General features: G+C 69.7%; 97 protein-coding genes, 2 tRNA genes, 3 rRNA genes and 1 pseudogene (1 of these 103 cut by a window edge). 45 read left to right on the top strand and 58 right to left on the bottom strand.

Annotation, left to right across the window (positions count from 1 at the left end; translation table 11 throughout):
• Positions 1-155: 155 nt before the first annotated feature.
• The 6 genes from ABD832_RS42125 to ABD832_RS13035 all read right to left on the bottom strand — a co-directional run bounded on the left by ABD832_RS42125 (position 156) and on the right by ABD832_RS13035 (position 4,688).
• Positions 156-710 (bottom strand): TIGR04076 family protein, encoded by a 555-nt coding sequence (locus ABD832_RS42125; protein WP_425582582.1) that lies wholly within the window; start codon positions 708-710, stop codon positions 156-158.
• A complete protein-coding gene (locus tag ABD832_RS13015) occupies positions 658-1,083 on the bottom strand; it encodes a DUF4440 domain-containing protein (RefSeq protein WP_344893513.1) in 426 nt (141 codons plus the stop codon). The genes ABD832_RS42125 and ABD832_RS13015 overlap by 53 nt, the downstream gene beginning before the upstream one ends.
• Positions 1,084-1,103: 20 nt before the next feature.
• On the bottom strand, positions 1,104-1,787 hold the full coding sequence (locus tag ABD832_RS13020; protein ID WP_344893518.1) for an amidohydrolase family protein: 684 nt from the start codon (positions 1,785-1,787) through the stop codon (positions 1,104-1,106).
• Positions 1,784-1,963 (bottom strand): hypothetical protein, encoded by a 180-nt coding sequence (locus ABD832_RS13025; protein WP_344893521.1) that lies wholly within the window; start codon positions 1,961-1,963, stop codon positions 1,784-1,786. Before ABD832_RS13025 ends, ABD832_RS13020 begins: the two co-directional genes overlap by 4 nt.
• A gap of 227 nt (positions 1,964-2,190) precedes the next feature.
• On the bottom strand, positions 2,191-3,525 hold the full coding sequence (locus ABD832_RS13030) for an ABC1 kinase family protein (protein WP_344893524.1): 1,335 nt from the start codon (positions 3,523-3,525) through the stop codon (positions 2,191-2,193).
• Between the two features lie 62 nt (positions 3,526-3,587).
• Positions 3,588-4,688, bottom strand: a complete 1,101-nt coding sequence (locus ABD832_RS13035) for a ThiF family adenylyltransferase (RefSeq protein ID WP_344893527.1) — start codon at positions 4,686-4,688, stop codon at positions 3,588-3,590.
• A 275-nt stretch (positions 4,689-4,963) separates the two neighbouring features.
• Between ABD832_RS13035 and ABD832_RS13040 the strand changes: the two genes are divergently transcribed.
• From ABD832_RS13040 to ABD832_RS13050, 3 genes are all read left to right on the top strand, one after another.
• Complete coding sequence (locus ABD832_RS13040) at positions 4,964-5,749, top strand: enoyl-CoA hydratase/isomerase family protein (protein ID WP_344893530.1); 786 nt, start codon at positions 4,964-4,966, stop codon at positions 5,747-5,749.
• A 141-nt stretch (positions 5,750-5,890) separates the two neighbouring features.
• The gene (locus tag ABD832_RS13045) at positions 5,891-6,424 is read left to right on the top strand and encodes a M48 metallopeptidase family protein (RefSeq protein ID WP_344893533.1); all 534 of its coding nucleotides are present in this window, start codon (positions 5,891-5,893) and stop codon (positions 6,422-6,424) included.
• Complete coding sequence (locus ABD832_RS13050) at positions 6,421-7,134, top strand: hypothetical protein (RefSeq protein ID WP_344893536.1); 714 nt, start codon at positions 6,421-6,423, stop codon at positions 7,132-7,134. Before ABD832_RS13045 ends, ABD832_RS13050 begins: the two co-directional genes overlap by 4 nt.
• A gap of 5 nt (positions 7,135-7,139) precedes the next feature.
• Here the strand turns inward: ABD832_RS13050 and ABD832_RS13055 are convergent, their stop codons facing one another.
• From ABD832_RS13055 to ABD832_RS13065, 3 genes and pseudogenes are all read right to left on the bottom strand, one after another.
• Positions 7,140-8,162 carry an endonuclease/exonuclease/phosphatase family protein gene (locus tag ABD832_RS13055; RefSeq protein ID WP_344893539.1) on the bottom strand — a complete coding sequence of 341 codons (1,023 nt, stop codon included), beginning with the start codon at positions 8,160-8,162 and terminating at the stop codon, positions 7,140-7,142.
• A gap of 147 nt (positions 8,163-8,309) precedes the next feature.
• A pseudogene (locus tag ABD832_RS13060) lies at positions 8,310-8,856 on the bottom strand (NUDIX hydrolase).
• On the bottom strand, positions 8,853-10,190 hold the full coding sequence (locus tag ABD832_RS13065; protein WP_344893542.1) for a zinc-dependent metalloprotease: 1,338 nt from the start codon (positions 10,188-10,190) through the stop codon (positions 8,853-8,855). The pseudogene ABD832_RS13060 and the gene ABD832_RS13065 overlap by 4 nt, the downstream one beginning before the upstream one ends.
• Before the next feature lie 82 nt (positions 10,191-10,272).
• On the opposite strand from ABD832_RS13065, the gene ABD832_RS13070 reads away from it, so the two are divergent.
• From ABD832_RS13070 to ABD832_RS13100, 7 genes are all read left to right on the top strand, one after another.
• Entirely contained in the window at positions 10,273-11,343 is a 1,071-nt protein-coding gene (locus ABD832_RS13070; protein ID WP_344893545.1) for an NAD-dependent epimerase/dehydratase family protein, read from the top strand.
• A 185-nt stretch (positions 11,344-11,528) separates the two neighbouring features.
• Positions 11,529-11,954, top strand: coding sequence for a molybdenum cofactor biosynthesis protein MoaE (locus tag ABD832_RS13075; protein ID WP_344893548.1), 426 nt, complete (start codon positions 11,529-11,531; stop codon positions 11,952-11,954).
• Between the two features lie 92 nt (positions 11,955-12,046).
• A complete protein-coding gene (locus tag ABD832_RS13080; RefSeq protein ID WP_344893551.1) occupies positions 12,047-13,093 on the top strand; it encodes a YlbL family protein in 1,047 nt (348 codons plus the stop codon).
• Positions 13,094-13,445: 352 nt separating this feature from the next.
• Positions 13,446-16,397: a UPF0182 family membrane protein gene (locus ABD832_RS13085; protein ID WP_344893554.1), complete on the top strand. Its 2,952-nt coding sequence runs from the start codon at positions 13,446-13,448 to the stop codon at positions 16,395-16,397.
• A gap of 74 nt (positions 16,398-16,471) precedes the next feature.
• Positions 16,472-16,545, top strand: a tRNA-Met gene (locus tag ABD832_RS13090).
• A gap of 241 nt (positions 16,546-16,786) precedes the next feature.
• A tRNA-Met gene (locus ABD832_RS13095) sits at positions 16,787-16,863 on the top strand.
• 208 nt (positions 16,864-17,071) lie between these two features.
• Complete coding sequence (locus ABD832_RS13100) at positions 17,072-17,500, top strand: PH domain-containing protein (RefSeq protein WP_344893557.1); 429 nt, start codon at positions 17,072-17,074, stop codon at positions 17,498-17,500.
• A 205-nt stretch (positions 17,501-17,705) separates the two neighbouring features.
• Here the strand turns inward: ABD832_RS13100 and ABD832_RS13105 are convergent, their stop codons facing one another.
• Positions 17,706-17,939 (bottom strand): hypothetical protein, encoded by a 234-nt coding sequence (locus ABD832_RS13105; protein ID WP_344893560.1) that lies wholly within the window; start codon positions 17,937-17,939, stop codon positions 17,706-17,708.
• 53 nt (positions 17,940-17,992) lie between these two features.
• Positions 17,993-18,403 carry a hypothetical protein gene (locus tag ABD832_RS13110; protein WP_344893562.1) on the bottom strand — a complete coding sequence of 137 codons (411 nt, stop codon included), beginning with the start codon at positions 18,401-18,403 and terminating at the stop codon, positions 17,993-17,995.
• Between the two features lie 678 nt (positions 18,404-19,081).
• Between ABD832_RS13110 and ABD832_RS13115 the strand changes: the two genes are divergently transcribed.
• The 3 genes from ABD832_RS13115 to rrf all read left to right on the top strand — a co-directional run bounded on the left by ABD832_RS13115 (position 19,082) and on the right by rrf (position 24,331).
• Positions 19,082-20,606, top strand: a 16S ribosomal RNA gene (locus ABD832_RS13115).
• 410 nt (positions 20,607-21,016) lie between these two features.
• A 23S ribosomal RNA gene (locus ABD832_RS13120) occupies positions 21,017-24,147 on the top strand.
• Between the two features lie 67 nt (positions 24,148-24,214).
• A 5S ribosomal RNA gene (gene rrf / locus ABD832_RS13125) occupies positions 24,215-24,331 on the top strand.
• The 16S, 23S and 5S rRNA genes sit together here, the layout of an rRNA operon.
• Positions 24,332-24,497: 166 nt before the next feature.
• Here the strand turns inward: rrf and ABD832_RS13130 are convergent.
• Positions 24,498-24,935, bottom strand: a complete 438-nt coding sequence (locus ABD832_RS13130) for a nuclear transport factor 2 family protein (protein WP_344893564.1) — start codon at positions 24,933-24,935, stop codon at positions 24,498-24,500.
• A 238-nt stretch (positions 24,936-25,173) separates the two neighbouring features.
• On the opposite strand from ABD832_RS13130, the gene ABD832_RS13135 reads away from it, so the two are divergent.
• The gene (locus tag ABD832_RS13135; protein WP_344893567.1) at positions 25,174-25,806 is read left to right on the top strand and encodes a TetR/AcrR family transcriptional regulator; all 633 of its coding nucleotides are present in this window, start codon (positions 25,174-25,176) and stop codon (positions 25,804-25,806) included.
• Here the strand turns inward: ABD832_RS13135 and ABD832_RS13140 are convergent.
• Entirely contained in the window at positions 25,767-26,231 is a 465-nt protein-coding gene (locus tag ABD832_RS13140; protein ID WP_344893570.1) for an Lrp/AsnC family transcriptional regulator, read from the bottom strand. The two genes, ABD832_RS13135 and ABD832_RS13140, sit on opposite strands and share 40 nt — an antisense overlap.
• 132 nt (positions 26,232-26,363) lie before the next feature.
• Between ABD832_RS13140 and ABD832_RS13145 the strand changes: the two genes are divergently transcribed.
• Positions 26,364-27,251 carry a phenylalanine 4-monooxygenase gene (locus tag ABD832_RS13145; protein ID WP_344893573.1) on the top strand — a complete coding sequence of 296 codons (888 nt, stop codon included), beginning with the start codon at positions 26,364-26,366 and terminating at the stop codon, positions 27,249-27,251.
• Between the two features lie 361 nt (positions 27,252-27,612).
• Entirely contained in the window at positions 27,613-28,719 is a 1,107-nt protein-coding gene (locus ABD832_RS13150) for a serine hydrolase (protein WP_344893576.1), read from the top strand.
• 233 nt (positions 28,720-28,952) lie between these two features.
• On the opposite strand, the gene ABD832_RS13155 is transcribed toward ABD832_RS13150, so the two are convergent.
• From ABD832_RS13155 to hisN, 6 genes are all read right to left on the bottom strand, one after another.
• The gene (locus ABD832_RS13155) at positions 28,953-29,672 is read right to left on the bottom strand and encodes a response regulator transcription factor (protein WP_344893579.1); all 720 of its coding nucleotides are present in this window, start codon (positions 29,670-29,672) and stop codon (positions 28,953-28,955) included.
• A gap of 17 nt (positions 29,673-29,689) precedes the next feature.
• A complete protein-coding gene (gene pstB, locus ABD832_RS13160; RefSeq protein ID WP_344893581.1) occupies positions 29,690-30,502 on the bottom strand; it encodes a phosphate ABC transporter ATP-binding protein PstB in 813 nt (270 codons plus the stop codon).
• A gap of 44 nt (positions 30,503-30,546) precedes the next feature.
• Positions 30,547-31,437 (bottom strand): phosphate ABC transporter permease PstA, encoded by an 891-nt coding sequence (gene pstA, locus ABD832_RS13165; RefSeq protein ID WP_344893584.1) that lies wholly within the window; start codon positions 31,435-31,437, stop codon positions 30,547-30,549.
• Complete coding sequence (pstC, locus tag ABD832_RS13170) at positions 31,437-32,378, bottom strand: phosphate ABC transporter permease subunit PstC (protein ID WP_344893587.1); 942 nt, start codon at positions 32,376-32,378, stop codon at positions 31,437-31,439. Before pstC ends, pstA begins: the two co-directional genes overlap by 1 nt.
• A complete protein-coding gene (locus ABD832_RS13175; RefSeq protein WP_344893590.1) occupies positions 32,378-33,385 on the bottom strand; it encodes a PstS family phosphate ABC transporter substrate-binding protein in 1,008 nt (335 codons plus the stop codon). The genes pstC and ABD832_RS13175 overlap by 1 nt, the downstream gene beginning before the upstream one ends.
• A gap of 560 nt (positions 33,386-33,945) precedes the next feature.
• The gene (hisN, locus tag ABD832_RS13180; protein WP_344893593.1) at positions 33,946-34,749 is read right to left on the bottom strand and encodes a histidinol-phosphatase; all 804 of its coding nucleotides are present in this window, start codon (positions 34,747-34,749) and stop codon (positions 33,946-33,948) included.
• A 140-nt stretch (positions 34,750-34,889) separates the two neighbouring features.
• On the opposite strand from hisN, the gene ABD832_RS13185 reads away from it, so the two are divergent.
• Positions 34,890-35,333 (top strand): DUF4442 domain-containing protein, encoded by a 444-nt coding sequence (locus ABD832_RS13185; protein WP_344893598.1) that lies wholly within the window; start codon positions 34,890-34,892, stop codon positions 35,331-35,333.
• 289 nt (positions 35,334-35,622) lie between these two features.
• Here the strand turns inward: ABD832_RS13185 and rsgA are convergent, their stop codons facing one another.
• The gene (gene rsgA / locus ABD832_RS13190; RefSeq protein WP_344895938.1) at positions 35,623-36,690 is read right to left on the bottom strand and encodes a ribosome small subunit-dependent GTPase A; all 1,068 of its coding nucleotides are present in this window, start codon (positions 36,688-36,690) and stop codon (positions 35,623-35,625) included.
• An 86-nt stretch (positions 36,691-36,776) separates the two neighbouring features.
• A complete protein-coding gene (gene aroA, locus ABD832_RS13195; protein ID WP_344893601.1) occupies positions 36,777-38,054 on the bottom strand; it encodes a 3-phosphoshikimate 1-carboxyvinyltransferase in 1,278 nt (425 codons plus the stop codon).
• A gap of 204 nt (positions 38,055-38,258) precedes the next feature.
• Between aroA and ABD832_RS13200 the strand changes: the two genes are divergently transcribed.
• Both ABD832_RS13200 and ABD832_RS13205 read left to right on the top strand, forming a co-directional pair.
• Positions 38,259-39,020: an SOS response-associated peptidase gene (locus ABD832_RS13200; RefSeq protein WP_344893604.1), complete on the top strand. Its 762-nt coding sequence runs from the start codon at positions 38,259-38,261 to the stop codon at positions 39,018-39,020.
• Between the two features lie 226 nt (positions 39,021-39,246).
• A complete protein-coding gene (locus ABD832_RS13205) occupies positions 39,247-39,570 on the top strand; it encodes a TraR/DksA family transcriptional regulator (RefSeq protein ID WP_344895941.1) in 324 nt (107 codons plus the stop codon).
• A gap of 206 nt (positions 39,571-39,776) precedes the next feature.
• On the opposite strand, the gene ABD832_RS13210 is transcribed toward ABD832_RS13205, so the two are convergent.
• Positions 39,777-40,541 (bottom strand): class I SAM-dependent methyltransferase, encoded by a 765-nt coding sequence (locus ABD832_RS13210; RefSeq protein ID WP_344893607.1) that lies wholly within the window; start codon positions 40,539-40,541, stop codon positions 39,777-39,779.
• Between the two features lie 354 nt (positions 40,542-40,895).
• On the opposite strand from ABD832_RS13210, the gene ABD832_RS13215 reads away from it, so the two are divergent.
• From ABD832_RS13215 to ABD832_RS13240, 6 genes are all read left to right on the top strand, one after another.
• Entirely contained in the window at positions 40,896-41,432 is a 537-nt protein-coding gene (locus ABD832_RS13215) for a sigma-70 family RNA polymerase sigma factor (protein ID WP_344893610.1), read from the top strand.
• A gap of 64 nt (positions 41,433-41,496) precedes the next feature.
• Positions 41,497-41,763 carry a mycothiol system anti-sigma-R factor gene (gene rsrA, locus ABD832_RS13220; RefSeq protein WP_344893613.1) on the top strand — a complete coding sequence of 89 codons (267 nt, stop codon included), beginning with the start codon at positions 41,497-41,499 and terminating at the stop codon, positions 41,761-41,763.
• Positions 41,764-41,814: 51 nt separating this feature from the next.
• Entirely contained in the window at positions 41,815-42,759 is a 945-nt protein-coding gene (locus ABD832_RS13225) for an NAD-dependent epimerase/dehydratase family protein (protein ID WP_344893616.1), read from the top strand.
• A gap of 268 nt (positions 42,760-43,027) precedes the next feature.
• On the top strand, positions 43,028-44,374 hold the full coding sequence (locus tag ABD832_RS13230; protein WP_344893619.1) for an HD-GYP domain-containing protein: 1,347 nt from the start codon (positions 43,028-43,030) through the stop codon (positions 44,372-44,374).
• Entirely contained in the window at positions 44,371-45,651 is a 1,281-nt protein-coding gene (locus ABD832_RS13235; RefSeq protein ID WP_344893622.1) for an HD-GYP domain-containing protein, read from the top strand. Before ABD832_RS13230 ends, ABD832_RS13235 begins: the two co-directional genes overlap by 4 nt.
• A gap of 174 nt (positions 45,652-45,825) precedes the next feature.
• Complete coding sequence (locus ABD832_RS13240) at positions 45,826-46,038, top strand: biotin/lipoyl-binding carrier protein (RefSeq protein ID WP_344893625.1); 213 nt, start codon at positions 45,826-45,828, stop codon at positions 46,036-46,038.
• A 49-nt stretch (positions 46,039-46,087) separates the two neighbouring features.
• Here the strand turns inward: ABD832_RS13240 and ABD832_RS13245 are convergent, their stop codons facing one another.
• Positions 46,088-46,468, bottom strand: a complete 381-nt coding sequence (locus tag ABD832_RS13245) for a thioesterase family protein (protein WP_344893628.1) — start codon at positions 46,466-46,468, stop codon at positions 46,088-46,090.
• 346 nt (positions 46,469-46,814) lie between these two features.
• On the opposite strand from ABD832_RS13245, the gene ABD832_RS13250 reads away from it, so the two are divergent.
• Positions 46,815-48,617, top strand: coding sequence for a serine/threonine-protein kinase (locus ABD832_RS13250; protein ID WP_344893631.1), 1,803 nt, complete (start codon positions 46,815-46,817; stop codon positions 48,615-48,617).
• A gap of 123 nt (positions 48,618-48,740) precedes the next feature.
• Here the strand turns inward: ABD832_RS13250 and ABD832_RS13255 are convergent, their stop codons facing one another.
• From ABD832_RS13255 to ABD832_RS13270, 4 genes are all read right to left on the bottom strand, one after another.
• Positions 48,741-50,393, bottom strand: a complete 1,653-nt coding sequence (locus ABD832_RS13255) for an acetolactate synthase (protein WP_344893634.1) — start codon at positions 50,391-50,393, stop codon at positions 48,741-48,743.
• A gap of 317 nt (positions 50,394-50,710) precedes the next feature.
• A complete protein-coding gene (gene bioD, locus ABD832_RS13260; RefSeq protein ID WP_344893637.1) occupies positions 50,711-51,433 on the bottom strand; it encodes a dethiobiotin synthase in 723 nt (240 codons plus the stop codon).
• Between the two features lie 41 nt (positions 51,434-51,474).
• Positions 51,475-52,194, bottom strand: coding sequence for a GntR family transcriptional regulator (locus ABD832_RS13265; RefSeq protein WP_344893640.1), 720 nt, complete (start codon positions 52,192-52,194; stop codon positions 51,475-51,477).
• Positions 52,191-52,829: a PLP-dependent aminotransferase family protein gene (locus tag ABD832_RS13270; protein ID WP_344893643.1), complete on the bottom strand. Its 639-nt coding sequence runs from the start codon at positions 52,827-52,829 to the stop codon at positions 52,191-52,193. The genes ABD832_RS13265 and ABD832_RS13270 overlap by 4 nt, the downstream gene beginning before the upstream one ends.
• A gap of 68 nt (positions 52,830-52,897) precedes the next feature.
• Between ABD832_RS13270 and ABD832_RS13275 the strand changes: the two genes are divergently transcribed.
• Complete coding sequence (locus tag ABD832_RS13275; protein ID WP_344893646.1) at positions 52,898-54,361, top strand: sensor histidine kinase; 1,464 nt, start codon at positions 52,898-52,900, stop codon at positions 54,359-54,361.
• A 309-nt stretch (positions 54,362-54,670) separates the two neighbouring features.
• Here the strand turns inward: ABD832_RS13275 and ABD832_RS13280 are convergent, their stop codons facing one another.
• Positions 54,671-54,919: a WhiB family transcriptional regulator gene (locus ABD832_RS13280; RefSeq protein ID WP_344893649.1), complete on the bottom strand. Its 249-nt coding sequence runs from the start codon at positions 54,917-54,919 to the stop codon at positions 54,671-54,673.
• 279 nt (positions 54,920-55,198) lie between these two features.
• Complete coding sequence (locus ABD832_RS13285) at positions 55,199-56,158, bottom strand: diacylglycerol/lipid kinase family protein (protein ID WP_344893652.1); 960 nt, start codon at positions 56,156-56,158, stop codon at positions 55,199-55,201.
• A 77-nt stretch (positions 56,159-56,235) separates the two neighbouring features.
• Here ABD832_RS13285 and ABD832_RS13290 point away from each other — a divergent pair, with 77 nt between their 5' ends.
• Positions 56,236-56,634: a hypothetical protein gene (locus ABD832_RS13290; RefSeq protein ID WP_344893656.1), complete on the top strand. Its 399-nt coding sequence runs from the start codon at positions 56,236-56,238 to the stop codon at positions 56,632-56,634.
• A 169-nt stretch (positions 56,635-56,803) separates the two neighbouring features.
• Here the strand turns inward: ABD832_RS13290 and ABD832_RS13295 are convergent, their stop codons facing one another.
• From ABD832_RS13295 to sodN, 3 genes are all read right to left on the bottom strand, one after another.
• Positions 56,804-57,583: an RNA polymerase sigma factor SigF gene (locus ABD832_RS13295; RefSeq protein ID WP_344893659.1), complete on the bottom strand. Its 780-nt coding sequence runs from the start codon at positions 57,581-57,583 to the stop codon at positions 56,804-56,806.
• 17 nt (positions 57,584-57,600) lie between these two features.
• Entirely contained in the window at positions 57,601-58,026 is a 426-nt protein-coding gene (locus ABD832_RS13300) for an ATP-binding protein (protein ID WP_344893661.1), read from the bottom strand.
• Positions 58,027-58,456: 430 nt separating this feature from the next.
• Positions 58,457-58,858, bottom strand: a complete 402-nt coding sequence (gene sodN / locus ABD832_RS13305) for a superoxide dismutase, Ni (protein ID WP_344893664.1) — start codon at positions 58,856-58,858, stop codon at positions 58,457-58,459.
• An 89-nt stretch (positions 58,859-58,947) separates the two neighbouring features.
• Between sodN and ABD832_RS13310 the strand changes: the two genes are divergently transcribed.
• Entirely contained in the window at positions 58,948-59,250 is a 303-nt protein-coding gene (locus ABD832_RS13310; protein WP_344893667.1) for a S24 family peptidase, read from the top strand.
• Here ABD832_RS13310 and ABD832_RS13315 read toward each other — a convergent pair.
• Positions 59,220-59,750 (bottom strand): CGNR zinc finger domain-containing protein, encoded by a 531-nt coding sequence (locus ABD832_RS13315; protein WP_344893670.1) that lies wholly within the window; start codon positions 59,748-59,750, stop codon positions 59,220-59,222. The genes ABD832_RS13310 and ABD832_RS13315 overlap by 31 nt on opposite strands.
• Positions 59,751-60,019: 269 nt before the next feature.
• Here ABD832_RS13315 and ABD832_RS13320 point away from each other — a divergent pair, with 269 nt between their 5' ends.
• Both ABD832_RS13320 and ABD832_RS13325 read left to right on the top strand, forming a co-directional pair.
• Entirely contained in the window at positions 60,020-61,219 is a 1,200-nt protein-coding gene (locus ABD832_RS13320) for an NAD(P)-dependent malic enzyme (protein WP_344893673.1), read from the top strand.
• A 260-nt stretch (positions 61,220-61,479) separates the two neighbouring features.
• Entirely contained in the window at positions 61,480-62,838 is a 1,359-nt protein-coding gene (locus tag ABD832_RS13325) for an NsdA family TPR-like regulatory protein (RefSeq protein ID WP_344893676.1), read from the top strand.
• Between the two features lie 180 nt (positions 62,839-63,018).
• Here ABD832_RS13325 and ABD832_RS13330 read toward each other — a convergent pair whose 3' ends face one another.
• The 6 genes from ABD832_RS13330 to ABD832_RS13355 form a co-directional block, all read right to left on the bottom strand.
• On the bottom strand, positions 63,019-64,566 hold the full coding sequence (locus tag ABD832_RS13330) for a trypsin-like serine peptidase (protein WP_344893679.1): 1,548 nt from the start codon (positions 64,564-64,566) through the stop codon (positions 63,019-63,021).
• A 756-nt stretch (positions 64,567-65,322) separates the two neighbouring features.
• On the bottom strand, positions 65,323-66,840 hold the full coding sequence (locus ABD832_RS13335) for a trypsin-like serine peptidase (protein WP_344893682.1): 1,518 nt from the start codon (positions 66,838-66,840) through the stop codon (positions 65,323-65,325).
• Between the two features lie 756 nt (positions 66,841-67,596).
• The gene (locus tag ABD832_RS13340; RefSeq protein ID WP_344893685.1) at positions 67,597-69,114 is read right to left on the bottom strand and encodes a trypsin-like serine peptidase; all 1,518 of its coding nucleotides are present in this window, start codon (positions 69,112-69,114) and stop codon (positions 67,597-67,599) included.
• A gap of 488 nt (positions 69,115-69,602) precedes the next feature.
• The gene (locus ABD832_RS13345; protein ID WP_344893688.1) at positions 69,603-70,763 is read right to left on the bottom strand and encodes a trypsin-like serine peptidase; all 1,161 of its coding nucleotides are present in this window, start codon (positions 70,761-70,763) and stop codon (positions 69,603-69,605) included.
• A gap of 131 nt (positions 70,764-70,894) precedes the next feature.
• On the bottom strand, positions 70,895-72,103 hold the full coding sequence (locus ABD832_RS13350) for a trypsin-like serine peptidase (RefSeq protein WP_344893691.1): 1,209 nt from the start codon (positions 72,101-72,103) through the stop codon (positions 70,895-70,897).
• 208 nt (positions 72,104-72,311) lie between these two features.
• The gene (locus ABD832_RS13355; protein ID WP_344893694.1) at positions 72,312-73,868 is read right to left on the bottom strand and encodes a trypsin-like serine peptidase; all 1,557 of its coding nucleotides are present in this window, start codon (positions 73,866-73,868) and stop codon (positions 72,312-72,314) included.
• Between the two features lie 317 nt (positions 73,869-74,185).
• On the opposite strand from ABD832_RS13355, the gene ABD832_RS13360 reads away from it, so the two are divergent.
• Positions 74,186-74,881, top strand: coding sequence for an SSI family serine proteinase inhibitor (locus ABD832_RS13360; protein ID WP_344893697.1), 696 nt, complete (start codon positions 74,186-74,188; stop codon positions 74,879-74,881).
• A 204-nt stretch (positions 74,882-75,085) separates the two neighbouring features.
• Here ABD832_RS13360 and ABD832_RS13365 read toward each other — a convergent pair whose 3' ends face one another.
• Complete coding sequence (locus ABD832_RS13365; protein ID WP_344893700.1) at positions 75,086-76,204, bottom strand: trypsin-like serine peptidase; 1,119 nt, start codon at positions 76,202-76,204, stop codon at positions 75,086-75,088.
• 317 nt (positions 76,205-76,521) lie between these two features.
• On the opposite strand from ABD832_RS13365, the gene ABD832_RS13370 reads away from it, so the two are divergent.
• From ABD832_RS13370 to ABD832_RS13385, 4 genes are all read left to right on the top strand, one after another.
• Positions 76,522-78,012 (top strand): acetyl-CoA synthetase, encoded by a 1,491-nt coding sequence (locus ABD832_RS13370; protein WP_344893703.1) that lies wholly within the window; start codon positions 76,522-76,524, stop codon positions 78,010-78,012.
• A 204-nt stretch (positions 78,013-78,216) separates the two neighbouring features.
• The gene (locus ABD832_RS13375; RefSeq protein ID WP_344893706.1) at positions 78,217-79,104 is read left to right on the top strand and encodes a hypothetical protein; all 888 of its coding nucleotides are present in this window, start codon (positions 78,217-78,219) and stop codon (positions 79,102-79,104) included.
• Positions 79,105-79,113: 9 nt separating this feature from the next.
• The gene (locus tag ABD832_RS13380) at positions 79,114-80,076 is read left to right on the top strand and encodes a zinc-binding dehydrogenase (RefSeq protein WP_344893709.1); all 963 of its coding nucleotides are present in this window, start codon (positions 79,114-79,116) and stop codon (positions 80,074-80,076) included.
• A 378-nt stretch (positions 80,077-80,454) separates the two neighbouring features.
• Positions 80,455-81,270 carry an oxygenase MpaB family protein gene (locus ABD832_RS13385; RefSeq protein ID WP_344893712.1) on the top strand — a complete coding sequence of 272 codons (816 nt, stop codon included), beginning with the start codon at positions 80,455-80,457 and terminating at the stop codon, positions 81,268-81,270.
• A 130-nt stretch (positions 81,271-81,400) separates the two neighbouring features.
• On the opposite strand, the gene ABD832_RS13390 is transcribed toward ABD832_RS13385, so the two are convergent.
• The 7 genes from ABD832_RS13390 to ABD832_RS13420 form a co-directional block, all read right to left on the bottom strand.
• The gene (locus ABD832_RS13390) at positions 81,401-82,111 is read right to left on the bottom strand and encodes a PadR family transcriptional regulator (protein WP_344893715.1); all 711 of its coding nucleotides are present in this window, start codon (positions 82,109-82,111) and stop codon (positions 81,401-81,403) included.
• Complete coding sequence (locus ABD832_RS13395) at positions 82,108-82,950, bottom strand: DUF4097 family beta strand repeat-containing protein (RefSeq protein WP_344893718.1); 843 nt, start codon at positions 82,948-82,950, stop codon at positions 82,108-82,110. Before ABD832_RS13395 ends, ABD832_RS13390 begins: the two co-directional genes overlap by 4 nt.
• A 123-nt stretch (positions 82,951-83,073) precedes the next feature.
• On the bottom strand, positions 83,074-83,250 hold the full coding sequence (locus tag ABD832_RS13400) for a DUF6104 family protein (RefSeq protein WP_344893721.1): 177 nt from the start codon (positions 83,248-83,250) through the stop codon (positions 83,074-83,076).
• A 105-nt stretch (positions 83,251-83,355) separates the two neighbouring features.
• Complete coding sequence (locus tag ABD832_RS13405) at positions 83,356-87,144, bottom strand: multifunctional oxoglutarate decarboxylase/oxoglutarate dehydrogenase thiamine pyrophosphate-binding subunit/dihydrolipoyllysine-residue succinyltransferase subunit (RefSeq protein ID WP_344893724.1); 3,789 nt, start codon at positions 87,142-87,144, stop codon at positions 83,356-83,358.
• Positions 87,145-87,337: 193 nt separating this feature from the next.
• Positions 87,338-88,003, bottom strand: coding sequence for a B3/B4 domain-containing protein (locus tag ABD832_RS13410; RefSeq protein ID WP_344893727.1), 666 nt, complete (start codon positions 88,001-88,003; stop codon positions 87,338-87,340).
• A 104-nt stretch (positions 88,004-88,107) separates the two neighbouring features.
• On the bottom strand, positions 88,108-90,609 hold the full coding sequence (locus ABD832_RS13415; protein ID WP_344895944.1) for a glycoside hydrolase family 9 protein: 2,502 nt from the start codon (positions 90,607-90,609) through the stop codon (positions 88,108-88,110).
• Between the two features lie 341 nt (positions 90,610-90,950).
• Entirely contained in the window at positions 90,951-91,844 is an 894-nt protein-coding gene (locus ABD832_RS13420; protein ID WP_344893730.1) for a glutathione S-transferase family protein, read from the bottom strand.
• Positions 91,845-92,065: 221 nt separating this feature from the next.
• On the opposite strand from ABD832_RS13420, the gene ABD832_RS13425 reads away from it, so the two are divergent.
• On the top strand, positions 92,066-92,572 hold the full coding sequence (locus ABD832_RS13425) for a flavin reductase family protein (protein WP_344893733.1): 507 nt from the start codon (positions 92,066-92,068) through the stop codon (positions 92,570-92,572).
• A 154-nt stretch (positions 92,573-92,726) separates the two neighbouring features.
• Here ABD832_RS13425 and ABD832_RS13430 read toward each other — a convergent pair whose 3' ends face one another.
• Positions 92,727-93,785 (bottom strand): NAD(P)H-dependent amine dehydrogenase family protein, encoded by a 1,059-nt coding sequence (locus tag ABD832_RS13430; RefSeq protein WP_344893736.1) that lies wholly within the window; start codon positions 93,783-93,785, stop codon positions 92,727-92,729.
• Between the two features lie 366 nt (positions 93,786-94,151).
• On the opposite strand from ABD832_RS13430, the gene ABD832_RS13435 reads away from it, so the two are divergent.
• The 6 genes from ABD832_RS13435 to ABD832_RS13460 all read left to right on the top strand — a co-directional run bounded on the left by ABD832_RS13435 (position 94,152) and on the right by ABD832_RS13460 (position 101,431).
• Positions 94,152-95,048 (top strand): SDR family oxidoreductase, encoded by an 897-nt coding sequence (locus tag ABD832_RS13435; protein ID WP_344893739.1) that lies wholly within the window; start codon positions 94,152-94,154, stop codon positions 95,046-95,048.
• A gap of 463 nt (positions 95,049-95,511) precedes the next feature.
• The gene (locus ABD832_RS13440) at positions 95,512-97,026 is read left to right on the top strand and encodes a sugar ABC transporter ATP-binding protein (protein WP_344893742.1); all 1,515 of its coding nucleotides are present in this window, start codon (positions 95,512-95,514) and stop codon (positions 97,024-97,026) included.
• Positions 97,023-98,051 carry an ABC transporter permease gene (locus ABD832_RS13445; RefSeq protein WP_344893745.1) on the top strand — a complete coding sequence of 343 codons (1,029 nt, stop codon included), beginning with the start codon at positions 97,023-97,025 and terminating at the stop codon, positions 98,049-98,051. Before ABD832_RS13440 ends, ABD832_RS13445 begins: the two co-directional genes overlap by 4 nt.
• 91 nt (positions 98,052-98,142) lie before the next feature.
• Complete coding sequence (locus tag ABD832_RS13450; RefSeq protein WP_344893748.1) at positions 98,143-99,207, top strand: substrate-binding domain-containing protein; 1,065 nt, start codon at positions 98,143-98,145, stop codon at positions 99,205-99,207.
• A complete protein-coding gene (locus tag ABD832_RS13455; RefSeq protein ID WP_344893751.1) occupies positions 99,207-100,427 on the top strand; it encodes a Gfo/Idh/MocA family protein in 1,221 nt (406 codons plus the stop codon). Before ABD832_RS13450 ends, ABD832_RS13455 begins: the two co-directional genes overlap by 1 nt.
• Complete coding sequence (locus ABD832_RS13460; protein ID WP_344893754.1) at positions 100,424-101,431, top strand: sugar phosphate isomerase/epimerase family protein; 1,008 nt, start codon at positions 100,424-100,426, stop codon at positions 101,429-101,431. The genes ABD832_RS13455 and ABD832_RS13460 overlap by 4 nt, the downstream gene beginning before the upstream one ends.
• Before the next feature lie 106 nt (positions 101,432-101,537).
• Here ABD832_RS13460 and ABD832_RS13465 read toward each other — a convergent pair whose 3' ends face one another.
• Genes ABD832_RS13465 through ABD832_RS13475 form a run of 3 tightly spaced genes read right to left on the bottom strand, consistent with a single transcriptional unit; the run spans position 101,538 to position 103,302 of the window.
• Positions 101,538-102,623, bottom strand: a complete 1,086-nt coding sequence (locus ABD832_RS13465; protein ID WP_344893757.1) for an alcohol dehydrogenase catalytic domain-containing protein — start codon at positions 102,621-102,623, stop codon at positions 101,538-101,540.
• Positions 102,624-102,632: 9 nt separating this feature from the next.
• The gene (locus tag ABD832_RS13470) at positions 102,633-102,827 is read right to left on the bottom strand and encodes a ferredoxin (protein WP_344893760.1); all 195 of its coding nucleotides are present in this window, start codon (positions 102,825-102,827) and stop codon (positions 102,633-102,635) included.
• 10 nt (positions 102,828-102,837) lie between these two features.
• Entirely contained in the window at positions 102,838-103,302 is a 465-nt protein-coding gene (locus tag ABD832_RS13475; protein WP_344893763.1) for a pyridoxamine 5'-phosphate oxidase family protein, read from the bottom strand.
• A 78-nt stretch (positions 103,303-103,380) separates the two neighbouring features.
• Between ABD832_RS13475 and ABD832_RS13480 the strand changes: the two genes are divergently transcribed.
• Complete coding sequence (locus tag ABD832_RS13480) at positions 103,381-104,028, top strand: class I SAM-dependent methyltransferase (RefSeq protein WP_344893766.1); 648 nt, start codon at positions 103,381-103,383, stop codon at positions 104,026-104,028.
• Here the strand turns inward: ABD832_RS13480 and ABD832_RS13485 are convergent.
• From ABD832_RS13485 to ABD832_RS13510, 6 genes are all read right to left on the bottom strand, one after another.
• Positions 103,964-105,067 carry an enediyne biosynthesis protein UnbU gene (locus ABD832_RS13485; protein ID WP_344893769.1) on the bottom strand — a complete coding sequence of 368 codons (1,104 nt, stop codon included), beginning with the start codon at positions 105,065-105,067 and terminating at the stop codon, positions 103,964-103,966. The two genes, ABD832_RS13480 and ABD832_RS13485, sit on opposite strands and share 65 nt — an antisense overlap.
• The gene (locus ABD832_RS13490) at positions 105,064-106,974 is read right to left on the bottom strand and encodes a CRTAC1 family protein (RefSeq protein WP_344893772.1); all 1,911 of its coding nucleotides are present in this window, start codon (positions 106,972-106,974) and stop codon (positions 105,064-105,066) included. Before ABD832_RS13490 ends, ABD832_RS13485 begins: the two co-directional genes overlap by 4 nt.
• A 141-nt stretch (positions 106,975-107,115) precedes the next feature.
• Positions 107,116-108,036, bottom strand: a complete 921-nt coding sequence (locus ABD832_RS13495; RefSeq protein WP_344893775.1) for a DUF1702 family protein — start codon at positions 108,034-108,036, stop codon at positions 107,116-107,118.
• A gap of 1,311 nt (positions 108,037-109,347) precedes the next feature.
• Positions 109,348-110,400, bottom strand: coding sequence for a prenyltransferase (locus ABD832_RS13500; protein ID WP_413224223.1), 1,053 nt, complete (start codon positions 110,398-110,400; stop codon positions 109,348-109,350).
• A 76-nt stretch (positions 110,401-110,476) separates the two neighbouring features.
• Positions 110,477-111,190: a class I SAM-dependent methyltransferase gene (locus ABD832_RS13505; RefSeq protein WP_344893778.1), complete on the bottom strand. Its 714-nt coding sequence runs from the start codon at positions 111,188-111,190 to the stop codon at positions 110,477-110,479.
• Positions 111,191-111,230: 40 nt separating this feature from the next.
• Positions 111,231-112,475, bottom strand: a complete 1,245-nt coding sequence (locus tag ABD832_RS13510; RefSeq protein ID WP_344893781.1) for a glycosyltransferase family 4 protein — start codon at positions 112,473-112,475, stop codon at positions 111,231-111,233.
• A 290-nt stretch (positions 112,476-112,765) separates the two neighbouring features.
• On the opposite strand from ABD832_RS13510, the gene ABD832_RS13515 reads away from it, so the two are divergent.
• Positions 112,766-113,794 (top strand): GDP-mannose 4,6-dehydratase, encoded by a 1,029-nt coding sequence (locus ABD832_RS13515; protein WP_344893784.1) that lies wholly within the window; start codon positions 112,766-112,768, stop codon positions 113,792-113,794.
• A gap of 134 nt (positions 113,795-113,928) precedes the next feature.
• Here the strand turns inward: ABD832_RS13515 and ABD832_RS13520 are convergent, their stop codons facing one another.
• Positions 113,929-114,175, bottom strand: partial view of a L,D-transpeptidase gene (locus tag ABD832_RS13520; protein ID WP_344893787.1) — the end only. 683 nt of this gene lie beyond the right edge of the window; the window shows 247 of its 930 coding nt (coding positions 684-930); its start codon lies off the right edge, out of view; the stop codon is at positions 113,929-113,931.

Here is a 114,175-nt window from a genome sequence, read left to right on the forward strand (position 1 = left end):
GGTGAGAGATCAACCGAGGGGAAGGAGGGGTAGAGCAGGGAGGAAGAGGAGGGCGATGAGCACGACACTTGGTAGGAATATGGGTCCTCTGTTCTCGTGATGCGGTGTTGTGGTGCTCATGAGGGTGCCCCGTACACACACAAGGTCGGCGGAGTTCATCCGGCGGCGGCCGGTCCGTCTGAGGGCGAAAAAGACCCCATCACCAGCCGTTCCATTCGGTCGGGCGGGTGAGGCTGTGCTGGGCCGCAGGGAAGTCGCTCCGCCAGACAAAAAAAGCTACTGGGGGGTGAAAAGTCCCCGTGGGCCAGGTCGCGCTGCTTTGGTGTCGCGAGGAAGGGCAGGACCGCGGCGAGCGCGTAGACGCAGAAGTGCTTGCCGTCGGGGAGCCGCAGGTGCGCGCTCCGTTCCAGGGTGAAGCAGTCGCCCACCTCCATCCCGCAGACGGACCTGCCCTCGATGCGGTCGACCACGACACCGCAGGTCGTACAGCTCCATGTCACCACCGGAGGCGCCGTCAGTGCCGTCAGCGCCGTCAGTCCCCTCGGCTCCGGAGGTGCCGTCGGCGACACCTCCGGCGCCGGTGTTCGCGTCGTCGCCCATGCCCGTCCCCTTTCCGGCCCGTGCGGGCCGCGGATCCCTTCCGCCCATGCCGTGTCCTCACCCGTGCCCGGTGAGCAGTTCCGAGTGGTGGTGGACGATGAGCCAGTCACCGCCGACGCGGCGGAGCACGTCGGTCACCCTGCTGTGCTGGGCGGGCCCGCCCGTCGGCTCGGCGACCAGCACGTACCGCGCCACCCCGGTGTCGCCCCACACGTCGATCCGCTTGTCCTCGGCCGCCAGCCGGTCGAGTCCGGGACGGGCGCCCGAGGTGTCCCGCCGTCCCGGTAGGCGTCCAGCTCCGAGCGGGTCCGCAGCGGTCCCCGGCAGATGCGTCTCCCAGGTGGTCACCTCGGCGTGCAGGTGCCGGTCGAACCGGGCGCGGTCGGCGGCCAGGAAGGCGTCGTACATGTCGTCGATGCCCGCGGCGATCGCGGTGGCGTCCGCCCCGGCGTCCGTTGCGGAATCGATTGCGCCGTTGCTCACGGGCCCTCCCGTCCGGTTGCTCACGGTCTCTCCCATCCCGACCGGTCGTCGCGGACGACCCGGCCCGCCTTCATCACCCAGCGGACCCCGCGGAAGGCCGAGGTGGCCTCCAGGGGGTCGGCGTCCATGGCGATGAGGTCCGCGTACTTCCCCGCCTCGACGGTGCCGAGGTCGGCGTCGGCGCCAAGCCAGCGCACCGGGCCGAGCGTCCCGGCGTGCAGCGCCCCGGCCGGGCCGAGCCCGCCGTCGGACATGAACTCCAGCTCCCGCACCGTGGCGTTGGTCCCCTCGAACGCCCAGAACGGCGGCATGTCGCTGCCCAGCAGGACCTCCACCCCGGCGTCGAGGGCCATGGCGTAGCTCTCCAGGTGCCGGGGTCCGGCGCCGAGCGAGCGGCACTGCATCCACCCGGGCACGCCCAGCTCGTCGAAGAACTCCTTGCAGCGGGTGACGAGCAACGTCGGCACCAGGGCCGTCCCGTGCCGGGCCATCAGCTCCGCCACCTCGGGGGTGAGCTGGTAGCCGTGCTCCACGCAGTCCAGGCCCAGCTCGACGGCCTCGGCGATCACCGCCGCCGGTCCGGCGTGCGCGGTGACCTTACGGCCCCAGGCGTGCGCGGTCCGCACGCGGGCGGCCATCTCGTCGGAGAACAGCTGCGGGGTGTCGATCCTCTCGTGCTCCCCGGCGATCCCCCCGGAGATCATGATCTGATGAGGTCCGCGCCGGCCTTGATCTGAGCGCGTACCCCCCGGCGGAACCCGTCGGCGCCGTCGCACTCCAGGGTGTCGCCGCCCTCGTGCCCGTGGCCCCCGGTGCAGACCAGGGCGCGGCCCGCGGTGAAGATGCGCGGGCCACACCACCGCGCGCGCCGACGTCCCATGCGGGACGTCCCCCCAGGGTTTCCCGGTCTGCCACGGCTCTGGGCGACGGCCCGACCCCACCTCGCCACCGGCCCTTCTCGCCGGGCGCCGACCAGGAGCCGACCGGCCGCACCTGGTCGGCGACCGAGAGCCATGGGAGACCGGCTGGCGACAGAGAGCCGGCCAGGAGCCGGCCAGGAGTCGGCCGAGAGCCGGTGGGGCCCCGTCACCCGGTCGTCGATCTCTCTCAAGCGTTCGTGAGGGGCTCCCCGGTGTCCTCGTCGGCGAAGCCGGGCACCCAGCGGATGACCTCCTCGCGGAAACGGGCGGTCGCGCCGAGCTGGCAGAGCACACCGACCCCCGCCGCGTGCACCCGATGGATGAGGACGTAGGAAGGAGGCAGGTTGAGCTGGCGCACCACGTTGCCCGGACGCAGGTCGGTGGCCATGGCGGCCTGCCGCTGGAGCCATTCCCTGCTGAAGGAGAACTCCTCGACCTGGGTCGGCTCGACGTAGGGGGCGAGGAAACCCCGCAGGGCTTCGACGTCGATCTCGATGTGCGGCAGGATGAACCCCTCGTCACGAAGGCCCCGCAGCACGGCCTCCATGTCGCCGTTGTTGAAGATCCTGGTCAGCTTCCCGAAGACGGGCGGGTAGCCGTCGGGCATCCGGTTGACCGCGCCGAAGTCGAGCACGCACATCCGGCCGTCCTCGACGATCCGGAAGTTGCCCGGATGCGGGTCGGCATGGAGCATGCCCACCCGTGCCGGTGAGGAGAACAGGAACCGGACGAGCTGGAGGCCGGCCCGGTCGCGCTCCTCCTGGGTGCCGCCGGTGATGATCCGCGACAGCGGGATGCCGTCGACCCACTCGGAGACGAGCACCTGCTCGTTGGCGGCGATGACGTCGGGGATCAGGAAGTCGGGGTCGTCCTTGAACTCCAGGGCGAAGGCGTGCTGCGCCTCGGCCTCGCGCAGGTAGTCGAGCTCCTCCGCGACCCGCTCGCGCAGCTCGCTCAGCACGGCCTTGATGTCGAGGCCCGGAAGGAGCACCCCGAAGAGCTTGCCCAGCCGGGCGAGCTGGTTGAAGTCGGAGAGCAGGGCCTTCCCCGCCCCCGGATACTGGATCTTGACCGCGACCGTGCGGCCGTCGTGCCAGACGGCCTTGTGCACCTGCCCGATCGACGCGGCCGCGGTCGGGATGTCCTCGAACGACAGGAAGTTCTCCCGCCAGTCGTCGCCCAGCTGCTCGATCAGGACCTTGTGCACGGTCGCCGCGGGTAACGGCGGGGCCGCGTCCTGAAGCTTGGTCAGGGTCGCCCGGTAGGGGCCGGCGACCTCGGCGGGCAGTGCCGCCTCGAAGATGGAGAGCGCCTGGCCGAGCTTCATCGCCCCGCCCTTCAGCTCTCCGAGGACCTTGAAGATCTGCTCGGCGGTGCGTTCCTGGATCTCCTGGGCGACGATCTCGGCGGACTTGCCCCCGATCCGTTTCCCCAGGCCCATGGCGGTGCGGCCGGCGAACCCGATGGGAAGAGCCGCCAGCTTGGCGGAGCGCGCAACGGCGCGGCGCGGAAGGTCACTCACCTTGATTAGCGGCGTGTCCCCCGTACAGCGAGACGCCGCTCCCTCCCTTCGCTGTGGTGTCGTCAGCGACAGGTGGCCGACGCGACCATTGTTAGCGAACCCAACTCGTTGCGAAAGCAACGACATTGAGGATGAACACTCCAGGATCGCCTCTTCCAGCTCCAATCTGGCAATACTTCTACTGTGCTGTTGGTCACAGCCGGTTCGCAGCCGTCGATCAGGGCGAGCGCGTGACCGGCGGCGGACGCGGCCACCAGCGCCGACAGCGCCGCCCCGCACGCGTGTTCTCCTGCGGGGAAGCCTCCGAGCCGGGCACTGACGACCGGCCAGCCGGGGTCACGATCCCGCCGGGTCAGCTCCAGGCAGTTCAGGCAGGTGCTCCGTCCGGGCAGCACCAGCGGGCCGACCGAGCCCGACCCCTCGAAGGCGGTCACCAGCAGGTGCGGGATCTCCCACTCCAGCAGCTCCCTGACCAGGAGGCCGTCCAGCGGCACCACCGGCGCGAGCACCGCCAGGTCGGGCGGCGGGGCTCCGTCGGACGGCCGTGCCGCCCCGTCGCCGGTCCACGCGGTGATCCCGGGGGCCAGCCTCCTGGCCACCGCGACCGCGCCGTCCTGCCTGCTCATCCCCACCTCCGGCCAGCCGAGCCCGCCGGGCACGACGTCCCGGCGACGGGCCGTACCGGGATCGACGACGCAGAGATGACCGATGCCCGACGCGGCCAGCAGGGCGGCGACCTGCGCACCCACCCGGCCAGCCCCGTAGACCCGGATCCGGGCCCGGCGCCTGCGTTCCAGCGTGGAGAGCCCGCCGTCGATCGTGCCGGGGGAGAGGGAGAGCGCGTCGAGATCGGGCTGCAGCCGGTCGCGTTCGGCGATCTCGAGCGTGCGCAGCGGACCGGGACCGGCGGCAGCGTCCTCCACCACGCCCCGGCTGACCAGCAGATCGAGCAGGACCCGGCCGTTCTCCTCACCCAGCCCCGCCGCGGCCGCACCGGCCAGCACGCCCGCGACGTCCCGTACGCCGTCGAGGCTCTCCACCCAGCGGCGGACCTCGGGATCGAGATCGGTCAGCATCACCGAGTGCCGTGAGTGCAGGCCGAACTGCAGGGTGCGTCCGTCCCGGGCGACACGTCGCAGGGCCGGCTTCAGGCGTGGTCTCATCGAACGGTCCTTCGTGGTCGGGGGGAGAAAGGCCCGCGGGACGATCCGTGAAGCGGGCCGGGCGTGCAGCGTGCCACGCCCCCGGAAGATCCCGGACGACTTCTCCCCGACCTGTGGATAACTTTCCGCCCGTGGACACCCATGGACACCCATGGACGCTCAAACACCCGGACGCCCGGATGCCCCGACGCCCGGATGTCCCGACACCCGGCCCCCCGTGGATGCCCCTGGACGACGCCCCGCGTACCGACCCGTCGTGGGTTACGCTCCCCGGCATGGACGAGCTCTTGGTCGAACGGCACGACGACGGTGTCGTGGTGCTCACCCTGAACCACCCCGACCGGCGCAACGCGATGACCGACGGGATGACCGCCCGCTGGCGGGAGACCATCGCCGGGCTCGCGGCCGACAAAGACCTGCGGTGCGTGGTCGTCACCGGGGCAGGGAACGCGTTCTGCTCCGGAGGGGACCTGTCCTGGCTCGCCGAGCGGGGCGCCGAGGACGTGCCCGCCCTGCGCGAGCGCATGCTCGGTTTCTACCGGACCTGGCTGGCGATCGCCGACCTGGAGGTGCCCACCCTGGCCGCCGTCAACGGGGCGGCCGTCGGAGCGGGGCTCTGCCTGGCCCTGGCCTGCGACCTGGTCTACGCCGCCGAGGAGGCCAAGCTGCTCGCCCCCTTCACCTCGCTCGGCCTGCACCCGGGCATGGCGGCCACCTACCTGCTCCCCAGGGTGGCCGGGGTGGCCCTGGCGAGGGAGATATTGCTCACAGGCCGGACCCTGACGGGCCGCGAGGCGGCGTCCGCCGGGCTGGTGACCAGGGCTTTCCCCCGAGCGTCCCTGATGACCGAGGTGATGGAGATCGCGTCGCGCACCGCGGCCAACGCCCCGATCGCCACCCGGCTCACCAAGGTCGCCCTGGCCGGCGGCGGACACGCGGATCTCGGGGCCGCGCTGCGCTGGGAGTCCCTGGCCCAGCCGGTCACCATGGCCTCGGACGACATGATCGAAGGGCTGGCGGCCCAGAGAGAACGACGGCCCCCGCGATTCGGCAACGCGTGAGACGGCCGATATCCAGGTTAATTCGATAAGACGCGGCCATAGTCGATCACTCATGTCGAACAACCGGCGAACAGTGATTGACCAGCGGGAACGTGTTCTACCCTCTGGTGTGAATTCGCCATTCTCGGCTACCGTTCATATGTGCCCCCCGAGACAGTCGAGGTCCGCCGAAGTTCTCGCCGCCGGCGGACGGTTTCTGCGTACCGCGACGGCGAGAAAACGATCGTGCTCCTCCCCGCCGGTCTGAGTAGCACCGACGAGGAACAGTGGGTGCGTCGCATGCTCGATCGACTCGCGGCCAAGGAGCAGCGCAGGCGTCCCTCGGACGACGACCTCCTCGAACGGGCCACCGACCTCTCGACCCGCTACCTGGACGGGCAGGCGACGCCGTCGAGCGTGCGCTGGGTGGAGAACCAGCAGCACCGCTGGGGGTCGTGCACCCCCGACCACGGGACCATCAGGATCTCCACCCGGCTGCGGGGCATGCCGGCGTGGGTGGTCGACTACGTGATCATGCATGAGCTCGTCCACCTGCTGGTGCCGAGCCACGGCCCCCGGTTCTGGGCGCTGGTGGAACGTTACCCCAGGGCCGAGCGGGCCCGCGGCTTCCTGGAGGGATTCTCCACCGCGACCCACGGCTCCCAGGAGGACCACGGCTCCCCGGAGGAGTGGTGACGGAGGATCGGGTGGTGGCCGTCCTGGTCACGCCCTCCGCGGCGGACGCGGCCCCTCCCGGTGTCGACGCCGCCACCTTCCTGACGGCGGTCGCCGAGGACGCCTACGAGCTGGTCGCCGGACTCGACTTCGTCTCCCCGGTCGTCGTCAGCAGCGTCCCGGGCATGGAGGAGATCGTCTGGCCCGGCACCCCGGTCGTGCGGATCCCCGACCTGTCCGGGGTCGCCCTGGTCCAGGCCGCCTTCGCGGCCCTGCCCCACGGCGAGCAGGCGGTCCTGCTGAGCGCGGACGCCCCCGACCTGCCGCCGCTGCTCATCGGCAAGCTCTTCCGCGAGCTCGGCCGGGCAAGGATCGCGGTCTGCCCGGCCGCGGGGGGCGGCGCGGTGGCGCTGGCCGCCCACCTGCCCTACCCGGCCTGGGCCGAGGCCGGTCTCGACGACCCCGATCCGGTCACCGCGCTCCGCGCCTCGGCGCCCGGCAGGCGCATGGTCGCCACCGGGCCCGGCTGGCACCGGCTGCGCACCCCCCGCCGACATCGGCCTCCTCGACCCGGGCCTGGAGGGCTGGGACAACACCCGGGCCCTGCTGTCCGCCTGAGCCCTCCCGGGGTCGTCGGCACGAGCCGGGGTCCGCACGGTGCCACGAAGCCCGCGAACAACGCCCCGGCCCGCGCCGTCCACGGACGTCAGGGCCTGTCTGAGCCCGTCTGAGCCCTTCAAGGCGCCTCGGGACGGGGAAGCCGCAGGTCGGCGAAGACGGCACGGTGATCGGTGCCGGGGACGGTGTGCACGCTGACCTCGTTCACGCCCACCCGCCGGTCCACCACCACGTGGTCGATCGTGATCAGCGGCGGCACGCGGTCGTTCACCGGCCACGTGGGGGTGAGCCCCTCCCCGGCGCCGTCTGCCGCGTCCAGGTAGCCACGGCCCAGGAAACGCCGCATCGCCGCGTGGTCGAGGCTGGCGTTGAAGTCACCGGCCAGGATGCGGATCGTGCCGGGCACGGCCGACGGCAGCGCGTCCAGCGCGGCCGTCCAGTCGTACACCTGCCTGCCCAGCGGCGGGAAGGGGTGCACGTCGACGATCTCGACGGGCGGGGCACCGGGAACGGTCATCAGGGCGGCGGGCATGTTGTGCCCGATCGCCTCGAACAGGTTTTTCCTGGCGGTGAGCGGATACCGGGCGTACAGGCCGCTGCCTCCGGCGCTCCACTCCGGTTCCAGCACCCGGTACGGCATGATCTCGCCCAGCCCGGCCGCGTCCAGCTTCTCGACCATCCCCGGGGTCAGCTCCTGGGTGCTGAGCACGTCGGGCCGCAGCCTCCTGACCAGGCCCATCACCGCGTCGGGCTCGGCGTGCCCGAACAGCGTGTTGATCGTCAGGACCCTCAGGGGCGTCCCGGCCACCGGCTCGGCGGAGCGGAAGGCCCGGGGCAGGACGCTGAGACCGAGCGCCGTGGTGGTGATCAGCGCGACCGCGGTCGCCGTCCGGTTGCGGGACAGCGCGGCCAGCAGCAGCGGCAGCAGCGAACCCGCCGCCACGTACGGGGTGCCCGTCATGAGCTGGGTGGTCAGCGAGTCGCGTTCGAGCCCGGCGACCCGGGCCACCGCCCAGGCGGCGAACGGCGTCACCGCGGCCCACGCCAGGGCACTGGGAATCCGCCAGCGCCGCCGGCGGGTTCCCGGGACGGGGCCCTTGGTCTTCCCGACACCCCTGTCGGTCACGATGTCCACGCTCACGGTGCCCCGATCCACTACGCCCGGCTGACGGAACGAAGATATCCAGCACAAGGTGAGGCAAGCGTAAAACGGTCCAACACCGGCGGAAGCCCGGCATCCACCCGGAACCGGCCCGCACCTGCTCCGGTCCCCGGGCCCGGCCGGGGCTCAGCCGGAGCGCAGGACCTCGCGGGTACGGCGGACCAGACGCCGGGTCGCCTCGTCCGAGAGCTCGGGGATCTCCTCCACCGGGAACCAGCGCAGGTCGAGCGACTCCGCGCTGATCACCGCCTCCACGCCCGCCGGCGCGACCGCCCCGTACTCCACGTCCAGGTGGTAGGTGTGCGGGGGGTGGCACCAGACCACGTGGCGGTCGAGCGCCAGCGGGCCGGGCAGCAGCCGCAGCCCCCGCGATACCGGACTCCTCGACCGCCTCCCGCAGCGCCACCGCCTCCAGGGAGGTGTCGCCGCGCTCGCAGTGGCCTCCCATGGGCAGCCACATCCCGGCCTTGGGGTGCAGTGTCAGCAGGACCCGCTCACCGTCGTGGGAGAGCACCGCGGTCGTGGCCGTCAGGTGGCCGCTGACGCACTCGCGCCACATCGCGTCCTCCTCGGCGTCCAGGTGGTCGAGGAACTCCTTGCGGAGGATCTCCTCCTCCGCGGTGGGAGCCGTCCAGCCGGTGAGCAGGTCGCGCGCTCCGGTGCGCAGGCTCACGCGCCGCCGTCCCTCCTGCCGTCCCCGTCGCCGTCCTTGCCGTCCGCGTCGCCGTCGTCGGCCTTGCCGGTCCGCTCCCCGGTGGCGTCCTCACCGTCCCGCAGGGACGCCTCCAGGGACGACAGGTCCAGCTCGGGCTCGCCCCGGACGAACCGCTCGGGGGCCTCGAGGTCGTCGGCGGTGGGCATCAGGTCGGGGTGGTCCCAGACCGCGTCCCGGCCGTCCACGCCCCGGTCGGCCTCCAGGGCCTGCCACAGGACGGCGGCCTCGCGCAGCCTCCGGGGCCGCAGCTCCAGGCCGACGAGCGTGGCGAAGGTCTGCTCCGCGGGCCCGCCGGTCGCCCTGCGGCGCCGTACGGTCTCGGCCAGGGCCGTCGCCGAGGGGAGCTTGCCGTCGGCGGCCCCGTCCACGACCGTACCGACCCAGCCCTCGACCAGGGCCAGCATGGTCTCCAGCCGGGACAGGGCGGCCTTCTGCCGCTCGGTCTCCTCCGGCTTGAGCAGGTTCCCGCCGCTCAGCGCCTGCTGGAGCTGCTCGGGGTTGTTGATGTCCAGGCCGCGGAGCTGCTCCTCCAGCGCGGAGGCGTCGACCGTGATGCCCCTGGCGTACTCCTCCACGGCGCCGAGCAGGTGCGCGCGCAGCCACGGCACGTGCTGGAACAGCCGGTGGTGGGCCGCCTCGCGCAGGGCGAGGTAGAGCCGGATCTCCTCCGCGGGCGTCTCCAGCCCCTGGCTGAAGGCCGCGACACCCCCGGGAAGCAGGGCGGCGCTGTCGGAGAGCGGCAGGCCGATGTCGGTGGAGCCGATCACCTCGAGCGCGAGCGAGCCGACGGCCTGGCCGATCTGCTGGCCGACCATCATGCCGCCCATCTGCTTCATCATGCCCATCAGCGGCCCCGCCATGGCCTGGGCCTCGGCGGGCAGGCCCGCGGCGCCGAGCGTGCCGCTCATGGTCTCGACCATGCGGGCGGCGATCGGGTCGCAGAGCTTCTGCCAGACCGGGACGGTCTTCTCGATCCACTCCGAACGGCTCCACGCCTGCGGGTTGTTCACCCCGCTCGGCAGGGCCGTGGCCTCGTTCAGCCATAGATCGGCCAGGTTGAGGGCGTCGACGATCTGCCGTCGCTCGCCCTCCATGACACTGGGATCGCCCTCGGCGACCACGACGTGCCGTGCGACGTTCTTCGCCATGTCCCAGTTGACGGGACCTGAGCTCGGCGGGGCGGAGAGCATGTCGGCGAACTGGCGCATCGCCGCCGCGATCTGCTCCGGGTCGCCGAACATGGCGAACGGGTTCTCGTTGGGGTCGTTTTCCCGACCTGGCAAGTCAGTCACCGCTCTACCTCGTGCAGGATGGAGGAGTCCACATCCGCCACGTTATCCGTCGCATGGCGGGTCAGTGCAAAGTGAGGACCCGGTGCCTACCTCGAAACGCTCCCGGCCCCCCGTCGTCGCCGTCACCGGCGCGGCCTCGGGCCTAGGCCGCGCATTCCTCACGAAGGTCGCCTCGTCTGCGGATTTCCGCAGGGTCGTGGCCATCGACGAGCAGCGCGGCGACGTGCCCGACGTCACGTGGCGGGTGATCGACGTCCGAGATCCGCTCTTGGCGAACCGCATATCTGACATCGACGTCCTCGTCCATCTCTCGGTCGACTACACGCTCGGCGCCGACCCGGCCGAACGGCGCGCCTACAACCTGCGGGCCGCCCAGACGGTGCTCACCGCCAGCGCCGCCGCCCGGGTGCGGCGGGTCGTCCTCGTCACCAGCGCCATGGTGTACGGGGCCGCTCCCGACAACCCCGTCCCGCTGCCGGAGGACTCGGCGGTCGCCGCCGAGTCCGACACCGGCGTGGTCGGCGATCACCTGGAGATCGAGGCGCTGGTCCGGCGCTCCCTGCGCAGCCACCCGGGTCTCGACGTGACCGTGGTCCGGCCCGCGACCGTCGTCGGCCCCGGCATCGACAACGTGCTGACCCGCCATTTCGAGTCCCCCCGGCTGCTGACGGTCAAGGGATGCACCCCCCGCTGGCAGTTCTGCCACGTGGACGACCTGGTCTCGGCACTGGAGCTGGCCGCGCTCGGCACGGTCTCCGGCGTGGTGGCCGTCGGCGGCGACGGCTGGCTGGAGCAGGAGCAGGTCGAGGAGATCTCCGGGCTGCGCCGGCTGGAGCTGCCCGCCGGGCTGACCTTCGGCACCGCCCAGCGCCTGCACCGCATCGGCGTCACCCCGGCCCCTGCCACCGACCTGCACTACGTGGTCTATCCCTGGGTGGTCGACTGCGCGGCGCTGCGCGAGGCCGGCTGGAGACCGCTGTGGACCAACGAGGCCACGTTCAAGCAGCTCCTGGAGCTGCGCGGCGGCAGGCACACGGTGGTGGGCCGCAGGCTGTCGGGCAAGGAGGCCACGCTCACCGCGGCCGGCGCAACCGTCGCCGTCCTGGGCACCGCGGCGATCGTCCGCGCCGCCCGCAAGAAGCGCCGCACCTGACGGCCGCGGGAAGGGCGGCACGAACGATCGGGACGAACGAGGCGGAAGGGGCGACGGGGAGCACCGGGGAGCGCAGGGACGCGCCCGGCGAGGGAAGCGACGGTGCCCGGAAGGCCGCCCCGCGAGGGGATCACGGCAGGATGCGCCACCGGGGGCCGTTTCTGCGGGGCGGTACGCTTTGGGACGTGGACGTCATCCGGCTGCTCGGCATTCGCGACGACGCGCTCTCCGTGGACGAGGTGCTCGCCGCCGTCGGCGACCACGCCGCGGGCGGCACGGCCGTCTTCATCGGCACGGTACGGGACCAGGACCACGGCAGGCCCGTCACGGCCCTGTCCTACTCGGCCCACCCGAGCGCCACCGACGAGCTGCGCCGGGTGGCCGAGAAGATCGCCGCGGACTTCCCGGTGACCGCCCTGGCCGCCGTGCACCGGGTCGGCGACCTCAGGCTCGGTGACATCGCGGTGGTGGTCGCCGTGGCCGCCCCCCACCGGGGCGAGGCGTTCGAGGCCTCCCGCAGGCTGATCGACGACCTCAAGGCCCAGGTCCCCATCTGGAAGAACCAGCTCTTCACCGACGGATCCTCGGAGTGGGTGGGGGCCTGCGAGTGAGATCGTCCACCGGATCCGCCGGGTTCGCGGCCTTCGGCGCGGCGGTGCGCGGGTGCGGTGTCCGGACCTGTCGTACGGCATAGGCTTTGTCCATGTCCCGACGAGCGCTGACCCTGATGGTGGCGGGCTTCCTCACACTCACGCTCGCGCTGGTCGGCGCCTTGTTGCCGGTGCCGTACGTGGTGCTGAGCCCGGGTCCGACGGAGAACACCATCGGCGAGTTCGGCGGCAAGCCGGTGATCAGCATCGAGGGGCGCCCGACGTACCCGACCGACGGCAAGCTCAGCCTCGTCACCGTCGCCTACCAGGGCGGGCCGGGCACCCGGATCGACCTGTTCAGCGCGCTGCGCGGGTGGATCGACCCCACCATCGCGGTCGTGCCGGAGGAGACGATCTTCCCTCCGGCGACCACCGCGAAGGAGGTCGAGGAGCAGAACACCCAGGAGATGACCGGCTCCCAGGACGACGCCACCGCGGCGGCGCTGACCGAGCTGAAGATCCCCTACACCTCGGTGGTGACGGTGAACTCGATCGAGAAGGGGCTGCCGGCCGACGGCCGCTTCAAGAACGGCGACGAGATCGTCTCGGTGGACGGCACGCAGGTGGCCGAACGGGAGACCGTCTCCACCACGGTCCGCCGCCACAAGGCCGGCGAGCGGGTCTCCTTCGTCGTCAGGCGCGGCGGGCGGAACGTGACCGTCGACGTCCCGACCACGGCCGGCAAGGACGGCACGCCCATCGTGGGCATCACCATGCGCGTCGGGTACCGCTTCCCCTTCACCGTCAAGATCAACGTCGGTGACGTCGGCGGGCCCAGCGCGGGGATGATGTTCTCCCTGGGCATCGTGGACAAGCTCACCCCCGGGTCGATGACCGGCGGCACGTCCATCGCCGGGACCGGAACGATCACCTCCGAGGGCGACGTCGGGGCGATCGGCGGCATCCAGCAGAAGATGGTCGGCGCCAGGAAGGCCGGCGCGACGGTCTTCCTCACCCCCGCCGACAACTGCGCCGAGGCCGTCAGGGCGATCCCGGACGGGCTCAGGCTGGTCAAGGTCGACACCCTCCACGAGGCCGTACGGGCGGTCGAGGCGATCCGTACCCGCACGGGACCCGTGCCGAGCTGCCCGGCCGGCTGACCCCCTCTCGTCCCACGCCCGGCCGGCCCCCTCCCGTTGATCCCCTCCGGTCGTCGGCGCCCTCCGGTCTCGCGTCCGCCCCGCCTGCGGCGACCGGTCCGGCGGCCCGCGCGGCACGCCCTTCGGCCCCCGGCAGGGCACGGCTTCATTCCGAAGCGCGCCACGGGGCACTCATCGGGCCCCTCGTACGTTGGGACCGGTGGACCCGAGACCGTGCGGGGGTTGTGGCCGGACCGTGCCCGAGAGGCTGAGCCCGCCCCAACTCCCGCCGGTGTAGGTTGCCAGACACGGACCGTGCTCTTACGACAAGGGGTTGGCCTTGAGCTTCCGGACCCCCGGAGCCGGCAGGGCAATGCGCTTGCCCCGCCGGCCGCGACTGCTGCTTCCCGTCGCGATCGCGCTGGTCGCGATAGTGGCGTTGTTCTTCCTTTTCGCCGGTATCTTCACTGATTACCTCTGGTACGACTCGGTCGACTACACGGCCGTCTTCTCCGGTGTGATCGTCACGCAGATCCTGCTGTTCGTGGTCGGTGCCCTGCTGATGGTCGGCATCGTCGGCGGCAACATGCTGCTGGCGTACCGGATGCGGCCGATGTTCGGGCCCGGGATGTTCGGCGGTGCCAGCGGCGCCGACCGGTACCGGATGGCCCTCGACCCGCACCGCAAGCTGATCTTCCTGATCGGCGTGGCGATGCTCGGCCTGTTCTCGGGATCCACGTTCTCGAGTCAGTGGAAGACCTGGCTGGAGTTCGTCAACGCGACGCCGTTCGGCGAGACCGACGCGCTGTTCAAGTGGGACATCTCCTTCTTCATGTTCACCTATCCGTTCATCCGGATGGTGCTGAACTTCCTGTTCGTCGCGGTGGTGCTGTCGGCCCTGCTGGCGGCGGTCGTCCACTACCTGTACGGCGGGTTCCGGCTCCAGTCGCCCGGGGTGCACGCCTCGCGCGGCGCCCGAGCCCACCTGTCGGTGCTGCTGGGCGTCTTCGTGCTGCTGAAGGCGGTCGCCTACTGGGTCGACCGGTACGGGCTGGTCTTCTCCGACCGGGGCTTCAGGCACGGCGCGTCGTACACCGACGTGAACGCGGTCCTGCCCGCCAAGACCATCCTGGCGATCATTGCCCTGATCTGTGCCGTCCTGTTCTTCGCGGGGGTCGTGCGGCCCGGTGGCATGCTGCCCGGGGTCGGCTTCGGCCTGCTGGTGCTCTCGGCCGTCCTGATCGGCGGGGTCTACCCGGCCCTGGTCGAGCAGTTCCAGGTCAAGCCGAACCAGCAGGGCAAGGAGCAGGAGTACATCAAGCGCAACATCGACGCGACACGAAAAGCCTACGGCGTCAACGGCGCCGAGGTGATCGACTACACGGCTCAGGGCGACCCGAGCAAGGTCAACGTCACCGCCGACAGCTCCATCTCCGGCGTGCGCCTGCTCGACCCCAGCCTGGTCGCCAAGACCTACCAGCAGAAGCAGCGGATCCGCGGTTACTACGACTTCCACGAGCCGCTCGACGTCGACCGCTACCCCGACGCGGACGGCACCGTGCGCGACACCGTCGTGGCCGTGCGAGAGCTCACCGGCCCCCCGGCCGAGCAGAACAACTGGATCAACCGCCACCTCGTCTACACCCACGGCAACGGCTTCGTGGCCGCGCCCGGCAACGAGGTCGACAGCGAGGGCCTGCCCAACTTCGACGCCAAGGACATGCCGGTCACCGGCGCTCTGGTGGAGCGGACCAAGCTCACCGAGTCGCGGATCTACTTCGGCGAGGCGCCCGGCTCCACCGAGTACGTCATCGTCGGCGGCACCGGCCAGCAGAAGCAGGAGCTCGACTACCCCGAGAGCGGCGGCACCGGCCAGAAGAACACCACCTACGACGGCAAGGGTGGCGTCCCGGTCGGCTCGTTCCTCAACCGGATGCTCTACGCCGCCAAGTACAGCGAGATCAACCTGCTGCTCTCGGGCGACGTCAACGCGAACTCCAAGATCCTTTACGAGCGCAACCCGCAGGAGCGGATCGCCAAGGTGGCGCCGTTCCTGAGCCTGGACGACAACCCCTACCCGGCCATCGTCGGCGGCAGGGTCGTCTGGATCGCCGACGCGTACACCACGTCCAACGCCTACCCGTACTCCCAGAGCAAGAGCCTGGAGGCGATGACGAGGGACACCATCACCGACCCGCGCCTGGTGGTGCCGCAGCCGCGCGACCAGATCAACTACATGCGCAACTCGGTGAAGGCCGTGGTCGACGCCTACGACGGCACCGTCAACCTGTACGCCTGGGACGAGAAGGACCCCATCCTGCAGACCTGGCGCAAGGCCTTCCCGGGCGTCATCAAGCCGCAGACGCAGATGGCCGCCGAGCTCAAGCAGCACCTGCGCTACCCGGAGGCGCTGTTCAAGGTCCAGCGTGACGTGCTTTCCCAGTACCACATCGCCGACCCGAACGCCTTCTACAGCGGCCAGGACTTCTGGAACGTCCCGAACGACCCCTCCTCGGGCGAGCAGAACGTCAAGCAGCCGCCGTACTACCTGTCGGTCAAGATGCCGAAGACCTCGGCACCGTCGTTCTCCCTGACGACCACGTTCGTGCCGCGCCAGGGACCCAACCTGGCGGCGTTCATGGCCGTGGACGCCACCCCCGGGCCCGACTACGGAAAGCTGCGCATCCTGCGCATGCCCTCCAACACCACGATCCCGGGTCCCGGCCAGGTGCAGAACAACTTCCAGAACAAGTTCTCCGGCGAGCTCAACCTGCTCGGACTGGGCCAGGCGAAGGTCCGCTACGGCAACCTGCTGACCCTGCCCTTCGCCGACGGCCTGGTCTACGTCGAACCGGTCTACGTGGAGATCGCGGCCGCCTCCGGCCAGGAGCCGTACCCGATCCTGCGCCGGGTCCTGGTGGCCTACGGCAGCAAGGTCGGCTCGGCCGACACGCTCAAGGGTGCGCTCGAACAGGTCTTCGGGGGCGGCACGCAGACCGCGCCGCAGGAGACCAAGCCCGACGAGAACCAGCCGGCGGAGACCAAGCCCACGGGCGAGCTCGCCGTCGCCATCGACGAGGTGCAGAAGGCCTACGACAAGGCGCAGAACGCTCTCCGGGAGGACCCGCCGAACTGGGTCGAGTACGGCACCGCCCAGAAGGAGCTCCAAGCCGCCCTGGAGAGGCTCAAGGGCCGCGCCGCGGCGGCGGGGGCGACCCCCACGCCGTCACCGACGTCCGGGACACCCGTGCCCTCGGCGTCCCCGTCGGTGTCACCGTCCGCGACCCCCGCTCCCTCGGTGACACCGTCACCGTCACCGAGTTAGCGGAGGTCATCGGGCCGGGCGTCATCTGATTCGCGTCCACCCCCAAAGCCGGGTAAGCTTCAGGCATACACCGACGCGGGGTGGAGCAGTTCGGTAGCTCGCTGGGCTCATAACCCAGAGGTCGCAGGTTCAAATCCTGTCCCCGCTACGAACGAGACCCCGGTCGCCGGAAACGGCGGCCGGGGTTTCTGCATTTCCCGGCATTTCCCGCACTCCCGGTCAATCGCGACAGGTTCGCACTCCGCGACCGGCCGTCCCCGTGTGTGCCGGGCCTCACGTTCCCGCCGGCCCGGGGCTCGCGATTTCTCCCCGGCGCCTCTTCCGGCGCGCTCGTTCCCGCCCCGATTTGCCGTCGCGACCGAATTGCGGATAGTCTTTGAACACACCGACGCGGGGTGGAGCAGTTCGGTAGCTCGCTGGGCTCATAACCCAGAGGTCGCAGGTTCAAATCCTGTCCCCGCTACCAGAGAGAGGCCCGGATCTCACAGAGATCCGGGCCTCTCGGTTTTTCTGCCCCTACCTGCCCTGGCGGCACGTACGGGCGCCCGGCCCCGCTTCAGGCACGCAGGCGTCGCCCGCGTGCCGACGGGAGTCCCACCCCTGACCGTCCCGGCGACGGACGCTTCAGGACGGCACGCGGCACACGACGGGCGGTCGAGAGGTAGCGTGCCGCTGTGAGTGAAACGTCCGGACCGGTCCTGCGCTGGCGCGTACGCCGCGATCTCCTCATCGTGAAGGCCGTCGCCGCGCTCGCCCTGGCGGTGCTGACCGTGCTGAGCCTCGGCGACCTGCGCGGCATGCTCCTGGCGGGTACCGCGTCCCTGGCCATGGCAGTCCTGGCGGCACGTGACGTCCTGGTCCCGGTACGGCTGACGGCGGACGGGGAGGGCCTCGTCGTGGTGAAGGGGTTCGCCGGATCCGAACGGGTGCCCTGGAGAGCCGTCGAGCGCATCCGCGTCGACAATCGGACACGCTTCACCTCGCGTACGGAACTCCTGGAGATCGACACGGGGGAGGGCATCCACCTGCTCAGCCGGTTCGACCTGGGGGTTCCGTGCCAGGAGGTGGCCGAAAAACTCCGCTCGTTCCGTACGGGGACGTAGACCATCCCGTACTCGGTGATACGCGGGCATGGCGGAGGGGGCGGGACCTTCGAAGGAGCCCGCGGGACGGGAGCCGGAAGGCGCGACCGGGAGGGCGGTTCTCGCTCGCGTCCCCGGGAGCCTCTTGTGCGAACTCCGTCGGGTGGCATTCGGCAAGCCCCGGCCTCAGGCCCTGAGGCCAGGCTTTGAACATCAGGCCCTGACCTCAGGCTCTGGCGCGTACCCGGCGATGTCTGGGAACGAAACTGGGCTTGGGCCGGCGGACCAGCAGGCTCACCTTGTAGAGCGCCCAGCAGGTGAGGAAGAGCCCGAAGGAGACCTGCCCGATCCACGCCCAGGTGGCGGTCTCGACGGCCGCGAACATCACTACACCGGTCCAGACAAAGCCGAAGACGCCCACGAGGGTCGCCGCAGCCCAATTCAGCCCTCGCTGCAACATGCCCGAAGTCTTACAGATCTTGGTTCAAGCCCAGGTCAATGACGCGGAACGCCTCATCGCGGAAGGCTGCGACTTGCTCCCGCGCACCGGCGCGCGCGAGCTCCACCGGTGGTCATCGGGGTCACCCCGAGAGGGTTCTCCTCAAGGGAGGCCAGAAGGGCCGCGGCGGTACGGGCGTCGGCGAGAATCCGGTTCACCTCGTCCTCGGACCGGGGCAGCTGGCCACGCTTGGCGAGCTCGTCGGTCAGGAAGGTCAGGGGCTCCGGGTAACCGGCCTCCTGCGCGGCGACGGTCGCCCGGGCCGCGGTGAGGAGACGCAGATAGTAGGCGCGGAGGGTCGCCTCCCGCATGTGTGCGTCTTCGAGATCGTTCAGCAGAGACCTGGCGACCCTGAGAAGGTCGCCCGGGTGATCGGCCTCCGCGTTGATGTGCGCGCGGATGTCGTCGAACTCCGAGCGGGTCATGGTGCTCACCTCCACGGCGGAGTCAGGATCCTGACCCTTGTGCCTACTTCGTATCCAGAGTCGATTGCGAACGGCTTGACGTCTGGTTGCGCGCCTGGGCTTTCTACGTCTCTCTGAGACGCGCGAGGTCCGGGGAAGGTTGGCAAGTTGTCTCTGTGACATGAGAGTCCTGATAGTGTTCACCACGCAGGACGACGAGCCCCCGGGTCATCACTCCCGGGAAGGCGAACTGTCCGGCGATCCCCTCCTCTGATCACCTCCCTTCGTCGGGGCGTTCGCGTCACGACGGAGACCGGTTGGACATCGACCGGATGTTGGAGTAAGTTAGAGGGGTTGCCCTGGAAGCAGGGCGGTCGACATCCTAGCGGTTGCGACAGGTTCGGGTCGAGGGCCGGGAAAACCGACAGTTTGACACGAATCACGCGGATTCACTAGAATGGTAGTACGAAATGGAACGCCCCTGGCGGTCGGCCCGAATGGGTCCGGTTGGCCGGGTGTACGCGTCCGTTTCTTGAGAACTCAACAGTGTGTTAAAAGCCAGTGCATGAAGCACAACCCTGTCCTAACCACCCTTGCGGGTGGGGGACGGATTCCTTTGGTTGAACATCCATCGCGTTCCCGGGCCTTGTGTTCCGGGGATGGTGGTGGGCTTTCAGCCGGGTAGGACTGTTCAGACATTGTTTGGAGAGTTTGATCCTGGCTCAGGACGAACGCTGGCGGCGTGCTTAACACATGCAAGTCGAGCGGAAAGGCCCTTCGGGGTACTCGAGCGGCGAACGGGTGAGTAACACGTGAGTAACCTGCCCCTGACTCTGGGATAAGCCCGGGAAACTGGGTCTAATACCGGATATGACACATGTCGGCATCGATGGTGTGTGGAAAGTTTTTTCGGTTGGGGATGGACTCGCGGCCTATCAGCTTGTTGGTGGGGTAATGGCCTACCAAGGCGACGACGGGTAGCCGGCCTGAGAGGGCGACCGGCCACACTGGGACTGAGACACGGCCCAGACTCCTACGGGAGGCAGCAGTGGGGAATATTGCGCAATGGGCGAAAGCCTGACGCAGCGACGCCGCGTGGGGGATGACGGCCTTCGGGTTGTAAACCTCTTTCAGCAGGGACGAAGTTGACGTGTACCTGCAGAAGAAGCGCCGGCTAACTACGTGCCAGCAGCCGCGGTAATACGTAGGGCGCAAGCGTTGTCCGGAATTATTGGGCGTAAAGAGCTCGTAGGTGGCTTGTCACGTCGGGTGTGAAAGCTTGGGGCTTAACTCCAGGTCTGCATTCGATACGGGCTGGCTAGAGGTAGGTAGGGGAGAACGGAATTCCTGGTGTAGCGGTGAAATGCGCAGATATCAGGAGGAACACCGGTGGCGAAGGCGGTTCTCTGGGCCTTACCTGACGCTGAGGAGCGAAAGCGTGGGGAGCGAACAGGATTAGATACCCTGGTAGTCCACGCTGTAAACGTTGGGCGCTAGGTGTGGGGACCTTCCACGGTTTCCGCGCCGTAGCTAACGCATTAAGCGCCCCGCCTGGGGAGTACGGCCGCAAGGCTAAAACTCAAAGGAATTGACGGGGGCCCGCACAAGCGGCGGAGCATGTTGCTTAATTCGACGCAACGCGAAGAACCTTACCAAGGCTTGACATCGCCCGGAAAGCTTCAGAGATGGAGCCCTCTTCGGACTGGGTGACAGGTGGTGCATGGCTGTCGTCAGCTCGTGTCGTGAGATGTTGGGTTAAGTCCCGCAACGAGCGCAACCCTTGTTCAATGTTGCCAGCAACATCCTTCGGGGTGGTTGGGGACTCATTGGAGACTGCCGGGGTCAACTCGGAGGAAGGTGGGGACGACGTCAAGTCATCATGCCCCTTATGTCTTGGGCTGCAAACATGCTACAATGGCCGGTACAGAGGGTTGCGATACCGCAAGGTGGAGCGAATCCCTAAAAGCCGGTCTCAGTTCGGATTGGGGTCTGCAACTCGACCCCATGAAGTCGGAGTCGCTAGTAATCGCAGATCAGCAACGCTGCGGTGAATACGTTCCCGGGCCTTGTACACACCGCCCGTCACGTCACGAAAGTCGGCAACACCCGAAGCCCGTGGCCCAACCAGCTTGTCTGGGGGGAGCGGTCGAAGGTGGGGCTGGCGATTGGGACGAAGTCGTAACAAGGTAGCCGTACCGGAAGGTGCGGCTGGATCACCTCCTTTCTAAGGAGCACCGGCCCTTCCACCGATCCCTTCGGGATGGTGGGGGTCCAACGTCACGATCAGGGACGCCTGTTTCCTGCGTGACACGCTCATTAGTGGAGCACTGGCTACTCAACCGGGCCTGATCGGCCGGATCTTGCTAGTACCGCCCTTGGTTCGCCGAGGGAGTGGGAGCGTGAGAGTCGGGGGTCGTCCTGGTTGAACACACTGTTGGGTCCTGAGGAAACGGACACCAGGTGAGCCCGCTGAGGCGGGCTTGCTGTCTGTTTGACCCTCATGCAGGACCGATCATCTGCCAGACCAGCTTGCCTGTTGCTGCCTTTCGAGGCGGTGGGGTGGGTGTTGGTGGCAGGGGTGGTGGGTTGCTGTTTGTTGTTTGAGATTTGCATAGTGGACGCGAGCATCTTTGTGGCCAAGTTTTTTAGGGCACACGGTGGATGCCTTGGCATCAGGAGCCGATGAAGGACGTGGGAGGCTGCGTTAAGCCCCGGGGAGTCGCCAACCAGACTTTGATCCGGGGATGTCCGAATGGGGAAACCTAGCACCAGTCATGTGGTGTTGCCTCCGCCTGAATGTATAGGGCGGTTGGTGGTAACGCGGGGAAGTGAAACATCTCAGTACCCGTAGGAAGAGAAAACAAATAGTGATTCCGTGAGTAGTGGTGAGCGAAAGCGGATCAGGCTAAACCGTAGGCGTGTGATAGCCGGCAGGCGTTGCGTTTACGGGGTTGTGGGACCCTCTTACGGTTTCTGCCGAGACCGTGAACAGTAAGAAATCCTTCCGATAGCTGAAGCTTCTGGGAAGTGGCGCCGTAGACCGTGAGAGTCGGGTAGGCGAAATTGGTTGGACTGTTGGAGGGGATCCCAAGTAGCACGGGGCCCGAGAAATCCTGTGTGAATCTGCCAGGACCACCTGGTAAGCCTAAATACTCCCTGATGACCGATAGTGAACAAGTACCGTGAGGGAAAGGTGAAAAGCGCCCCGGTGAGGGGTCGTGAAATAGTACCTGAAACCGTGTGCCTACAAGCCGTAGGAGCGTAAACACTTTTCGGAGTGTTTGTGATGTGACTGCGTGCCTTTTGAAGAATGAGCCTGCGAGTTATGGTGTGTGGCGAGGTTAACCCGTGTGGGGGAGCCGTAGCGAAAGCGAGTCTGAAGAGGGCGTTTGAGTCGCATGCTGTAGACCCGAAGCGGAGTGATCTAGGCATGGGCAGGTTGAAGCGCGGGTAAGACCGCGTGGAGGACCGAACCCACCAGGGTTGAAAACCTGGGGGATGACCTGTGTTTAGGGGTGAAAGGCCAATCAAACTCCGTGATAGCTGGTTCTCCCCGAAATGCATTTAGGTGCAGCGTCGCGTGTTTCTTGCCGGAGGTAGAGCACTGGATGGCTAATGGGCCCGACAAGGTTACTGACGTCAGCCAAACTCCGAATGCCGGTAAGTGAGAGCGTGGCAGTGAGACTGCGGGGGATAAGCTCCGTAGTCGAGAGGGAAACAGCCCAGACCACCGACTAAGGCCCCTAAGCGTGTGCTAAGTGGGAAAGGATGTGGAGTCGCAGTGACAACCAGGAGGTTGGCTTAGAAGCAGCCACCCTTGAAAGAGTGCGTAATAGCTCACTGGTCAAGTGATTCCGCGCCGACAATGTAGCGGGGCTCAAGTACACCGCCGAAGTCGTGGCATTCACACTTTTAGTCTGGCAGCTTGTCTGTCTAGGTGTGTGGATGGGTAGGGGAGCGTCGTGCGGCCGGGGAAGCAGCGGAGTGATCCAGCTGTGGAGGCCGTGCGAGTGAGAATGCAGGCATGAGTAGCGAATCAGAAGTGAGAAACTTCTGCGCCGGATGACCAAGGGTTCCTGGGGCAGGCTAATCCGCCCAGGGTAAGTCGGGACCTAAGGCGAGGCCGACAGGCGTAGTCGATGGACAACGGGTTGATATTCCCGTACCCGCTACGATGCGCCAATACTGAATCCAGTGATACTAAGGGTCCTTAAGTCCCCTGTTGGCCTTCGGGCTTGGGGTGAGGCTGAACGCCTGGCCTGAACTGGTAGTAGGTAAGCGATGGGGTGACGCAGGAAGGTAGCCCAGCCCAGGCGATGGTTGTCCTGGGGTAAGCATGTAGGACGTGTTGTAGGCAAATCCGCAACGCATTAAGTCTGAGATGTGATGCCGAGCCGATTGTGGCGAAGTGGGTGATCCTATGCTGCCGAGAAAAGCCTCTAGTGAGTGTCGTGGCGGCCCGTACCCTAAACCGACTCAGGTGGTCAGGTAGAGAATACTAAGGCGATCGGGTGAACTGTGGTTAAGGAACTCGGCAAATTGCCCCCGTAACTTCGGGAGAAGGGGGGCCTTCGCTGGTGATCACACTTGCTGTGTGAGCTGGTGGGGGTCGCAGAGGCCAGGGGGAAGCGACTGTTTACTAAAAACACAGGTCCGTGCGAAGTCGTAAGACGATGTATACGGACTGACGCCTGCCCGGTGCTGGAACGTTAAGGGGACCGGTTAGTGGGGTTTACTCCGCGAAGCTGAGAACTTAAGCGCCAGTAAACGGCGGTGGTAACTATAACCATCCTAAGGTAGCGAAATTCCTTGTCGGGTAAGTTCCGACCTGCACGAATGGCGTAACGACTTCCCCGCTGTCTCAACCGCAGACCCGGCGAAATTGCACTACGAGTAAAGATGCTCGTTACGCGCAGCAGGACGGAAAGACCCCGGGACCTTCACTATAGCTTGACATTGGCGTTTGGAACGTCTTGTGTAGGATAGGTGGGAGACTGTGAAGCTGTCACGCTAGTGGTGGTGGAGTCATTGGTGAAATACCACTCTGGTCGTTTTGAACGTCTAACTTCGGTCCGTGATCCGGATCAGGGACAGTGTCTGGTGGGTAGTTTAACTGGGGCGGTTGCCTCCTAAAGAGTAACGGAGGCGCCCAAAGGTTCCCTCAGCCTGGTTGGCAATCAGGTGTCGAGTGTAAGTGCACAAGGGAGCTTGACTGTGAGACCGACGGGTCGAGCAGGAGCGAAAGCTGGGACTAGTGATCCGGCGGTGGCATGTGGAAGCGCCGTCGCTCAACGGCTAAAAGGTACCCCGGGGATAACAGGCTGATCTTCCCCAAGAGTCCATATCGACGGGATGGTTTGGCACCTCGATGTCGGCTCGTCGCATCCTGGGGCTGGAGTAGGTCCCAAGGGTTGGGCTGTTCGCCCATTAAAGCGGTACGCGAGCTGGGTTTAGAACGTCGCGAGACAGTTCGGTCCCTATCCGCTGCGCGCGCAGGAGACTTGAAAGGAGCTGTCCCTAGTACGAGAGGACCGGGACGGACGAACCTCTGGTGTGCCAGTTGTTCCGCCAGGAGCACGGCTGGTTGGCTACGTTCGGAAGGGATAACCGCTGAAAGCATCTAAGCGGGAAGCTCGCCTTGAGATGAGGTCTCCCACCACGAGAGTGGGTAAGGCTCCCGGGAGACGACCGGGTTGATAGGCTGGAAGTGGAAGCGCAGTAATGTGTGGAGCTGACCAGTACTAATAGGCCGAGGACTTGACCACAAAGCATATGCTCGCGTCCACTAGGCAATTCTGAGACAACAAACAGTGTTTGTGTGTTTCATAGGGTTACGGCGGTTATGGCGAAGGGGAAACACCCGGTTACATTCCGAACCCGGAAGTTAAGCTCTTCAGCGCCGATGGTACTGCACCGGGGACGGTGTGGGAGAGTAGGTCACCGCCGGACAATCTTTTTGAAGGCCCCCACCATTGGTGGGGGCCTTCGTGTTTCCGGGAGTCTCCCACCCCCTCCTGCCAGGGATTGGTTCCTTTCCCCCGAGGATTCTTTCCGGGGTGGTTCTTCCCTGCTATTGGTTCGACGTCGACCCTGGATCGTTCACCGCGGCCGTTGGTCAGCCGTTCCTCAGTCGTTCGGCGACCTCGGCCATCACCAGGGGGTTCTGGTACTCCCTCCACAGGACGACCTTGCCGTCTCGCGCCCTGAGGACGCCGATGAACGATGAGGAGGCCCGGTGCCCCGTGGCGACGACGGTACCCGTGAGCTCGTACTCGACGACGATCACTCCGGGGTCGGCGGTCTCGTGGATCACCACGTTGCGGATCTCCTCCAGCCGGTACTGCCGGGCGAAGGCGGCCTGCTCCGGGCCGGTGAAGCGACGGATCGCCTCCGGTCCCTCCAGCCGTCGGGGTGTGCCTTCGGTGGCGAAGGGGATCTCGATGACGGCGTCGTCGGCCAGTTCGTCCGCGATGCCGCCGGTGTTCTCCATCCAGTGACGTCGCATGCGGTCGAAGAGGTCGACAGGGCCGGGGACGAGAATGGATTCGGGCATGGTGGATGATCCCTTCGGGGACGGCTACTAAGGTGAGTGGAAGCTCACTTCTATGATCGTGAGTCGACACTCACTTTGTCAACGTCGCGTCGTCGCACCAGGCACCAACGTCGGCCTCACCCGAAGCCGGCGTCTTCCCGCGTCGGCGTCGCGCCGGCCTCATGTCATCGGCCGTGCGGCGTCACCCGGATGCCGGCCCGGTGTCGCGTTCTGAAGCATCGTGGAGAGGGTGGAGCCCATGACCCCGGCGAAGTCGTCATCGGACCGTACGGACGATCCCGGCGGCGCGAGGCCGCTGCGTGCGGACGCCCGGCGTAACCGGGAACGCATCATCGCGGTGGCCGAGGCCGTCTTCGCGGAGAAGGGGCCCTCGGCGTCGACCGAGGAGGTCGCCGCCCGCGCGGGGGTCGCCATCGGCACGGTCTTCAAGCACTTCCCGACCAAGCAGGCCCTGCTGCAGGCCATCATGAAGGGTCTGCTGGAACGGCTGACCGAGGAGCTGTCCGCTCTCGCCGCGGGATCCCGCCCCGGTGAGGAGTTGTTCGACTTCGTCGCGGGCGTGGTCGAGCAGGCGGCGCAGAAGAGGACCGTCGTCACCCTGCTGGCCGAGACCGGCGTCGACCTCCAGGTCGCGGGTCCGCTCCAGCTGCTGCGCGACGGGATCGAGACGCTCCTGGTCCGTGCGCAGAAGGCCGGGACCGTCCGGGAGGACGTCCGGCTCGACGAGGTGCTCGCCCTGCTCACCGGCCTCTGCCACGGGGCGCTTCACGCGGGCTGGGACACCGACCTCCAGCGCCGTACGCTGGCCATCGTGTTCGGGGGGTTGCGGGGTCAGCCGGACGCGGCGCGCAGCAGGGGTTCGATCCGGTAGGGGACCTGGATCGAGAGGGCGATCGTGGTGTCGGTCCGCTGGACGGCGGGGGAGGCCAGGATGCGGGCGATGATCTCCTGAAGCTCGGGCGTGCCGCGCGCGACCACCCGGCAGAGCAGGTCGGCCTGGCCGCTGGTGCCGTACACCTCCAGGATCTCCGGTACGGACTCAAGGGCGCGTACGGCCTCGTTCAGCCGGCCCTGGGCGATCTGCAGCGAGACGAACGCCAGGATCGGGTATCCGGCGCCCTCGGGGGTGACCGTGGGGCCGAAGTCGGCGATGACCCCGCGGGCCGTGAGCTTCTCGACGCGGGCCTGCACGGTGCCGCGGGCCACGCCGAGCAGGCGGGCCAGCTCGGTCAGGCCGATGCGCGGGTGGGCTCGCATGGTGATCAGGAGGCGGCCGTCCAGTTCGTCTATCGACATGATTCCGAGGATCGCACCGGATTGGTCGATTCGACCAGTCCTTCCGGGTGGTCGCCGTACGTTCTTGAGCGGATCGCCCAGTAGAACCGGTCGCTCTTGTCAACGATTCGAGAAATTGCTGTCATTTCCTACATGTTCGAGGAAGCGCAGTATTTCGCACCGGTGGCGACCCGTGACGACGGCACGATCGAGGTCGAGCTCGGCGCGGGTCATCCCGGTTTCGCGGACCCGGTCTACCGCGCTCGCCGTAACGCGATCGCCGCGCTCGCGGTGGGCTACGTACCGGGTACGCCGATCCCGACGGCCGAGTACACCGACCAGGAGCACGAGGTGTGGGCCCTGGTCAGTCGTGAACTCGCCCTCAAGCACCAGAAGTACGCCACCACCGAGTACGTGAACGCGACGGAGCGGCTCAGGCTGCCGACCGAGCGCATCCCGCAGCTGCAGGAGGTCGGGGACCTGCTGGAGCCGCTGACCGGGTTCCGGTACGTGCCGGCCGCCGGTCTGGTGCCGCTCAGGGACTTCTACGGGGTGCTGGCCGACGGCCTCTTCCACTCCACGCAGTACATCCGGCACCACTCCACGCCGCTGTACACGCCGGAGCCGGACGTGATCCACGAGGTGATCGGGCACGCCAACGCGCTCGCCTCCGACCGGTACTCCCGGCTCTACCGCCTGGCCGGGCAGGCCGCCCGCCGGGTGGAGGGCAAGGAGGCCCTGGAGTTCATCTCGAAGATCTTCTGGTTCACGCTGGAGTTCGGCGTGATGACGGACCAGGGCGAGCTGCGGGCGTACGGCGCGGGCATCCTGTCCTCCTACGGGGAGATCGAGGAGTTCCGGGGGATGGACATTCGTCCGCTGGACATCGCCGCCATGGGCACCACTCACTACGACATCACGAAATATCAGGATGTGCTGTTCAGGGCGGAGTCGCTGGAGCACCTCGAGGACGTCGTCGGAGGGTTCTGGGAGACCTGCGACGACGAGAGCATCGCGCGGCTGACCGCCGACGCCCGCTGAACGACGGGATCGTCGCCCTGCCGGTGGCGGGCGGCCGGAGGTGACACCACACCGGCCGCCCGCCACCGGCAGGGCGACACCACCTCGGCCGCCCGGCCGATCCCGGGAGGTGACGCCGACGCTCGCCCGGCCGGGCGCCGGTCACCGGTGGCCGGCCGAGGACGAAAGGGGACGATCGGAGACGACCGGGGTGAGATCGTCCCCCGGTTAATCGCCGTCGTTCGGCAAGGCCGGGCATCGATCCGGTCCGACATTCCCTGGCTCATGCCCTGATTGGGGCTAGGTTCCCCTTCATCGTCTTCCTGTCACTCTCGGTTGGACATATCCCGATCGCGACGTCATGGGAGAGCGGTGGGATGTGATGGCAAGAGCCGGTAGCCGGATGGCCGGGGCCGTGATCCTGGTGGCCGCCGCGCAGGTCGGCGGGTGCGGTGTGCACCGGGATCCGTCGCCGGTGGGCCTGTCCTCGGTGACCCCGTCCTCCACGCCTCAGGTGGCACCGACGCCCCCGATGTCCACGGCGTCCCCGACCGGGCCGTTCCTGGCCGCGGACCCCCTGCCCGTCTTTCCCGGCACCGCGCCGCCGTCCGCCTCCGGCAGGGTGCCGGACGCCGAGCCGCCGCGCTTCCACGCCGGGAGGCTGAGTCGCAGGCTGGACGCGTTCCTGGCGGCGTACGGGGGGCGGACCACCCTTTCGGTTCGGGACCTGACCACGGGTCGGCACTACCGCTACCACCGGGCCCTGCGGCTGCCGACGGCCAGTGCGTCCAAGATCGGCATCCTGGCGGCGCTGCTGCTCGAGACGCGGTGGCGCGACCTCGACCGGCGTGCCAGGTCCGACGCGCGCAAGATGATCCGCTTCAGCGACAACGGCGCGGCCGACCGGCTGTACGAGCGGATCGGCCTGGAGAACGGCCTGGACGTCGCGAACCGCAGGCTCGGTCTCAGGCGGACCCGTACGCCCGGCGGCCGGTGCGTGAACCTGTACTGCTGGGGCATCACGCAGACCACCGCCGAGGACCAGACCCGGCTGGTCAGGGCGCTGGCCACGGACAGGAGCCCGCTGGAGCCCGCGACACGCCGCAGGGTGCTCGGGCTGATGGAGAGGGTCACCCCCGACCAGAAGTGGGGGATCAGCGCGGGCGCGTGCGAGGGGGACCGCGTGGCGCTGAAGAACGGCTGGCTGCGGCATGTGGCGAACGGGCGCTGGGTGGTGGTCAGCGCCGGGCTGATCCGCGGGCACGGGCACGACTACGCGGTGGCCGTCCTCACCGGGGACGGCCTCAGCATGGGAGCCGGCATCGCCAAGATCGAGGGTGTGGTCGAGCGCGTCATGGCCGCCTTCCGGGGCGGGCTCGGCTGCCGGGCGGGCGAGGGCGGCGAAAGCGGCGAGGGCGGCGAAGGCGCAGCCGGTGGACGAGGCGAGGCCGGTGAGGTGCGCAGGGCCGGCACGGCCGACGAGGACTGAGCAGTCGCCGAGGGCTGGGCAGCCGACGAGGCCTGAGCGGCCCGTGAAGTGGCCCATGGAGCGGCCACGCCGGGCCCCCCGGGGGAGCTCCGCTTCCGGAACGTGCCCCCGCACCGCTCCGGAACCGCTCCGGGGCCATGCCGGAGCCGGCCCGTGGGGCGCGATGTCGTCCCGCGAGCCGTGAGACCCGGGGCCCGATGGCACAGCGTGGCGCAGCGTCCGCCGGTGTCCGGTCAGGAGGCTCTGGCCGTCAGGCGGTACCCCACTCCCCGGACGGTCTGGATCAGCCGGTCGTCGTTGTCGCCGAGGCGGGCGCGGAGGCGCTTGACGTGCACCGCGATGGTGTTGGTCGAGGTGGTGTCGGTGGAGTGCCAGACGTGCCGCATGATCTGCTCCCGCGTCACCGTGCGGTGGGCGTTGCGCATCAGGTAGTGCAGCAGCTCGAACTCACGCAGCGGCAGGTGGACGATCCGGCCGTCGACGCTCACCTGGTAGGCGTTCACGTCCAGTTCCACCCCGCCGACAACCAGGGTGCCGCGGGTGGCGGAGTCGCCGCTGAACGCGGCGTGGATGAGCGGCAACAGCTCGGGCACCCGGTACGGGCGGGCGACGCACGCGGTGGCCCCGGCCGCCAGTGCCTGAACGGCCTGCTGGGCGTGGCCCTCGCCCACGCCCAGCAGAACGGGTACGGCCCTGGTGAGCCGTACCGCGCGGACGAACTCGACCGCGCCGATGACCGGTAGAGAGGCACTGACGAGAACGACGTCGGGCCGGAACGCCCCGGCCTGCAGCAGTGCCTGGGCGCCGTCGGTGACGGCCATGACCTTCACCCCTTCGCGTTCCAGGGTCTCTGCGAGGTCATGGGCCATGGCGGCTTCCGGATCGGCCACCAGCAGCATGGGCGCCGTCCGTGTGTCCTCGTCCACCTCGGGTGCCGTTTGCGGCTGGATCACCCGGATCCTCCAATGGGTTAGCCGAAGCGGCCGGTGATGTAGTCCTCGGTCCGCTTGTCGGTGGGGTTGGTGAAGATGCGGCTGGTCTCGTCGAACTCCACCAGCCGGCCGTGCCGTACCCCGGCCTCGTCCACCTCGGCCGTGAAGAACGCCGTGCGGTCCGAGACGCGGGCGGCCTGCTGCATGTTGTGCGTGACGATCACGATCGTGTAGTCGCGCGTCAGCTCCTGCATCAGGTCTTCGATCTTGGTGGTCGCGATCGGGTCCAGGGCCGAGCAGGGCTCGTCCATCAGGATCACGTCGGGCTTCACCGCGATCGCCCGCGCGATGCACAGACGCTGCTGCTGGCCTCCGGAGAGGGACAGCGCGTTCTGCTTGATCTTGTCCTTGACCTCGTCCCAGAGCGCGGCCTTGGTCAGCGCGCCCTCGACGATGTCGTCCATGTTGCCCTTGACCCCGTTGACCCGGGGGCCGTAGGCGATGTTGTCGTAGATCGACTTGGGGAAGGGGTTCGGCTTCTGGAAGACCATGCCGATCCGGCGGCGGACCTCGATCGGGTCCACGTGGTCGCCGTACAGGTCCTCGTCGTGGTAGAGGATCTTGCCGGCCGCGCGGGCGCCGGGGATGAGGTCGTTCATCCGGTTGAAGCAGCGCAGCACGGTGCTCTTGCCGCAGCCGGAGGGGCCGATCATGGCGGTGATCTCGCGGTTGCCGATGGTCAGGTCGACCCCTCGCACCGCCTCGTAGTCGCCGTAGAAGACGCTGAGCCCGGAGACGGTGAAGACCGGGTCGAGGGCCTCGATGGTACGGGGGACTTCGGGTCCGCGCACGTTCACATTCGGCACGGAAATTCCAATCTCGGACATTTCTTTCCTCACCAGCGCTTCTGGTAGCGGTTACGGAGCCAGATGGCGACCGAGTTCATCAGGAGCAGGATCGCCAGCAGGATCACGATCGCCGCCGCGGCGAGGATGGCGAACTCCTCCTGGGGACGGCTGATGAAGCTGTAGATCTGCAACGGCAGGACGGAGAAGCTGCTCCACACGCCCTCCGGGTTGAACCGGACCAGTGTCGCGGCGCCCAGCATCAGGAACGGGGCGGCCTCGCCGATCGCCCGGGAGAGCGCCAGGATCGAGCCCGTCGCGATGCCGGGGATCGACGCGGGCAGCACCTGGCGGTAGATGGTCTGCCACTGGGTGGCGCCCAGCGCCAGCGAGCCCTCGCGGATCGACGGCGGCACCGCGCGGATCGCCTCACGGGCGGAGATGATCACGATGGGCAGTACGAGCAGCGAGATGGTGACCGCGCCGGTCATCACGGTGAAGCCGAATTGCATCCAGCGGGCGATGATGCCCAGGCCGAGGATGCCGTAGACGATCGAGGGAACGGCCGCCAGGTTGGAGATGTTCAGCTCGATCAGCCGGTTGTACCACTTGGTCTTGTCGGCGTACTCCTCGAGGTAGATCGCCGCGAGGATACCGGTGGGCAGGGCCATGACCGCGGTCAGGCCGATGATCCACAGGGTGCCGAAGATGCCCGACTGGATGCCCGCGGTCGCCGGGCGGCGGATCGAGGGCTGGTTCTCCCACAGGACCGAGTTGAGCCTCGGCCAGCCCTCCTCGACCACGTAGATGAGGAGCATGGCCAAAAACAGCAGTGCGATGGCCAGGCTGGCCATCAGCGCGATGCGGAAGAGGTGTTCCTTGAGCGGGCGTCCCTTGCTCGCGAGCTGCACGGCGGAGCGCGGGGTGGTGAGGATGGCCATCAGTCGTAGACCTCGCGATACTTCTGGACCATGCGGGCGCTGAAGTAGTTCATCGTGAACGTGATCACGAAGAGCAGGGAGCCCACCGCGAAGATGGTCTTGTAGGCGATCGAACCGACCGAGGCGTCGCCGGAGCCGGCCTGGGCGATGAAGGCCGCCATGGTGGCCATCTCGTCACCCGGGTAGAGCGTGAAGACCGACTTGAACCCACCGGCGATGGCCACGATCATCGTCTCGCCCGCGGCCCGGGAGACCGCCAGGATGATGGCGGCGACGATTCCGGAGAACGCGGCGGGGACGACGACGCGCACCGAGGTGAGCATCTTGGAGGCGCCGAGGGCGTACGAGCCCTCGCGCAGGCCGTTCGGGACCGCGGCCATCGCGTCCTCCGACAGGGACGCGACGATCGGGATGATCATCACGCCGACCAGGAGGCCCGCGGCGAGCGCGTTCTTGCCGTCCAGGTTCAGGAACGGGAAGACGTCCCTCAGCAGCGGGGTGACGAAGGTGAGGGCGAAGAAGCCGAAGACCACGGTGGGGATGCCCGCGAGGACCTCCAGCACCGGCTTGAAGATCTTACGGGTCCTGGCGGAGGCGTACTCCGACAGGTAGATCGCGGCGGCCAGGCCGAGCGGCACGGCGACCACGACGGCGATGAGGGTGATCTCCAGCGTCGCGACCAGAAGCGGCCACACACCGAACGACGGCGGGTTGAACAGCGGCCCCCAGTTGGTCGAGCCGAAGAACTCTCCCAGGCTCACCGCGGCGAAGAACTCGATCGTCGGTTCGAGGAGGGCGATGACGATGCCGACCGTGGTCGCCACCGACACCATGGCCGCGGCCAGCAGGACGACCTTGATGACGGACTCGCCGTAACGCGGGCGCGACCGCGCCAGGGACCCAGAGGTCCCCGGAGCGGTCGTGCGGTGCTGTGCGGACATCAGCCGGCGCTCTTCAGCGAGGTGATGTCGGTCTTGAGCTTGGCCTCCTGCTCGGGGTTGAGCGGGATGAACTTCGCGTCCTTGGCGATCGCGTTGATGTTGCCGGCGTAGAAGTCGAGGAAGGCCGCGACCTCGGGCCGCTTCACCGCGGTGGTGGAGGGGTAGATGAACAGCGAGCGGGCGAGCGGGGTGTACTTGCCGCCCTGCGCGCTCTCCACGCTCGGGGCCACGCAGCCCTCGCCGGAGTCGATCTCCAGCGCCTTGAGCTTGGCGGCGTTCTCCTCGAAGTAGGTGAAGCCGAAGTAGCCCAGGCCGCCCTTGGCGCCCGCGACACCGGTGACGATGTCGTTGTCGTTCTCGCTCGGGCTGTAGTCCTTGCGGCTGGCGCCCTCTTCACCGTTGATCTCGTCGGTGAAGTAGTCGAAGGTGCCGGAGTCGGTGCCGGGACCGTAGAGCTTCAGCTCCTCGGCCGGGAACTTGGCGTCGACGTCCTTCCAGGTCTTGACCTTGCCCTCGGCCGCCGGCTCCCACATCTTCTTGAGCTGGTCGGTGGTGAGGCAGGTGGCCCAGGTGTTCTCCTTGGAGACCACGACGGTCAGCGCGTCGACGGCCACCGTGAGCTCGGTGAACTTGATGCCCTTGGCGTCACAGGCCGCCTTCTCCTCGTCCTTGATCGCACGGGAGGCGTTGGAGATGTCGGTCTCGCCGGCGCAGAACCGCTCGAAGCCGCCGCCGGTGCCCGAGGTGCCGACCGGCACCTTGACCTGGGGCTGCTCCTCGCTGAAGAGCTCGGAGGCCGCCTGGGTGAGGGGGGCCACGGTGCTGGAGCCGTCGATCTTGATCTCGCCGCTCAGCTGCGCGCCGCCCTCGCCGCCAGCGGCAGAAGGGTTCGCGGCGGTGGTGCTGCCGTCACTGCTGGGCTTGGCGTCGCCACCGCAGGCGGCCGCGAGCGAGACGACGAGCGCGGCCGTCGCCACCGCGCTGAGACGGCGCTGTCCACTGGTCACGGTATGTTCCTTCTCCGTAGTGAGATCTGTTCTCGATGACTCCGATGAAACCGGGGCAAAGTGAACGGAGATGAAACGAGCCATGACCGGGGCCGGAAGAGGTGAGCCCGCGGGTGTGAATATCGCGGCTTGGCCGGGGGCATGACACCGGTTTCCGGAGCGCGGCGGACGTTCAAGAGGCCGTGACGGCTCCATGGCCCGGACGTGGTGCGCGGGGTGGCAGGGGATGACCCGGTGGGTGAATCCGGCCTGGTCGGGACGGATGAGGGCCGTGATGCGGGGACGGGGCCCCGGGTGCGGGACGCGGGTGCCCTGGGGACGGGCGGGAGAGCGGCCGGACGGGCCGGTCCCGGTGCCGGGGACTTCGGCCGCCGGTCACGTCCGGTGTACCGATCCGTTCACCTTCCGGACATCCGGGTGAGCGAGCGGGGTCCGGCCCGGGCCGTCGCGTACCGGCGACGGGTTCCTGCGGAGGAGGGGGGCGAGAGCCGGGGACGGACCGTCCTGAAGGGAGCGGACGGAGACCGGTGACGGACCGTCCGGAGGGCGTCAAATGGGCGTCAGACGGGAAGGGTCAGCGGCCCGGAGCCGAGGCGTTCGAGCACCGCGCCGTGCAGGGGACCGTTGCTGCACAGCAGGCTGCCGCCGTCGATGTCGGGGACGCCCGACAGGTCGGTCCAGATGCCGCCCGCCTCCTCGACGATCACGGTCAGGGCCGCGATGTCCCAGGCGGAGAGCTCGGGCTCGGCCGAGACGTCGACCGCGCCCTCGGCGACGAGCATGTGCGACCAGAAGTCCCCGTAGGCGCGGCTGCGCCAGACGGAACGGTTCAGGTCGAGGAACGCGTCGAGCTTCCCTGCCTCCTCCCAGCCGCCCAGGCTGGAGTAGGAGAACGAGGCGTCCTGCAGGGAGGTGACCGAGGAGACCTGGCAGCGGGTGGCCTTGGTGAGGCTCCTGCCGGTCCAGGCGCCGCTGTCGCGGGCGGCCCACCAGCGTCGGCCCAGGGCGGGTGCCGAGACCAGGCCGACGACGACGCGTCCCTGGTCGAGCAGGGCGATCAGGGTGGCCCAGACGGGCACGCCGCGCACGTAGTTCTTGGTGCCGTCGATCGGGTCGATGATCCACGAGCGCTCGCCGCGGCCGCTCTCGCCGAACTCCTCGCCGATGACGGCGTCGCGCGGACGGGCCCGGGAGAGGGTGTTGCGGATCGCCTTCTCGGCCGCCTGGTCGGCGTCGCTCACCGGGGTGAGGTCGGGTTTCGTCTCCACCCGCAGATCCATGGCCTTGAACCTGCGCATGGTCAGATCGTCGGCGGCGTCGGCCATGACGTGCGCCAGGCGAAGATCGTCGTTGTAACCCGTCACGGGGGGAAACGCTACCGTGTCGCCGGCCGTACGGAGGAGAGCGGAGCAAGGGGAACAATCGTGTCGCGCCCCATCAGTCACTGGAATAGCGCGTAAATCATCCGTCGACGGTTAAGTTACCAGCGAGTAGCATTCTCGTCATGACCTTCGATGTGGGTGACCTCATGCTGCAGAGCGTCCCGTTCGCCAGGACGCTGGACGTCTCGTTCGACACGGTGGAACCGGGCCACGCCGTCGCCCGGATGCCCGACCGGGCCGACCTGCACAACCACGTGGGCGGCCCGCACGCCGGGGTCCTCTTCAGCGTCGCCGAGGTCGCCTCGGGCGCCACCATGATCTCGGTCTTCGGCGACCAGCTGTCCCGGGCCACCCCGCTGGTGACGAACGCGACGATCCGCTACCTCAAGCTCGCCAAGGGCGAGATCGTCGCCGAGGCCTGCCTCCGGGCCTCCAAGGAGGAGGTCGTGGCCAAGCTGGACGCGGGGGAGCGTCCCGAGTTCGACGTGCTGATCGAGATCAGGACAGCCGACGGCACGGTGGTGTCCGAGATGACGGTCACGTGGACTCTTTCAATGCGACGCTGATACATGGCGACGCTTCGCGTCGCGGTGAGTCCGCTCTTATCCGGCTCTGTGTCCATGGCGACGCTAGCGCGTCGCGGTGAGTCCGCTTGGATCCGGTTCCTTCCCTCGTCGGACGTGGTCGTTCGTTCCTCACGACCACGTCCTCCTCGGTCCAGTCGCCGGCGCGGACTCACGGGGGTCCCGAAGGGATGCTCGTGAGGCTGTGTCGGGGACGGCGTGGCGTGGTGCGGTTCGGGGGCTCGTGGGGAGGCGAGCGCCGGGGATGAGGGGGCGGGGCGGCCTCCGGGGGTCAGGGGTCCTGGGGGTGGTCCTCCTCCGGGGCGCCTTCCCGGCTGGCGAGGAGGCGGCGCAGGGAGGCGAGCCGGGCCGGGTCGGCGTGGCCCGCCGCGACCCAGGCGTCCAGGGCGCACTCGTCGGAGAGGTGGTTGCAGCCCTTGGGGCACTGGACGGTGCCCTCGATCAGGTCGGGGAAGCCCGCCAGCACCGTCTCCACCGAGACGTGGGCCAGTCCGAAGCTGCGGACGCCGGGGGTGTCGATGATCCAGCCGCCCTCCGGCAGCTCCAGGGCGACGGCCGAGGTGGAGGTGTGGCGACCTCGGCCGGTGACCGCGTTCACGTGGGAGACGGCCCGGTTGGCGTCCGGGACCAGGGCGTTGACCAGCGTCGACTTGCCCACGCCCGAATGGCCGACGAGCACGCTGATGCGGCCTTCCAGACGCCTCCGTACCTCGTCGAGGCCGCCGCCCTTCTGGACCACCACGTACGGCACCCCGAGGGGGGCGTAGAGCGCGACCAGCTCCTCGGGTGAGGCGAGGTCGGACTTGGTGAGGCAGAGCAGCGACTCGATGTCGGCGTCGAAGGCCGCGACCAGCATCCGGTCGATCATCCGGGGCCGGGGCGGCGGGTCGGCCAGGGCCGTCACGATGACCAGCTGGTCGGCGTTGGCGACCACGGGACGCTCGATGCCGTCGGTGTTGTCGGTGTCGTCCGCGGAGCGGCGCAGCATGGAGACGCGGGGCTCGACGCGGACGACGCGGGCCAGCGTGTCCTCCATGCCGGAGACGTCGCCCACCAGGGCGACCCGGTCGCCGACCACGATCCCCTTGCGGCCCAGCTCGCGTGCCTTCATGGCGACCACGACCCGGCCGCTCATCGCGGCGCCCTCGACGTGGTCCTTCTTGCGGCGGCGTCCCTTCTCGCCCGCCGACTCGACCAGGCACGTGTAGCGCCCGCGGTCCACGGCGACCACGAAGGCGGGGACCGCGTCCTCGTGGGCAGGGCGGATCCGGGTCCTGGGCCGGGATCCCTTGCCCGGCCTGACCCTGACGTCGTCCTCGTCGTACTCGCGCTTTCTCAGCTTCTCCGCCTCGTCCGGCCCGGTGCCGCCCCCGCGGGGGCGGTGTTACCGGGCGCCTCCAGGGCCTGCAGGCCGTCGCTCGCCCTTCACCGCGCGCCGCGCAGCATGTCCGCCCACATGGAGGCGAACTCGGGCAGGGTCTTACCCGTGGTGGCGATGTCCTCCACCTCGACGCCGGGCACGGCCAGGCCGATCACCGCTCCGGCGGTGGCCATCCGGTGGTCGGCGTAGGAGTGGAACACCCCGCCGGACAGGGGACGGGGCCGGATCTCCAGGCCGTCCTCGGTCTCGTTCGCGTCGCCCCCCAGGCCGTTGATCTCGGCCACCAGGGCGGCCAGCCGGTCGGTCTCGTGCCCGCGGATGTGGGCGACGCCGCCGATCCTGCTGGGGGAGTCGGCCAGCGTGGCCAGCGCGGCGATCGTCGGGGTCAGCTCCGCGACGTCCCGCAGGTCCGCCTCGATGCCGGCGATCCGTCCGGTGCCGGTGACCGCCAGCCCGTCGGGCGTGTGCTCCACGGAGGCTCCCATGTCCGCCAGCAGGGTGCGGAGCTGGTCGCCCGGCTGGGTCGTGTGAGCGGGCCACCCCGGGACGGTGACCGTGCCGCCCGTCACCATGGCGGCGCACAGGAACGGGGCCGCGTTGGACAGGTCCGGCTCCACCGTGAAGTCCCTGGCACCGATGGGACCGGGCTCGACGCGCCAGACGTCGGGCTCGGAGTCGTCCACCACGACGCCGAACTCGCGCAGCATCTGGACCGTCATCCGGATGTGCGGCTGCGAGGGGATCGGCGGGCCGTCGTGGCGTACCGTCACGCCCTTGGCGAAGCGCGCGGCGGTCAGCAGCAGGCCGGAGAGGAACTGCGAGGAGCCCGACGCGTCCAGCCGGACCTCGCCACCGGTCAGCGGCCCCTTGATCGTGAACGGCAGCGCGTCGCCGCTCACCTCGGCGCCCAGGGCACGCAGCGCGTGCAGGATCGGCCCCATCGGGCGCTTGCGGGCGTGCGGGTCGCCGTCGAAGAACACCTCGTCCGCCGCCAGCGCCGCCATGGACGGCACGAAGCGCATGACCGTACCGGCCAGGCCCACGTCGATACGGGCGCCGCCGGTGACCGGGCCCGGCGTGATCGCCCAGTCGACGGCGGAGGCGCTCTCGTCGGAGGGGATCATGGTCGCCCCCAGCGCGCGCAGCGCGTCCACCATCAGGTCGGCGTCACGGCTGCGCAGCGCGCGCCGTACCGTGCCGGGACCCTCGGCCAGCGCGGCGAGCAGCAGCGCGCGGTTGGTCACGGACTTCGACCCGGGCAGGGCGACGGTCGCGCGGACGGGTTCGGTCGCGGTCGGGGCGGGCCACAGCGGAGCGGACATGGTCAAAAGCCTACCGGGACCCGGTGGGGACAGGTGTGAGGTGGCGCGGGACCCGGATCCCCGGTGTCCGGCGCGCGGGGGACGGTCGTGACCTCCCGCCGGACGGCACCGCGGCGGGGTGCCGTCGCCCGTCGTACCGGATGGGGCAAGATCGAAGGCCGAGGCCGGGGGTCCTCGCCGGGCGAGACGTGGCAAGGTGGAGGTATGTGCGGGAGATACGCCTCTGCGCGGAAAAAGCAGGAGTTGCTGGAGGAGTTCGAGGTCGAGCTCGACGGAGCCGCCGACGACGAGCTCAGGCCGGACTACAACGTCGCGCCCACGAAACCGGTGTACGCGGTGATGAGCCGGGTGCCCAAGAGCGCTCCGGAGGGTCGTGCGGTGCGGCAGCTCCGCGTGGTCCGCTGGGGACTCGTCCCCGCCTGGGCCAAGGACCCGTCCATCGGCTCGAAGATGATCAACGCGCGGGTGGAGACGGTTGCGGAGAAGCCGTCCTACCGCAAGGCGTTCGCCGAGCGCAGGTGCCTGATCCCGGCCGACGGCTACTTCGAGTGGGCCGTGCTCGACGAGAAGGACGCCAAGGGCAAGCCGAAGAAGCAGCCCTACTTCGTCCATCCCGCCGACGGCGGCGTGATGGCCATGGCCGGGCTGTACGAGTTCTGGCGGGACAAGGGCCGCGCCGAGGACGACCCGCTCTCCTGGCTGGTGACCTGCACGATCATCACGACCGACGCGGTGGACGCGGCGGGTGTGGTCCACGACCGGATGCCGATGCTGATCGAGCGCGACCGCTGGGGGGACTGGCTCGACCCGGGCGTGGCCGACGCGAAGGAGTTCCTGATCCCCGCGGGCTCCACCGGCCTGGAGATCTACCCGGTCTCCACCGCGGTCAACTCGGTGCGCAACAACGGCCCGGAGCTGCTGGAGCCGATGAAGATCGGCGAGGGGGAGAGCGCGAAGCGCTCCTGACGCCGTCCGGCCCGCCGGTTCCGGCGGGCCGGTCCGCGAACCGGTAAAACATCGGCCACGCGGTGTAAAGCTTCCGCCGAGCGGGCATCCGGTGAGGAAAGCGGTGCCTCGGGCGCGACAAAGAGGTCACCGTCGCAGAGCTCACCCCCTTTGCGCCTGACGGGAGAGTCGGGGGATCCCTTCACAGGCCGCCCCCGTCGCCCGGAGGTGCGGAGTCGTGGATGTCATGACCATGCGCGAGCGCTTGCAGAGCATGCTCGCCGAACTCGACCGGTCCATCGAGGTGCTCCGCGGGGACTCTCCCGCCCTGCGGGAGCGTTCACCGGCCGACGGAGGCCTGCACCTGACCGAGTCCGGCCGTAACCAGGCCCTGCTGGAGGTGGCCACCCGGCACCGGCGCTCGGTGCAGGAGGCGCTCATCCGGATGGACGAGGGCCGCTACGGCCTCTGCGCCGACTGCGGCGGGACCGTCCCGGAGAGCAGGCTGGAGGCCCGCCCCGAGGCGGCCCGCTGCATGCAGTGCCAGTCCAGGCGTGAACGCAGACGCTGACCTCGGGCCACGTTTCCCTCATCGCCCCCACGAGCCCAGCTCACCTCACAGGTGCTCGCCTCATGAGCTCTGCCGAGGCGCGCCAATGCCCCGACGACCTCCCCGGGGACCCCGTGAGCCCGCGCCGGCGACTGGACCGAGGAGAGGAGGATCGCGAGGAACGAGCGATCCCCCTCGACGAGGGAAGGAGCCGGATCAGAGCGGGCTCACCGCGACGCGCCAGCGTCGCCATGAACAGGCTTCTTTGCGCTCGCCACCAGGTGGATCCCCACCGTGTCGTCGTCCTCCGGGTGGGTGTCCAGCTCGGTGTTGACCAGCCAGGTGAGCGCCCGAGAGTCGGAGGCCAGCACGTGGTCGACGGTCGAGGGGGACAGCACCGTGCGGGGCCGTATCCACTCGACCTCCAGGCCGGCGTCGGTGAGCAGCTCGCGGAGCTGGACGCTGCTGAAGCAGCGGGTGATGCTCCCGTCGGGCCAGGGCACGAGCATGACCTCGCCGGTCTGGCGCAGGTGGGCCCAGTAGTTCTGCTCGGCGAGGATGGCCATGCCCAGCACGAGCGAGTCGACGCAGACCAGGGCCCGGCCGCCGGGGCGCAGGACCCGGGCGACGTCGCCGATCGCGGACTCGGCCATGAGGTCCACCGACAGGGCGCGTTCCTCGGCCATCACGGCGTCCACGCTGCCGTCGGGCAGGAAGTGCAGGTCGTCGGCGCGTACCTGGCTGACCTTGGAGATGTCGTGCAGCGGCTGGACGTCCGCGGGGCGGCGGAAGTCGACCACCTCGACCACCCGGTGCCCGGCCTTGGCGGCCTGGGCGGCCCAGCGGCCGTTGCCGCCGGACATGTCGAGGACGGTGGAGGGGCTCTGTGGGAGCCATCGGCCGAGTTGCTCGGCCACGACCGCGTGGTAAAAGGTCCAGTACGGCCCGAGCGCACCTGAGCCGTTCAGCTCTTCGGCCGGGATGGGCAGCACAAGCAGCTCCTGGCGTCGGGAGGATCCGGTGGTCTTAACTCCTACCGGTACGTATGTTCTTTTTCCCCGTACCGGGCCGTTCGTCACCTTCTATCTTGCGGGAACAGATGACCGGACGAGCGTGTTGCAAGCGGACAACGCACGATCCTTTCGGAGGTTGGCAAGCAGATGCTCGCCCTCATCGAACCAGTCACCCGCCCCGGTGATCGGCCTGTCCGTGCTGAACGGGTATTCTCCGCTCAGTACGGTGTCCCGCGTCAGCAGGACTCCGGCGATCTTAAGGGGGTGGGTCCGGTCCCTGCGACAGACGAGGAGACTCTGGAGCAGCGGAGCACACGGTTCGAGCGGGATGTCATGCCCTATCTCGACCAGCTCTACTCTGCCGCGCTTCGGATGACCCGAAACCCCGCGGACGCCGAGGACCTTCTTCAGGAGACCTTCGCCAAGGCCTTCGCGTCCTTCCACCAGTTCCAGCAAGGCACGAACCTCAAGGCCTGGCTGTACCGGATCCTGACCAACACCTTCATCAACAGTTACCGCAAGAAGCAGCGGGAACCCAAGCAGTCGGGTGCCGAGGAGATCGAGGACTGGCAGCTGGCCAGGGCCGAGTCGCACACCTCGGCCGGGCTCAAGTCGGCGGAGATCGAGGCGCTGGAGCACCTCCCCGACACCGACGTGAAGCGGGCGCTGGCCGCGCTCCCCGAGGAGTTCCGCATCGCGGTCTACCTCGCCGACGTCGAGGGATTCCCGTACAAGGAGATCGCCGAGATCATGGGCACCCCGATCGGGACCGTGATGTCACGGCTGCACCGTGGCCGCCGTCAGCTGCGGACCCAGCTCGAGGACTACGCCCGCGAGCGTGGCCTGGTTCCAGCGGAGGGTGCCAAGTGAGCGAGCGAGACAGGACCGGCGAGGCCGCCCGTACGGGCTCCGGGTGTCCGGGCGAGGTGATCGCATGAGCTGCGGCAAGCACCACGACACCGACTGTGCCGAGGTTCTGGACAAGGTCTACAGCTACCTGGACGGTGAGCTCGACGAGGGCAACTGCGCCGACATCCGCCAGCACCTGGACGAGTGTCATCCCTGCCTGGAGGAGTACGGGCTGGAGCAGGTCGTCAAGCAGCTGGTCGCCAAGCACTGCGGCTGCGACCAGGCCTCGGCCGACCTGCGGGCCAAGGTGCTCGACCGGATCGACAAGGTGCGCTCCGAGCTCGCCCGCTGACCTCCTAGGATCTTCCGTACGGCCGTGGCCATACGACAACGGGGGTTCATCATGCGGGTACTCGTGACCGGCGGGGCGGGATTCATCGGATCCACCCTCGTCGACCGGCTGCTGGCCGACGGGCACGAGATCGCGGTGGTGGACGACCTGTCCGGCGGTGGCCGCGCCAACCTGGCCGGTGCCGAGCGGCATCCCGGCTTCGCCCTGCACGTGATGGACGTCCGCGACCCCGCCCTGGCCGACCTGGCCGGTGACTGGAGGCCGGAGGTCGTCTGCCACCTCGCCGCGCAGATCAGCGTCCGCAAGAGCGTGGCCGACCCGGTCCACGACGCCCGGCTCAACGTCGAGGGGACCGCGTCCGTGCTGGCCGCCGCCCACCGGGGCGGCACCCGCAAGGTCGTCTTCGCCTCCTCGGTCGCGGTGTACGGCAGGCCGCAGGTCATCCCGGTGCCCGCGGGAGCGGCGACCGACCCACGCTCCCCGTACGCGGCCTCCAAGCTGAGCGCGGAGATCTACCTGGCCACGTTCAAGGCCCTGCACGGCATCGACTACACCACGCTGGTGCTCTCCAACGTCTACGGCCCGCGCCAGTCGCCCGACGGCGAGGCCGGGGTGGTCGCCATCTTCACCGACGCGCTGCTCAACGGCTCCCCCACCGTGGTCTACGGTGACGGCTCCCAGACCCGCGACTACATCTTCGTCGACGACGTGGTGGACGGTTTCGCCCGCGCCTGCGGCACCGAGGGCGGCGGCGGCCGTTTCAACCTGGGCACCGGTGTCCAGACCACCGACCGGCGGCTGCACTCCCTGATTGCCGAGGCGGCGGGCGCGGCCGACGAGCCCGGCACGGCCCCGGTCCGGCTGGGCGACCTGCCGGCCATGGCCGTCGACCCGGCCCCCGCGCTGGAAGGGCTGGGCTGGCGTCCCCAGACGGATCTGGCGGCCGGTCTGAAGGCCACCGTCGACTGGGCCAGGACCCGCTCCCCGGGCGCCTGACGGGCGTCCCCGGGCGATCGAGGCCCGTCCGGCCGCGCCTTGGACAGGCCCCGGTGGCCGTGTCTCCCGGCGCGCGTGGCGTCGCGTGATTGCTTGGTTACGCTTTGCTTGCGATTGGTCGTCTCGCCCTCGTGCCCGGGCTCGTTTCTGTAGCCTGAGTGCGAAATCGACGTGGAGGAGCGCATGGTGAAGGAAACGGTCAGCCCGAGCTTTCTCGGGATTTCCTGGACCTGAGCGACGCGCCCTTTGGAATCGTAGGGTGGCCGCTGTGCGGGGACTGCCGTGGTTTGCCAAGGTCTACCTGGTCCTTGTCATCGGAGCGGCGTTCGTGCTGCTCGGATACAGCGTCCTGTCGGGCGGCCGTCTGGACCGGCTCGACTGGTCCAACCTCATGGTGCTGACGCTGCTGTTCCTGGTGTGCGAGTCGGTGCCCACGCTGCTGAACGTCCGGCAGGCGGCCGTCTCGGTCAGCTTCTCCGCCGTGCTCGCCGCGGTGGTGCTGCTCGGCCCCGAGGGGGCGGCGCTGGTCGGCGTGACGGCCATGTTCAGCGTGCGTCCCGGCCTCCCGCTGGTGAAACGGCTGTTCAACAGCGCCCAGTTCGCCATCTGCGGCTACGTCGCGGGCCGGGTCTACGTGGGGCTCGGCGGCACGCCCGGGGTGCCGACCATCGCCGGGTTCGACGACATCATCGTGCCGTTCGCGGGCGCGGCGGCCGTCTTCGTGCCGCTGAACTTCATGCTGATCGCGCTCGTGCTGGTGCTCACCGGCCAGGCCGACCAGGTGCCGCTGCGGGGCATCGTCCAGTTCATGGTGTCCTACTTCGGCTACGCCACCTTCGGCCTGCTGATCGCCGGGCTCTGGGCCACGGTCAACTCGATCTCCGCGGTGCTCGTGCTGCTCCCGCTCTTCGTGGCGCGCTGGGCCTTCGGCCAGTACCTCGCCCAGCAGCGCTCCTACGACGCCACCATCGCCGCGCTCTGCCAGGCGGTGGAGACCAAGGACTACTACACGCGCGGCCACTGCACCCGTGTCTCCCAGGCGGCCGGCATGATCGCCGAGGAGATCGGGATGGGGTCGGAGCGGCTGCGCGCGATCCGCTACGCCGGGATGCTCCACGACGTGGGCAAGCTGGGCGTGCCGACCAAGGTGCTGCAGAAGGACGGCCCGCTCAGCGAGGAGGAGTACGCGGCCATCCAGCTCCATCCGATGCGCGGCCTGGAGATCGTGCGCGGCATCGACTTCCTTGACGAGGCGTTCGCCGGGATCATGCACCACCACGAGCGGCAGGACGGCAAGGGCTACCCGATGGGGCTGGCCGGGGACGAGATCCCGGAGTTCGCCAGGATCATCGCGGTGGCCGACGCCTTCGACTCGATGACCTCCGACCGCTCCTACCGCAACGCCCGCCCGCGCGAGGTGGCCATGGCCGAGCTGCGCAAGGGGGCCGGGACCCAGTTCGACCCGGTGATGGTCGTCGCGTTCATCAAGGCCGTCGACCGTGACGGCTGGGAGCCGCCGCGCACGGTCGTCGCGCCCCCGGCCGACGTCGCGGAGACCACCGCCAAGGACCACGACGACCCGACCGTTCCCATCCAGGTGGTGTCCGAGCGATGAACGGCACCGGGAGCGCCCGCGCCTTCCAGTCCCTCGACTCGGGCCAGCTCCTGCTGATCTGCGCGGCCGGGCTGCTGGCGGTGGCCGGGGTGGCGCACACCGCCGCGACCGGGCTGCTCGACCCCAAGATCGCCATCGCCTTCGGCGTGCTGATCGCGATCGGGGAGCTGGCCAGGCTCACCATGCCCGGCAACCGGGAGGTGGCGCCGATCGGCGCGGCCGCGGCGCTCGGGTACACGCTCCTGCTGGACATGGGCGGTGTCCCGGCCCGGCACCCGGCGCTCCAGGTCGTCGCGGTGCTCTCGGTCGGCATGGTCGCCGGGGCCCTGCCGCACCTGGCGGTGGGCCGCCCGCCCCGGCTGGACGCGATGGCGCGCAGGCTGCTCGCCGGGGCCCTGCTCGCGCTGGCCTACCGGCCGCTGGCCGGGCCGCTCTTCGATGTGGCCGTGACCGGGCAGGGCGGTTGGTGGCCCGCGCTCGGCGTGATGGCGCTGCTCATCCTGCTCATGGTGATGGCCGACGTGCTGCTGGCGGCCATGCTCAGGGCTGAGCAGGTGCGCGCCGCCTTCCGGGTCGCCGTCCGCGACGAGCTGCGGATGGCGGCGCCGCTGTGGGCCGCGGTCGCGGCCTCGGGCATCCTGCTCGCGCTCGCCTCGCACAGCATGGACATGGCCGCGCTGCTGGTCTTCGCCGCCCCGCTGCTGGTCACCCAGGTCGCCTTCCGCAAGTACGCCGGGATCAGGGCCACCTACCTGCAGACGGTACGCGCGCTGGCCCGGGTCACCGAGGTCGCCGGGTACGTCGAGCCCGGGCACTCCCGGCGGGTCAGCCGCCTGGCGGTGGCGGTCGGGCGCGAGCTCGGCACGGCCGAACCCGAGCTGCTGGAGCTGGAGTACGCCGCGCTGATGCACGACATCGGCCAGCTGTCGCTGCGCGACCCCATCCCCGGCGGTGCCACGGTGCTGACCGATCCCGCACAGGCGCGGCGCATCGCCGAGCTGGGTGCGGAGGTGATCAGGCAGACCGGGGTGCTGGACCGGGTGGCGGAGATCGTCCGCCGCCAGTGCGACGGTTGCGCCGAGGCGCCGCCGACGGCCAGCCGCATCATCAAGGCGGCCAACGCCTACGACGACCTGGTCGGCGGTTCCACCGACCGCGACCGGGCCGGTGCCGCGCTGGAGCGGCTCAGGCTCGGCGTGGGCCGGGAGTACGACCCGACGGTCGTCGAGGCGATGGCCAAGGTGATCGACAGGCTGGCCCCGATCCACCGCCTCTGATCCACCGGCTCCAGAAGCCCCGATCCACCGGCTCCAGAAGCCCCGATCCACCGGCTCCGGGAGCCCGGAGACGTCCGCCCGCCGTCGGGGAACGCGACATCGGTTCGTCCGGTATGCGTGCGTGATCCACTCTGTCTGGGAGAGTGGGAGAACGCCGAACGATGGGAGTTTCCGGTGGCCGAGGTCCGTGCCGAGATGGTGGCGAACGTCTGGAAGATTCTCGTGGCAGAGGGGGACACCGTGCAGGACGGTGACGCCCTGGTCATCCTGGAGTCGATGAAGATGGAGATCCCCGTCCTCACCGAGGACGCCGGTGTGATCACCACGCTGCAGGTGTCCGAGGGCGACGTCATCCAGGAGGGTGACCTGATCGCCGTCATCGACTAGCCGTGCCCCGGCCCGCGGGGTGGTCCCGGGGATCGTCCCCGCGGGAGGGTCAGCGGGCGAGCCGGGCCAGGAAGCGCTCGCGGTCGACGACCACCCGCTCGATCGTCCCGGTCGCGACGACGTTCTCCCGCCCGCGGGCGGTGAAGTCGAAGGTCAGGCGGCGGCCGTCGACCTCGGTCAGTTCGGCGGTGATCTCGACGTGCGCGCCGACCGGGCTGGCCTCCAGGTGCTCCAGCCGCACCCGGGTCCCCACGGAGGTCCGGCCCGCGTCCAGGGCACCGGCGATCGCCTGGACGGTAGCCTGCTCGGCGAGCGCCAGCAGGCGGGGGGTGGCCAGCACGGGGACGTCCCCGCTGCCGACCCTGGCGGCGGTGTCCTCGCGCTCGACCATGATGAGGAGCCGTGCCTGCAGACCCGGAGCGAGCGTCATGCGAGCCAGCATAGAGTCCGGCGCAGTGATCCCTTAATTCGTGCTTAGGTGCTCTTTGCGTACTCTTGTAGAGTTTTATTGAGGCAAGTCCTGCGTCGCAGGGTGTCTCCGTGACATCGGGGTTCATTGTTCCCGGTGTGACCACTGGTTCACTTCAGGCGCAACGGCCTGCAAGGTGTACAAGTGCCCCCATACGCTCTTGATTTTGTGCGATGCTACGGCACGCGTCATGTATGTGAGCCGTACGGCGAGCAGGGTTTCGTTACAGCGCCGAGACGGTGCCGCGATGCGGATCCGCTTTGTTGGAGAGCTCTGGGGTAGGAGTGGACGGGGTTACGGGGGAGTAATGGTGGCCCAAGGCACGACGCTGGCGGGGCGGTATCGCCTGAGCACCCGCATCGGCGCCGGCGGTATGGGCGAGGTGTGGCGGGGCGAGGACATGGTCCTGGCCCGCACCGTCGCCGTCAAAGTGCTGCTCCCGGGCCGTACGGACGACCCCGGCTTCCTGGTGCGCTTCCAGGGCGAGGCCCGCGCGATGGCGACGATCAACCATCCCGGGGTCGTCGACGTCTACGACTACGGCGTGCACGAGGTGCCCGGCGCGGGGGCGACCGCGTACCTGGTGATGAAGTTCGTCGACGGCGAACCGCTCGACCGCCTGCTCGGCAGGCTCGGGCGCATCGCCCCGGGGGCCGCGATGGACCTCATCGCCCAGGCGGCCTCGGCCCTGCAGGCCGTGCACGACCAGGGCATCGTGCACCGCGACATCAAGCCCGGCAACCTGCTGGTGCGCTCGGACGGCACGCTGGTCCTGACCGACTTCGGCATCGCCAGGTCCGACACGGCCAGCCGGCTGACGGACGCGGGCATGGTGCTGGGCACGGCCGCCTACTGCGCGCCCGAGCAGGCCGAGGGCGCGCCCGTCACCCCGGCCGTGGACATCTACGCGCTGGGCGTGGTGGCGTACGAGTGCCTCGCCGGGCAGCGCCCGTTCGACGGCGACACACCGGTCACGATCGCGCTCAAGCACATCCGCGAGACACCGCCGCCGCTTCCGCCGTTCGTCCCGCCCGCGGTACGCGCGCTTGTGGAGCGGTCCCTGGCCAAGGACCCGGCCCGGCGCTTCCCCAGCGCCGCGGCCATGAGCTCCGCGGCCGGGCAGGCCGCCTTCGAGGCGGAGACCGGCGGCATGGCCGCGCAGGCCGGGCAGAGCGGGCAGGCCGGGCAGGCCGGGCAGGCCGGGCAGTGGGCCGACGGTGCCCCGGAGACCGGCCGGCAGGGTCACCTCCCGCAGGGGTTCGCGACGGGCCGGACCGACTGGCAGGGCCAGGGTCACACCGGGCCGCAGACGGGCCGGCAGGACGCCCGGCCGGGTGGCTGGGACTCCCCGGCGGAAGCCTGGGAGGAGACCCGGGCGACCCACGCCCAGACCGGCGGACGGACGGCGGACGACCGGACGGCCGGGCCGTGGCCCGGCACGCCGGGAGCGGGCCGGGTCGCCGGTGCGGACACGCAGGGCCAGGGCCGGCGCTCCGCCCGCAAACCGCGGGGCCGGGCCGGGCTGGTCGTGGCCTCGGCGGTCGCGGCCGCGATGTGCGCGGGCCTGGTGGTGGTCACGGTGAACGGGATCACCGCCTCCCGCGCCTCCGGGATCGACTCCATGACGAAGCCGGTGATCCCCGTCACCGTGGAGCCGTCACCGACGAGGACCCGCACCACCAGGAGGCCGTCGCCGAAGCCGTCGCGCACCGGCGAGCCGACCAGGGAGGCGCGGCCCGAGCCGACGCCCGAGGCGTCCGGGGAGTCGCCGACCCCCACCCCCACGACGCGGAAGCCGACGCCGAAGCCCGGCACCCCCTCCCCGTCCGTCAGCAAGTCCCCGTCCCCGAAGCCGCAGCCGAAGAAGCGGGTACCTGACACGCTGGGCATGACGCCGCAGGCGGCGAGCGCGGTGCTCGCGCAGGCGGGCTTCAAGGCGACGGTCTTCACGAGCGCCGACATCAAGCCCGACCAGTGCCCGAAGATCGTGGAGTCTCGTCCGGGAGCCGGCGCGATGTGGGACCCGTCCAAGAAGGTGGAGATCACCGCGGCCGGCTTCGAGTGCCCGCCGTCGCCCACGCCGACGACGACGTCCAACGCCAAGTACTGAACCCGGTCCCCGGGAACCCTGAGGACGCGCCGAGCCGGTCACGACCCGTGCCGGCCGGGGTCCTCGCTCCCGTGCGGGTCCCGGGCCCCACCCCGCCGGAGGGGTGCGGGCCCCGGGACCGCCTCAGACGCCCGTGGTGTGGCGGGGGTAGGCCACCGACGGGTCGGTGGCGATGTTGACCATGTAGGGGATGCCGGAGTCGAACGCGCGGCGCAGGGCCGGGCCGATCTGCGACGGGTCGGTCACCAGCTCGCCGCCGCCGCCCAGCGCGGTCACGACCTGGTCGTAGCGGCACTGCGGCTGCAGCTCGGCGGCCACGTCGTAGCCGTAGAGCATCTGCATGGGGTGCTTTTCCAGGCCCCACATGCCGTTGTTGCCGCAGATCATCACGACCGGCAGGCGGTGCCGCACGAGCGTGTCGACGTCCATCAGCGAGAAGCCCGCCGCGCCGTCGCCGAGCAGCAGCACGACCTGCGAGGAGGGCCGGGCCACCCGCGCGGCGATCGCGTACCCCAGGCCGGTGCCCAGGCAGCCGTACGGGCCCGGGTCGAGCCAGTTGCCCGGCTGCTTCGGCTCGACGTACTTGCCCGCGTACGAGACGAAGTCACCGCCGTCGCCGATCACCACGGCGTCGTCGGCGAGGATCTTGCTCAGCTCGCCGTAGATGCGCATCGGGTGGATCGGGTCGGAGGCCGACTCCAGCAGGCCGGCGTCGGCGGCGATGGCGGCCGAGGCGGCCTCGGACAGCTGCGCCACCCAGGGGGCGTAGGTGTTGGGGGAGACGCCCGCGTTGGCGCAGGCCGCGCCCAGGCTCCAGAAGAGCAGGGACAGGTCGCCGGCCGCGGTGGCCGCCGGGTCCATGTGCGTGGTCAGCTGGGACGGCGCGTCGGCCAGGTGGACGACCTTGGCCAGCGGTGCCCCGTCCTTGCCGCCGAACCAGCCGTAGCCGAGCCGGAAGTCCATCGGGGCGCCCGCCACGATCACCAGGTCGGCCTGGGAGAAGGCCAGCCCCCTGGCCCGGGTGACCAGCAGTTCGTGACCGGCGGGCAGGATGCCGCGCCCCTGGCCGTTGGGGATGACCGGCAGGCGGTACTCCTCGGCGAAGGCCCTGGCGACCTCGTCGGCGCGGTCCATCCACACGTCGGAGCCGAGCACCAGCACCGGGCGCTGGGCCTCGGCGAGCAGGCGGGCGACCGTGGCCAGCGAGTCCGGGTCGGGCTCCAGCGGCGACGGGGTCAGCGTCTCGGGCTCCTCCTCCAGCGGGGGAGCGGCCGAGAACAGGTGGTCCATGTGGAAGTCGAGGAAGACCGGGCCGCGGTGCGGGGCCAGGGCCGTGCGGAAGGCCATCTCCACGTCCTGGGCGATGGAGTCGGCCCCCGAGCCGGTGAAGGCCAGCTTGGTGATCGGCGCGAACAGCGGCGGGTGGTCGATCTCCTGCAGCGCGCCCGAACCCCACCGCGACTGCGGGGCGCGGCCTCCCAGCACCACCACGGGGGAGCCGTTGAAGTGCGCGGTGGCCACCCCGCTGACACCGTTGGTGATGCCCGGGCCCGCGGTGAGCACGGCCAGCCCGGGTTTGCGGGTCAGCCGCGCGGTCGCCTCGGCCGCGAAGACGGCGCTCTGCTCATGGCGGACGTCCAGGATGGGCATGCCCTCGTGGACCGCCCCGTCGTAGAGCGGGAAGACGTGCCCGCCGGACAGGGTGAACATGGTCTCGATGCCGTATGCCTTGGAGACGGCGACCGCGATGTCACCTGCGTGCTTGGGAGACTCCATATCGCGCAACCTACCAGTCAGTCACTTAGCCGGACAGGGATTGTTCCCCCTGCCCAGAACCCCCCGCCTAATGCGGACGGCATCTATCCCGTCCATCCGGAAATATCCGGCCGGTACCTGGGCGTGGAGGTCCGCGAGGGCGTCCCCGGAGGCGCCGTTCCGCGCCGTTCCGGGCCATCGCGCGGGGGCCTTCCGAAAACCCGCCCGGAGGACGTCCGGAGGGTCTCGGACAGCGCCTTGATCGGCATTCTCAGGCCCGCGCCGGCAGATCGCGGCGGGCGGTCAAGGGGAGAGCCTGAGGGTGGCGCGGAAGGCGGTCAGGGGGAGAGCCTGAGGGTGGCGCGGAAGGCGGCCGGGTCGAAGCCGCCGCCCAGCGCCGGGCCCAGCCCCGCCCGGGCCACCCGGGCGAAGGCGTCGCGCTCCAGCGACCCGGCCCCCTCGGGCAGGGCCCCGGCCAGCGGGCGGGCGGCCAGCATCTCCAGGTCCGTCACGTTGCTGCGCTCGGCCGGACCCGGTTCGGCCGGCCAGGAGCCGATCACCACCCCGGCCGGTTCCAGCCCGCGGTGGGCCATCGCCTCCAGGGTCAGCGCGGTGTGGTTGAGCGTGCCCAGGCCGGCCCGGGCGACCAGCAGCACCGGCGCCGAGAGCGCCCGCGCCAGGTCGGCCAGGGTCGCCCCCTCCTCGTCGAAACGGACGAGCAGCCCGCCCGCCCCCTCGACGATCACCAGCCGGTGCGAACCGGCCAGCTCCCGGATCCGGGTCGCCACCCGCTCCATGGAGAGCGGCGGCAGACCGGACAGGCGCGCCGCGGCCGCGGGCGACAGCGCGGCGGGGTAGCGGGCCAGCTCGAAGGTGGTCCGCACCCCCGACAGCCGGATGACGTCGTCCACGTCGCCAGGCCCGGTGCCCGGCACGCCGGTCTGCGCGGGCTTCACCACCGCCACGGAGGAGTCCCGCTCCCTGGCGAGCGCGGCCACCGCCGCGGTGACGACGGTCTTCCCCACGCCGGTGTCGGTCCCGGTGACCACGAGAATGCTCACCCGCCACACCTTAGGCGGGCCGGAGCATGGACGGGTGCCGGTCAGGGACGGCGCAGGCGGGTGACGAACTTGTAGCGGTCCCCCCGGTACAGGGACTGGGCCCACTCCACCGGGTTGCCGTCCGCGTCGAAGGCGTGCCGGGTGAGCAGCAGCAGCGGCAGGCCCGCGTCCACGCTGAGCACCTGCGCGTCGTACGGGGTGGCCAGCACGGTCTCGATGATCTCCTCGGCGTCGGTCAGCCGCACGTTGTAGGCGTTGTAGAGCGTTTCGTACAGCGAGGAGTGCACCTCCAGCTCGCGCCGCAGGCGGGGGAAGCGCCGGGCCGACAGGTGGGTGGTGTCGATCGACATCGGCTCGCCGTTGGCCAGGCGCAGCCGGTGGATGCGCAGCACCCGTCCGCCCGCGTTGATGGCCAGGCGGCGGGCCAGCGGTTCGTCGGCGGTGACGTAGCTGATGTCCAGGATCTTGGTGTCCGGTTCCAGGCCGACGGTCCGCAGGTCCCCGGTGTAGGAGGTCAGCTGGAGGACCTGGGCCACCTTGGGCTGCGCGACGAAGGTCCCCTTGCCCTGGATGCGTACCAGGCGGCCCTCGACCACGAGCTCGGACAGGGCCTGGCGCACGGTGGTGCGCGAGGTCTCGAAGCGGACCGCCAGCGCCCGCTCGGGCGGCAGGGCGCTGCCCGCGGGCAGGCTCTTGGTGAGGGTGAGCAGGCTGCGCTTGACGTCGTAGTACTTCGGGATCCTCGGGGAGTCCTCGCTCACATGGTCACCTTCATCTCGGCCACGGCGGTGAGGGCACCCCTGATCACCGCTAGATCATCGGAACTCAGAGTGGCCCGTGCGGTCAACCGCAGGCAAGAGCCGCCGTTCGGAACCGAGGGCGGGCGCGGGACACATTCCACGGCCGCCACGTCGCCGCGCGGGGTGACCGCGGCCCGCGGTGACAGCCGGCGGGCGTCCACGATCGAGGCGTGGCCGCCCGCGCCGGAGACTACCGGCGCGCCGTGGCCCACGGCCACCACGGCGGCCAGGTCGGCCAGGTGGCCGCAGGAGAACCTCGGGACACCGGCCGCGCCGGTGAAGGCGCTCAGACGCGCCTCCAGGCGCGCGTGCAGGGTCGTGGAGCCCGTGACCAGGCGGGAGTGGGTGGAACCGGTGCCCCAGGTGCGGGTGACGGCCACGGCCGCCTCGTCCAGGCGCCCGTCCAAGTGCTCGTTCAGGTGCTCGTCCCCGGTCAGGCGCTCGTCCCCGGCCATGCCGAGGTGATCGCCGGAGGCCGGATCGAGCAGCCCGTCGTCGTCCGGCGTACGGGCGCGCAGGGTTCTCCGCAGGCCCGCCGCGCGCCTGGTGGCCGCCGCCGCGCAGCGCCTGGCCAGGGGATCGGCAGTCTGCTCCATAGGCGGCATCCTTGCAGCCGGGCTCACCCGATTCGCGTTCGGGCCTGCAAAGAACGCATGATGCACGGGTGCCGACTCTAAGCGACCTGGCGGTTCGTCACACCGCGCTCGACGATGCGGACCTTGAGTGGATGCACTCGCTGGTCTCCGACTGGCAGCTCCTCGCGGACCTGTCCTTCGCCGACCTCATCCTGTGGATCCCGCTCAAGGACGGTTCCGGCTGGATCGCCATCGCGCAGATGCGGCCCACCACGGGACCGACCGTCTACCACGACGACATCGTGGGCATGACGGCCGCGAAGGGGGAACGCCCCCTGCTGGAGACCGCCTGGAACGAGCGGCGGATCTGCCGCGAGGGCGATCCCGACTGGTCGAGCGGGGTGCCGGTCCGCGAGGAGACCATCCCGGTACGGCGGGCCGACCACTTCCTGGGCGTCATCCAGCGTTCGACGAACCTCTCGTCCGCGCGTACCCCGTCCCGGCTGGAGCTGACCTACCTGCAGAGCGCGTCCGACCTGGCCCAGATGGTGGCCGAGGGCCGTTTCCCGTTCTCCGGGGCCGAACCGATCCTGGTCCGCTCACCGAGGGTGGGCGACGGGCTGCTCCGGCTCGACCGCGCGGGCCGCGTCACGTACGCCTCGCCGAACGCGCTGTCGGCCTACCGGAGGCTGGGTCTCAACGCCGACCTGGTCGGCGCCGAACTCGGCCGTACGACCGCGACCCTGTGCTACTCCGACGAGCCCATCAACGAGAACCTGATGATCGTCGCCAGCGGCAGGGAGCCCCGGGAGACCGAGGTGGAGTCGGGCGGCACGGTGGTGCAGCTGCGGGCCATCCCGCTGGTCGTCGGGGGCGGCAGGATCGGCGCGCTCATCCTCATCAGGGACGTGACCGAGCTGCGGCGCCGCGAGCGGGAGCTGATGACCAAGGACGCCACCATCCGGGAGATCCACCACCGGGTGAAGAACAACCTGCAGACCGTGGCCGCGCTGCTGCGGCTCCAGGCCAGGCGGCTGCAGCAGCCCGAGGGCAGGGAGGCGCTGGAGGAGGCGGTGCGCAGGGTGGGGTCGATCGCGATCGTGCACGAGACGCTCTCGCACACGCCCGAGGAGCAGGTCGACTTCGACGACATCGCCGACCGGGTGATCGCGATGACCGGGGAGGTGGCGGCGCCGGAGACCCAGGTCGTACCGCGCCGCATCGGGACCTTCGGGGTGCTGCGCTCGGAGATCGCCACGCCGCTGGCGATGGTCCTCACCGAGCTGCTGCAGAACGCGGTCCAGCACGGGCTGGCACAGCGGCAGGGCCGGCTCCAGGTGATCGTGTCGCGCGGGGCCGAACGGCTGGACGTGATCGTCTCCGACGACGGCAGCGGGCTTCCCGAGGACTTCGACCTCGACCGGAGCACCAGCCTGGGCCTGCAGATCGTACGGACCCTGGTGGTGAGCGAGCTGTCCGGGAGACTGGCCGTCGAACCCCGCCAGGGCGGCGGCACCGAGGTCAGCCTGAGCATCCCCCTGCCCGCTCTGTGACCCCCGCCCGCTCTCCGGCCGGGACCGTTCCTCGACCGGACGGCGAAGGTCAGGCCATGATCGCCTGAGCGTCCGCTCGGACGGCCGTTGCCTCAGCGTCCTGCCTCGTCACAGCGCTCCTGCCCTGGCAGCCTCTCCCGGGGACCCCGTGAGCCCGCGCCGACGACTGGACCGAGGAGGAAGAGATCGTCGTGAGGCCGCGCCGACGACTGGACTGAGGAGAGGGGGATCGTGAGGAACGAGCGATCCCCCTCGACGAGGGAAGGAGTTGGGTGCAAGCGGTCTCACCGCGACGCGCCAGCGTCGCAATCAAACCCGAGCGCGCGCCCGGGCGTTGCGGCGCTTCAAAGCGCGTCGCTCGTCCTCGCTCAGGCCGCCCCAGACGCCGGCGTCCTGACCCGACTCGAGGGCCCACTTCAGGCATGCTTCACTGATGCTGCACGTACGGCAGACCTGCTTGGCTTCTTCGATCTGCATCAGGGCGGGGCCGGTGTTGCCGATCGGGAAGAACAGCTCGGGATCCACGTCACGGCAGGCGGCTCGGTGGCGCCAGTCCATGCGTCCACTCCTTCGTAAGAGGAGCCCTTGCGTCGGCTCCGGCGGCTCACTTTGTGAAGAGTTTCACTAACCTGCGCGAACGACGCCCCGGTCGTTGTCCGATCCGGGGTCTGTCCACTTGATCGCCGGTGACCCGAGAGCGAGGTGGCACTCAAAGGTCCTACGTTCCGACGTCAATGTTGAGATTGTCAGCCACGCTCAGTACACGCAAGAGTTTTGGGAGAACGTTTTGCCGGAAATATATGTCGGATGCGTCACACCCTGACGGCACGTAACCAGCTAGACCAGGACTTGTAACGCGGCCGGGATGGAGCGATAGGTGATCTGCTCGACCTCACCGAGGTAGTCACCGTCCAGCTGGAACGCCACCGGCCGCTCCGCGCTGAGGGTGAACTCCTTCTCGTCGTGGAGCTGTACCAGGTGACGACCGGTGGGCAGGGTCTCGCGGTCGCCGATGATCTGGGGCATCAGATGGAGCATGGCGGGCAGGCCCAGCCGCTGCAGACCCAGCAGGTCCAGCCCGGTCTCGAAGCTCGCCCACGGGGTCGGGGAGACCGGCCGCGGGCCGACGTACGTCCAGGGGGAGGTGTTGGAGACGACGGCCATGAAGATACCGCCGGTCCGGGGCACGTCGGGCCCCTCGACGGTCATGGCCGGACGGCGCTTGTCGGTCGACAGATAGTGATGCAGGGCGGTGTTCACATAGCGCGCGGGCGTCGCCTTGCGCCCGGTGCCGCGCATCCCCTCGACCGCCCGGATCACCTCGGCGTCGTACCCCAGCCCGCTGCAGAAGGTGAAATACCTGCTCTGGTCGCCCCAGACCGCCTGACCGAGGCCGACGGTACGCCGCCTGCCGTCGCGGATGGCCTCCAGGATCTCCCCGACGGCCTCGACCGAGCTGTTCGGCAGCCCCAGGGCCCTGGCGAAGACGTTCGCGCTGCCACCGGGGATCGTCAGCAACGCCGGCCGGTCGGCCGCGGTGCCCTGGTCACCGCCCTTGCCGTCCACCGGGTCGAGCAGCCCGTTCACCACCTCGTTGATCGTGCCGTCCCCGCCCAGAACGGCGACCACGTCGTAACCGGAGGCGTGCGCCTCGCGGGAGAGCTGGGTCGCGTGCCCCCGGTAACCGGTCTCCTCGATCGTCAGTTTCATCGTCGCGCTCAGTGCGTTGATCAGCACGTCCCGAGTCCGTTGATTGGTCGTCGTCGCTTTCGGATTCACCAGGAGCATCGCGCGCATAACACCCAGCGTATCCGCCGGTGGTCGGGCGAGGCGGCGGAGAAGGGGGCGCCGGTACCCGGCGATAGGGTTGGCCCGTGCCGAACCGTCCGATGACCCTCACCGTCGCCGCAGCCGTGACGGGGCTGGAAGGCGTGACCGCCGTGATCCTCGGCGGCTACGCCGGTGTGGAGACGGTGGCCGGCCGACCGGCCGACGTGATGAGCTCCGTCGGCGTCGCCGCGTTCGGCGTGATCGTGGGCGTGGCCCTGCTCTGGGTCGCCCGGGGGATGCTGCAGGCCGAGCGGTGGGCACGGAGCCCCGGCGTGCTGACGCAGATCTTCGCCATCCCGGTCGCGGTCACGCTGATCCAGTCCGGCCAGGGGGCTACCGGCTTCCCGCTGATCGCCCTCGCCCTGATCGGACTGGTCGCCCTGCTCTCCCCGCCGACGACGCGCGCGCTCTACGGGGACGAGGACACCTCGTCCGCCTCCTGAGCGTCCACGGCGTGACCGGCCGCGGACGGTCGTGATCCGGCCCCGATCGGCACGGCACGGGACGCGGTACGGCGCGTTTCGGCCGGGGCACGGAAGGCCGGTGTCCCGGCCGGCCGTCGTTCATGGCCGGCCGTCCACGGTCGGTCGTCCGGGTCGGCGGTCGTCCGGGTCAGTCGTCCACGGTCAGGCCCTCGCGGAGCTGGGCGAGGGTCCTGGCCAGCAACCGGGACACGTGCATCTGTGAGATGCCGAGCTCGGTGGCGATCTGGGACTGTGTCATGTTGCCGAAGAACCTCAGCAGCAGGATGCGCTTCTCCCGGGGCGGAAGCCGCTCCAGCAGCGGCTTGAGCGACTCGCGGTACTCCACGCCCTCCAGCGAGTCGTCCACGATCCCGAGGGAGTCGGCGACCGCGGGCGCGTCGTCGTCGCCGGAGTCCGGCGCGTCGAGGGAGACCGTGGAGTAGGCGTTGGCCGACTCCAGCCCTTCGAGCACCTCCTCCTCGCTCATCTTGAGGAACGCGGCCAGCTCGGCCACGGTGGGCGCCCGCCCCTCCCGCTGGGAGAGCTCGCTGATCGCCTTGGTGAGCGAGAGCTTGAGCTCCTGCAGACGGCGCGGCACGCGGACCGCCCAGCCCTTGTCGCGGAAGTGACGCTTGATCTCACCCACGATCGTCGGGGTGGCGTACGTGGAGAACTCCACGCCCCGCCCGAGGTCGAACCGGTCGATCGACTTGATCAGCCCGATGGTCGCGACCTGGGTGAGGTCGTCCAGCCACTCGCCCCGGTTGCGGAACCGGCGGGCGAGGTATTCGACGAGGGGAAGGTGGAGCTCGACGAGCTCGTCACGGATGCGCTGGCGCCGCGGATCATCAGAGGTCAACTCCACCAGCTCGGCGAAGAGCAGGCGCGCACGCACCCGGTCGGGCACCGCGTGGTCGCTGGCGGCCATGGCACGAGTCCTTTCCGTCACGCCGGCCTCGCCGCGCCTCGGCGCTTGCGGAGGACGATCGCCATACGGTCGGGGGAGTCGGTTACGGCATCCACATCGTCGGCCAGGGCGGTGAGCACCATCCACGCGAAGTCGTCACGCTTCGGCGGGGTGTTCCCCACCGTGCCGACCTCGACGCGTACCTTCATCAGCTGGCCGGTGAGCTCGAACTCGGCGGTCAGATCGGTGCCGGGAACGGCCTGGGTGAGCAACATCGCACACGCCTCGTCGACCGCGATCCGAAGATCCTCGATCTCGTCCAGCGTGAAGTCCAGCCGTACCGCGAGCGCGGCCGTGGCCGTGCGCAGGACGGACAGATAGGCACTCGCCGCCGGCAGCCGGACGCTCACCACGTCACGGATCTCGCCCATGCCGACCGCGGGCGCCTCGGTGTGTTCGGTCACGTTCCTCCTCGCAGAGTCGCTGACTGCAACCTACAGCCCTGAGGCGCCAGTTGGCCCGCTTGGACTCGCGATCAGGGCGATTTGAGGGCGTTTATTGGTGATGTTGATGGTGTCTATCGCGACGGTGTTTCATGGCGACGCTTCGCGTCGCGGTGAGGGGTGCTCATGGCGACGCTGCGCGTCACGGTGAGGCCGCTCTTACCCGGCTCCTTCCCTCGTCGAGGGGGATCGTTCGTTCCTCACGATCCTCCTCTCCTCGGTCCAGTCGCCGGCGCGGCCTCACGGGAGTCCCCATGAGGGTCCGCCGGGGCATGAGGCCTGCCGGAGAGCCCTGACGGGGCCCTGGGAGGGCTCCTGCCCGGATCAAGGGAGCGCCGGGGCGCTTCCCCGACCCGGACAGGGTGATCAATATGAGGACGCCTCCCGAGGGTCAGGCGGCCTTGGTCTCCCAGAAGATCTTGGAGATTTCGTCGATCTTGGCGAGCAGTTCGTCGGCCTTGGCGACGTCGGTCGTGCCCTTGCCGCCGCCCGCACCGGCGAGCTTGGTGGCCTCCCAGAACAGCTGGTGCAGCTGCGGGTAGGTCTCCAGGTGCGGGGGCTTGAAGTAGTCGGTCCACAGCACCCACAGGTGGTGCTTGACCAGCTCGGCCCGCTGCTCCTTGATGATCAGCGCACGGGTACGGAACGCCGGGTCCTCGTTGGCGGCGTACTTCTCCATGATTGCCTTGACCGACTCGGCCTCGATACGGGCCTGGGCCGGGTCGTAAACGCCGCAGGGCAGGTCGCAATGGGCCGACGCGGTGTGCTTGGGACGCAGAAGTCGTGCGAGCATCGGAATCCTTCCTTGATGCCAGGTACTGAATGGTCCGTTCAACGACCTTACTCGTCTCCGAATGCCCGCGTGGGAGGGGGTTGCGTCCGATGAGAGTGCGCGTCGAGGGAGAGTCGATGCTCCCGGTACTGCGGCCGGGGGACTGGCTCTGGGTGCGCCGCGGCGCACCCGTGCGCCCCGGTGACCTGGTCGTCGCCCGCCTGCCGTCCGACGCCTCGGTGCTCATCGTCAAACGGGCCGTCTGGCGGGACGACGACGGCTGGTGGCTGGAGAGCGAGAACCAGCGGGCTCCCGGCCGGCGCGACAGCTGGGACTTCGGGGCCCTGGCGCCGTCCGCGATCGTCGGCCGGGTGGTGCTGCGCTACTGGCCGACCTTCTGGCGGGCCCGGTAGGCGGCGACGTTGGCGCGGCTGGCGCACCGCTCCGAGCAGTAGCGGCGCGACCGGTTGGAGGAGGTGTCCAGGTAGGCCCGGCGGCAGGGGGACGCCTGGCAGAGGCCGAGCCGGTCGACACCGAGGTCGGTGATCATGGTGGCGAGTCCCATCACCGCGCCCACCGCGTACTGGTCGGCCATCCGGCCGCCCTCGGTCAGGTGCAGGTGCCAGCGCTCGCCGTCGTGGCCCGAGATCTGCGGCTGGACCGGGTGGTGGATCAGCAGCGAGTTGAGCCGGTCGACCACCGCCTCCTCGTCACCCAGCTCGGCGGTCTCGAACACGATCAGAAGCTCCTCGCGCAGGTCGCGCAGGGCCTCCAGGTCGCTCCTGGTGATGCGGCAGCCGGGGCGGTAGCGTCCGCCCTCTTCCAGCAGCAGGCGCAGCCCTTCCAGACCGTTCAGCCGCTCGGGGCTGTTGATCAGTAGCACGGCCAGCTCGGCATAGGAGGTGAGGTCCATCTGGGGATCCGTCGATGTAAGAGGTGTGGTGGACTTCGAGTATTACACGGTGTGGCGAGGTTAACACCGGGACCGCGAAAGTGCGGGATTTCCTCAACGGCCGCGGTCTCAACATGTGGCACAATCGAGCAACGGGTGACCCCCGTACCCCTCCAGACGACCGTGCTCAGCGAGCAGGTCCCGAGCGGCTACCGAAGCCCGGGACCAGGCTCCCTCCGGCCGTCTCCGAAGGAAACATCCGTCTGTCTGACTGAACTACAGGGGTCGCTGTGGCCGTCACGCCATCCTCCGCTTCTCTCGAAGCCCTCCAATCCCTCGATCTGGACCCGGCCTTCGCCCTGCACCGCGGGGGCAAGCTGGAGATCCGTTCCACTGTCCCGGTCCGCGACGCGGCCGACCTGGCACTGGCCTACACGCCGGGCGTCGCCAGGGTCTGCAGCGCGATCGCCGACGCGCCCGAGCTGGCCAAGGACTACACCTGGATCTCCAACGTGGTCGCCGTCGTCTCCGACGGCACCGCGGTGCTCGGCCTCGGGGACATCGGGCCCGCCGCCGCCATGCCGGTCATGGAGGGCAAGGCCCTGCTGTTCAAGCAGTTCGCGGGCGTCGACGCGGTGCCCATCTGCCTCGACTGCACCGGCGTGGACGAGCTGGTCGAGACCGTCGTCCGGCTCGCCCCCTCCTTCGGGGGGATCAACCTCGAGGACATCAGCGCGCCTCGCTGCTTCGAGGTCGAGGCACGCCTGCGGGAGATCCTCGACATCCCGGTCTTCCACGACGACCAGCACGGCACCGCGATCGTCACCCTGGCCGCGCTGAGGAACGCGGCGCGGCTGACCGGCCGGTCGCTGGGCGAGCTGCGGGTCGTGGTCGCCGGTGCCGGGGCCTCCGGGATCGCGGTCAGCAGGTTCCTGCTCGACGCCGGTGTCGGCGACATCGCGGTGGCCGACTCCAAGGGGCTCATCCACGAGGGCCGCGACGGGCTCAACCCGGTGAAGCAGGCCCTGGCGCGCGACAGCAACAGGGCGGGCCTGAGCGGGTCCATCGAGCGGGCACTGGCCGGGGCGGACGTGTTCGTCGGGCTGTCGGGCTCGACGGTGTCGGAGGAGGCCATCGCGTCGATGGCACCCGAATCGATCGTGTTCGCGCTGTCCAACCCGACCCCCGAGGTGCGGCCGGAGATCGCGCGGAAGTACGCCAGGGTGGTCGCCACCGGCCGCTCCGACTTCCCCAACCAGATCAACAACGTGCTGGCCTTCCCGGGCGTCTTCCGGGGCGCCATGGACGTCCGCGCCACCACGATCACCGAGAACATGAAGGTGGCCGCGGCCGAGGCGCTGGCCGCGGTGGTCGGCGACGACCTCTCGGCCGACTGCGTGATCCCCAGCCCGTTCGACGAGCGCGTCGCCCCCGCGGTCATCGCCGCGGTCTCCGCGCAGGCCCGCGCCGACGGGGTCGCCCGTCTCTGACCGGCCGGTCGCGGTCCCCGACGGATTCCGCACGCGTCCACGGTACGACCCGCCCACCAGGCATCCGACGCCGAACGCCCTCCGCCCCACCGGCGGGGGGCGTTCGCGCTTTCCGGAAAAGCCGAGTCTCGTCACGGATCGTGCTATAAAAAGAGCTCTCTGTTACCTATGTGCGTAAGACGTGCATCGGGCAGCGTATGCGCGCATGGACGGTCATGCGTGCCGTCGGCGCACCGTGGGTTCTCACGACCAGGAGGGCTATGGAACGCGAGCCCAACCGACTGCTCCAGCGGTTCATCGCCGAGGCGGGCTTCACCCACAAGGGACTGGCCCGCAGGCTCAACGATCTCGGTACCGCCCGCGGCCTGCCCGGCCTGCGGTACGACCACAGCTCCGTGCTCCGCTGGCTCGCGGGCCAGCGACCCAGGGACCCGGTCCCGGGACTGCTCGCCGAGATCTTCGCACTCCGGCTCGGCAGGGCCGTCGACCCCGAGGATCTCGGCCTGCCGGCCGTCCTGGCGCCTCTCGACCTCGGGCAGGAGTTCACCCGTACGTGGCAGGAGGGAATCTCGACCGTGACAGCACTGTGGCGAGCGGACGTGGAGAGACGCAGGTTCCTGCTCGACTCCACCTTCGCGATCGGAGCGGGCTCCGCGGGAGCCCTGCGCTGGCTGACCCTTCCGACGGAGGGCCGCCCCGAGGGTGGGGGCACCAGGCGCGTCGGCATGGACGACATCGCGGCGATCCGGGAGGTCACCCGGTCCTTCGGCGAGCTGGACAACAGGTTCGGCGGGGGCAGGGTCCGCTCGGCGGTGGTGAGGTACCTGGACACGGCCGTCGCGCCGCTGCTCGCCGACGGCTCGTACACCGAGCGGACGGGCAGGGCACTGGCGTCGGCCGCGGCCGAGCTGACCAGGCTGGCCGGCTGGATGGCCTACGACCTGGAGCAGCACGGCCTGGCCCAGCGGTACCTGATCCAGGCGCTGCGCCTGGCACGCGGCGCGGGTGACCACGGGCTCGGCGGCGAGATCCTCGCCGGGATGAGCCACCAGGCCGTCTACATCGGGCAGCCGGCCCACGCGCTCGACCTGGCCAGGGCCGCCCAGCTCTCGGCCCGCCGCGCGGGCGTCTTCGCCCTGCTGGCCGAGGCGCACGTGCTGGAGGCGCACGCCCACGCCGTGCTGACCGACCGCGCGGCGTGCGCGCGGTCCCTGCACGAGGCCGAGCTCTCCTTCGACCGCCGCGGCACCGGGGAGACGCCGGACTGGATCGCCTACTTCGACGAGGCCTACCTGTCGGCGAAGTTCGCCCACTGCTTCCGCGACCTGGGGGACGGACCGGGCACCGTACGGCACGCCCGGCGCTCGCTGCGGATGGACGGGCGCTACGTGCGCGGGCGGATGTTCAACCTGTCGCTGCTGGCGGCCGGGCTGCTGGCCTCGGGGGAGCTGGAGGAGGCGTGCTCGGTCGCCTCGTCGGCGCTGGAGCTCGCCGAGGGCCTGCGGTCGGCCAGGACCCGGTCCTACGTCGCCGACCTGCGACGCCGACTGGATCCGCACGCGGCGGAACCTCCGGTGGCCGAGCTGAACGAGCGGGTGGGGGAGCTCAGTCCGGTCTGAACGGCTCCCTGCTTTTCAGGGCTTCGATGCCGAAGACCATCAGGTCTCCCGTCATGGGCGGAGACGACTGAAGGGGTCCGGCTGGTGCCGGACCCCTTCAGGTGGTGCTGGTGGTGCTGTGGTGCTGTTCGAGTCTGAGGTTTGGACGCTCAGGCTCGGGTGATCGTCAGGAAGCTACTACTACTTGACGATCGAGCCGGACCAGACGTTGGCGGCCTTGGTGTAGATCGCGGCGGTCTCGCCGTCGAAGTACGGGGAGGTGATCAGGTCGTAGCGGCCGTTGGCGTCCTGGTCGCCGAAGAGGCTGGTCACACCGTTGACGTAGCCCAGACGCTTGGCGTTGCTGTACTTGGCGAGCCAGGGGCCACCGTCAGCGCCGGGGGTGAAGGAGCTCTTCAGACCGACGTGCTCTTCGGTCTTGGTCGCGGCCTGCACGTACTTCTGGGCGTTGGTCTTGCCGTAGGTCCACTTCGGCGTGACACCGGTGTAGGCCTTGTTGCCGTCGGGGTGGGCGTCGGCCGGGTAGCCGAACACGAACACCGTCTGCTGCGGCTTCTGGTTCCAGGTGAAGCCCTGGCCACCGACGTTGTCACCGAGCTTGCCGGTGTCCTTGATGAAGCCCTCGACGATGATGAAGGTGTCCTTGAGGAACTTCGTCGTCTTGGTCTGCTTCACCCACTTCTCGAGGTAGTAGTGGGTGATGATGTAGTTGCCCTTGGCGTCGATCCGGCGGTAACCCGGGCCGGTGTAGGCGTCGTACTGCGCCTTGGTGACGAACTCCTCGGCGACGTAGTCACGGTAGCCCTGGCCGTTGCCGCTGGGGGCGGCCTCGTACTGAGCCTTGGAGACCTCGTCCTGGACCTTGACGGCCTTCAGGCCACCAGGCTTGGGCTTGCCGTCCGCACCGAGCTCGACCCAGTCAGGACCAACAAGTTCCTGGGAGCTCTCCTCCTTGGCGTAGCAGTCGGAGGTCTCCTTCCCGTTGAAGTCCTTGCACTCCTGGTACTGGGCGGCGCTGATCTCGGTGGTCTTGATGGTCTTGGGGCCGACGAACTTGTCGTACTCCGCCTTGCTCACGGCCTTGCCGGTGCCGCCACCGATCTGGACACCGTTGTAGACGGTCACGAACGCGTAGTCGCGGTCGTAGTCCTCGTAGTTGGCGAAGTCGTAGTGGGTGTAGGCCGTCTTACCGACGTAGATGCCCCACGGGGTCTTGCCCTGGTAGTAGCCGGGCACGAAGACCCAGTTGTCCATGACGCTGGCGTTGGCCTTGTCGTCGTAGACGCAGTGACCGGCGGTGGCGACCAGGTTGCGGTACTTGCCCTGGATCGAGGTGGCCGAGCACCACTTGAGCTCGCCCTTCTCGTCCACGAAGAACACCTTGCCGATGGTCTTCGGCAGGTTGATGTTCTTGACCTTCGCGGAGGGCTTGGTCTCTTCGCCGGTCGGCTTGACGGCGCCGGGCTTGCCGTCGGCGACGTAGCCGCCACCGGCGTTCAGCTTCGGCGTGGCCTTGGTCTCCCAGGTGTAGGGAGTGGCCTTGGCCAGGTTGTTGGTGTGGCCGTTGGCGGCCAGCCAGAACTCGGCGACGTCGACCGCGGCCGGGGCGTCCTTGGCCATGGTGTCGTAGGCCCAGTCCGGAACGGCGTTGGCGGTGCCGGCCAGGCCGGCGGCCAGCAGACCGGTGGCCAGGATGGCGCCACCGGCGGGGAGGAGGATGCGCTTCAAGGGGAGCTCCTTGGTCTGATGTGGAACGCTTCTTGCGTCCCATGCGTCAGTAAAGGGAATGCCTGAAACATACAGTGTGGATCTTGGGCATCGGAAGCCACTTCAGGGGTAAAGATCCGCTCGCCATCTCCGTGACCGATCCGTGATGTTTGGGCAAGCATGGTGATACCGTCGGGATTAGTCAGCACTTGTGGTGTTTTCGCAGATGAGCGTGGCCATGAGGTGAAAGTGACGGATGAGGCGTAAAGATTCGATCATGATTGGTCGCATGGCCCATGTGACGTAGATCACACTAGATTGATGGCACCGTTTCGTCTCCAGCCGCGTCTAAAAACCCGTCTTTACTGAGAGCTTCGCTCGAGTGCGTGGCACGGCCCGCCCTCGGAAGGCCGTTGTCGAGGCCGTAAGCCCTACTCGCTAGCCGGTCCACACCTTCAGGTCTCCCTGTTCGGATGTGGGGATCGAGGGGCTCTGGGGCCGGCGTTCGAAGGTGAGCGGGTTCGGTGCTCCCGTATGAGAGCCGTGGCCGGAAGTCGCACTTCCGCCCCGACAGACCCAAATCGATGAGGGCCCGGTGCGCCGCACCGGGCCCTCATCGATTTGGCCGTCATCATTCCGTACGCGTGTCGTTCCTGCGAAACGGGTGAAGGGGTCCGGCTGGTGCCGGACCCCTTCAGGTGGTGCTGGTGGTGCTGTGGTGCTGTTCGAGTCTGAGGTTTGGACGCTCAGGCTCGGGTGATCGTCAGGAAGCTACTACTACTTGACGATCGAGCCGGACCAGACGTTGGCGGCCTTGGTGTAGATCGCGGCGGTCTCGCCGTCGAAGTACGGGGAGGTGATCAGGTCGTAGCGGCCGTTGGCGTCCTGGTCGCCGAAGAGGCTGGTCACACCGTTGACGTAGCCCAGACGCTTGGCGTTGCTGTACTTGGCGAGCCAGGGGCCACCGTCAGCGCCGGGGGTGAAGGAGCTCTTCAGACCGACGTGCTCTTCGGTCTTGGTCGCGGCCTGCACGTACTTCTGGGCGTTGGTCTTGCCGTAGGTCCACTTCGGCGTGACACCGGTGTAGGCCTTGTTGCCGTCGGGGTGGGCGTCGGCCGGGTAGCCGAACACGAACACCGTCTGCTGCGGCTTCTGGTTCCAGGTGAAGCCCTGGCCACCGACGTTGTCACCGAGCTTGCCGGTGTCCTTGATGAAGCCCTCGACGATGAAGAACACCGTCTTGTAGTACGACTTGACGTTGCTCTTCTTCACCCAGTACTTCACGTAGTAGTGGGTGATGGTGTAGTTGCCCTTGGCGTCGATCTTGCGGTAGCCGACACCGGTGTAGGCGTCGTACTGCGCCTTGGTGACGTGCTCCGTGGTGGTCGCCCAGTGAGCCTTGGCACCGTTGACACCCTTGCCCACGGGGGCCTTGTCGTAGGCCTCCTTGGAGACTTCCTGCAGGGTGAGGACGGCGCCGGGGAAGTTCGGGCCGACCGGGTCGGAGATGGTCTCGGCCTTGGCCCACGCGGCGGAGGTCTCGCCACCGTGCAGGTCGACGGTCTTCTTGTACTCCGCCTCGGAGATGGAGACGTCCTTGGCGGCCTTGGCGCCGTTGAACGCCTTGTACTCGCTCTCGCTGACTTCCTTGGCGGTGCCGCCACCGACCTGGACACCGTTGTAGACGGTCACGAACGCGTAGTCGCGGTCGTAGTCCTCGTAGTTGGCGAAGTCGTAGTGGGTGTAGGCCGTCTTACCGACGTAGATGCCCCACGGGGTCTTGCCCTGGTAGTAGCCGGGCACGAAGACCCAGTTGTCCATGACGCTGGCGTCGGCCTTGTCGTCGTAGACGCAGTGACCGGCGGTGGCGACCAGGTTGCGGTACTTGCCCTGGATCGAGGTGGCCGAGCACCACTTGAGCTCGCCCTTCTCGTCCACGAAGAACACCTTGCCGATGGTCTTCGGCAGGTTGATGTTCTTGACCTTCGCGGCCGGCTTGCCCTCTTCGCCGATCGGCTTGACGGCGCCGGGCTTGCCGTCGGCGACGTAGCCGCCACCGGCGTTCAGCTTCGGCGTGGCCTTGGTCTCCCAGGTGTAGGGAGTGGCCTTGGCCAGGTTGTTGGTGTGGCCGTTGGCGGCCAGCCAGAACTCGGCGACGTCGACCGCGGCCGGGGCGTCCTTGGCCATGGTGTCGTAGGCCCAGTCCGGAACGGCGTTGGCGGTGCCGGCCAGGCCGGCGGCCAGCAGACCGGTGGCCAGGATGGCGCCACCGGCGGGGAGGAGGATGCGCTTCAAGGGGAGCTCCTTGGTCTGATGTGGAACGCTTCTTGCGTCCCATGCGTCAGTAAAGGGAATGCCTGAAACATACAGTGTGGATCTTGGGCATCGGAAGCCACTTCAGGGGTAAAGATCCGCTCGCCATCTCCGTGACCGATCCGTGATGTTTGGGCAAGCATGGTGATACCGTCGGGATTAGTCAGCACTTGTGGTGTTTTCGCAGATGAGCGTGGCCATGAGGTGAAAGTGACGGATGAGGCGTAAAGATTCGATCATGATTGGTCGCATGGCCCATGTGACGTAGATCACACTAGATTGATGGCACCGTTTCGTCTCCAGCCGCGTCTAAAAACCCGTCTTTACTGAGAGCTTCGCTCGAGTGCGTGGCACGGCCCGCCCTCGGAAGGCCGTTGTCGAGGCCGTAAGCCCTACTCGCTAGCCGGTCCACACCTTCAGGTCTCCCTGTTCGGATGTGGGGATCGAGGGGCTCTGGGGCCGGCGTTCGAAGGTGAGCGGGTTCGGTGCTCCCGTATGAGAGCCGTGGCCGGAAGTCGCACTTCCGCCCCGACAGACCCAAATCGATGAGGGCCCGGTGCGCCGCACCGGGCCCTCATCGATTTGGCCGTCATCATTCCGTACGCGTGTCGTTCCTGCGAAACGGGTGAAGGGGTCCGGCTGGTGCCGGACCCCTTCAGGTGGTGCTGGTGGTGCTGTGGTGCTGTTCGAGTCTGAGGTTTGGACGCTCAGGCTCGGGTGATCGTCAGGAAGCTACTACTACTTGACGATCGAGCCGGACCAGACGTTGGCGGCCTTGGTGTAGATCGCGGCGGTCTCGCCGTCGAAGTACGGGGAGGTGATCAGGTCGTAGCGGCCGTTGGCGTCCTGGTCGCCGAAGAGGCTGGTCACACCGTTGACGTAGCCCAGACGCTTGGCGTTGCTGTACTTGGCGAGCCAGGGGCCACCGTCAGCGCCGGGGGTGAAGGAGCTCTTCAGACCGACGTGCTCTTCGGTCTTGGTCGCGGCCTGCACGTACTTCTGGGCGTTGGTCTTGCCGTAGGTCCACTTCGGCGTGACACCGGTGTAGGCCTTGTTGCCGTCGGGGTGGGCGTCGGCCGGGTAGCCGAACACGAACACCGTCTGCTGCGGCTTCTGGTTCCAGGTGAAGCCCTGGCCACCGACGTTGTCACCGAGCTTGCCGGTGTCCTTGATGAAGCCCTCGACGATGAAGAACACCGTCTTGTAGTACGACTTGACGTTGCTCTTCTTCACCCAGTACTTCACGTAGTAGTGGGTGATGGTGTAGTTGCCCTTGGCGTCGATCTTGCGGTAGCCGACACCGGTGTAGGCGTCGTACTGCGCCTTGGTGACGTGCTCCGTGGTGGTCGCCCAGTGAGCCTTGGCACCGTTGACACCCTTGCCCACGGGGGCCTTGTCGTAGGCCTCCTTGGAGACTTCCTGCAGGGTGAGGACGGCGCCGGGGAAGTTCGGGCCGACCGGGTCGGAGATGGTCTCGGCCTTGGCCCACGCGGCGGAGGTCTCGCCACCGTGCAGGTCGACGGTCTTCTTGTACTCCGCCTCGGAGATGGAGACGTCCTTGGCGGCCTTGGCGCCGTTGAACGCCTTGTACTCGCTCTCGCTGACTTCCTTGGCGGTGCCGCCACCGACCTGGACACCGTTGTAGACGGTCACGAACGCGTAGTCGCGGTCGTAGTCCTCGTAGTTGGCGAAGTCGTAGTGGGTGTAGGCCGTCTTACCGACGTAGATGCCCCACGGGGTCTTGCCCTGGTAGTAGCCGGGCACGAAGACCCAGTTGTCCATGACGCTGGCGTCGGCCTTGTCGTCGTAGACGCAGTGACCGGCGGTGGCGACCAGGTTGCGGTACTTGCCCTGGATCGAGGTGGCCGAGCACCACTTGAGCTCGCCCTTCTCGTCCACGAAGAACACCTTGCCGATGGTCTTCGGCAGGTTGATGTTCTTGACCTTCGCGGCCGGCTTGCCCTCTTCGCCGATCGGCTTGACGGCGCCGGGCTTGCCGTCGGCGACGTAGCCGCCACCGGCGTTCAGCTTCGGCGTGGCCTTGGTCTCCCAGGTGTAGGGAGTGGCCTTGGCCAGGTTGTTGGTGTGGTCGTTGGCGGCCAGCCAGAACTTGGCGACGTCGACCGCGGCCGGAGCGTCCTTGGCCATGGTGTCGTAGGCCCAGTCCGGAACGGCGTTGGCGGTGCCGGCCAGGCCGGCGGCCAGCAGACCGGTGGCCAGGATGGCGCCACCGGCGGGGAGGAGGATGCGCTTCAAGGGGAGCTCCTTGGTCTGATGTGGAACGCTTCTTGCGTCCCATGCGTCAGTAAAGGGAATGCCTGAAACATACAGTGTGGATCTTGGGCATCGGAAGCCGCTCCGAGGAGTAAAGATCCCCCCGCCGTCCCCGTGACCGATCCGTGATGTTTAAGTGGGCATGGTATCGATGTAGTGACTGATGTGTATCGATCGTGTTTGCCCAGCTGGATGTAAGTATGGGATAAAAGTGACGGATGGGGCGTGAGCGATGAATCGCTCCGTGTAATCGTCCTGCTGTGACGCAGATCACATCAAATTGATGGCACCGATTTCCGCGAACGCACGTCTAAAGCGACGATCCGCGCCTCTCGTGCTCGCCTCCCGGCTCTCCGAGGCCTCGGGAAGAAGGCCTGGAGCACCGGTGAAACGGGTGCGGGACCCGGCCTGAGAGGCCGGGTCCCGCGGATGGTTCACAGGCCCAAGGGGCCCGGGTGGAGCTGCGCGAGCTACCTGTAGAGCTCGCCGTTCGGGCCGACGATCTTGCCGGACCACACGTTGGCGGCCTTGCGGTAGATGTCGGCGGTCTCGCCGTCGAAGTACGGCGAGGTGATCAGGTCGTAGCGGTCGTTCTGGTCCTGGTCACCGAAGAGGCTGGTGACACCGTTGACGTAGCCCAGACGCTTGGCGCTGCTGTACTGCGTCAGCCAGGGGCCACCGTCGGCACCGGGGGTGAAGGCGCCCTTGAGGCCGACGTGCTCCTCGACCTTCTCCGCCGCCGAGACGTACTCCTTGCCCGAGGTCTTGCCGTACACGTACTTGGGCGTCACGCCGCTGTAGGGCTTGTCGCCGTCGGGGTGCGGGGCCTGGGGATAGCCGAAGACGTAGACGGTCTTGCCGGTCTTCTGGTTCCAGGTGAAGCCCTGGCCGCCGACGTTGTCGCCCAGGCGGCCGACGTCCTTGGAGAGCAGGATGTAGTAGTGCGAGCCGCGCGACCACTTGGGCCCGGTGAAGCCGTCGTACTCCTTCTTGGTGACCTGCTTGACACCGTTGAAGGCGACACCGTTGTAGACCGTGACGAAGGCGTAGTCCTTGTCGTAGTCCTCGTAGTTGGCGAAGTCGTAGTGCGTCCACGCGCTCTTGCCGACGTAGATGCCGTACGGGGTCTTGCCCTGGTAGTAGCCGGGGACGAAGACCCACTTGTCCATGGTGTCGCCGTTGCTGCCCGGGTCGTAGACGCAGTGCCCGGCCGTGGCGACCAGGTTGCGGTACTTGCCCTGGATCGAGGTGGCCGAGCACCAGCGGTACTGGCCGTCGACCACGAAGAACACCTTGCCCAGGGTCCTGGGCAGGTTGACGTTCTTGGCGAGCGAGGGCCTGGGCTTCTCCGAGCCGGTCGGGCCGACGGTGCCGGGACGGCCGTCAGGGGAGAAGCCGCCGCCCACCTTCATCTTCGGGCCGCCCGGGTCGGGGTTGTACACCGTGGCCTTCTTGAGGGCGGCGAAGTTCGAGGCGGCCCAGAAGTCGATGACCGACACGGCCGAGGAGTTGTTCTTGGCCATCGGGTCGGTCGCCCAGTCCGGGGCGGCCTGTGCGGTGCCGGCCAGGGTGGTGGCCAGCAGGGTGGTGACGGCTGCGGCACCACCGAGGGGGAGAAGAGAGTGCTTCAAAAGACTGGCTCCTTGCGCTGCAACGCTCCCGGGAGAGTCCGGGAACTGCGGGACGACAAGCAACGAACCTATGCACGGAGCGTCCGGGCAAACCCCCGATAAGTCCCTCTTAAGCCTCTCTTAAGGTTCCTTTATGCTCGGGGTGCGTGCTGGGCGGTCGCCCACTTGTAGACGACGTAGGTCGACGCGATGAAGTACGGGGAGGAGATCCGGTCGAACCTGCCGTTGACGTCGACGTCCCAGGCGAAGCTGTTGACACCGTTGAGATACCCGACGGCGTGCTTGGAATCGAAGGCGATCAGCCAGGGGCCACCGCTCGCACCGTTGGTGAAACCGCACGTCAGAGCCGTGCCGTGTTCGACCAGGCGGCCGGGGGCCCGCACCTTGATCGTGCGTCCGTCGCACGACTTGAGCACCTGGCCGTTGTAGGGCCTGCTCCCGTCGGGGTGCGGGGCCGCGGGATAGCCGAAGGCCAGCGTGAGCAGGCCCACACCCCGGTTGGTCGTCAGCCCCTGCCCGCCGACGTTGTCCTGCAGGCTTCCGACGTCCTCCATCGCGTAGCTGCCGGCCGTCTTGCCCGCCTTCCAGCGGAAGCCGTCGTGCACGGTGATGAACGCGTAGTCGTAGTCGAAGTCGCCCTTGCCGACGAAGTCCTCGTGCAGGTTGAGCGAATGGCCGACGTAGATGCCGTACGGGGTCTCTCCCTTGTCGTAGCCGGGGATGAAGATCCAGTACTCGGCCTGGCTGCCCGTCTTGGGGTCGTAGGCGCAGTGTCCGGCGGTCGCGACCAGGTTGCGGTTGGCCGCCGTCACCGAGGAGGCCGAGCACCAGTAGTCCCTGCCGCCGATCTGGAAGAACACCTTGCCGACGGTCAGCGGGGAGCCGTTGGAGGCCGGGGACCGCTTCTTCGGCAGGGCCGGCTTGACGACCGGCACGGAGAAACCCGTGCGGGTGACGGTCCTCCCGCCGAGAGGGCTCTGCCGGCTCGTGGCCGTCGTCGAGGCGCCCCCGGTGGCCGTGGCCGCGGTGGCCGTACCGCTCGTGGCGGTGCCGCGGGAGGAGGGGGACGCGGAGGTGGGGGAGGGACTGGCGTTGGACTTCATCGTGTCCGGGCCTGCCGGGGTGTTGTCCGCGGTCTGCTTGAGCCTGGCCGGGCTCCAGTACTCCGCGATCCGCTTCATGTCGGCGGCGGTCTTGGTCAGGGTGATGGAGGTGATGCCGTTGGGCACCCCGTAGACCGGACCGGCCGCGGCGCTCCCGGCGAAGGCCGACGTCATGGTCACACAGGCGGCGACCAGCGCGCCCAGTGTGGCCGTGAGCCGCCGTACGCGGGAGGGCATGAGGGGATTCCTTTCAGGGGCGGCGCGAGGTGCCGGCGGGAGGTGCAGAGATTGATTTTTCCAGATCAACTCGATTATGGGCAGGCGGTTGGAGCGATCCTGTCGTACTGCGTATCGGTCGAGTCTGTCCGAGGGTGTATAAGACCCCCGTCAAGGTGCGCAAAGGGCCCGGCATGTGCCGGGCCCTTCCTCGCGCGCGGTCGTCTCCCTAGGAGGGAAGCTTCCCGGTCCAGAGGTTGGCGGCGTGCCGGTAGATGCCGTACGTGTCACCGTTGAAGTACGGGGTGGTGACGCGGTCGTAGCGGCCGTTCTTGTCGCTGTCGATCGTCAGGCTGACGACGCCGTTGAGGTAGCCGGTCCTCTTGCTGTTCTTGTACTGCAGCAGGAAGGGGCCACCGCTGGCGCCGGGGGTGAAGGCGCACTTGATCGCCTGGTGCTCCTCGGCCTTGTATCCCGGCACCACGGGCGCGGCGGCGGTCTTGCCGTAGCACCACTTCTGGGTGTGACCGGAGTAGGGCTTGTCGCCGTCCAGGTGCGCGGAGGTCGGGTAGCCGAAGGTGAAGACCTTCTTGCCCAGCTTCTGGTTCCAGCTGAAGCCCTGGCCACCGACGTTGTCGCCGAGGCGCCCGGCGTCGGCCACCGTCGAGATGTAGTGCCGGTAGATCACGTACTTCACCGAGGCGGTCTTCTTGATGTACTTCACCACGAAGTAGTACGTGATGGTGTAGTTGCCCTTGTCGTCGATGCGACGGTAGCCCGGGCCCTTGTAGGCGTCGTACTCGCTCTTCGTGACGTGCTCGACGCGGGTGCCGAGCTTGGAACCGGCCTTGGGCCACTCGGACTGCGGCAGTTCCTTGTCCTTGAGCGTGACCTTGTCGTTCTTCAGGCCGTAGACCTCACCGGCGACCTTCTCCCAGGTTCCCCTGTCGGTCTCGGCCGCGACGGCGAGGGCGCCCTTGTACTGGGGGCCGACCTCGTCCTCGGTGGAGACGTTCTCGACCTTGCCCAGGCCGCCCTTCTGGGTCCACTTGTCGTAGGTCGCGAAGTCGACGTTGGTAGCGGACTCACGGCCCACCCCGCCCTTGTCCATGTGCGCCTTGAAGGTCTTGTAGTCGACCTCGCGCTCGGGCTGCTGCCTGATGCCGTTGTAGACGTTGACGAAGGCGTAGTCGTAGTCGTAGTCCTCGTAGACCGTGAAGTCGTCGTGGGTGTTGACCTTGGCGCCGACGTACACGCCCCAGGGGGCCTTGCCCTGGTAGTAGCCGGGGATGAACACGAAGTTGCCGAAGGGCTTGTTCGTGTCGGTGTCGTAGACGCAGTGGCCCGCGGTGGCGACCAGGTTGCGGAACTTCGACTGGACCGAGGTGCCGGAGCACCAGCGCTCCTGGCCCTTGTGGTCGACGAAGAAGACCTTGCCCACGGTGATCGGAAGGTTCACGTTCCGGGACCGGCCGGCGGTCTTGCCGCCCTCACCGGTGGGGGCGACGACGCCGGGCTTGCCGTCGGCGGCGGCCCTGGCCGCGCCGGTCTTGTTCAGCTTCGCCGAGACGGTGGAGTCGGACAGGTACGTCTTCGCCGACTTCAGCTTCGAGGCCGTCCAGTAGCCCGCGATGGCCTTCGCGTTACCGGAGGGGGTGAGCGCCGTCGACTTGACGTCGGGATCGACGCTCGCCTGGGCGGTGGTGGTGAGGGAGGTGCCGATCAGAGAGGCGGCCGCGAGGGCGCCGCCGAGGGGGAGGGCGAGGCGCTTGGCTCGGGAGTTCAATGGAGCTCCTTCTTTGTCATGGGTCACTCGGGACGCAACCCACGCATGCGTAAAGAGACAAGACGTGACCGTACTCGGCAAAGATGGGTTAAAAAGCTATAAAGCAGACATCGGTTGGGACCGATACCATTTCGTTACCAATGCGAGGGAACCGGAAGTCGTCGGGGGCCGTCTGATCTGCCTTCACGTGATCGAAAAGCCTGCGGCCGGTCACGTAAGCGCATGAGCTGCAAAAACGTCGGGACCGGTGATTGCCCCGGCCGGAGGGGCGGGAGAGGCTGAGGCCGCATCCGCGTCACACGTCATCGGGGGATCTCATGCGGCGTCTTCTCTGCCTGGCCGTGGCCGGGCTCTTCCAGCTTCCGGGTGCGGCGTCGGCCGCCGCCCCACCGTCCTCGAACCCCGGGCCGGAGACGGCGGGCGTGCTCGCGCGCCACCCGGGTTCCGCCGGTCCGTCGGTGACGAGTCCGCTGTCGCCCAAGCCCGGTGGTCGTGGTCCCCGCGCGGTGGATCCGCTGTCGCACGGGTCGAGCGGTCACGGCCCGCGTGTGACGAGCCCGCTGCCGCCCGTACCGGACCGTCGTGGTCCGCGGGTGGTCCCGCTGCCGGTGCATCCCGGCGAGCCCGTCCAGGCCGGGCCCGGACCGCTGCGGTCCTCGCCCGGTGACCGGCCCTCGCGCAGCGCCAAGGCGCTCGTGCTGAGCGTCGCCCAGGGGGAGAAGCCCCTGCCCGCGGCGGGACACGCGCTGCTCCTGTGCGACCGGCCCGGCAGCACCCACCCCGACGCGGTCGGCGCGTGCGAGGCGCTGTCCGAGGTGCGGGGCGATCCCTCCAGGCTCAAGCCGCTGTCCGGGGTGGCCTGCACGATGCAGTACGACCCGGTCACGGTGTCCGCCATGGGGATCTGGAACGGCCGCTTCGTCCGGTTCGAGCAGACCTTCGGCAGTTCCTGCTCGCTGCGGGCCGCCACCGGCACGGTCTTCTCGCTCAGGAACCAGCGGGGCGGTCGCTGACGTACAGGAACCGGCGGGGCGGTCACTGACGTCCGCCGATCGTGCGGAACGTTCCGGTGGCCGGAGTGTCCGCCGGACGACGGCGGGCTCCCGGTCCCGAGCGCAGGGCCCGGTCCCGGGAGGGACCGGGCCCTGCGTCGTCATTCCCGGCCGGCCGAATGGCCTGCGGTCAGCCGGTCATGGCGGTCACGCGGGTCGTGCCGGTCACTTGGTCCAGCGGTTCGACGCGGCCTTGTAGACCTTGTAGGTGTCGCCGTTGAAGTACGGCGACGAGATCTTGTCGTACCGGTCGTTCTTGTCGGTGTCCCAGGCGATGCTGTTGACGCCGACCAGGTAGCCGGTGCGGCTGGAGCTCTTGTACTTGTAGATCATCGGGCCGCCGCTCGCGCCCGCGGTGAAGGCGCACTTGAAGCCGACGTGCTCCTGGACGTTGTACTTGGGCGCGGCCGGCATGGCGGTGGTCGTGCCGTAGCACCACTTCATCGTGCGGCCGGAGTAGGGCTTGTCGCCGTCGGGGTGCAGACCGGCCGGGTAGCCGAAGGAGAAGACCGGCTTCTTCACCTTCTGGTTCCAGGCGAAGCCCTGCCCGCCGACGTTGTCGCCGAGCCGTCCGACGTTCTTGGTGACCGGCTTCCACGTGCCGCTCGAGTCCTTCTCCCAGTTCACCTTGAACCCGGAGTGGACGTTGACGAAGGCGTAGTCGTAGTCGTAGTCCTCCTTCACGACGAAGTCGTCGTGCGCGTTGAACCACTTGGCCGCGTAGATGCCGTAGGGGTTCTTGCCGTCCCACGCCTGGTTGCCGTCCCAGTAGGACGGGATGAAGACCCAGTTGTCGTAGAACTGGTTGGTCTTCACGTCGTAGACGCAATGGGCCGAGGTGGCCACCATGTTGCGGTACTTGCCCTGCACGGAGCTGCCGGAGCAGTACTTCCAGCTCTTCGGGTCCGACGGGTTGGAACCGGGCAGGGTGAAGAAGACGCGTCCGACGGTGTTGGGCAGGTTGACCTGCTTGCTCTTGGCGGACTTCGTGCCCTCGGCGCCGATCGGCGGGACCGACCCGCGGGGGCCGTCGGGGGCCACCGCGCCGGAGGCCTTGCCGCCCTTGATGCTCAGGTCGAGGTCGTCGGTGGCGTCGGTGGCCTTGCGCATCCGTTCGGGCGACCAGAAGGAGGTGGCCTGCGTGGCCGTCTCCGAGGCCTGGGAACTGACCACGTCCTTGGGGGCCGTACCGGCGTCGGCGCCGGTGGTGGTGGCGCCGATCACTCCGGCGATCGTGAGAACGCCGGTGAGGGGGATCGCGAGGCGCCGTGCTCGGGGGTACATGGGACTCCTTTCGCTCTCGGCCCGGAGACGGGACTTCTCCTGGCCGGGAAAACGATCGGAACGTTACTGACGCGACGAGGCGGCGGGTAGGAATTGACGGGAAAAAGTCTGAGACGGTTCCATCCGATGCGATCTCGTTATTGAAATAGCAATTTGTTATCATTTAACGAATAAGTATTTCCGCAGCTCAGTGCGGGTTTCGAGGAACACCACGGACACCTCGAACATCACCGGTAACGGCGATTGTCGAAGGTTTCTCGGTCACCTCCGGCCCCGCCCGACTATTAAACCGAATGATGTTCTGGTTGGATGTCGGCATGAGCGGAGACCCTCGCACCCCATGTCTCGTCGGCGTCGCCCAGCACACGGTCCGCGAGCAGCCGGGCCCCGAGCCGCTGGATCTGTGGGAGCTCGTCGCCCGCGAGGCCGCCGCCGACGCCGTCGCGGGGCTCCCGGCCGGCGCCGGCGGCGGGGCCCCGGGGCTGCTGGCCGCCCTCGGCTCGGTCCAGGTCGTCTACACCGAGTCCTGGCAGTACGACGACCCCGCGGCCAGGCTCGCCGAGCGGATCGGGGCGAGCCCTCGCCACCGGGTGTACTCGAAGGTGAGCGGCACGGCCCCGCAGACGCTCCTCGGCGCGGCGGCCTCGATGATCGCCAAGGGTGAGCTGGACGCCGCCCTGGTCGCCGGCGCGGAGGCGCTGGCCACCCGCAGGGCCCTGCGCAGGGCGGGGGAGCGTGTCGCGTGGAGCCACCCGGCCGACCCCAAGCCGCCGTACGGCTGGGAGCGGCCCCCGCACCCGGTCGAGCTGGCCCACGAGCTCTTCCTGCCGGTGCACACCTACGCGATCATGGAGACGGCCCGGCGGGCGGCGGCAGGGGAGTCCGACGGGCAGGAGCGGACCGGCCGGGGACTGATGATGGCCCCGATGACCGAGGTCGCCGCGGCCAACCCCTACGCCTGGCACCGGCGGGCCCGGACGCCCGCGGAACTGGTCACCCCGTCGGCGTCCAACCGGTTCGTCGGCTGGCCCTACACCAGGAACACCGTCGCGGTCATGGAGGTCGACCAGGCCGCCGCCGCGATCCTGGTCAGCGACGGCTTCGCCGACCGCCTCGGCATCCCCCGGGACAGGCGCCTCTACCTGCGGGGATGGGCCTATGCCGAGGACACCTGGGAGGTGGCCGCCCGTCCCGAGCCCGGCTCCTCGCCCGCCATGGCCGCGGCGGCGCGGGCCGCCTTCGAACGGGCCGGGACCGGCCTCGACGAGATGTCCGCCCTGGACGTCTACAGCTGCTTCGCCGTCGCGCTCCGTGCCGCCTGCGCCGCGACCGGCCTCGACCCGCTCGACGCGCGCGGGCTGACCGTCACCGGCGGCCTGCCGTACGCGGGCGGGCCGGCCAGCGACTACGTCCTGCACTCGACCGCGGCGATGGCGGCCCGCCTGCGCGCCGCGCCGGGCCACGGGCTGGTCACCGGGGTGGGCATGCACCTGACCAAGCACACCTACGCGGTCTGGTCCACCGAACCGGGCGGCGTGGGGGGCGACGCCGCGCCGGTGCACACCGCGGAACCGGTGCCGATCGCGGCCTCCTACGAGGGAATCGCCACGGTCGCCGGGTACACGGTCGCGCACGGCAGGGACGGCGCGGCCGAGCGCGGCGTCCTCGTCGCCGACCTGCCCGGCGGCGGGCGGGCGTACGCCCACGTCCGCCACCCCGACCTGATCGCCGAGGCCGAGGCGCGGGAACTGGTCGGCGTCGACGTTCACCTGACCCCCGACGGCCAGGTGAACGTCGCGACCTGGTGAGACCGGGCTCGCGGCGGGACCGGGCGGACAACGATTCCGATTCGTGACGCTACCGGGCCGGGGACCGAGACCCCGGCGACCCCAGGATGGCTCAGGGGCCTGTCCACCAGCGCTCCCGGGTCGCTTCGCCGGGGGACGCGAGACGGCGACCTCACCGGGGACGCGGGACGGCGACGTACCTTTTCGTGAGAGGCGGCCTGGGACGTGGGCGGCGATCCGTACGACATCATCGAGGCGAAGGCGCCGCGGGGACCGCGGCGCTGGATCGGTCTCGCGGCGCTGGCGGCGCTCGTGGTGGTCCCGGTGGGGTTCCTGCTGGCCGGACGGGAGCCCGGCGCGGTCCCCCACGTCCAGGCGCCCGAGCCCGCCCGGACGGTGGCCACCGAGCGGGAGGTCCCCAACCTGCTCCACCCGCGGCCCCGCCACCGGAACGGCCGGGAGATCCTCGACGTGGTCTTCCCCGACGGCTCGTCGGCGGAGATCGGCTACCCGGCGGAGCTCGGCCTGGCCCGGCTGGGGGTCCGGCCCGCGACGACGGGATGGCTGGACGGCGTTCCCGACTCCTACCGGCGGCTGACCACCCCGCAGGGCGGCCCGGCCGGGGTGTCCCGGGGACAGCCGATGATCAGGAAGCTGACCGGGAAGGTCACGCTCTGGCAGCCCATGAGTCCCGCCGAGGGAGAGACGCTGCTGTTCGCGTTCGACCCCTGGTACGTGGCGCTGCGCGACCTCAAGAGCGGCACGACCTTCGAGCAGCGCCTGCTCTGGGCGCGCAACCTGCGCGGCAAGGTGACCGGGGACGGCCACCTGGTGCTCACCGCCAGGCCGCCCCTGCGGCTGGCCGTCCCCGGGCAGATCGTCGGCGGTGAGCAGGCGGGGCCGCAGCTGTGGTTCGGCGGGGCCCGGGAGACGCTGCTGGTGCTGGCGCCGGTGCCTGGCTGTGACGTCGCGGCGATCGAGCTGTCCGTCATCGAGCAGCGCCAGCGCTTCTCGGCGGAGGCCTGCCGGGACGGGGTGTACGTCGCGGCCTCGGGAGAGCGGGGACACGTCGAACGGACCATCGCCGGACTGACCGTGAGGCGGACGGCATAGGGTGCGGCCATGTTCGCTGTAACCGCCACGCGGCTAGATCCCGACAATCCGCTCGCCGGTCTCACGCTCGGCGACCGCCCCGAACCCGAGGTGCCCGACGGGTGGACCACCGTCACGGTGAGGGCGGCCTCGCTCAATCACCACGACCTGTTCACCCTCAAGGGGGTGGGCATCCGCGCCGAGCAGCTCCCCATGGTGCTCGGCACGGACGCCGCCGGGATCGACGAGGACGGCAACGAGGTCATCGTCCACGCGGTGATCGGCACCGGTGCCGACGAGACGCTCGATCCCAAGCGCTCCCTGCTCTCGGAGAAACACGACGGAACCCTCGCCGAGCGGGTGGCCGTACCCCGGCGCAACCTCGTGCCCAAGCCCGCGGGCCTGGGGTTCGAGGAGGCCGCCTGCCTGCCGACGGCCTGGCTGACCGCCTACCGGATGCTCTTCGACAAGGCCGGTCTGGAGCCGGGCTCGACCGTGCTGGTCCAGGGTGCGGGCGGCGGCGTGGCCACCGCGCTGATCATGCTGGCCCGTGCCGGGGGGTACCGGGTCTGGGCGACCAGCCGCTCGGAGAGCAAGCGGGTACGGGCGCTGGAACTCGGTGCCGACCAGGTCTTCGAGGACGGTGCCCGGCTGCCCGAGCGGGTCGACGCGGTGATGGAGACCGTCGGTCAGGCCACCTGGGCCCACTCGCTCAGGGCGCTGCGCCCCGGCGGACGCATCGTGGTCTCCGGTGCGACCAGCGGCGCGGTGCCACCGGCCGACCTGAACCGGGTGTTCTTCCTGCAGCTGTCGGTGATCGGTTCCACCATGGGCACCCGCGACCAGCTCGGCAGGCTCGCCCGCTTCATGGAGCAGACCGGGACCCGGCCGGTGATCGACCGGGTCCTGCCGCTGGCCGAGGCCCGCGAGGGCTTCGCGGCCATGCACGAGGGCGACCTGTTCGGGAAGGTCGTCTTCACCCTGCCGGGCTGAGCCGGGGGTGACGTGCCCGTGCCGGTCCCCGGTACGGGCACGGCGAACTCCCCGGCACGGGCACGGTGAACGAGGAGGACGGCAGCGCGTGCCGGTCCCGGGCCGGTGTGCTCCGGCCCACTGATGTAAGTAATGAGTTACTCCCTGACGTACCGGGTGATAGAAAAGCAGGTGAGCGATGTCTCACCCGGGAGGCCCGGAATGACCGACTCGACCGAGCGCCGCGCTTTCGAAGCGCCCCGTGATCCCGGAACACCCCACCGCGCCGAAGCGCCTCACCACCCCGACGCCCCGGGGCACGCACACCGGGAACGGCATCCGTCCGAAGCCCCCGGCGATCCCGAACCGTTCGGCCCCGGGGACCTGCTCTGGGAAGGCATGGGCGACCGGCGGCTGATGTTCCTGCTCGGCGGGGGTCTCGTCATGCAGGTCATGCACCCGGCCATCGGCGCCGCGGTCGGCGAGCACTCGGTCTATCGGACCGACCCGTGGGGCCGGCTCACCCGCTCGCTCACCTCGCTGCAGACCTGGGTGTACGGCGGGCCGCAGGCCCTCGAGGAGGGCAGGCGCCTGCGCGAGCTGCACCGCGACATCCGGGGTGTCGACGACCGGGGCAGGAGATACCACGCGCTCAGCGCAGAGCCGTACGCCTGGGTGCACCTGACCGCCTTCGAGCGGGCCGTCACCACGCTGAGGTACTTCGGCGAGCGGCCCTACACCCCGTCGGAGGAACGGCGCCTGTACGAGGAGGTCCTCCGCCTGGGCCGGATCCTGAGGGTGCCGGAGCGGATGTTCCCCGCCACGGTCGAGGACTACTGGGACTACTTCCACGACATGGTCGCCGGCACGCTGGAGGATCACCCCACCGCGCGCGACGTGCTGGAGACCACCCTCACCGTGGGCCCGCCGCCCATGCTCCCGGGGCCGCTGCGGGCGCTGTGGCGACCGCTCGGCCTGACCTCGGGCCAGGTCAACCACTTCGTCACGGTCGGTACGCTGCCGGACGCCGTCCGCGCGAAGCTGGGACTGTCGTGGACGGCCCGGGACGAGGCGCGGCTGCGCCGTCTGGGCAGGGCGGTCGCCGCGACGATGCCGCACCTGCCCGAGCGGGCCAGGTACCTGCCCATCGCCTACCGGGCGAGGCGGGCGGCACGGGCCCGGGACCGGCTCACCCGGGCCATGCGCGTCGCCTGACGCGACCCGGTGCCTCGATCCGATGATCAGATCCGGCTCGACGCTCGGACACGCCGACCAGGCCAGGCCAGACGATCTGTCCCGCTGTTCCGGCTCGGCTGTCAGGCTCACCGATCCGGCCCGGGTCGGTTCAGCGGAGCGTGTCGCGGATCCGGCGGGCGGCGTCGTACAGGGCGTCCTGCGCGGTGGCCAGGGTCTCCTCGCCGACCCGTGAGCCCGCGGCGTCCCTGCGGACCTCCTCGACGAACTCGGCCAGCATCTGCCCGAGCCGGTCGTCCCCGGCGGACGAGCCCTCACCGGTGAACCCGGAGGCCCAGATGCGCTTCCAGTCGTCCTTCCACTCGCCGGACTGGCGCTTCCACTCGCTCTTCTGGCGCTTCCACTCGTCCTTCTGCTCGCGCCAGGCCTCGCGGTGGTCGTTCCTGGCCTGCCGCTCCTCGTGCCTGGTGCCCTGGCGGACGTCGCGCGCCATCTGGGTGAGCTCCTCGCGCAGGGACTTGACCGTCTCGCGCACGTCCTCCTTGACCTCGCGGGCGATGTCGCGGACCGAGTCGGAGATCTCCTCCTCCAGTTCGGCCAGCTCGTCGAGGCGGGCGTTCAGCTCGGCGCGGCCCCGGTCGCTGATGGTGAAGACCTTCTTGCCGTCCACCACCTCGTGGGTGACCAGGCCCTCCTCCTCCAGCCGGGCCAGGCGCGGGTAGATCGTGCCGGGAGAGGGGGAGTAGACGCCCAGGAAACGGTCCTGGAGCAGGCGGATGACCTCGTAGCCGTGGCGCGGGCTCTCCTCCAGCAGCTTCAGGAGGTAGAGCCGGAGTCTTCCGTGGCCGAAGACGGGGCTCATGCTCGGCCTCCTTTCAGCAGGGTGACGTCGGCGGAGACGGTGTGCGCGCTAAGGGAGGCCATGCCGCCGCCGATCCGGCCGGTCAGCGCGCTCATGCCGGCCTGGGCGGAGTGGTCGAGCCCGGTGAAGGTGGTCTCGATCCTGCCCGTGGTGGAGCGGATCTTGACGTCGGTCTCGACGGCGTGCGGGAGCCGGACCACGATGTCGCCGGAGACGCTGTTCATCGTCACGTGACCGGTCGGCGGGAGCTCCAGGTCGGCGGTGATCCGGCCGGAGACGGTGGTGGCGCTCAGCCGCCGGGGCTTTCCCTGCGCCACGGTCAGGTCTCCGGAGAGGCTCTTGAAGGAGAGGTCCCCGACCAGGCCGCGGCTCTCCGTGTCGCCGGAGACGGTGTCGGCGCTGATCTCGCCGCTCACCCCGTCGAGCACGATGTCGCCCGAGACGCTCTTGATCGAGGTGCGGTCCCGGAACCCGGAGATCACCGCGGAGGCGGACACCGTGCCCACGTTGACGGGCCGGTCGGCGGGCACGGTCAGCGTCAGCGTCACCCGCCGGTCGCTCGCGCGCAGTGCCTGCGGGTCGCCCGCCAGCCCGTCCCGTACCCGGCTCATCAGGCCGTCCAGGATGCCGTCGCGGGTCAGGTCCCGGTAGGTGACGGTGAGGACGCCGTCGTCGTCGTGCGTGATGAGCAGCGGCGCGTCACCGACCTCGGTCACCTCCAGCGTGGCGGGGCCGTCACCGGCCAGCACGGCCAGCCTGCCCGCCACGACGCGCACGTTGAGCCTGCTCACCTCGTCGAAGGTGAGCCGCTCCGGTTTCTCGACGCTCCATTGCCGCATGGTACGACCTCCTTGTCCACGACACGATATGTCTCGTTTCCGAGAAGGTCAAGATATGTCGCGTCTCGGCCCTCGGGGTCGCCCCGGTCGTCCCCAACTGTCCCCGGTCGTCCCCGGTCGTCCTCAGTCGTCCTCGTCGTCCAGCCGGGCCAGCCAGGTGGCCAGCCGCTCCACCGGCGTCTCGAAGTCCGGGTTGAGGTCGACGAACTCGCGCAGCCGCTCGGCCAGCCACGCGACGGTGACCTCCTCCTCGCCGCGGCGCTCGACGAGCTCCTCGATGCCCCGATCGGTGAAATACATCGTTCTCCTCGTGGTGACGGCACCTGCCATAACGGGGAAGTCCCCCGCAGAGGTTCCTGCGGGGGACTTCCGGGTGAGATCGTGCCCGCCGTACGGGCCGCCCTCCTAGCCGAAGATCTCGCTCAGCATCTGCTGCAGCTCCGCCTCGTGCGCCGCGTGCGAGCCGGTCGCCGGGGAGGAGTTGGCCTTGCGGGAGACGCGCCTGATCGCGCGCCCGCCGAAGACGCGCGGGTTCTCGGCCAGCTTGAGCGCCACGAACGGCCACGGCCCCATGTTGACCGGTTCGTCCTGGGCCCAGATCAGCTCGATGTCGGGGGAGTAGCGGCTCAGTTCCGACTCCAGCGAGTCGCCAGGGAAGGGGTAGAGCCGCTCCAGACGGACGATCGCCACGTCGCTCCGGCCCTGCTTGTCCCGGGCCGCGGCCAGCTCGTAGTAGAGCTTGCCGGAGACCAGCACGACCTTGCGCACGGCTCCCTGGTCGGCCGTGTGGTCGCCCAGCACCGCCTGGAACGACCCCGAGGTGAAGTCGGCGACCGCCGAGACCGCCGCCTTGTGCCGCAGCAGCGACTTGGGCGTGAACACCACCAGCGGGCGGTGCCGGTTCGACAGCGTCTGCCAGCGCAGCAGGTGGAAGTAGTTGGCGGGCAGCGTGGGCTGCGCCACCGTCATGTTGTCCTGGGCGCACATCTGCAGGAAGCGCTCGATGCGGGCCGAGGAGTGGTCGGGGCCCTGGCCCTCGTAGCCGTGCGGCAGCAGCAGGGTCACGCCGGAGCGCTGGCCCCACTTCTGCTCGCCTGCGGTGAGGTACTCGTCGATGATCGACTGGGCGCCGTTGACGAAGTCGCCGAACTGCGCCTCCCAGGCGACCAGCGCCTCGGGCCGCTCCACGCTGTAGCCGTACTCGAAGCCGAGCGCGGCGTACTCGCTGAGCAGCGAGTCGTAGACGTAGAACTTCGTGGTGCCCTGGTTGAAGGTCTTGAGCGGGGTGTGCTCCTCGCCGGTGACCCGGTCGACCAGCACGGCGTGGCGCTGGGTGAACGTGCCGCGCCGCGAGTCCTGGCCGACGAGACGGACCGGGTGGCCGTCGATCAGCAGCGACCCGAAGGCCAGCGTCTCGCCCATGCCCCAGTCGATGTGGTCCTCGGCCACCATCTGCCCGCGGCGCTGCAGCACCGGCAGCAGGCGCGGGTGGACGGTGAAGCCCTCGGGCATGTTGAGCTGGGTCTCCACGATCCGCTTGACGGTCTCCTCGGAGATGGCCGTCGTGACGTCCTCGTGCGACCAGGGGACCGTCTCCAGGTCGACCGGCCGGGAGAACTCGCCGGTCTGGTCCTTGGCCGCGCGGGTCTCGGCGAAGGCGTTCTCCAGCTTGGCCTGGTAGTCGCGCAGCGCGCTCTCGGCCTCCTCGACCGTGATGTCGCCACGGCCGATCAGCGCCTCGGTGTAGAGCTTGCGGGTCGAGCGCTTGGCGTCGATCAGGTCGTACATCAGCGGCTGGGTGAAACCGGGGTTGTCGGCCTCGTTGTGACCGCGGCGCCGGTAGCAGATCAGGTCGATCACGACGTCCTTGCGGAACGCCTGGCGGTACTCGAAGGCCAGCCGGCCCACCCGGACCACGGCCTCGGGGTCGTCGCCGTTGACGTGGAAGATCGGCGCCTGGATCATCCGGGCCACGTCGGTGGCGTAGACGCTGGAGCGCGAGCTGGCCGGGCTGGTGGTGAAGCCGACCTGGTTGTTGACCACGATGTGCACGGTGCCGCCGGTGCGGTAGCCGCGCAGCTGCGACAGGTTGAGCGTCTCGGCCACCACGCCCTGGCCCGCGAAGGCCGCGTCGCCGTGGACGAGCACCGGCAGGACGGTGAAGCCCTCCTCGCCGCGCTCCAGCAGGTCCTGCTTGGCGCGGACCACGCCCTCCAGGACCGGGTCGACCGTCTCCAGGTGGGAGGGGTTGGCCACCACCGAGGTCTTGAGCTTGGAGCCGTCCGGCGAGACGAAGTCGCCGCTGGCGCCGAGGTGGTACTTCACGTCGCCGGAGCCGTGGGCGCTGCGCGGGTCGATGTTGCCCTCGAACTCGCCGAAGATCTGCCCGTACGACTTGCCGACGATGTTGGCCAGCACGTTGAGGCGGCCACGGTGGGCCATGCCGATCACGGCCTCGTCGAGCCGCTCCTCGGCCGCCGAGCTGAGCACCGAGTCCAGCAGCGGGATCAGCGACTCGCCGCCCTCCAGCGAGAAGCGCTTCTGCCCGACGAACTTCGTCTGCAGGAACGTCTCGAACGCCTCGGCGGTGTTCAGCCGCTCCAGCACGCGCAGCTGCTCGGTGCGGTCGGGCTTGGCGTGCGGCCGCTCGATGCGCGCCTGGATCCAGGCGCGCTCCTCGGGGTTCTGCATGTGCATGTACTCCACGCCGATGGTGCGGCAGTAGGAGTCACGCAGCACGCCGAGGATCTCGCGCAGCTTCATCAGGGGCCGGCCGCCGAAGCCGCCGGTGGCGAACTCGCGCTCCAGGTCCCACAGCGTCAGGCCGTGCGACTTGATGTCGAGGTCGGGGTGCTTGCGCTGCTTGTACTCCAGCGGGTCGGTGTCGGCCATCAGGTGGCCGCGGACCCGGAAGGCGTGGATCAGCTCGATGACGCGGGCCGACTTGGCCACGTCGTCGTCGTGGGTGGTCGAGATGTCCTGGACCCAGCGGATCGGCTCGTACGGGATCCGGAGGGACTCGAAGATCTCGTCGTAGAAGCCGTCCTCGCCCAGCAGCAGCCGGTGGATCTGCCGCAGGAAGTCGCCCGACTGGGCGCCCTGGATGATCCGGTGGTCGTAGGTGCTGGTGAGCGTCATGACCTTGCTCACCGCGAGGCGGGAGAGCGTGTCGGGGGAGGCGCCCTGGTACTCGGCCGGGTACTCCATCGCGCCGACGCCGATGATCGTGCCCTGCCCCGGCATCAGGCGCGGCACCGAGTGCACGGTGCCGATGGTGCCCGGGTTGGTCAGCGAGATCGTGGTGCCGCCGAAGTCGTCGACGCCGAGCTTGCCGGCCCTGGCCTTGCGGACCACGTCCTCGTAGGCGACCCAGAACTGGCGGAAGTCCATCGCCTCGGTGGCCTTGATCGACGGGACCAGCAGCTGGCGGGTGCCGTCGCTCTTGGCGACGTCGATGGCCAGGCCCAGGTTGACGTGCTCGGGCTTGACCAGCACCGGCTTGCCGTCGACCTCGGTGTAGGAGTGGTTCATCTCCGGCAGGACCGCCAGGGCCTTGACCACCGCGAAGCCGATGATGTGCGTGAACGACACCTTGCCGCCGCGACCGCGCGACAGGTGGTTGTTGATCACGATCCGGTTGTCGATGAGCAGTTTCGCCGGGACCGCCCGCACGCTGGTCGCCGTCGGGACGACGAGGCTGGCCTCCATGTTGGCGGCCGTTCTGGCGGCCGCGCCACGTAGTCGGACTTCCTCGGCACCGGCGGGCAACTGCGTCTCCTGCTTGGATCGGTCCGCCGGGGCGGCCTTGGCCGCCGGCGCTGGGGTCTTCACCGCGGTGGCCTCGGGAGCCGGAGCCGGGGTGTCCGTGGTGGCCGCCGTGGTGGCGGGGGCCGCCTGGGGAGCCGGGGCCGGGGTGGCCGTCTCGCCCGGGGACCCGTTCGAGGGCTCGGCCGAGGAGCCGTCCGGGGAGGCGGAGGGCGCGGCGGGTGTCGGAGGAGTGGACGCGGCGGTCGCCGCCCCCTGGGGCGCGGCTCTGCCGGCCCCCGAATCAGGGTTGTAGTCAGCGAAGAAGTTCCACCAGGCACGATCGACGGACTCGGGATCCTGGAGATACTTCTGGTACAGCTCGTCGACCAGCCATTCGTTCTGGCCAAAGGCTGCCAGCGGGTTTGTCCGCGACGACTCAGACGACACGGCGGAAATCGCCCTCTTCCGCAGATCGGCGTTGATGATGGAGAACCTGTCCAAGGTTACTCGCCTCGGCCCGGACCTGCGCCAGTCCGGTCCGGCCTTCCTCGCCGATCCTGTCCCCGGCGCCCGGAACGGCCACCGGCCGCAGGCCCGTGATCGGGCTCGTCCCCTGGTCAGGACGGTCCGGGGGGCCTGATCAGGCGGGGCCGACCAGGCGGGAGGTCACCCGTATCCCCGGGGTAACATCTTCGAGCAGCGCGACCAGCTCGTCCCCGGCGTCCCGCAGCTCCCGCAGGGACATCGGCTCCAGCCTCTCCAGCAGGAAGAAGGCGTCGACGGTCTCCTCGGTGATCCGGGTGCGCACGCACTGGCGCCAGTTCCACCGGCGGCAGGTGACGCCCAGGTCGTCGCGCCAGACGACCTCGCCGGGCTCCGGGTGGTCGATCGCGGGCTCGCCCTTCTCGATCACCTCGAACGGCTCGTCGCCGCTCGCGCGCACCAGGCGGGCCGGGCCCTGGTAACGGGCCAGGTCCTCCCCGCCGATCGGCAGGCCGTGGCGGACGCTGACCGCGTTGTAGGCGTCGACCGCCCGGTTGATCTCCGGCAGGGGCATCCGCCTGATCAGGGCGTCCACCGAGGGCCTGGTCCGCTGGGGCTTCGCGCCGAACGCCCGGTAGGCCTCCCGCCACGCCTCGATCCGGGGGTCGCCGCTCTCCGTGGCCTTCTCGGCGGCCTCGGCCAGCCAGGCCCGGGAGGCGTCGTCGCTGGGCCCGTTGCGCAGGCCCCGCACCTCGAACGTCAGCACCGCGAAGTCCGGCCTGAGCGCGCCGACGGCGGGGTCCACCACGATGTCCTCGATCACGGGCCCAGTTTAGGACGCCCGGCGGGACGTCCGGAGACGACCCGGCCCGGCTCGTGGACGTACCGAGCCGGGCCGGACCGATCACCCGCGTAGGGCGGCGGGGATCACTTGCAGAGCACGCCGTTGAGCAGCAGGCGTTCGGGCCTGGGGTTGGGGCCGGGGGCCTCGGCGCCGATGAAGCCGAAGGAGACCGATGCGCCCGGCTTGATCACCTTGTTCCAGGCGAGGTTGCGGGCGGTCACGGTGGCGCCCTCCTGGTCGAGGTCGGCGTTCCAGTGCCGCCGCACGGTCTGGCCGCCCAGGAAGGACCAGCTCAGGCTCCAGCCGTCGATGGCCTTGGGGCCGGTGTTGGTGACGGTGACCTGGGTGTTGAACCCCTCGGGCCACTGGCCGTGCCCGGTGTAGGTGACCTTGCACGTCCCCGGCGGGACGGCCAGGGCCGGGGTGGCCAGGTAGGAGCCGATCCAGGCGAGCGGGGCGTTCCAGTTGATCGTCAGCTCGTTGGTGGCCCAGGACTCGATGTCGTCGATGTAGCAGAACTGGGGCTTGCAGCCCTTGAGCTTGGCCTGGGCGACCGGGTCCTGGATGGCGGAGTTGGGGCCGCCGGCCAGGGTGCCGCGCGGCGGGTTGGGCAGGGACGGGTCGAGCTGGTGGGCGTACCAGCGGCTGTGCTGGTTCTTGGAGGCGACCTCGCCGTAGCCGGTCACGTACGACTGGTTGAGGGCGTTGCGGCCGAAGATGTAGTCCAGGCCCTCCAGCACGCCCTCGTGGTACTTGGCCTCGCCGCTGATGTCGTGGGCGACGGCCATGACCACCATGTTGTTCAGCACCAGGTGGCTGGAGCCCCAGTCGTAGTCGCCCGGGTTGTACGGGACGCCGTAGGGGTGGGCCTTCTGGACGGCGAGGTAGCGGTCGGCGCCTTCCAGCACCGACTGGCGCACCCGGGCCCGGTCCGGCAGCGCATTGGGCACGGTCGCCAGCTGCAGGCGGCCGAGCTGGGCGGTGTGGCCCCAGTCGAAACCGCGCTCGCGCCAGATGTCACCGGTGTGGTGCGGCGAGGCGAGCACGTGGTCGGCGAACTCCTTGCCCGCGGTGGCCAGGTAGAGCTCGGCCGCGGCCCAGTAGAACTCGTCGGTCACGTCGGTGTCGTCGTAGGCGCCGCCGCCCGTCGCGTCGGCCGGGTCGGCGTAGCGGGCCGGGTCGGCCTTGGCCGCGGCCCACGCCTTCTTGGCCGCGGCGAGGTTGCGCGCGGCGAACGCGGCGTCGTACGGGGCGAAGACCCGGGCGGCCTGGGCCGCGGTGGCGGCCAGGTTGAGGGTGGCCGCGGTGGAGACCGCGTGCAGCTCGCGCGCCTGCGGGTCCAGGTGGGGCAGGAGCGGCAGGCCGGTCCAGTTGGCGTCGTGGATCTTGTGGTGGGCCATGCCGGCGTGCGGGCGGCCGTCGGGGACCTGCATGCTCAGCAGGAACTCCTGCTCCCAGCGGGCCTCGTCGAGGATGTCGGGCACCCCGTTGCCGCTCTCGGGGATGTTCAGGTCGCCGTCGCCGTGCAGGCGGTCGGCCTTGGTGCGCTCGAAGGTGGACATCAGCTGGTGGACCGAGATGCCGCCGTTGACGACGTACTTGCCGTGGTCGCCCGCGTCGTACCAGCCGCCCTTGACGTTCAGCGTGTAGTCGCAGACGCCCGGCTTGCAGGGCACCTCGATGTCACCGCGGTTGGGGGCGACGCCGACGTGCCCGGCGGGCCTGCCGTAGCCGGGGCGCAGCGTGTCGAGGATCTCGATGCCGCTGCGCTGGGTGTAGTAGAACTTCAGCGCGTCGGTGCCGAGATCGGAGTAGACGTCCGCGCCGATGTCGAACGGACGGCTGGTCTCGCCGTCGGCCGTAAGCGTGTACCCGGTGAGGGACGCCTTCACCTGGCTGAAGTCGATCGAGTGGACGTTCTGGCCGGAGCTGGCGTCGACGCCGCGCGGGACGGTCTCGCCCTCGGCGACGACCTCGCCGTCGCGCTTCAGCGTCCAGCTCACCGGCTCGGTCTTCTCGGTGACCAGGGTGGCCCGCTTGGGCCCGGCCGGCAGGTAGCCGACCATGTTCACCCGGACGCGGGGCCCGGTGTCGGGCTCGTAGACCTCCGGTTCGGCCCCTCCCTTGAGGGAGACGTCGTCCACGCAGAACCTCCACGGGGTGGCGCTGCCCCCGAGCTGGAACGCCACCTGCGCGCCTGGCAGGTCCACGGGCGAGGTGAAGGTGAAGCGGTGGTCGGCGGCGGTCGCCCCCAGCTCGGGGGTGGCCGACAGGTACTGGGTGTAGGGGTCGACCGGGAGCTGGACCAGCGCCTTGACCGTCCTGGGACCGCCCTGTGGGGCGGCGCCCGAGAAGGAGAACGCGTAGGTCTCGTCCTTGACCAGCGGGATGTTGTCCTGGCCGATGATGACGTCCCACGGGTTGGCAGTACCGCCGGGGACGTCGGCGCAGAGCCGTCCGTCCTCGACCTCCAGCGTGGTGTTGGAGGTGCCCCACCAGGGGGCGGTGCCGCTCTCGAAGGTGCCGTTGACGATCTGTTCGGGACCGTCGGCGGCGGTGGCGGGCAGGGGGGGCAGGGTCACCATGGCGGCGGCCGTGGTGAGGGCGAGCCAGACGGACGGCCTGGTGGCGCGGTGTCGCGGCGAGGCGGTCCGGGGCGAGGGCGTTCGGGTCACGGGCGGTCCTTCGGACGGGGGTTTCTCCCGGCGTGGGAGCCCGGTCGTGGGAGCGCCGGATGGGGGCCGCGGTCCCGGACGAAGATCCGGAACCGAAGTGGGAGCGCTCCCACTACCGAGACGTGCCGATGTTTCCAGCGCGTTTCACCCACCGTCAATGGACACCCCTCCCGGCCCGGCCGCTGACCGGGCGAATGCCCGATATATCCGATGAAACTTTCACCGTCGGGAGGCGGCGCCCGTGACGGCCGTCAGGGAGCGGTCCAGTCGATCTCCGGGCCGCGCGGGACGATCCCGCTGGGGTTGATGTTCGTCTGGGTCACGAAGTAGTGCCGCTTGATCTGGTCGAAGTCGGTCGTGCCGCCGAAGGCCGGCAGGGCGTACAGCCTGCGGGCGTAGGCCCACAGGGCCGGATGGTCCGTCAGCCGCCGCAGCGAGCACTTGAAATGCGTGTTGTAGACGGCGTCGAACCTGGCCAGCGTGGGGTAGAGCCGCACGTCGCTCTCGGTGAGCGCGTCCCCGTGCAGGAAGCGCCGGGCCGACAGCCGTTCCTCCAGCAGGGCGAGGGTGGCGAACACCTCGGTGACCGCCTCGTCGTAGGCCGCCTGCGAGCGGGCGAACCCGGCCCGGTAGACGCCGTTGTTGAGGCCGCGGAAGATCACCTCGTTCAGCGCGTCGATCTCCTCGCGCAGCTCCGGCGGGTACAGGTCGGGGGCGCCCTCGGCGTGCCAGGGGGCGAAGGCGGTCTCCAGGGTCAGGGTGAGCTGCGGGTAGTCGTTGGTGACCAGCCGCCCGGCGACGGCGTCCCAGACGCACGGCACCGTGTACCTGCCCTCGTAGCCGGGGTCGGTGGCCAGGTAGAGCTCGGAGAGGTACTCCACCCCGGTCACCGGGTCCCCGCCGGGCATCCGCCAGCCCTTCTCGTCCCTGATCGGGTCGACGATCGTGACCCCGATGACCTCCTGAAGGCCCAGCAGCTCGCGGACGATCAGCGAGCGGTGCGCCCACGGGCAGGCGTAGGAGGCGTAGATCTGGTAGCGGCCGGGCTCGGGCGGGTGCTCGCCGCCCTCCTCGATCCGCGTCGTGAACCTGTTCGGCTGCCTGACGAAGCGGCCGCTCTCGGAGGTCTCCTTCTCCAGCTTCATGCTCCGACGGTACGGGACGCGGGCGGAGCGCGGCGGGCCCGCGTGGACGGGGACCTGGCGGACGGAGAGAGACGGAGAGAGACGGAGAGAGGGCATGGGTGTCGCGCGGAAGAGATGACTGCATTAATGGGTTGCTACAGGTGTCCTTTGTTCCTCGGAGGGGGAAAAGTGACCAAGTGGAGCATCCAGGTGATGACCGGCGAGTCCCCGAGCGAGGCGTCATGACGGAAACCCTGTCCGGCCAGGCTGTCGACGCCGAGCGCTTCCGGCAGACGCTCGCCCTCCACGCCGCCGGAGTCGTCGTGGTGACCGCGCAGGTCGACGGCGTGCCGATCGGCCTGACCGCCACCTCGTTCTCGTCGGTCAGCCTCGCGCCCCCGCTGGTCTCCTTCTACGTGGACCAGTCGTCCACGACGTGGCCCCGGCTGCGGCAGGCCGGCCACTTCGCGGTGAACGTGCTGGCCAGCGACCAGGCCGAGGTGGCCTCGCGCTTCGCCAGGAGGGGGGTGGACCGTTTCGCGGCCCCCATCTCCTGGACCCCCGGCTCGCACGGCGTCCCGCTGCTCGGCGGGGTCTCGGCCCACCTGGTCTGCTCCCCGCACTCCACGGTGGACATCGGCGACCACGTGCTGGTCGTCGGCCTGGTCACCGAGACGGGGGTCGAGCCCGGCGGGCGCCCGCTGCTGTATCACCAGGGCCGTTTCGGGCGCTTCATCCCGCACCCCTGACCCCGCCGCCGGGGGGAAGGCGGCCGGATGCCCGGAGGTTCTCTGCGATCCGCGACCGATCCGCGACCGATCCGCGACCGATCCGCGCCGGGTCGCGCGGAACACCGGGGGAGACCTGCGCCGAAGGACGCCTCGGAGGGGGCCGAGAGGGTCCTCAGGCGAGGCGTACGGTACCCCGGCCGGTGGCCAGGGGAAGGTCCAGCGCGGTGCGGATGCCCGGCGGGGCCGCGCACAGGGCCGCCACGGAGTTCACCGCGTGGGCCGCGGCCCCGGCCAGGCCGTGGGAGATCTCGTCGACGCTCAGCATCAGCTGGGGCACGCCCTCGATGTGGACGTTGAAGCCGGGACCGGCCCAGCGGTCCACCCGGGTGGCGTCGGCCTTGTAGACGCACTCGACGGTCATGAAGGGACGGCCGCGGACCAGCCCGCTGAACATCCAGCGGGACGCGCACACCGTGCCCCGCCGGACCAGGCCCGCGTCGATCTCGAACTCCTCGGTGGCGAGCTCGAACTCGTCGCTCTCCTCGACCTCGTCGAGCTCCACCCCGAGGTTGTCGGCCACGAACTGGACGCTCTCGGCGAACAGCGAGCGCTGGAAGGCGCGGAACGGACGCACGGCGGCGGCGTAGTCCTTGGCCGAGCGGGTGAAGCCGAACAGGTCCACCACGATCTGCCGTGAGGGGTGCCCCCGGAAGTCCGAGGACTCCCGGACGTAGATGTGGTCGACCCGGCTGGACAGGCCGGTCAGCGTGAGCGGCAGCACGTCGCTCATGAAACCGGGGTTGACCCCGGTGCCGTGCAGCGACGACCCTCCCGCCCGGCAGGCGGCCTCCAGGCGTTCCACCACCCCGGGGCCGTAGCACTTGGGGTAGACGAAGCCGGTGGTGGTGATGACGTTCTTGCCGGCGGCGAGCAGCGCGCAGATGGTCTCGACGTCGCTGGGATGATCCCCGCCGAAGTAGAAGGCCGGCAGCGGCATGTGCAGCACGCAGTCGGCCTCCGTCGCCAGGATCTCCTCGACGTCGTCGGTGCAGATGACACCGGCCTCGGGGAGCCCGACCAGGGTCCCCGCGTCCTGTCCCACCTTGTCCGGGTCGTAGACCAGCACCCCGGCCAGTTCGAACTCGGGCCGGGTGATCAGGCTGCGCAGGGAGTATCTGCCGACGGCGCCCGTGGCCCACTGGACCACGCGCAGGGGCGGCGATAAGGACATATGGGGCCTCCAGCCCAAATGAGTGGGCGGGGCCCTACTGGAAGGAGTTGAGGGGTGTCGTCGTTGACCCTCGCCCGTGTGGGGCAAAAACTTTAGCAGAAATTAACACGCTTGCTCACTAAGAGCAATTATCCCATTCGTTTTCGGTTACCGGTACGGCCGGGGTGCGGCCGTCCGATTTGGGTGCGGGCACAGTCGCGCGGGCGCCCCGGGCCCGCCCGGACGGCGCCCCGGCCGCGGTGTCCCGGGGGTGCGGACATGATCGTTCCTGGTGGTGGCGGGCGGGCGACGCGTCCGATGGCATCGCGGGGGCCGGAGGGTTATTGTTCGGGTGACTAGAATTATGTTCTCGTGGGAGGGATGCGGATGTCAGAGCTGCGATTCGACGGCAAGGTCGCGATCATCACCGGGGCCGGTCACGGTCTCGGCCGCTCGCACGCGCTGTCGCTCGCCGGGCGCGGCGCCAAGGTGGTCGTCAACGACCTGGGCGGGGCGCTGGACGGTACCGGGGCCTCCGCGGGGCCGGCCGCCGACGTGGTCGAGCTGATCAGGAAGAACGGCGGGGAGGCCGCCGTCAGCACCGACGACGTGGCGACCCCCGAAGGGGCCGCGGCGATCGTCCAGACCGCGATCGACGCCTTCGGGCGGCTGGACATCGTCGTCAACAACGCCGGCATCCTGCGGGACAGGTCCTTCGGGAAGATGAGCGTCGAGGAGTTCGACCAGGTCATCGCCGTCCACGTCCGCGGCTCGTTCCTGGTGAGCCGGGCGGCGTTCCCCCACCTCAAGGAGCAGGGGTACGGCCGGATCGTCAACACCTCCTCGCCCGCGGGCCTGTTCGGCAACTTCGGCCAGGCCAACTACTCCACCGCCAAGATGGGGCTGGTCGGTCTGACCAAGACGCTCGGCATCGAGGGCGCCAGGGCCGGGATCAAGGCCAACGCGATCGCGCCGATCGCCTGGACGCGGATGACCGAGGAGATCCTGCCGGCCGAGTTCGAGGCGACGTTCACCGCGGAACGGGTCAGCGCCCTGGTGACCTTCCTGGCCCACGAGGCCTGCGAGACCAGTGGTGAGGTCTTCAGCGTCGGCGGCGGCCGGGTCGCCCGGGTGTTCGTGGCCGAGGGGCCGGGCTGGCGCAAGGAGGACCACACGGTCGAGGACATCCGGGACAACTGGGATGCGATCCTTGCCGAGCAGCCGTACCTCACCCCGACCACCCTCGGCGAGCAGGCGACCGCCTCCATGAGGGCGATGCTCTGAGGGTGCCCTGAGTGTGTTCTGAACGGGTCCCGGACGGGTCTGCACGCCGTCCGGGACCCGTTCGCTGCCGCCCCCGCGGCGCGTTCGATCGCCGCGAGCACCCGGTCGCGCCCGTCACGGGCGGGGGACGAGGGTGACCTCCCCGCCGGGTGCGGTGGTGACGGGCCCCGCGGCCCGGTGAGACGGCCCGCGTCATCGCGCGCCCCGTGCTCCCTCGACGTGAGGGCACCCCTCCTGATCTCCGGAATCGGACGCCGCGCGCCAGACTTTTGCTGATTTCTGCAAAAGTCTACGAACCGTTAGATGAAAGCCCTTCACAAACCAGGACGTACAGGGTTAGCTTCTGCACATCCCATGGTGGAGGGGAGGGCGTCGGCGTCGGCGTCGGCGGTGTGGCCCGCACGGGCCCGAACTCCCCGGCGACCACGTCTTCTCCGGCCCCACGATGAAGCAGCGAGGCCCCATGTCCGAAGCCACACCCCTGCTCGTCATGCGAGGGATCGTCAAGCAGTTCCCCGGTGTGCGCGCCCTGGACGGCGTCGACCTGGAGGTGCTGCCCGGCGAGGTGCACTGCCTGCTCGGCCAGAACGGCGCGGGCAAGTCCACGCTGATCAAGACACTGGCCGGGGCGCACCAGCCCGACGAGGGCACGATCACCTTCGGTGGCGAGGAGGTGCGGCTGTCCAGCCCGATCGCGGCGATCCGGCTGGGAATCTCCACGATCTACCAGGAGCTCGACCTGGTCGACGGGCTGAGCGTGGCCGAGAACGTCTTCCTCGGTCACGAGCCGGCCCGGCTGGGCTTCGTGGGGCGCGGGGCCGCGGCCCGGGCGACCCGGGAGGTGCTGGCCCGGCTCGGGCACGGCGAGATCCGCACGTCGACCGAGGTGGGGCGGCTCTCACCGGCCGCCAAGCAGGTGGTGAGCATGGCGCGGGCGCTCTCGCACGACACCCGCCTGATCGTCATGGACGAGCCGTCGGCGGCCCTGGCCCACGACGAGGTGGGCAACCTGTTCCGGATCATCCGGGAGCTGACCGCGCAGGGCGTGGCGGTGGTCTACATCTCGCACCGGCTGGAGGAGATCCGCGAGATCGGCGACCGGGTCACCGTCCTCAAGGACGGCCGCACGGTCGCGGTGGGCCTGCCGGCCAAGGACACCCCGACCTCCCAGATCATCTCGCTGATGACCGGCCGCACCGTGGAGTACCTCTTCCCCGACCGGCTCGAGGCCGGTGCGCGGCAGGACCGGGCCGAGGTGCTGCGCGTGGAGAACCTGAGCGTCCCCGGCCGGGTCGAGGACGTGTCGTTCTCGGTGCGGGCCGGGGAGATCGTGGGTCTGGCCGGGCTGGTCGGCTCGGGCCGCTCGGAGATCATCGAGGCCGTCTACGGGGCCCGGAAGTTCTCCGGCCGGGTGACGCTGGAGGGCCGTCCGGTGGGCCGCGGCGGCACCGGGAACGCGGTCCGGATGGGCATGGGGCTGGCGCCGGAGGAGCGCAAGGCCCAGGCGCTGCTGCTGGACCAGAGCGTCTCGCGCAACATCAGCCTGGCGAGCCTGGGCCGCTACTCGCGGCTGGGCTGGATGGACCGGCGCCGCGAGGCGGCCGACGCGCGGGCCATGGTGGAGGCGCTGGACATCCGGCCGTCCGACCCCGAACGGCCGGTCAAGACGCTCTCGGGCGGCAACCAGCAGAAGGCGGTGCTGGCGCGCTGGCTGCTCAACGAGCGCCGGCTGCTGCTGCTGGACGAGCCCACGCGCGGGGTGGACGTGGGAGCACGGGCGGAGTTGTACGCGCTGGTACGGCGGCTGGCCGACGACGGGATCGGCGTCCTGCTGGTCTCCAGCGAGGTTCCCGAGGTGCTGGGCCTGGCCGACCGGGTGCTGGTGATCAGGGAGGGCCGCATCGTCCGCGAGGCCGCCGCCGGAGAGCTGGACGAGCACGCCGTCCTCGACATGATCATGGAAGGAAGTCCGGTATGAGCGAGTCCCGGCCGCCGTCGGTGGACGAGAAGGTACGGGCGACGGGGCAGGGCCGCGCGCCCGCGGCCCCGGACAGCCTGCTCACCCGCCTGGGAGACGTCCCCCACCTGGGACTGGTGGTCGCGCTGGTGCTGCTGGCGGTGGTGGGCCTGGTGACGGTGCCCGACACCTTCGCCACCACCTCCAACATGGTGAGCATCCTGTCGCTGGCGGGCACCATCGGGGTGATCACGGTCGGCATGACCTTCGTCATCATCGGCGGGGGCATCGACCTGTCGGTGGGCGCGCTGATGGCGCTGGCCTCGGTCTGGGCCACCACGCTGGCAACCCAGGCGTACGGGCCGTTCGTCATGATCGTGTGTGCGGTGCTGGTCGGCACGGGCGCGGGCCTGGTCAACGGCCTGCTGATCGCCTACGGGCGGATGGTGCCGTTCATCGCGACGCTGGCGATGCTGGTCGCCGCCCGAGGGCTGGCCCAGCGGATGTCGAACCGCCGCACCCAGCTCGTGCAGCAGGGCAACGAGGCGATCGTGGGGCTGTCGACCACCCGGGTGCTGGGCATCCCGCTGCTGGTCTACATCTTCGCCGTCGTCGTGGTGCTGGGCTGGGTGCTGCTCAACCGCACCACGTTCGGGCGCCGTACCTACGCCGTCGGCGGCAACCCCGAGGCGGCCCGGCTGGCCGGCATCGACGTGCGCCGGCACACCGTGGCGCTGTACGCGCTGTCGGGCCTGTGCTGCGGCATCGCGGCCGTGCTGATCATGGCCAGGACCACCACCGGCTCCTCCACCCACGGTGACCTGTACGAGCTGGACGCGATCGCCGCGGTCATCATCGGCGGCACGCTGCTCACCGGCGGCCGTGGATCGATCATCGGGTCGATCCTGGGCCTGCTGATCTTCACCGTGATCACGAACCTGTTCATCCTCAACGGCCTCAACACCAGCGACCAGCTGGTGGCCAAGGGCCTGATCATCGTGGTGGCCGTGCTGCTCCAGCGGCGCAGCCTCCGAACCGCGACCTAGCCCCTCTCGCCAGGTCACGTCCCCCTCGACCTTTCACGATCTTCCCCCCGGGTCCGTTCCCGGGACTCAATTCCGAAAAAGGAGCACGGTCATGGCAGAGAACGTCGCGCGCAGGGGTTTCCTGCTCGGCGGGGCGGTCATCGGCGCGGGTGCGCTGGTCACCGGATGCACGAGCAACGAGCCCGCGGCACCGGCCGCGGCGAGCTCGGCGGCCGCCCCGGCACCGGCTCCGACCGGCGGCAACGAGGCGCCCGGCGAGAAGGTCGTCATCGGGTTCTCGGCCCCCGCGGCCGACCACGGATGGATCGCCGCGATCGCCAAGAACGCCGAGGCCGCGGCCAAGGAGTACTCGGACGTGGAGTTCAAGCCGGTCGAGCCGACCAACGACATCAACGCGCAGATCTCGGCGGTGGAGTCGCTGATCCAGGCCAAGGTCGGCGCGCTGGTGATCCTGCCCAACGACGGGCAGCAGCTCAACCAGATCGCCCGCCAGGCCTCGGACGCGGGCATCCCCGTGATCAACCTGGACCGGGTCTTCCCCGACAAGCTGTCGTACCGCACCTGGATCGGCGGCGACAACTACGGCATGGGCGTCGCGGCCGGGCACTACATCGGCAAGACGCTCAAGGACAAGGGCGTGGCCAACCCGGTGATCCTGGAGATCCAGGGCATCGCCACGCTGCCGCTGACCCAGGACCGCAGCAAGGGCTTCGAGGACGCGCTCAAGACCTACGGGTTCAGCGTGACCGCCAAGCAGGACGCGCAGTTCACCGTGGAGTCGGGCACCAAGGTCGCGGCCAACCTGATGCAGGCGCACAAGAAGATCGACGCGATCTGGAACCACGACGACGACCAGGGCATCGGCGTGCTGGCGGCCATCAAGGAGGCCGGCCGGAGCGAGTTCTTCATGGTCGGCGGCGCCGGCTCGGCCAACGCGATGCGCGACATCAAGGCCGACAACGGCGTGCTGAAGGCCACGGTCACCTACAGCCCGACGATGGCGGCCTCGGCGATCAAGCTGGCCCGCCTGGTCGCGCAGGGCAAGGGCATGAGCGACCTGATGGAGAAGCAGGTGCCGCAGTCGATCACCCTGGCCTCGGAGACGATCACCAAGGAGAACGTGGACGCCTACCTGCCGCTGGGATTCGAGTCCTGATGAGCCGTCCGGACGAGGAGAGGCCGACACTGGGGATCGGCATGGTCGGGTACGCGTTCATGGGCCGGGTGCACTCCCAGGCCTGGCGCAGCGTCTCGGCCTTCTTCGACCTGCCGGTCCGGCCGGTGATGGCCGCGCTGTGCGGCCGCTCGCCCGAGGGGGCCGCGCGAGCGGCCGAGCAGATGGGCTGGGCGGCCGTGGAGACCGACTGGCGGGCGCTGATCGCCCGCGACGACGTCGACGTGGTCGACATCTGCACCCCCGGCGACTCCCACGCGGAGATCGCGATCGCCGCCCTGCGGGCCGGCAAGCACGTGCTCTGCGAGAAGCCGCTGGCCAACACGGTCGCCGAGGCCGAGGCCATGGCCGAGGCCGCGAGGGAGGCGGCGTCGCGCGGGGTGTACGCCATGGTGGCCTTCAACTACCGGCGGGTGCCGGCGATCGCGCAGGCGGCCCGCTGGGTCGCCGAGGGCCGGCTGGGAGACATCCGCCACGTGCGGGCCCAGTACCTGCAGGACTGGATCGTCGACCCGGAGTTCCCGCTGGTGTGGCGGCTGCGCAAGGAGCTGGCCGGCTCCGGGGCGCTGGGCGACATCGGCGCGCACATCATCGACACCGCCCAGTTCATCACCGGCCAGCACCTCACCGAGGTCTCCGCGCTGACCGAGACGTTCGTCAAGGAGCGCCCCCTGGCCGAGAGCTCGGCCGGGCTGTCGGCCGCGGCGGACCGGGACGGCGAGGACGGCGAGGACGCTGTCAGGCCGACGGGTACCGTGGACGTGGACGACGCGGCACTGTTCATCGGCCGGCTCAGCGGTGGCGGCCTGGCCTCCTTCGAGGCCACCCGCTTCGCCACCGGGCGCAAGAACGCGCTGCGCATCGAGATCAACGGCTCGGCCGGCAGCCTGGCCTTCGACTTCGAGGCGATGAACGAGCTGTGGTTCCACGACCACGCCCTGCCCGCCGAGGAGGGGGGGTTCCGCCGGATCCTGGTCACCGAGGCCGGCCACCCCTATGCGGGGGCGTGGTGGCCACCGGGACACGGTCTCGGGTACGAGCACACCTTCACCCACGAGGTGAAGGACTTCGTCGAAGCCCTCGGCGCCGGTACCGCCCCCGCCCCGTCGTTCGACGACGGGCTGCGCGTCCAGCGCGTGCTGGCCGCGGTCGAACGCAGCGCCGCGGAGCAGTCCCGACTCACCCCCGTGGAGGAGACATGAGCAGGCCGATCACGTTGTTCACCGGCCAGTGGGCCGACCTGCCGTTCGAGGAGGTCTGCAGGCTGGCCTCCGGATGGGGCTACGACGGCCTGGAGATCGCCTGCTGGGGCGACCACTTCGAGGTCGACAAGGCGGTCTCCGAGGACGGCTACGTCGAGCGCAGGCTGGAGATCCTGGCCAAGCACAACCTCAAGGTCTGGACCATCTCCAACCACCTGCTCGGCCAGGCCGTCTGCGACAGCCCCATCGACGAGCGGCACAGGGGCATCCTGCCCGCCCGCATCTGGGGCGACGGCGAGCCCGAAGGCGTACGGCGGCGTGCCGCCGAGGAGATGAAGGACACCGCCCGCGCCGCGGCGAAGCTGGGCGTCGACACGGTGGTCGGCTTCACCGGCTCGTCCATCTGGCACACCGTGGCGATGTTCCCGCCGGTCCCGGCGTCGATGATCGAGGCGGGCTACGCCGACTTCGCCGACCGGTGGAACCCGATCCTGGACGTCTTCGACGAGGTCGGGGTGCGCTTCGCCCACGAGGTGCACCCCAGCGAGATCGCCTACGACTACCACACCACCGTGCGAACCCTGGAGGCCATCGGCCACCGGCCCGCGTTCGGGCTGAACTGGGACCCCTCGCACATGGTCTGGCAGGAGATCGACCCGGTCGGTTTCATCCTGGACTTCGCCGACCGGATCTACCACGTCGACTGCAAGGACGCCAAGGTCCGCACCGGCGACGGCCGGCGCGGACGGCTCTCCTCCCACCTGGCCTGGGCCGACCTGCGCCGGGGCTGGGACTTCGTCTCCACCGGCCGCGGGGACGTGCCCTGGGAGGACTGCTTCCGCGCGCTGAACGCGATCGGCTACAGCGGGCCGATCTCGATCGAGTGGGAGGACGCGGGCATGGACCGCCTGGACGGCGCGCCCGACGCGCTGGCCACCATCCGCCGCCTCAACGCGATCACCCCGCCTGCCACCGCCTTCGACGCGGCCTTCTCCACCGAGTGAGCCGTACGGGGTGATCTCCGCCGGGTGATCTCTCACAGGTCCGGGGCCGGTCCGTCCCGTCGCGGGACGGACCGGCCCCGGGCGTCTCCCGGGGCCGTCGGGAACCTCAGTCCAGGACGACGACCTGGCGCAGCACCTCGCCGCCGCGCAGCGCCGCCACCGCGTCGTTGAGGTCGGCCAGCGCGATCCGGGAACTGATCATGCTCTCCAGGTCGAGCTTGCCCGCCTTGTAGAGGCCGGCGAAGAACGGGAAGTCACGCCGGACGTCCGAGCCGCCGTACATCGAGCTGTGCAGCGTCTTGCCCTCGAAGAGCAGGCTGAAGGCGCTCAGCGAGACCATGTCGTCCATCGCGCCCGCGCCCACCACGATCACCTCGCCGCCGCGCCGTGCCGCCTGCCAGGCCGTCATGATGGTGGCGGACTTGCCGACGGCCTCGAAGGCGTAGTCGAACCCGGTGCCGCCGGTGAGCGTGCCGATCGCGTCGTTCAGCTCGCCGGGGGTGATGGCGTGGGTGGCGCCGACCTTCTTGGCCAGGGCGTGCTTGGACTCCAGCGGGTCGATCGCCAGGATCGTGCTCGCGCCGGAGATGCGGGCCCCCTGGATCACCGACAGGCCGATGCCGCCGGCGCCGATCACGACGACGGTCGAGCCGGGCCGTACCTTGGCCGTGTTGAGCGCCGCGCCGACACCGGTGGTCACGCCGCAGCCGATCAGGGCCGCCACCTCGAAGGGCACCTCGGGGTCGACCCGGATCGCGCCCTGCCAGGGCACGATGACCTCCTCCGACCAGGTGCCGCATCCGGCCATGCCGAACGCCGGGGTGTCGCCGTCGTAGCGGAAGCGGGCGTTGATGAAGCTGTCCATGACGTACGTCGTGCACAGGAACGGCTGGTTGACCAGGCAGTTCGCGCAGCTTCCGCACGTCGGGACCCAGTTGATGATGACGTGGTCACCGGGCTGTACCGAGGTCACGTAGTCGCCGACCTCGACCACCTCGCCCGCTCCCTCGTGGCCGGGGATCACCGGCAGCGGCATCGGCAGCACACCGTTGATCACCGAAAGGTCGGAGTGACAGACCCCGGTGGCCCTGATCCTGACGCGAACGTCCGTCGGGCCCACCGGGGCGAGGGTGAAGTCGTCGCGGATGTCGAGCATGTCGTCGCCGACGGCATGCAGAAGCGCACCACGCATGGGGTCCTCCTAGTTCTCCTCGAGGGAGAGGGCGGCTTTGGGACAGGACCGCACGGCGTGCCGGACGCGGTCCATCATCTCCGGCGGTGGCTCAGGCAGCAGCAGGTGCAGCTGATCGTCGTCGTCGAGTTCGAAGACCTCCGGAGCGAGTCCCGTGCAGATCGCATTGGCCTCGCACACCAGATAGTCGACTTTGATCTTCATATGGGCCTCCTCAGTCGGCGTCGGCGAGCTTACGGTGATCCCATGAGATCACTCGAGTGGGCTCCACCGTGAAGGCGACCCTTTTGCGGCCGGTGTAGGCCACGTACTCGGTGAGCAGTTCCTCCGCGTCGGGCATCCCGGCCATGCGCCTGGCCACCGTCATGCCGACGCCGAGGACCCCCTCGCCGTCGTCGATCCTGCGCGCCACCCCGTAGACCAGGACGCCGCGAAGGTCGGAGTACTCCTCCCCGGCCTCGATCAGGCAGCTCACCCGCGCGTCGCGTTCGATGTTGCGCGTCTTCTGGGCCTTGCCGTAGGTCCAGAACGAGATCCTGCCCTCGGTCAGCCCGTAGAACATGGTCACCAGGTGCGGTGTGCCGTCCGGGTTGATGGTTCCGAGCTGCAGTTTCCGTGACTCGCCGATGAGGGTGGCCACCTCGTCGTCGGACATCGTGATGCGGGCGCGCTGGTTCACGGTGCAAAGTAGAACACGTTCCATAGGGTCGGGCAAGGGCCGTATGGAATATTATTCGGTGTCCAATAGTCTGCTGTGATGAGCATCGCCACCATGCCCGCCGACCTGCTGTACGCCGCCCAGCGCGCCAAGGGTTTCATGCCCCACGCCGAGGGGCTCGCGCTGTTCGAGACCGCCGCCGAGTACGGATCACGCGGCCCGGTGTGCGAGATCGGCAGCTACTGCGGGAAGTCCGCCGTCTACCTCGGCGCGGGCGCGCGGCAGGCCGGTTCCGTGGTCTTCACCGTGGACCACCACCGTGGTTCCGAGGAGATCCAGCCCGGCTGGGCCCACCACGACCCCACGCTGATGGACCCCCGCTTCGGCAAGATGGACTCGCTGCCCACCTTCCGCGCCACCATCGCCGCCGCCGGCCTGGAGGAGGAGGTGATCGCGATCGTCGGCAGGTCCGGGCTCGTCGCCCGGTTCTGGAACACCCCGCTGGCGATGCTCTTCATCGACGGGGGTCACTCCGAGGAGCCGGTGACCGAGGACTACGAGGGATGGGCCCCGCACGTCATGCAGGGCGGAGCCCTGGTCTTCCACGACATCTACCCCGACCCGGCCACGGGCGGCCAGGCGCCGTACCGGGTGTACCGGCGGGTGCTCGACTCGGGCGCGTTCAGGGAGGTCCGCCAGGAGGGGTCGCTGCGGGTGCTGGAGCGGGTCGGCCCGGGGATCGGCTGACCTCCCGGCCGGGGACGCCCGCGTCCGGTGTCCCGCCGGACGGCCGGGGGAGGGACGGGACGAAGCGTGGGGAGGGAAGGAGACGGGCCGGCAGGGCCGGTCCCAGCTCCCGCCCCGCGCAGACGACCACCAGGGCGAGGAACGGCGCGAAGACGACGTGCCCCTGGACCAGCAGCCCGTAGACCGCCGCGGCGGCCAGGCCGAACCCGGCCTGTTCGCGGGGCCGCGCCGGGGACGTGACCGGGTCGGTGATCACGTAACCGGCGTAGAGCGCGAAGGCCGTCCCGGTCATCGGAAGCAGCGCGGCGACCGTCGAGACGTCGGTGAGCCACCCCCTGACGAGCGCCTGGGCGGCGAACCCGGCCACCCATCCCAGGAGCAGCGGCAACCTGCGGGCGAGCCAGGCGTGCACCGCGCCCGCGGCCAGCACGGCCGACGGCACGATCAGGTCGAACGGTCCCGACACCCAGGCGGTGAACTGGTGGGACGGGGCCAGGGAGGCATGGGGCAGCAGCAGGAGCGCGGCGGCGACCCCGGTGGCCACCGGGTTCAGGAACGGCCGGCCCGGCACGTCCCCGCCCCCGGCCCGCCCCGTCGCGGCCCGCCCCGCCGTGGCCCGCGGATTCGTGCCGCGCGCGGGACGACGCGCGCGTACGCGCGGCACGTACCCGCTGCCGACGCCGACCAGGACGGCCAGCACGACCGGCATGGGGCTCCCGCCGCCGTACAGCAGCATGGCGCAGAGCAGGCCGCAGACGTAGGAGGGCAGGAGGAGGTCGAGGACGCGGGCCCCGGGGACCCCGAGGTAGCGCACCGGACGCCGCCACGCCCGCGCCTCCACGGTCTCCAGCACGAGCGCGGCGACGACCCCGGTGAGCGCCCCGGCGACCGGTGCCGACCAGGGCTGCTCGAAGCCGAGCACGGTGTGCCCGAGCACGGTGAGCAGGGTGAGGGACGCCGCCGCCCACCGCGACGCCCGGCCCCGTCGCCGCCCGCCACGCCCGCCACGCCCGCCGGGGCCGTCGCGGCCGGTTCTCATGGCCGGACCTCGACGGCGCGTCCGTCCGCCAGCAGGACCCGGTGCCAGCCCGGTTCGAGGGAGATCGACGCGGTACGGGCCTTACCGCAGGCGTCCCTCCAGGAGACCTCGACGGCGAGGGGGGAGACCGGCAGGTCCGCGCCGAGACCGAAGAGCAGTTCGGGCGCGGAGAAGCCGTTGTGCCCCACGGCGGGGTAGAGCTGACGGGTCCGCGTGCCGCCACCGGGCAGGCGCACCGTGGCGACGGCCCCGATGGCGGCCCGCGTCGGCCCGGGACCCGCCGGGGCGGGCGTGCCGCAGGAACCGGCGGGCAGGCGGAGCCGCAGGCCCACGAACGGCGCCGTGGGACCGTGGTTGCCGTAGAGCACCGACCGCGCCCACTGGTTGGCGACCGCGAAGTCCAGCCGCCCGTCGTCGTCCACGTCCCCCACGGCGAAGGCCCGGCTCACCGCGTCGCCGCCGACCCCGGCCGAGGCGGCCACGTCCGCGTACCGGCCGTCCGGGCCCGCGGTGTAGAACGTGTCGGCCTCACGCCCGGACACGTCGTCCCCGGCGTCCAGGACGGGCCAGAACGCCGGACGGGAGAGGAAGAGGTCACCGGTGGAGGCCGCCTCGTGCAGCTGTGCCCACCGGTCCACCTCGCCCCTGAGGAACCCGGTCGCGTGCATGATCTCGTCGGTGCCGTCGTTGTCGAAGTCGGCCGCCTTCACGTCCCAGGACCAGCCGCCCCGGCTCAGTCCCAGCTCCCCGGCGCGGTCGCGGTAGGGAGCGAGCCCCGCGTGCAGCCCGCCGGGCCCGGACACGAAGGCGAGGTTGCTCTCGTGCGGCCCGCCTTCCCCCGTGGCGTTGCTCACCAGGATGTCCGGCCTGCCGTCGGTGTTGAGGTCGGTGAAGCCGACCCCCATGCCCTTGAACGAGTCCCGGCCCAGGACGCGGGAACGGGGGGTCGCCGGGTCCGTCGGCCCCAGGGCCTCGGTGAACCTGATCCTGCCGGGCGCCGACTCGTTGACCAGCAGCCGGTCCGGGCCGAAGTCGTTGGCCACGTACAGCTCGGGACGCCCGTCGCCGTCGAGGTCCTGGGTGCCCAGCGCGAGCGTCCAGCCTCCGCCGCCGAGCTCGTCGAACACCCCCTCGGCCTCGGCGAAGGTCGCCGGTCCGGTGGCGCGGTAGAGCCGGTCGGTGCCGCCGTTGGAGGCGGCCGACAGCGAGTCGGGCATCACGGCCTCGTCGCTGCCGGTACCGGTGCCGGTACGGGCCCCGCCCAGCGCCAGGACGCCGTCGGGGAGGTAGTTGCCGAACACCAGGTCCAGGCGGCCGTCCCCGTCGAAGTCACCGGCCGTGGCGGCGCCGGTGTTCCAGATCTCCCGTTCGGTGGTCAGCGGACGGTGCCGGAAGGCCGTCCCGGACGGCACCGCCCAGGGCACCCGCAGGAACAGCGAGGGGGAGCGCCCCCAGTAGTAGACGACCAGGTCCTCCCAGCCGTCCTGGTCGAGATCGGCGGGCAGGCACCCCGTCGGGGCCTCGTACGGCCTGCGGTCCGGGGGGACCAGCGTGAACGGCCGGTAGGACCGGGAGGTGCCCGGCGCGGGCCTGACGGTCACGGTGTCACGACGGGGGTCGACCAGGCAGACGTCGTCGGCGACGACCTCGCCGTCCACGTCGAACAGCGCGACCGCCGCCCCCGGCGCCGACACCCAGCCCCGGACGTTCGCGTACCCGGGCGCGACCGTCCGCAGGACCCGGTCACCGGGTGCGGTGGGTGGGCTCAGCGGCCTGGCGTGGAAGGAGAAGGCGGTCGTTCCCGCGACGGGAGGCTCCGGCGGGAGGGCGAGCCGCCAGCCGGTGACGATGGACACCACGGCCAGAGCCCCGGCCGCGTACCTGCGAACTCCCGACATCGCGGTCATCGCCCCTTCGAGTCACCGTCTCACCGTCCGAGTCACCGTCCGAGTCACCGTCGCGGGCCGTCGCCGCGGGCCGTCGCCGCGGTACGCCGTCGCGAGTCGCCGTCGCGAGTCGCTGTCACGGGCCGCCGTCGTGGCACGTCGTCATGTGTCGCGGTCGCGGCGTGCCCAGGCCTTCCGGATCCCCGCCCGCCAGGCCTGGTAGTCCTCACCGCTGCAGGCGTTGTGGCCCAGCGCGACGAGGGCGGTGTCCGTCCAGGCCGCGGCCTCGTCCACCTCGGCCCCGCAGAGCACGGGGGCGGCGGCGACGGTGTGGTCGGGGACGACGCCCGAGATCAGCCGGAAGGCGCAGGCGAAGGCGGAGCCCTGGGCGAGGTGGGCGCGGAAGCCGTCCCCGGACGCGGCCGATGCCAGCCTCTCCAGGTCCCTGGTGCTCGCGCCTCCCACGTAGGTCGCGGCCAGGCCCGCTCCGCTCCACAGGTCGGCGCGGCGACCGGCGGGGAACTCGGCGATGCGCAGCGCGACGTCGTCCGCCCTCGCGCACTCGTGGAACCAGAGCATCCGCCCCAGCCCCTGGTCGAAGATCGCCCGCCGGGTACGGTCCATGAGCCCGGCCGTGCGCTGGCGGCCCACCGTACGGTCGGCGCAGAAGAAGCCCTGGTGGAAGCCGAACCCGTCGTGGGCCATCCAGCGCAGGAGCGGGTGGACCGAGCGGATGCCCCACATCGGCCGCAGCCGCATGCGGGCGTACGCCCAGCCGGTGCCCAGGTGGATCAGGTGCGGATGGAGCAGTCCCTGCCCGCTCAGCAGCTCCCTCAGCCGGCGCCCGCCGGTGAGGGTGAGCAGGTCGAGGGTCGCGCAGGCCATGCCGGCACCCTCGTACGCGAAACCGCGCAGGTCGTCGCGGAGGTCGTCGATCCGTCCGGGCTCTCCGGCGACCATCGCGTTGAAGCCGGTCGTGAACGACCGTCCCGCCTCCTCCAGCAGGTCGCGTGCCGGTCCCAGCCGGAACCTCCGCATGCCGAGCCTCACCTGGCCGGGGTCCTGCCACAGCAGCCGGGACACGCCCCTGGAGCGTGCCGGTACCGGCGCCGGTACGCCCAGCCGTGACACCGGTCCCGTTCCCGTTCCCGTTCCTGTTCCCGGCCCCGGCGACGGCACCGGGCCCTGCACGGGTTCCCGGGGAGCAGGCGTCCGGGGCAGGGGGAGGGGCGGCGCCGAGAACGACGAGGACGACGGGGATGACGGGGACGGGGGCGGGACCACGGGTGAGGGCGACAGGGTGTTCACGAGATCCAGGAGGTCGCGCTCGGACGGCACGTCCGAGGCACGCGCGGAACCCACGAGGCCGACAGGGTTCGCAGGGTTCGCAGAGCCCGCAGAACCCGAGGAGGTCGCAGAGCCTGTGGAACCGGCAGAGGCCATGAAGTCCGTGGCGCCCGTGGATCGCGCGGAGCCTGTGGAACCCGAAGAGCCCGTGGAGTCCGGGGCACCCACAGAACCGACAGGGCCCGTGGAATCCGTGGAACCTGCGGAGCTCGCGGAGCTCGTGGAACCGACAGGGCTCGTGGAGCCCGCAGAACCCGCGGAGGTCACAGAGGCCGGGGAATCGGAAGAGCCCGTGACGTTCGTGCAGCCCGTGGATCGCGCAGAGCCCGTGGAACCGACAGGGCTCGCAGAGCTCGTGGGACCGGAATAGCCCATGGAGTTCAGGGCACCCGCAGAACCGACAGAACCCGTAGAACCGGCAGGACCCGCAGAACCCAGGGAGCCCGTGCCCCCCGGAAAGATCGAGGAGACCGATCGGCCCGTAGGGTTCCGGGGGGCCGGGGCCGCCGGGCGATCCGGTGACGCAGGCGACGCAGGCGAGGCGGGTGACGCCGTCGCCGGTGGGGTCGTCGTGTCCGGTCGCGGGACCGCCGTGTCCGAGCTGCCGCGAGGCGCGGGGGCCGAAGGGACCGGGGGCCGCGGGGAAATCAGGGAGGTCGGGGAGGTCCTCCCGGGTCCCGGTGTCCCGCGAGAGGTCCGCTCCAGGATCTGCTCCGGCGTCTTCCCCGGGGCCTTCTCCGGGACGGCCTCCGCGCCTTTCTCCGGAACGCTCCCCGAGCCCCTCCCCGCGGTCTCGGCGGCCCTCCCGGCGGCCCCGTCCAAGGCCCTCTCCGTGACCCTCTCCAGGGCGCTCGGCGCGGCCCTGTCCGGGACCGCCCCGGGCCGGGTCTCCGCTCCGGTGTCCGTGCCGTCATCGCTCTGGGTTACCGTACGAGTGCCCTCCGCATTACTCACGGACCCGAAGGTAGTGAGCGGCGATCGGCCCTTCAAGCACCGCGTTTCCGGTTGCGGGCAAAGAAAACACCCGTCCGTGCCGGAGGCGCGGCGTCAGCCCCGGGAGCGGGCGTGGCTGCACCCGCAGGCGGCGGTGGGGCGGTCGGTCACGTACGCGCCCGCGTCGCGGAAGATCCCGGAGGCCGGGGTGTACCCGGCCAGCGCGTCGGCGGCGAGCACGACCGCGGCGGCGGTGTAGGCGGAGCGCTCGTGCGGGAACCACTTCTCGTTCACGAACTGCCAGCCGGTCCAGTACGAACCGTCCTCGTGCCGCAGGTGCTGCATGTCCGCGAACAGCCCGGCCGCCCGTTCCCGGTCGCCGAGCGCGTCCAGCGCGAGCACCAGCTCGCACGTCTCGGCGCCGGTCACCCACGGCTGGTCGGAGACGCAGCGGATGCCGAGTCCCGGCTCGACGAACGTGTCCCACTCCTCGGCCAGCCGCGCCTCGGCGGCCGGGCCGCGTACCGCGCCGCCCAGGATCGGGTAGTACCAGTCCATCGAGAAGCGGCTCTTGTCGGCGAACGCCTCGGGGTGCGCGCTCAGCACGTGGCCGAGCTGGTCGGCGGCCAGCTCCCAGTCCGGCTGCGGATCGCCCAGGTGCTCGCCCAGCAGCACGCCGCAGCGCAGGCCCTGGTGGATGGAGGCGCACCCGGTCAGCAGGGCGTACCCGGCGGGACGGCCGTCCGCGGCGCGTTCCCAGACGATCTCGCCCCGGGTGGTCTGCAGGCCGACCACGAAGTCCAGCGCGGCCCGGACCGACGGCCACATCCCGCGGGTGAAGTCCTCGTCCCCGGTCACCAGCAGCTCGTGCCAGACCCCGACCGCGATGTACGCGGCGTGGTTGGACTCCCCGCCCTGCTCGACGGCCTGGCCCCCGACCAGCTTCATCGGCCAGGAGCCGTCGTCCCGCTGGGTGCGGGCCAGCCAGTCGTACCCCCGGCGCACCGGGCCGGTCAGCCCCGCCACGCTCATCGCCATCAGGCACTCGACGTGGTTCCAGGCGTCCACGTGCCCCTCGGGCCACGGGACGCCGCCGTCGGCCTCCTGAACGGCCGCGATGCTCCGGGCGGTCCGGACGACCTGCTCCCACTCCATCGGGTCGCTCACCGCTCCTCCGCCGCGCGGACCGCCTCGTTCCCCGGCGGGCCGCAACGCCCGCCGGACCGTTTGCCGTACGGGAAGGTCATGCCGGCTTCCGGACGTAGAGCACGACGCTCTTGCCGATGAGCGGGTTGAGCACCGCCTCGGCGATTCGGGTGGCGGCGGGGCGCTTCATGATGTCCCAGACCAGCAGCTCGTGGTACGCCTTGGCCAGCGGGTGCTCGTCGTTGTTCACCCCGACCGCGCACTTGATCCACCAGTACGGCGCGTGCAGGCCGTGGGCGTGGTGGTGCGGCCCGACGATGAAGCCCGTCGACTTGAGCTTCGCGCTCAGCTCGGCCAGCGTGTAGATGCGGACGTGCCCGCCGGGGGCGGTGTGGTACGCCTCGTCCAGGGCCCAGCAGATCCGCTCCGGCAGGAAGCTGGGCACGGTGACGGCCGCCCGGCCGCCCGGCTTGAGCACCCGGAAGATCTCCCGCATCGCGGCCATGTCGTCGGGGATGTGCTCCAGCACCTCCGCGGCGATCACCCGGTCGAAGCTGCCGTCCTCGAACGGCATGTCCAGCGCGTCGCCCGTCACGGTCTCCCCGGTCGCCTCGGGCGGTACCTCCCCGGCCTTGTCCATCGCGGAGAACATGGTCGCCACGCCCTCCAGCTCGCCCGCGTCCATGTCGAAGGCCACCACGTCGGCGCCGCGCCGCAGCACCTCGAAGGCGTGGCGCCCGGCGCCGCACCCCAGGTCGAGCACCCGGTTCCCGGGGCCCACGGGCAAGCGGTCGAAGTCGACGGTCAGCACTGGCCGCTCCTTGTGAAGGGGAATTCGTTACGGGAGGTCGTCACTTCGCCCGGCGGGCGCGGATGGCCTCGTGGTAGGCCTCCACGGTCCGCTGGGCCACGACGTTCCAGGTGAAGCGCTCCATGACGCGGTCGTACCCCTTGCGGCCCACCGCGGCGCGCTCCTCAGGGGAGTCGTGCAGCCGCCGCAGGACCGCGGCCAGCTCTTCAGGGTCTCCCGGGGTCACCTGTACGGCGGCGTCGCCGACGACCTCGGGCAGCGCCCCGGTCCGGCTGGCGACCAGCGGGGTGCCGCAGGCCATGTGCTCGACGGCGGGCAGCGAGAAGCCCTCGTACAGGGAGGGGACGACGGAGATCTCCGAGGTGGCGATCAGCTCGCCCAGCTCGGTGTCGGAGATGCCGTGCACGAACGTCACCCGGTCCTGCAGCGCCAGCTCGGCGACGAGCTTCTCGGTCGGGCCGCCCGGGGTGGGCTTGCTGACCACGGTCAGGTTGACGTCGCGCTCGGTGGCGAGTTTGGCCACCGCCCGCAGCAGCGTGGCGACGCCCTTCATCGGGGAGTCGGCGCTGGCCACCGCCACGATGGACCCGGGCCGCTTGGGCATCTCCGGGCGCGGGTGGAAGTAGCGGGTGTCGACGCCCAGCGGGATGAGCCGCATGTTCTTCTGCGGCACGTTGAAGTCGCGGTGGATGTCGGCGAGGGAGGACTCGCTGACGGTCAGGATCGGGTCGAGGCGCGGCGCGACCTTGGCCTGCATGCGCACGAAGCCGTACCAGCGGCGCATCGGGATCTTCTTGCGCAGCGGGGCGGCCTTCAGCTCGATGCGCCGGTCCACGCTGATCGGGTGGTGGATGGTCCCGACCACCGGGAACAGCTTCTGGATGCCCAGCAGGCCGTAGCCGAGGGTCTGGTTGTCCTGGACGACGTCGAAGTCGCCGACGCGCTTCTTCAGCTCCCGGTACGCCCGCAGGGTGAAGGTCAGCGGCTCGGGGAAGCCCGCGGTCCACATGGTCCCGACCTCCAGCAGGTCGATCCAGTCGCGGTACTCGCTCAGGCCGGGGGTGCGGAACGGGTCCTCGTCGCGGTACAGGTCGAGGCTGGGGATCTTGGTGAGGACGACGCCCTCGTCCAGTTCCGGGTAGGGCTGGCCGGAGAAGACCTCCACGCTGTGCCCGAGGGCGACCAGCTCACGGCTGAGATGGCGCAGGTAGACGCCCTGCCCACCACAGGTCGGCTTACTGCGATACGACAGCAGTGCGACCCGCAGTGATTCAGCACCCGGCACGGCAACCCCCTTATCATCCTGTCCGAAAGGGGACAGGTACCGTGAAAGATGACCTTAGTCCTCGGACCCTACCATTCGGTGGCTCTGTTATACCCGATGTGTAATTGTTCCCAGTGGCCGCCCCATGGCGTGCGAGCTGGGAGGTTGAGCTTACCGAACGTAGTTCTGTGTAACGTGTTCTAGGTGTACGGGCAGGCTCATGGTGCCCGCGTGAGGGTCTGAGGGTACATTCGCCAATCAAACGGCATGAGACCGCACAAGGTCCCGCCCCCGCAAGCGAGGAGGACGCGTTGGCCAGGCGCGCACTGATCACCGGTATCACCGGGCAGGACGGTTCCTACCTGGCCGAGTGCCTGCTGAACCAGGGGTACGAGGTCGCCGGGCTCGCCCGGGGACAGGCCAACCCGCGCGTCTCGCGGCTCCGCAAGCTCCTCCAGGACGTCCAGCTCGTCCGGGGCGACCTCCTCGACCAGGGGTCGCTGATCTCCGCCGTGGAGAAGATCCAGCCCGACGAGGTCTACAACCTGGGCGCCATCTCGTTCGTCCCCATGTCGTGGGAGCAGGCCGAGCTCACCGCCGAGGTGACCGGGATGGGCGTGCTGCGCATGCTGGAGGCCATCCGGGTCTGCTCGGGAATCTCCTCCTCGCGCACGGTCGCCGGGTCGGACCAGATCCGCTTCTACCAGGCGTCCTCGTCGGAGATGTTCGGCCAGGTCCGGGAGACCCCGCAGACCGAGATCACCCCGTTCCACCCCCGCTCCCCGTACGGGGTGGCCAAGGCGTACGGGCACTTCCTGACGCAGAACTACCGCGAGTCGTACGGCATGTACGCGGTGTCGGGGATCCTGTTCAACCACGAGTCGCCGCGCAGGGGCGCCGAGTTCGTCACCCGCAAGGTCACCCTCGGCGTGGCCAGGATCAAGCTCGGCCTCGCCTCGGAGCTGCGCCTGGGCAACATGGAGGCCCGCCGGGACTGGGGCTTCGCCGGGGACTACGTCCGCGCCATGCACCTGATGCTCCAGGCGGACGCCCCCGAGGACTACGTGATCGGCACCGGCCGTACCCACACCGTCCGCGACCTCGTGCGGGCCGCCTTCACGGCCGCCGGCCTGGACTGGGAGCGGTACGTCGTCACCGACCAGGCCCTGCACCGCCCGGCCGAGGTCGACCTGCTCTGCGCCGACCCGAAGAAGGCCCGCATGCAGCTGGGCTGGGAGCCCACGGTCGCCTTCGAGGAACTCGTCGCCATGATGGTCGAGGCGGACGTCAAGCTGCTCTCCGACGGCGGCGACCCCGACCAGGACTCCTCCTGGCCCTGACCCGCCCGGCCTCGCCCTGCTCCGACGCACCCTGACCCGCTCTGACGTGCCCCGACCGACCCGGCCTTGATCCGATCCGGCCCTGCTCGGAGCTCGGACCCGGCCGGTGTCCTTCGGTGTGCCCGGGGTCGCGCTCAGTCGGTGATCAGGACGGGGCTGCCCAGCGGGACCGTGGACAGCAGCCGCAACGCGGCCGCAGGGACCCGGACGCAGCCGTGGCTCACCGCGCGGCCGAACGCGGTCCTGTCCGGCCAGCCGTGCAGGGCGATCGTCCCCGGCCCGCCCTCGAAGGTCCGCAGGGTCCCCGAGTGGGCGCCCAGCGCGAGGAAGAGCGGGCTGTAGGTCGCGGGGGTCGGTGCCAGCGAGGCGAGCAGGAACGTC

Origin of the sequence: Streptosporangium longisporum (assembly GCF_039534895.1) — a bacterium.
Taxonomy (GTDB): Bacteria; Actinomycetota; Actinomycetes; order Streptosporangiales; family Streptosporangiaceae; genus Streptosporangium; species Streptosporangium longisporum.

Excerpts from the sequence above, each read along its gene's own strand:
- ABD832_RS13140 (WP_344893570.1), bottom strand. The coding sequence starts at position 26,231 with ATGTCGATAGACGAACTGGACGGCCGCCTCCTGATCACCATGCGAGCC.
- ABD832_RS13185 (WP_344893598.1), top strand. The coding sequence starts at position 34,890 with ATGACCTTCGATGTGGGTGACCTCATGCTGCAGAGCGTCCCGTTCGCC.
- ABD832_RS13235 (WP_344893622.1), top strand. The coding sequence starts at position 44,371 with ATGAACGGCACCGGGAGCGCCCGCGCCTTCCAGTCCCTCGACTCGGGC.
- ABD832_RS13135 (WP_344893567.1), top strand. The coding sequence starts at position 25,174 with ATGACCCCGGCGAAGTCGTCATCGGACCGTACGGACGATCCCGGCGGC.
- ABD832_RS13200 (WP_344893604.1), top strand. The coding sequence starts at position 38,259 with ATGTGCGGGAGATACGCCTCTGCGCGGAAAAAGCAGGAGTTGCTGGAG.
- ABD832_RS13325 (WP_344893676.1), top strand. The coding sequence starts at position 61,480 with ATGGAACGCGAGCCCAACCGACTGCTCCAGCGGTTCATCGCCGAGGCG.
- ABD832_RS13465 (WP_344893757.1), bottom strand. The coding sequence starts at position 102,623 with ATGCGTGGTGCGCTTCTGCATGCCGTCGGCGACGACATGCTCGACATC.
- ABD832_RS13420 (WP_344893730.1), bottom strand. The coding sequence starts at position 91,844 with ATGAAGCTGGAGAAGGAGACCTCCGAGAGCGGCCGCTTCGTCAGGCAG.
- ABD832_RS13285 (WP_344893652.1), bottom strand. The coding sequence starts at position 56,158 with ATGCGCGCGATGCTCCTGGTGAATCCGAAAGCGACGACGACCAATCAA.
- ABD832_RS13440 (WP_344893742.1), top strand. The coding sequence starts at position 95,512 with ATGTCCGAAGCCACACCCCTGCTCGTCATGCGAGGGATCGTCAAGCAG.
- pstA (WP_344893584.1), bottom strand. The coding sequence starts at position 31,437 with ATGGCCATCCTCACCACCCCGCGCTCCGCCGTGCAGCTCGCGAGCAAG.
- ABD832_RS13395 (WP_344893718.1), bottom strand. The coding sequence starts at position 82,950 with ATGCGGCAATGGAGCGTCGAGAAACCGGAGCGGCTCACCTTCGACGAG.
- ABD832_RS13430 (WP_344893736.1), bottom strand. The coding sequence starts at position 93,785 with ATGTCCTTATCGCCGCCCCTGCGCGTGGTCCAGTGGGCCACGGGCGCC.
- ABD832_RS13280 (WP_344893649.1), bottom strand. The coding sequence starts at position 54,919 with ATGGACTGGCGCCACCGAGCCGCCTGCCGTGACGTGGATCCCGAGCTG.
- ABD832_RS13145 (WP_344893573.1), top strand. The coding sequence starts at position 26,364 with ATGTTCGAGGAAGCGCAGTATTTCGCACCGGTGGCGACCCGTGACGAC.
- ABD832_RS13040 (WP_344893530.1), top strand. The coding sequence starts at position 4,964 with ATGGACGAGCTCTTGGTCGAACGGCACGACGACGGTGTCGTGGTGCTC.
- ABD832_RS13350 (WP_344893691.1), bottom strand. The coding sequence starts at position 72,103 with ATGCCCTCCCGCGTACGGCGGCTCACGGCCACACTGGGCGCGCTGGTC.
- ABD832_RS13385 (WP_344893712.1), top strand. The coding sequence starts at position 80,455 with ATGGGCGACCGGCGGCTGATGTTCCTGCTCGGCGGGGGTCTCGTCATG.
- ABD832_RS13365 (WP_344893700.1), bottom strand. The coding sequence starts at position 76,204 with ATGTACCCCCGAGCACGGCGCCTCGCGATCCCCCTCACCGGCGTTCTC.
- ABD832_RS13025 (WP_344893521.1), bottom strand. The coding sequence starts at position 1,963 with ATGGGACGTCGGCGCGCGCGGTGGTGTGGCCCGCGCATCTTCACCGCG.
- ABD832_RS13105 (WP_344893560.1), bottom strand. The coding sequence starts at position 17,939 with ATGTTGCAGCGAGGGCTGAATTGGGCTGCGGCGACCCTCGTGGGCGTC.
- ABD832_RS13205 (WP_344895941.1), top strand. The coding sequence starts at position 39,247 with ATGACCATGCGCGAGCGCTTGCAGAGCATGCTCGCCGAACTCGACCGG.
- ABD832_RS13215 (WP_344893610.1), top strand. The coding sequence starts at position 40,896 with ATGCCCTATCTCGACCAGCTCTACTCTGCCGCGCTTCGGATGACCCGA.
- ABD832_RS13380 (WP_344893709.1), top strand. The coding sequence starts at position 79,114 with ATGTTCGCTGTAACCGCCACGCGGCTAGATCCCGACAATCCGCTCGCC.
- ABD832_RS13450 (WP_344893748.1), top strand. The coding sequence starts at position 98,143 with ATGGCAGAGAACGTCGCGCGCAGGGGTTTCCTGCTCGGCGGGGCGGTC.
- ABD832_RS13255 (WP_344893634.1), bottom strand. The coding sequence starts at position 50,393 with ATGGAGTCTCCCAAGCACGCAGGTGACATCGCGGTCGCCGTCTCCAAG.
- ABD832_RS13295 (WP_344893659.1), bottom strand. The coding sequence starts at position 57,583 with ATGGCCGCCAGCGACCACGCGGTGCCCGACCGGGTGCGTGCGCGCCTG.
- ABD832_RS13485 (WP_344893769.1), bottom strand. The coding sequence starts at position 105,067 with ATGAGAACCGGCCGCGACGGCCCCGGCGGGCGTGGCGGGCGTGGCGGG.
- rsrA (WP_344893613.1), top strand. The coding sequence starts at position 41,497 with ATGAGCTGCGGCAAGCACCACGACACCGACTGTGCCGAGGTTCTGGAC.
- ABD832_RS13130 (WP_344893564.1), bottom strand. The coding sequence starts at position 24,935 with ATGCCCGAATCCATTCTCGTCCCCGGCCCTGTCGACCTCTTCGACCGC.
- ABD832_RS13415 (WP_344895944.1), bottom strand. The coding sequence starts at position 90,609 with ATGGTGACCCTGCCCCCCCTGCCCGCCACCGCCGCCGACGGTCCCGAA.
- ABD832_RS13455 (WP_344893751.1), top strand. The coding sequence starts at position 99,207 with ATGAGCCGTCCGGACGAGGAGAGGCCGACACTGGGGATCGGCATGGTC.
- ABD832_RS13150 (WP_344893576.1), top strand. The coding sequence starts at position 27,613 with ATGGCAAGAGCCGGTAGCCGGATGGCCGGGGCCGTGATCCTGGTGGCC.
- ABD832_RS13245 (WP_344893628.1), bottom strand. The coding sequence starts at position 46,468 with ATGACGCTCGCTCCGGGTCTGCAGGCACGGCTCCTCATCATGGTCGAG.
- ABD832_RS13480 (WP_344893766.1), top strand. The coding sequence starts at position 103,381 with ATGAGCATCGCCACCATGCCCGCCGACCTGCTGTACGCCGCCCAGCGC.
- ABD832_RS13490 (WP_344893772.1), bottom strand. The coding sequence starts at position 106,974 with ATGACCGCGATGTCGGGAGTTCGCAGGTACGCGGCCGGGGCTCTGGCC.
- ABD832_RS13225 (WP_344893616.1), top strand. The coding sequence starts at position 41,815 with ATGCGGGTACTCGTGACCGGCGGGGCGGGATTCATCGGATCCACCCTC.
- ABD832_RS13460 (WP_344893754.1), top strand. The coding sequence starts at position 100,424 with ATGAGCAGGCCGATCACGTTGTTCACCGGCCAGTGGGCCGACCTGCCG.
- ABD832_RS13020 (WP_344893518.1), bottom strand. The coding sequence starts at position 1,787 with ATGATCTCCGGGGGGATCGCCGGGGAGCACGAGAGGATCGACACCCCG.
- pstC (WP_344893587.1), bottom strand. The coding sequence starts at position 32,378 with ATGTCCGCACAGCACCGCACGACCGCTCCGGGGACCTCTGGGTCCCTG.
- ABD832_RS13035 (WP_344893527.1), bottom strand. The coding sequence starts at position 4,688 with ATGAGACCACGCCTGAAGCCGGCCCTGCGACGTGTCGCCCGGGACGGA.
- ABD832_RS13270 (WP_344893643.1), bottom strand. The coding sequence starts at position 52,829 with ATGGAGCAGACTGCCGATCCCCTGGCCAGGCGCTGCGCGGCGGCGGCC.
- ABD832_RS13435 (WP_344893739.1), top strand. The coding sequence starts at position 94,152 with ATGTCAGAGCTGCGATTCGACGGCAAGGTCGCGATCATCACCGGGGCC.
- ABD832_RS13400 (WP_344893721.1), bottom strand. The coding sequence starts at position 83,250 with ATGTATTTCACCGATCGGGGCATCGAGGAGCTCGTCGAGCGCCGCGGC.
- ABD832_RS13425 (WP_344893733.1), top strand. The coding sequence starts at position 92,066 with ATGACGGAAACCCTGTCCGGCCAGGCTGTCGACGCCGAGCGCTTCCGG.
- ABD832_RS13470 (WP_344893760.1), bottom strand. The coding sequence starts at position 102,827 with ATGAAGATCAAAGTCGACTATCTGGTGTGCGAGGCCAATGCGATCTGC.
- ABD832_RS13250 (WP_344893631.1), top strand. The coding sequence starts at position 46,815 with ATGGTGGCCCAAGGCACGACGCTGGCGGGGCGGTATCGCCTGAGCACC.
- ABD832_RS13390 (WP_344893715.1), bottom strand. The coding sequence starts at position 82,111 with ATGAGCCCCGTCTTCGGCCACGGAAGACTCCGGCTCTACCTCCTGAAG.
- ABD832_RS13110 (WP_344893562.1), bottom strand. The coding sequence starts at position 18,403 with ATGACCCGCTCGGAGTTCGACGACATCCGCGCGCACATCAACGCGGAG.
- ABD832_RS13085 (WP_344893554.1), top strand. The coding sequence starts at position 13,446 with ATGCGCTTGCCCCGCCGGCCGCGACTGCTGCTTCCCGTCGCGATCGCG.
- ABD832_RS13445 (WP_344893745.1), top strand. The coding sequence starts at position 97,023 with ATGAGCGAGTCCCGGCCGCCGTCGGTGGACGAGAAGGTACGGGCGACG.
- ABD832_RS13315 (WP_344893670.1), bottom strand. The coding sequence starts at position 59,750 with ATGGACCTCACCTCCTATGCCGAGCTGGCCGTGCTACTGATCAACAGC.
- sodN (WP_344893664.1), bottom strand. The coding sequence starts at position 58,858 with ATGCTCGCACGACTTCTGCGTCCCAAGCACACCGCGTCGGCCCATTGC.
- ABD832_RS13310 (WP_344893667.1), top strand. The coding sequence starts at position 58,948 with ATGAGAGTGCGCGTCGAGGGAGAGTCGATGCTCCCGGTACTGCGGCCG.
- ABD832_RS13360 (WP_344893697.1), top strand. The coding sequence starts at position 74,186 with ATGCGGCGTCTTCTCTGCCTGGCCGTGGCCGGGCTCTTCCAGCTTCCG.
- aroA (WP_344893601.1), bottom strand. The coding sequence starts at position 38,054 with ATGTCCGCTCCGCTGTGGCCCGCCCCGACCGCGACCGAACCCGTCCGC.
- ABD832_RS13080 (WP_344893551.1), top strand. The coding sequence starts at position 12,047 with ATGTCCCGACGAGCGCTGACCCTGATGGTGGCGGGCTTCCTCACACTC.
- ABD832_RS13370 (WP_344893703.1), top strand. The coding sequence starts at position 76,522 with ATGAGCGGAGACCCTCGCACCCCATGTCTCGTCGGCGTCGCCCAGCAC.